Origin of the sequence: Bradyrhizobium sediminis, from assembly GCF_018736105.1 — a bacterium.
GTDB lineage: Bacteria > Pseudomonadota > Alphaproteobacteria > Rhizobiales > Xanthobacteraceae > Bradyrhizobium.
Genome location: NZ_CP076135.1, coordinates 56,526 through 167,481, shown reverse-complemented (window position 1 = coordinate 167,481; position 110,956 = coordinate 56,526). Strand labels below are relative to the sequence as shown.

Sequence of the window (110,956 nt, the reverse complement as noted above, 5' to 3'; positions counted from 1 at the left end):
GCGGGTCCTGCCGCAACAGGATGACGTCGAAGGCGGCGAGCGGCTCGCGCCGGGGCTCGCCGAGGGTGAAGTGATTGCCGGCCTCGTCGCGCACGGTCAGGGCCTGGACCGGCGCCACCAGTTCCTCGCCGCGCAGCGACAGCTTGTCGGGCGTGTAATAGGACAGGGCGTGGCCGCGCTTCTGCGCCTCCAATAACAGCGCAAAAGTCGAATCGCCGCGGATGTTGATGCGCGCGATGGGGTCCATCTGGACGGCGACGTTCAATTTCATGTGGATGTCCGCAAGTTGTGGGGAGGCAGGGTGTCGGGAAGGAGAGGTCAGGTGCTGGCGTCGAATGCCGCTAACAGATGGCGCGGCAGGCGCCTCGGCGCAATCAGCATGGCGTCGAAACGCAGTTCGAATTCCGCATGCTCGGGATGCGCCATCAGCCAGGCTGAAGCGGCGGCGATGATGCGTTGCTGCTGGCGCGGCGTCACCGCATAGGCGGCCTCATCGAGGCTGGCGCGGGCCTTGACCTCGACGAACGCCACCAGACTGCGCTTGCGCGCCACGATGTCGATCTCGCCATGCGGGGTGCGAAAGCGCTTTGCCAGGATGCGATAGCCCTTGGCCATCAGGAAGGCGGCGGCGCGGCTTTCGGCCGACAGCCCGGTCTGAAACGCCGCGACGCGCTCGGGCGAAGCGATTTTCAAGGGCTTGCCGGGCGGGGTGGCGCCATCAGGTTTCGCCATCGGCGCCCCCGCCGCCAAGCTTGGCGAGTTCGAGCGCGCGGGCGTAGATTTCGCGGCGCGGCCGGCCGGACAGTTCGACCGCATGCGCCACCGCGTCCTTGACGCTGCCGGTCGCAAGCGAAGAGCGCAGGAGATCGTCGAGCCGGTCCTCGGTCATGACCAGCGCGTTGGCCTGAGGCGGGCCGATCACCAGCACGAATTCGCCGCGCGTTTCCAGCGTGTCGGCGTCCCTCGCCAGCTCGGCGATCGGCGCGCGCCTGATGTCCTCGTGCAGTTTCGTCATCTCGCGGCAGATCGCGGCGTCGCGGCCGGCCATGATGTCGGCGAGATCGGCCAGCGTGTCCTGCACCCGGTTGCCGGATTCGAACATGACCAGCGTGGCGTCGATCCGCGACAGTTCCGAAAGCCGTGTGCGCCGCGCGTTCTGTTTCGACGGCAGGAAGCCCTCGAAGAAGAACCGGTCGGTCGGCAGCGCCGACACGCACAGCGCCGCCAGCACCGAGGACGGTCCTGGCAGCGCGGTCACCTTGTGACCGGCGGCGCAGACCTCGCGCACCAGCTTGAAGCCGGGGTCCGATATCAGGGGCGTGCCGGCGTCGGAGACCAAGGCGATCGAGGTTCCCTGCGCCAGCTTCTGCAGGATCTTCGGCCGCGCCAGCGCGGCGTTGTGCTCGTGATAGGGTTTCAGCAGCGCCGTGATGCCGTAGCGCTCGGTCAGCCGGCGGGTCATGCGGGTGTCTTCGCAGGCGATGATGTCGACGCCGGCCAGCGTCTCCAGCGCGCGCAGGGTGATGTCGCCGAGATTGCCGATCGGGGTCGCCACCAGATACAGCCCGGGAGCCGGCTTCGGCGCGCTCAGGACGTGGCCGCCTATCGAAAACGTGCGCGGCAACGGTTCCGGCGGGCCATCAGACGTATTTATGGAGGCGGGTTTTGGGCGCATAATGTCAATCTAGAGCATGATCCGGAAAAGGGGGGAACCGGTTTTCCGAAACGACCATGCGCAAGCAAATAGACGTGATACTGATCCGATTGAATGCAGCCGGATCAGTTCCGGGGACACAGCGCTTACGCCACCATCCTGCATGCTGCGGCAGCCGGAGGGCATGCCGCGCAGGACAAGAGGGCGCAGGGAACTGCAACCGGCGGCCGGGCCGTATGGCCATAAACCTTTTGTTTTGGTTAACTATTCGTCGACAATATGCCTGAATCCACCCCCCTGATCGTCGGGAGGTGACGTGCCGGCCGGGATCGGCCGGTCAAGAGAAGAGATACGATGACAGGGCCGCTCAAACCCGGACCATGGCCTTTCAAGTCTCCGCCCTCGGGAGCCACCCGGCGGACGGCGCTCGGCCTGATTCTGGGCACACCTCTGCTCGGCGCCTGCGCCGGCATGCAGCAGAGTCTCGGCTCGTTTTCCAATCCGTTCAGTTCGGATGCCGGTCCCGCCGGACCGCCGCAGCAGCCGGCCGTCGCCGGCACCGGACAGGTCAAGGTCGGCCTGGTGCTGCCGCTGTCGGCGTCGGGCAATGCCGGCGTCGCGGCGCAGTCGATGAAGAACGCCGCCGAGATGGCGCTGGCGGAATTCCAGAATCCCAACATCCAGCTTTTGATCAAGGACGACGCCGGCAGTCCGCAAGGCGCGAGCCAGGGCGCGCAGCAGGCGCTCGACGAGGGCGCCGAGATCATCCTCGGTCCGTTGTTTGCGACCTCGGTGCCGTCGACGGCGCAGCTGACGCGCACCCGCGGCGTCTCGGTGATCGCGTTCTCGACCGATTCCAGCGTGGCCGGGCGCGGCGTCTATCTCCTGAGCTTTCTCCCCGAATCCGACGTCAACCGCATCATCGAATACGCGGCCAGCACCGGCAAGCGATCCTTCGCGGCGCTGCTGCCCGACAACGCCTATGGCAATGTGGTGGAGGCCGCGTTCAAGCAGGCGGTCGGCCGCAGGAACGGGCGCATCGTCGCGTTCGAGAAATACGGCGCCGACCGCGCCACGCCGGCGCGCACGGTGGCGCAGGCGCTCGGTGGGGCCGATGCGCTGTTCATCGCCGACGACGGCGATTCCGTGGTGGCGACCGCCGACGCGCTGACCGCTGCGGGTGCGAATCTGCGCAACATCCAGCTGCTCGGCACGGGTCTGTGGGACAATCCGCGGGTGTTCGCGAGCCCAGCCCTGCAGGGCGGCCTCTATGCCGCGCCCGATCCGTCCGGCTTCCGCAGTTTCTCCAATCGCTACCGCGCCAAATACGGCGCCGATCCCGTGCGCACCGCGACGCTCGCCTATGACGCGGTGGCGCTGGTCGCAGCCTTGGCGCGAACGCAAGGCGGCGCGCGGTTCTCGCCGGAAGTGCTGACCAATCCCTCCGGCTTTGCCGGCATCGACGGGCTGTTCCGGTTCCGCGCCGACGGCACCAATGAGCGCGGCCTCGCGGTCATGAAGGTGGGATCCGGCGGCAGCACGCCGGTCGCCGGCTCGCCGAAGAGTTTTGGCGCGTAAGCTAGCTAGTCGTCGCCCCTGCGAACCCAAGGGGCCCATAGCCACCGGCGTCGATTGTTGCAGAAGGTCTCTGCCTCCGTGCCATAACGCGGGTGCACGGCGTATGGGTCCCCGCGTTCGCGGGGACGACATCCAGAGAAATCTAAGCTGCCAGATCCGCCACCACCGCATCGAGCACCGGGAATCCGGCTTGCGTCACCCGCAGCCGGCCGCCGGCGTCGACGGTGATGGCGCCTTCCTCGCGCAGGATCGCGATGCGGCCGGGATCGAGCGTGCGGCCGGACAATGCTGCGTAGCGCTCGGGATCGATGCCTTCGGCGAGCCGCAGGCCCATCAGCAAGAATTCATCGGCGCGCTCTTCGCTGTTGAGGAGATCATCGACGACGACGCCATGGCCTGACGCCTCGACCCGCATCAGCCAGGCCTCGGGGCGTTTCTCGGTGGCGATGGCGTGCCTGATGCCCTCGATATCGAGGCGGCCATGCGCGCCGGGGCCGATGCCGGCATATTCCTCGCCGCGCCAATAGACCAGGTTGTGTTTGCACTCCGCGCCGGGTCTGGCGTGATTGGAAATCTCGTAGGCCGGCAAGCCATGCGCCGCGCAGACATCCTGCGTGACGTCGTAGAGCGCGCGCGCCATCGCCTCGTCCGGCGTCTTCAGCTTGCCCGCGGCGTGCAGGCCGAAGAACGGCGTGCCCTCTTCGATGGTGAGTTGATAGAGCGACAGATGCTCGGCGGCTTCCGCAATCGCGCGCTTCAGTTCATCGGTCCACATCTGTGGCGTCTGGTCGGGGCGGGCGTAGATCAGGTCGAACGAGTAGCGGTCGAACGCGCGGCGTGCAATGGCGACGGCGTCGAGCGCCTCGCGCGCGGTATGCAGCCGGCCCAGCGCCTTCAGCGAAGCATCGTCCAGCGCCTGCACGCCGAGCGACACCCGGTTGACGCCGGCTGCGCGATAGCCGCGAAACCGCGTCGCCTCGACGCTGGTGGGATTGGCCTCCAGCGTGACTTCCACATCGGATGCGACATGCCAGTGTCTTGCGATCGAATCCAGGATCGCGCCGACGGTTCTGGGCTGCATCAGCGACGGCGTGCCGCCGCCGAGAAAGATCGACGACACGATGCGGCCCGGCGCGCGCGCCGCGGTGGCCTCGATCTCGCGCGCAAAGGCGCGGGCAAAGCGTTCCTCGTCAACGGGGGCATGCCGGACATGGCTGTTGAAATCACAATACGGGCATTTCGACAGGCAGAACGGCCAGTGCACATAGACGCCGAAGGCTTGTTTTCCGTCAGCACTAGTCAAGACAGATCTCCGCCAGTTTGACGAAGGCGCGTGCCCGGTGCGACAGGCCGAGTCCGAGCGGCGGCAGGCCGTGCTTCTCGATGCTGGTCATTTCGCCGAAGGTGCGGCTGTGCCCGTCGGGCAGGAACGCCGGATCGTAGCCGAAGCCGGCGGTGCCGCGCGGCGGCCACACCAGCGTGCCGTCGGCGCGCGCCTCGACCTCCTCGACATGATCGTCGGGCCAGGCGACGCAGAGCGCGGAAACGAAATGCGCCTTGCGCCTGTCCGGCGTCGTGGCGCCGCGCTCCTGCAGCAGGCGCTCGATCCGCGTCATGGCGGCGTTGAAGTCCTTGCCTTCGCCGGCCCAGCGCGCCGACAGGATTCCGGGCGCACCGTCCAGCGCGTCGACCACGAGGCCGGAATCGTCGGCGAAGGCCGGCAGCTGCGCGGCTTTGGCCGCCGCCATCGCCTTGATCTTCGCATTGGTGCGAAAGCTGTCGCCGGTCTCGTCGGGCTCGCCGAGGCCGAGCTCGCCGGCGGAAATCGCCTCGACGCCGTGCGGCGCCAGCAATTCGCGCATCTCGGCGAGCTTGCCGGGATTGTGGGTCGCGATCACGAGCTTGCCGGTGATTCGACGATGCATGGGGTCAGTCTACGCCAGGGCGCGCGCGATCTCGAATCACGCCACGGCCATCTTCTGCAGGTCCACCAGCCGCGCCACGCCCTTGCGCGCCAGCGCCATCAGCGCCAGGAACTCGTCCTGCGAGAACGGGGTCTTTTCCGCGGTGCCCTGCACCTCGATGATGCGGCCGTCGCCGGTCATGACGAAATTGGCATCGGTTTCGGCCTCCGAATCCTCGGCGTAATCGAGGTCGAGTACCGGGGTGCCGCCATAGATGCCGCAGGAGATCGCCGCGACGTTGTCGCGCAGCACGTTGCCCTTGATCATGTTGCGGTTCTTCATCCAGCCGATGCAGTCGGCCAGCGCCACCCATGCGCCGGTGATCGAGGCGGTGCGGGTGCCGCCGTCGGCCTGGATCACGTCGCAGTCGACGGTGATCTGGCGCTCGCCAAGCGCCTCGAGGTCGACGGTGGCGCGCAAGCTGCGGCCGATCAGGCGCTGGATCTCGACGGTGCGGCCGTTCTGCTTGCCGGCGGAAGCCTCGCGGCGGGTGCGTTCCAGCGTCGCCCGCGGCAGCATGCCGTATTCGGCGGTGACCCAGCCGCGGCCCTGGCCCTTCAGCCATGGCGGCAGCCGCTCTTCCAGGGTGGCCGTCACCAGCACATGGGTGTCGCCGAATTTGACCATGCAGGAACCCTCGGCGTATTTGACCACGCCCCGTTCCAGCGACACGGCGCGCAGTTCATCCGGCGCCCGGCGGCTTGGCCGCATGAGAAATCCTCCAAAAATCCAGTAAAGACAGGTTCGCGGTGCTTGTAGGAGGGGGAAGCGGCAGCGGCAAGGGTCTTGCAGGGGCCTTGGACGGCCTTTAGCCGTCCGTTTGGGGCGAATACCTGCTTGTCACCGGCCCCTGTGATAGACAGATTAGGGTCTGAAAGCGCGACCAGCAAAAGCGGCAGCCGGTTTTGCGTCCGGGCGCGCTTTAAACATTAAGTGGCGCATGATCTTATCGCCAAACCGCTGACACTTTGGCGGATCATGCGCTGGGAGTACTTTTGTGGCCCACCACGATCCGATCGGCCTGATCGCGCCGCATGCCGGGCTCGCCCAGCTCAACGAGCGCTCGCGGGACATCTTTCGTCAAATCGTCGAGAGTTATCTGGCGACCGGCGAACCCGTCGGCTCGCGCAATATCTCGCGCCTGATCGCGGTGCCGCTGTCGCCGGCCTCGGTGCGCAACGTGATGTCGGACCTCGAGCAGCTCGGCCTGATCTACGCGCCGCATACCTCGGCCGGCCGGCTGCCGACCGAACTCGGCCTGCGGTTTTTCGTCGACGCCCTGATGCAGGTCGGCGACCTCACCGGGCCGGAGCGCGAGTCGATCCAGAACCAGCTTTCCTCCGTCGGCAAGGCGCAATCGGTCGAGGCTGCTCTCGGCGAGGCCCTGACCCGGCTGTCCGGCCTGACCCGGGCCGCGGCGGTGGTGCTGACGGCCAAATCCAATTCGCGGCTGAAGCACATCGAATTCGTGCGGCTGGAGCCGGAGCGGGCGCTGGTGGTGCTGGTCGGCGAGGACGGCCAGGTCGAGAACCGCGTGCTGACGCTGCCGCCGGGCGTGCCATCTTCGGCGCTGATCGAAGCCACCAATTTCCTCAATGCGCGGATCAGGGGGCGCACGCTCGCCGAAGCGCGTCTCGAACTCGAAACCGCATTGACGCAAAGCCGCACCGAACTCGATCAATTGACGCAGAAGGTGATCGCTGCCGGGATCGCGAGCTGGTCCGGCGGCGAAAGCGACGACCGGCAATTGATCGTGCGCGGCCACGCCAATCTGCTGGAGGATCTGCACGCGCTGGAAGACCTCGAGCGGGTGAAATCGCTGTTCGACGATCTCGAGACCAAGCGCGGCGTGATCGATCTGTTGGGCCGCGCCGAGCGCGCCGAGGGCGTGCGGATTTTCATCGGATCGGAAAACAAGCTGTTTTCGCTGTCCGGTTCCTCCACCATCATCGCGCCCTACAGCGACGCCACCGGTCATATCGTTGGCGTTCTCGGCGTGATCGGCCCGACGCGGCTGAACTATGCCAGGGTTATCCCGACGGTGGACTATGCGGCGCGGATCGTCAGCCGGATGCTGGGCGGCTGATCCCGCCCGAAATGGGGTGGTCGTCCTTGATTTTTGGCGCCTAAAGCCCGATATCCCGGCCAGCAAACCCTAAAATTCGATCCGACGCGATTTTTCGAAAAGGCGATCCATGACCGATCCCAACCGGCCGAACGATGACGCGGCGCAACCAGCCGAACCCGTGATTTCCAAGCCCTACATCATGCCCGACGATCCCGAAGTGGGATCGGCCGAGGCGCTCGCCAAGGAAGCCGCCGAAGCGCGCGACAAGATGCTGCGCACGCTGGCGGAAATGGAAAACCTGCGCAAGCGAACGGCGCGCGAGGTGGCCGATGCGCGGACCTACGGCATCACCGGTTTCGCGCGCGACGTGCTCGACATCGCCGACAATCTGCAACGCGCGCTCGACGCGGTGCCGGCCGAGGCCAAGGCCAATGCCGATCCCGGCCTGAAGGCCCTGATCGAAGGCGTCGAATTGACCGAGCGCTCGCTGCTCAACACGCTGGAGAAAAACGGCGTCAAGAAATTCGATCCGGCCGGCGAGAAGTTCGATCCGAATTTCCAGCAGGCGATGTACGAGGTCCCCGATCCGTCGGTGCCGGCGGGAACGGTGGTCCAGGTCGTGCAGGCCGGCTTCATGATCGGCGAACGCGTGCTGCGGCCGGCGCTGGTCGCCGTCTCCAAGGGCGGCGCGAAAGCGGCGCCTGCGGCTTCCGAGCAGGCCTAAAGCATCTTCGAGTTCGGGGCTTCATCCTTCGAGACGCCGCGCAAGGTGCGCGGCTCCTCAGGATGAGGTCCGGTGTTCCACTCCTCATGGTGAGGAGCGCGGCAAGGCCGCGCGTCTCGAACCATCGGGCATCCTGACCACACGCCCTACGCCGCAATATCCGCCGACTGGATGCGCTTGACGCCTGCCTTGGCCAGTCGGCCCAGGCCTCGGCCAAGCGAGCCCTGGGTGTCGATGCCGCGGCAGGCGTCTTCGATCACGTAGGTTTCGAACCCGGCCTTGCGCGCATCGAGCGCGGGTGCCTCATTCAGCGCGGCTGAATGCCGTCGCGCACGGCGCGGAAGCGGGGAAACGCTTTGCTCCATTCCTCGCGCGGCGCGCTGCCGATGATGCGCAACGAGCTCTGGCCGCCGAAGCGCAGCCACTGCACCACGGTGACGGGGGTATTGTCCTTGCCGCTCACCGCATCGATGCGGGTTTCATAGCCGGGCATGCCGTCGATGCGCAGCGGCTCCGACATCGTGATCCTTGCTTCGCGCACCCCGGGAATCGTGGTGGCCGCCTGCTGGGCGAACCGGCCGCGATCCTCCGGCTGGTTCGGCGCGGCGCCGACGATGCCGATGATCATGAAGGGTGCGCCCTCGAAGCCCTTTTGCTCGTCGCCGTCGGCGAGAACGATGGCCGCGCCGACCGCCAGGGTGCGGACATTCTTGAAGCCGCTCAGCTCGCCGGTCTTGAACGGCATCTGCGCCAGCTGCTCCTCGACGGGAACTTGCTTGCGGATCACAGCCGAGGCGAACATCTGCCTGATGGCGTCGTCGGTATAGATCTTGGTGGCGTTTTCCGGGACCTGCACGGCGATATAGCCGGAGAAGGTGCCGCCCGGCAGGATCATCGAATAGCGCCGCACCGTGGTCGTGCCATCCTTGCCGGTTTCGATGGTGTAGTAGGCAAGGCCGGCGGCGGTTTCGATGCTCTCCGGCTTGACCCCGCCGGCGCCGGCGGGATTGGCCTTGAAGGCATTCATGACCTCGTTGTAGGCGTCGGCCGGAAGCTCCGCCACCAGCACCTTGACGGCCTGATCCTCGGTCTCGAATCCGACGAAGGTCTTGGCGCGGGAGAGGCCGACCAGCGGCGTGACGCCGACCCTGATGCCCGGCGGAAACACCGGGTCCGCGGCAAGGGCGGGGCTTATTGCGGGGATAAGCAGGGCAACCGCGAACATCAGTCGGATCAGCATCATGAAAAATCTACTGGGTTTGCATTAAGGCCGTTCAATGGTCGGCCGCCGCGGCTCCTTGGCGGGGCCGCATTTGGGTGCCGCTTTTAGCTGCTTTGAAGTCGCGGCAACAGGGAGGTCCTGTTTCGTTCCCGCCTGCGGGCCCGATGCTTTTCGGAAAATCGCCGGTTTTTCGCCTGATATTACCGGTCCTTAAAGATTTTTCGGGCATTTCCCCATCCATGACCGGACCATCCGTCGCGACCGCGCCGCGGCCAAATCCTGCCTTTGCGGGCTGGCTGGCTCGATGGTTGCCGCCCGGGCTTGGCCGCGACGACCGCGCTTTGTTTCGCGATTTCGCGGTGCTGGGCAGTGCGCTGTTCGCGATAACTTCCATTGCCTATGTCTGGACCATCGACTGGCGCGGGGCGATCCCGCGCGACGGCACCACGCTCGCGGTCGGCCGCGACTTTCTGAATTTCTGGATGTATGGCCGCGCCGCCGTGTCAGCCGATCCCGCGCGGTTCTACGATCTCGCCGCCTATCACCAGGCGATCCGCGATCTCCTCGGCATGGAGCTTTCCGGCCAGAACTGGTCGTATCCCCCGAGCGTGATGTGGCTCGCCGCACCGTTCGGGCAATTGAATTACCTTGCCGCGCTCGCGTGCTGGACGCTGATGGGTGTTGTGGTGCTCGTCGCGGTCGGACGCCGTCATGTCGTCGACGGGCGGATTCTGATTCCGGTCCTGCTGTCGCCGGCGGCCCTGTTCTGCCTGATCTCGGGCCAGAGCGCGTTCCTGACCACGGCGATGATGATGGCGATTTTCGCGCTGCTCGACCGCAGGCCGGTTATCGCCGGCGTGCTGATCGGGCTGCTCACCATCAAGCCGCAGCTCGGGATTCTGTTTCCGTTCGTGCTGATCGCCTCCGGCCGTTGGCGGGTCTTCCTTGCCGCGGCCGTCACCGCGCTGGCGCTGGTCGGCGTCACCGCCGCGATGTTCGGGCCGCAGGTCTGGATCGATTTTGTTTCAAAAGGTCTGCCGGTGCAGGGTCTGGTGCTGTCGGATCCGGATCGGATCGCGACGCCGTTCTATCCCACCATCTTCATGAACCTGCGCGGGCTCGATCTGTCCGCTGCCGCCGCGATGTCGGTCCAGCTGGCGTTTTCGGCGTTCGCGATCGGCGCGGCGATCTGGGCGTTCAGGTTCCGCAAGGACGCCGATCCGCCGCTGCTGCTGGCGCTGTTTCTGGCCTGTTCCGCCACCGCCTCGCCCTATTTGCTGGCCTACGACCTGCTGCCGCTGACGTTTGCCGCGGTGGCGCTGCTGGCCGGCTCGAACCTCGATTCTTGCGGCCGGCGGCTGGTGCAACTCGTCTACTGGACCCCGGCCTTGCAGCTGGCGCTCGGGACCTGGCACCTGCCGGGCCCGGCGCTGATCGCGCCTTTCTTTGCGGCCTTTCTGCTGGTACGGCTGCGCCCTTCCCCTCGGCCGGCCCCGGCCTGAACGGGACACTATCTTTCAAGGGCAGGGGTTTTCGTGGGCCTAAGGTTGCGCCCGGTCCTTGCGGGGCCTGCCCCCCCTCCTATATGAGGCTCACCGTCGCAATATCGCGAGCATTTGATTGTTTGGGGGTTCGGATTGGTGCGCCGTCAGGGCCCAGCCAACCTGCCGCAAAAAGAAGGATATGAGGACCATGGGAAAGGTCATTGGGATCGATCTCGGCACCACGAATTCGTGCGTCGCCGTTATGGATGGCAAGACTGCGAAAGTCATCGAGAACGCCGAGGGCATGCGGACCACCCCGTCGATCGTCGCCTTCAGCGATGACGGCGAGCGCCTCGTCGGCCAGCCTGCCAAGCGCCAGGCGGTGACCAATCCCGAGCGGACCTTCTTCGCGGTCAAGCGCCTCGTCGGCCGCCGCTATGACGATCCGATGGTCGAGAAGGACAAGAAGCTCGTCCCCTACAAGATCGTCAAGGCATCCAACGGCGATGCCTGGGTCGAAGCCGACGGCAAGACCTATTCGCCCTCGCAGGTCTCGGCTTTCATTCTGCAGAAGATGAAAGAGACCGCGGAAGCCCATCTCGGCCAGAAGGTCGATCAGGCCGTCATTACCGTTCCCGCCTATTTCAACGACGCGCAACGTCAGGCCACCAAGGACGCCGGCAAGATCGCCGGCCTCGAAGTGCTGCGCATCATCAACGAGCCGACCGCGGCGGCGCTCGCCTACGGTCTCGACAAATCGAAGTCTGGCACCATCGCGGTGTACGACCTCGGCGGCGGCACCTTCGACGTCTCGGTCCTCGAGATCGGCGACGGCGTGTTCGAGGTGAAGTCGACCAACGGCGACACCTTCCTGGGCGGTGAAGACTTCGACATGCGGCTGGTCAGCTACCTGGCCGACGAGTTCCAGAAGGAGCAGGGCATCAACCTGCGCAACGACAAGCTCGCCTTGCAGCGCCTGAAAGAGGCCGCCGAAAAGGCCAAGATCGAGCTGTCGTCGACCACGCAGACCGAAATCAATCTGCCGTTCATCACGGCCGACCAGACCGGACCGAAGCATCTGACGATGAAGCTGACGCGCGCCAAGTTCGAGGCGCTGGTCGACGATCTCGTCCAGAAGACCATCGAACCCTGCCGCAAGGCGCTGAAGGACGCGGGCCTCACCGCCGGCGAAATCGGCGAAGTGGTTCTGGTCGGCGGCATGACCCGCATGCCGAAGGTCCAGGAAGTGGTGAAGCAGTTGTTCGGCAAGGAGCCGCACAAGGGCGTCAATCCGGACGAAGTCGTCGCCATCGGTGCGGCGATCCAGGCCGGCGTGCTGCAGGGCGACGTCAAGGACGTGCTGCTGCTCGACGTGACCCCGCTGTCGCTCGGCATCGAGACGCTGGGCGGCGTGTTCACCCGCATCATCGATCGCAACACCACGATCCCGACCAAGAAAAGCCAGGTGTTCTCGACCGCCGAGGACAACCAGAACGCGGTCACCATCCGCGTCTTCCAGGGCGAGCGCGAAATGGCGGCCGACAACAAGGTGCTCGGCCAGTTCGACCTGATGGGCATTCCGCCGTCACCGCGCGGCATGCCGCAGATCGAGGTTACCTTCGACATCGACGCCAACGGCATCGTCAACGTCTCGGCCAAGGACAAGGCGACCGGCAAGGAGCAGCAGATCCGGATCCAGGCATCCGGCGGGCTGTCCGAAGCCGACATCCAGAAGATGGTCAAGGACGCCGAGGCCAACGCCGCCGAGGACAAGAAACGCCGCGAGGCGGTCGACGCCAAGAACCATGCCGACGCGCTGGTGCATTCCACCGAGAAGGCGCTGGCCGAGCACGGCTCCAAGGTCGAGGAGAGCGAGCGCCGCGCCATCGAGGACGCCGTCAGCGACCTGAAGGAAGCGCTGAAGGGCGAGGATGCCGAGGCGATCAAGGCCAAGACCAACACGCTGGCGCAGGCTTCCATGAAGCTCGGCGAGGCGATGTACAAGCAACAGGCCGAGGCCGATGCGGCCAAGGATGCCGCGAAGGACGACGTGGTCGACGCGGAGTTCACCGAGGTCGACGACGACAAGAACAGCAAGAAGTCTGCTTAAACGGTTGTCACCATGGCCCTCATTCCAAAGAGCGCGCGGGTTGCGTCTCCAGGGATGGGGGTCATTTTTCGTTAAGCCGGAGGCTGCATCCTTTGCGGCGCGTGGCTTCGGAATGAGAACGAACTTCGGGCGGATCTGACTTATGTCCAGCACCAAGCGCTGCTACTACGAAACCCTGGAAGTCGAGCGGAACGCGGACGAGTCCAAGCTCAAGGCGGCATTCCGCAAGCTGGCGATGAAATGGCATCCGGACAAGAATCCGGGCGATGCCTCGAGCGAGATCCGTTTCAAGGAAATCAACGAAGCCTACGAAGTCCTGAAAGACGGCGACAAGCGCGCCGCCTATGACCGCTTCGGCCATGCGGCGTTCGAGCAGGGCCATGGCGGCGGCGGTCCCGGCTTCGGCGCCGGCTTCGCCTCGTCCTTCTCCGACATTTTCGAAGACCTGTTCGGCATGGCCGGCCAGCGCGGGCGCGGCGGCCGCGAGCGCGGCCAGGACCTGCGCTACAACATGGAAATCACGCTCGAGGAGGCTTTCCTCGGCAAGACCGCGCAGGTCGAGATTCCGGTCTCGGTGACCTGCGAATCCTGTTCGGGCACCGGCGCCAAGGCCGGCACCAAGCCGAAGGCCTGTTCGACCTGCGGCGGAGCGGGCCGGGTGCGGCAGGCGCAGGGCTTCTTCACGCTGGAACGGACCTGCCCCGGCTGTCAGGGCCGCGGCCAGATGATCGAAGACCCCTGTCCGTCATGCACCGGCTCCGGCCGGGTGACGCGCGACCGGACCCTGTCGGTCAATATTCCGCAAGGTGTCGAAGACGGCACCCGCATCCGCCTTGCCGGCGAGGGCGAGGCCGGCGTCCGCGGCGGGCCGCCGGGCGACCTCTACATTTTCCTGTCGCTGGCCAGCCACGAGTTCTTTCAGCGCGACGGCGCCGATCTGCACTGCCGCGTCCCGGTCTCGATGGTGACGGCGGCGCTGGGCGGTGAATTCGAGGTGCCGACCATCGACAAGGGCAAGACCAAGGTGAAAGTACCCTCCGGGACCCAGTCCGGCCGGCGTTTTCGCATTGCGTCAAAGGGCATGCCGGTGCTCCGTTCGCGCCAGACCGGGGACATGTATGTCCAGGTCGTGGTCGAAACGCCGCAGAATCTCACCAAGAAGCAGCAGGAGCTGCTGGCCGAGTTCGAAAAATTATCTTCCGGTGCGACCCAGCCGGAAGCGGCCGGTTTCTTCACTAAGGTCAAGGACTTCTTTGGAAATCGCGCCAGCCCGTAGCGACTCTTCGGCTTGACCGTTCCGGTTGCGACCTATACCTCTTTATGACTATTTTCTGACAGTCCCGCGCAGTCGCGCGGGTCCCGCCTGGTAGCGACAATGCCTTTGCAATCGTCCGTGCGTGCGTTGAAGAAGCCCCGTCTCGACGATGAGGTTCGCTTCCTCCGTTCATGGATCGAAAAGCCGCTGCACATGGGCGCGGTGATGCCCTCCGGAAAAATCCTGGCCCGCACCATGGCGCAGTATGTCGACGTCGACTCGTCGGCGCCGGTGGTCGAGCTCGGACCTGGCACCGGAGCGATCACCAACGCGCTGATCGAGCACGGCGTCGATCAGAAACGCCTCGTGCTGGTCGAATATAATCCGGGCTTCTGCGCGCTGCTGCGCGACCGCTATCCGCAAGCAACCGTCGTGCAGGGCGATGCCTACACGCTCCGCGATTCGCTGTGGGACGTTCTCAAGGCCCCGGCCGCAGCGGTGGTGTCCGGCCTTCCGCTGGTGACCAAGCCGATGCTGACGCGGCTGAAGCTGATCCGTGACGCCTTCGCGACGCTGGCGCCGGGCGCGCCGTTCGTGCAGTTCACCTATTCGGTGGCGCCGCCGATTCCGAAGTCGCTGCCGGGCGTGTCCACAGAGGCGTCCGAGCGCATCTGGATGAACCTTCCGCCGGCCCGTGTCTGGGTGTATCGCAAGGGCTGATCCTGCTCCGGCGCGTTCGAAACGCCGGTTCGCCCTTTTTGCGATTGGCCGATGTCCGCGCTGAAAATCCTCGTGATCCCCGGCTCGCTTCGGTCAGGCTCGCTCAATGCGAAGCTCGCGGCGGCGGCGGCCCATGAACTGGCGCAAGCGGGCGCCGAAGTCACGCGCATCTCGCTGTCGGATTTTCCGCTGCCGATCTACGACGGCGACCTGCAGAGCAAATCCGGCGTGCCGAAGAACGCGGTCAATCTCAAGCGCATGATGTCGGCCCATCACGGCGTTCTCATCGTATCGCCGGAATACAATTCGTCGGTGCCGCCGCTGGTCAAGAACGCCATCGACTGGGTGAGCCGGGTGCAGGACAGCCACGAGACCCGCGGCGAGGTGTTTCGCGGCCGCGCCTTCGCGATTGCGGCAGCTTCCGAAAACCGGCTCGGCGGCGCGCGATGCCTGGCGGCGCTGCGGCTGATCCTGACCGCCTGCCATGCCCTGGTCATTCCCAACCAGCTCGCGCTGCCGTTCGCCTCTGCCGCCTATGACGATATGGACAGGCTGAAGCATCCGGCCGATATCGAGGCGATGGGCGCGCTGGCGAGGCAGCTGATCGACATTTCCCAGCGCATGATGTGAGGTGACATGCAGCCTTCCGAAATCATCCCCCGCGACCGCCTGATCGTGGCGCTCGACCTGGCGAGCGTCACGGCGGCGGAGGCGATGGTTGCCAGGCTCGGCGACAGCGTGAGCTTCTACAAGATCGGCTATCAGCTCGCTTATGCCGGCGGATTGCCGCTGGTGCGCCAGCTCGCGGACCAGGGCAAGAAGGTCTTCATCGATCTCAAGCTGCACGACATCGGCAACACCGTGGCGCGCGGCGTCGAGAGCATCGCCAAACTGGGCGCGACGTTCCTCACCGTGCACGCCTATCCGCAGACCATGAAGGCGGCGGTCGAGGCGCGCGGCGGTTCGGGGTTGAAGATTCTGGCCGTCACCGTGCTGACCTCCTATGACGACGGCGACCTGCACGCCGCCGGCTACCGGCTCGGTGTCTCCGACCTGGTCGAGGCCCGCGCCCAGCAGGCCCAGGTGCTCGGCGTCGACGGCCTCGTCTGTTCGCCGGAGGAGGCGGCCGCCCTGCGCAAGATCGTCGGCCACCAGATGAGCCTGGTTACCCCCGGCATCCGGCCCGCCGGCAGCGCCACCGGCGACCAGAAACGCATCATGACGCCCGCCCGCGCCATCGCGGCGGGCGCGGACTATCTCGTGGTCGGACGGCCGATCGTCGAAGCCGGCGACCCCAGGGCCGCGGCAGAGGCCATCCAGGCCGAGGTCAGGCAGGCACTGGGCTAAAGCATCGAAAAGGGAAAAAACGCAGATGGCAAAAGGCTACTGGATCGCGCGCGTCGATGTTCACAACATGGATGGCTACAAGGAATATGTCGCGCAGAACGGCGCGGTCTTTGCCAAATACGGCGCCAAATTCCTGGTGCGCGGCGGCAGGTTCGAGGCGAGGGAAGGCTCTTCGCGCTCGCGCAACGTGGTGCTGGAATTCAAGGATTATGAGACCGCGCTCGCCTGCTACAACTCGCCGGAATACACCCATCTGGTGAAGGTCCGCAGCCCGCATTCGCAAGGCGACCTCGTGATCATCGAAGGCTATGACGGACCGCAGCCCTCCTGACAGAACCCCGGTCGGTTGCCGGAACGGCCTCCGCCCGCTATAGGGCGTAGAGAGGTAGAGCCATGGCCGACATGCGTTTGATCGTTGCGGGGGCTGGCGGCCGCATGGGCCGTGCGCTGACGCGCGTGATCTCGGAAACGCCGGGCGCGGTGCTGACCGGCGCGCTGGAAGCGCCCGGTTCGGCGCTATTGGGCAAGGATGCCGGCGTGCTTTCCGGCCTGCCCGAAAACGGCGTCAAGCTGTCGGCCGACCTGTGGTCGCTGTCGGCCAATGCCGACGGCATCCTGGATTTCACCGTGCCCGGCGCCACCATCGCCAATGTTGCGATCGCCGCCCAGCGCGGCCTGGTCCACGTCATCGGCACCACGGGTCTTTCGGCGTCGGATGACGCCGTGATCAAGAGCGTCACGGCGCGCGCCACCGTGGTCAAGTCGGGCAATATGAGCCTCGGCGTCAACCTGCTGGCGGCGCTGGTCAAGCGGGTGGCGCAATCGCTGGATGACAGCTTCGACATCGAAATCCTGGAAATGCATCACCGGGCCAAGATCGACGCGCCGTCGGGCACCGCCTTGATGCTGGGCGAGGCCGCCGCGGCCGGCCGCGGGATCGATCTCCACATCCATTCGGCCCGCGGCCGCGACGGCATCACCGGCGCGCGGCGGCCGGGCGATATCGGCTTTGCGTCCCTGCGCGGCGGCACCGTCACCGGCGATCACAGCGTGATTTTCGCCGGCGCGATGGAACGCATCGAGCTGACGCACCGGGCCGAGGACCGGACCATGTTCGCGCAAGGCGCCATCAAGGCCGCGCTGTGGGCGCGCGAAAAGAAGCCCGGGCTGTATTCGATGGCCGACGTGCTCGGGCTCACGGACTTCTGAGCATGATCCGGAAAAGTGGGCACCGGTTTTCCCTCGCGACAAACGCGAAGCGTTTGCGCGGAGATCATGCTCGAACAATAAAGAATTAGCGGCTTCTCGAAACAAAACGGAAATCAAGGGAATGAGCGACCGTCTTCTCGTGCTCGTGCGTCACGGCCAGAGCGAATGGAATCTGAAAAATCTTTTCACCGGCTGGAAGGATCCCGACCTGACCGAACAGGGCGTCGCCGAAGCCAGGGACGCCGGCCGCAAGCTGAAGGCGCAGGGGCTGTCGTTCGACATCGCCTTCACCTCGGTCTTGCAGCGCGCGCAGCACACGCTCGACCTGATGCTCGCCGAGATCGGCCAGACCGGCCTTCCGACCAGGAAGCACCTGGCGCTCAATGAGCGCGACTATGGCGACCTGTCGGGCCTCAACAAGGACGACGCCCGCAAGAAATGGGGCGAGGAGCAGGTGCATGTCTGGCGCCGCTCCTACGACGTGCCGCCGCCCAGCGGCGAAAGTCTGAAAGATACGCTGGCGCGCACGCTGCCCTATTACGTCCAGGAGATCTTGCCGTGCGTGCTGCGCGGCGAGCGCACGCTGGTGGCCGCGCACGGCAATTCGCTGCGCGCGCTGATCATGGTGCTGGAGAAGCTGACGCCGGAAACGATCCTGAAGCGCGAACTCGCCACCGGCGCGCCGGTGATCTACCGGCTCAACGCCGATTCGACGGTGGCATCGAAGCTCGATCTAGCGGCGTAGGCTGGTTCGAACGGGAAGGCGTCAATGCACGCCGACCTGTCCGGCTTCCCAGCCCAGCATCGCCTGCTTGCGGGTGATGCCCCAGTGATAGCCGGTCAGCGCGCCGCTCTTGCCGAGCGCGCGATGGCAGGGCACCACGAACGACACCGGGTTTCGCCCGACCGCCGCACCAACGGCGCGTGACGCCTTCGGGCTGTTGATCTTGTTGGCGATGTCGGAATAGCAGACCGCGCGGCCCATCGGGATTTTCAACAGCGTCTCCCAGACCCGGACCTCGAAGTCGGTGCCGATCAGGACCACGCGCAGCGGCTGGTCGGCGCGCCACAGCCGCGTGTCGAACACGCGCTGCGCCAGCGCCGAGGTTCCGTCGCGGTCTTCGAGATAAGTGGCGCGCGGCCAGCGCCGTTGCATGTCGGCGAGCGCGGCCGGTTCCTCGCCCGGATCGGCGAACGCAAGCCCGGCGAGGCCGCGGCCGCTGGCGATCACGATCGCGGTGCCGAACGGCGAGGGATGGAAGCCGTAGCGCAGCGTCATGCCGGCGCCGCCGTTCTTCCATTCGCCCGGCGACATCGCCTCATGGGTGACGAACAGGTCGTGCAGCCGTCCCGGGCCCGACAGCCCGGAGTCGAGCGCGGCGTCGAGCACGCTGGCGGAATCGCGCAACAGGCCCTTGGCATGATCGAGCGTCAGCGCCTGCATGAAGGCCTTGGGCGTCAGTCCGGCCCAGCGGCGGAACAGGTGGTGCAGTTCGTCCGGCGTCACGCTGGCGGCATCCGCCATCGCTTCGATGGTCGGCTGCGTGCGCCAGTGCTCCGAGATGAAGGCGATGGCGCGCCGCACCGAATCATAGTCGCGCAGCGCGGCGTCCTGGGGGCCCGGTTTGGCGAGGCGGTGCTCATTCATGGCGAGGTTCATCATGGGTCTGATGTAGGACGGTCGCGGCGGCCAAACCACCCGATTTCCGATTCCCCCGCATCAGAGCGGATTGTAAGTCGGGCCGCGCCTGGCGGCCTGCAGCGCAGCCAGTAAAGCCTTGGCAAAACTGGCTTTTTCGTCGGCTCCAAGGAAGCTCGCGATCGACACCCGGCGCCCCCGCGAAACCAGATAGAGCCGTTCGATGCCGAATTCGGCGTGGATCTTCTGGTCGAGCTGCACCCACAAGGGATTGAACACCCATTCGACCACATGGCCGCGGTGGCTGACCCGGCGCAGGCGCAGCTCCGACGGCGTGATCCGGATCTCTTCGCTGGCCAGCGCGCGGCGGAAATTGATCCGGAACGCCCACCAGATCACCAGCACGTCGAGGCACAAGAAGCCGAACACCGGCCACGCGCCCATCAGCAGAAACGCCAACCCGGTGGCGAAGCTGACCACGCTCAAAAATATCATCAGCACCAGAAAGCCGGTGCGGCCGAGCGAGCGGTGCGGCGTCAGCAGCGCTGAAAACAATTCGGGCTGCGCATCAAAATCGTTGCCTGCGGTCATTGCGGGTCAGTATACCCGGATCATGGCGAAAATCACCCGCGGACCCCGGCCGAAATCCAAATCTCCGGTCGCAAAGCCCAGCAAGAAAGCGGCGCCCAAAGCGAAGCCCGCGCGCGCCGTCAAGAAGACGGCGAAGATCAAGACTTCCAGGATCAAGACTTCCAAAATCAAGACTTCCAAGACTAAGCCCTGGACCGCCGCCGAGGTGCACGAAGCCTTCAGCCGCTTTCGCAAAGTCAATCCCGAGCCGAAGGGCGAGCTCGAACATCTCAACCCCTACACGCTGCTGGTCGCCGTGGTGCTGTCGGCGCAGGCGACCGACGCCGGCGTCAACAAGGCGACGCGGGCGCTGTTTGCGGTGGCCGACACGCCGCAGAAGATGCTCGAACTCGGCGAGGAAAAAGTCCGCGACTACATCAAGACCATCGGGCTGTACCGCAACAAGGCCAGGAACGTCATCGCGCTGTCGGAAAAGCTGATCGCCGAATTCGGCGGCGAGGTGCCGCGCAGCCGTGCCGAAATCGAGACGCTACCGGGCGCCGGCCGCAAGACCGCCAATGTCGTGCTCAACATGGCCTTCGGCGAGCACACCATGGCGGTCGACACCCACGTGTTCCGTGTCGGCAACCGTACCGGGCTGGCGCCCGGCAACACGCCGCTTGAAGTGGAGCTGGGGCTGGAGAAGGTGATCCCGGCAGAATTCATGCTGCACGCACATCATTGGCTGATCCTGCATGGCCGTTACACCTGCCTCGCCCGCAAGCCACGCTGCGAGGTGTGCGTGATCAACGATTTGTGCAGGTGGCCGGAAAAGACGGTGTAGCAACTTCGCCTCTTCCCGCTTGCTCCGTCCTCATCCTGAGGAGCTTGCGAAGCAAGCGTCTCGAAGGATGGCCGCAGCGGGGCTCTCATGGTTCGAGACGCCGCGCGAAGAGCGCGGCTCCTCACCATGAGGAACTTACCACCGGATCACGAGGAAGCTACACCACCGGCATTCCCGTCTTCCGCACCGGCTCGATCAGTTCCGGCCGCGGGCCGGAGAGGCGCTTGTGCATGTGGACCATGAAGGCCATGCCGAACAAAGGCGTCGCCAGGTTGACGATCGGGATCGACACGAACGCCGCAATCACCAGCCCCGCGGTGAACACGACCGCCGCGTTCTGCTTGCGCATCGCCTTGGCTTCCTCGGGCGAGCGAAACCGCATCGCCGCGAGCTCGAAATATTCGCGGCCCAACAGCCATGCGGTGGCGATGAAGAACGCGATGAAGCCGGCACCCGCGATGAACACGAAGGGCAGCGCGATCAGGTAGACCAGAATCGTCAGCAGCGCGGTCTTGACGCCCTCGGTCATGGCGAGGCCGAGCGGCAGCGCGGTGCCGGGGCGTTCCGCCGGATAATGCGCGAGCTCGACATGGTCGGCGACCTCGTCGACGAACACGCTTGCCACCAGCGAAGTGATCGCCGGCATCAGGAACACCGCGCCGAACACGACGCCGAAACCGGCGGCGATCGAGACGATCCAGGCCAGCACGTTGATTGACGTTTCGAAGCCGGGTCCCAGCATCGCCTCGAGCCAGGCTTCGCCCGAGGTCGCGAACCAGCTCAATAGCCGCTGCAGGCCGATCGCCAGCACCGTGATCAGCACCAGCGCCAGCCCGATCGAGCGCCACAGGATCGAGCGCATCGGCGGCGACAGGATTTGCGATAGCGCCTTGACGGCGGCGTCGAGCATGGCGGTCCGGTCCTCTCACGAAAAAGCATTTCGCGAGAGGTAGACATGCAGGCAGCCTTCGGCAAGGGCCGGTAGCCGCCATAGCGTTTTCGAGCGAAGTGGGCACCGGTTCGCGTAAAGAAAACGCGTCAAAACAAAAGTCTAGGCGTCGAGCGGCTTGCCGCGGACGTTGGGGCCGAACGCCGCCATCGCGACGATCACGATGACCATCGCCGTGGTGATCAGGCCGAACACGCCGCCGACGCCGGCCTCGCGCAACGTGAAAGCGACGATGAAGCCCGAAAACGTCGCGCTGACCCGGCTCATCGAATAGACCAGGCCCGCCACGCGGGCGCGGATCGAGGTCGGAAACACCTCGGTCTGATAGGCGTGATAGGCGTAGGACAGGGTCATGTTGGAAGCCGTGATCAGGACTCCGCACAGGATCAGCAGCGCCGGCTCGGTGAATTGCGAAAACGCCATCCCGAACGCGCCGATGGCGGCTGCCGCGCCGCAGATGATCCATTTGCGTTCGAACTTGTCGGCGAAGCTTGCCGCCAGCAGCGGTGCGATCGGATAGGCGAAGGCGATGATGAAGGAATATTGCAGGCTCTTCGTCACCGTGATGCCCTTCTGGACCAGCAACGCCGGCACCCAGTTGGCGAAACCGTAGACGCCGAAGGCCTGGCAGAGATTGAAGATCATGAACAAGGCGACCAGCGACAGATAAGGCGGCCTGAACAGCTCGGCATAGCCCGCTTTCGCGGCCGGGCGTGCCGGCGCTGCAGCAGCCCTCGCTTGCGGCCGCGTGGATGCAGCCCCGGCGGAGGCTTCGAGTGTCGCCAGGATCTTGACCGCCTCGGCGGTGCGGCCATGCCGCGCCAGCCACAGCGGGCTTTCCGGCACGTAGAGCCGCAGGATCCAGATCGCCATGCTGCCGGCGGCGCCGATCAGGACCACCCAGCGCCAGCCGTCGACGCCGTAGGGCTGTAGCGGCACCAGCCACCATGACAGCGCCGCCACCACGGGGACCGCGGTGAACATCACGGCCTGGTTGACCGCGAAGGCGCGGCCGCGCATCCGGCTCGGCACCAGTTCGGTGATATAGGCGTCGATGGTGATGATCTCGACGCCGATGCCGATGCCGGCGATAAACCGCCACAGCAGCACGCCATCGGATGAGGTCTGGCACGCCATCGCCACCGTGGCTGCGGTGTAGCCGAGCAGCGCGTAAGTGAAGATCGCCCGCCGTCCGAACCGGTCGGCGAGGAAGCCCAGCGCGAAAGTGCCGACGAACAGCCCGGCAAAGGTCGCAGCGACGAAGGCGCCGATCCCGGAAAAGCCGAAGAAGGCCTGCGTGGTGGTGGTCAGCAAGCCCGAGCGGTTGAGGCCGGGCGCGATATAGCCGGTGAAGAACAGGTCATAGACCTCGAACCAGCCGCCGAGCGACAGCAGGATCACCAGCCGCCACAGATAGGACGAGGTGGGCAGGCTTTCGAGCCGCCGGGAAATCTCATCCGGTCCATCGGAAGCGGTGGCAAGATTGGTTGCGGCGTCGATTCCGACTGCGCTCATGGCGTTCTCCCCTGATGGTTTTCAGGCCGCCTTTCTTGCGAAGGCGTACCGGCGGATCATGTTTGGCGGTTACGAGCCAGAAATCCAGACGAACATATCGATTGAAACGTTCGATAATATCGATGGCGCGGGACCACTTCTCCCTCGCCCCGCTTGCGGGGAGAGGGTTGGGGTGAGGGGGACTCTCGGCATATTCGGACTCGCGGATAGTCCCCCTCACCCGGAGCCAAACGTTCGAGCCGAAACAAGCTCAAAGCCATCACACCTCAGATCAAGAGCTTGGCCTCCCAGGCGCCGCGACCGACCTGCTCTGCGATCAGGCTCAGCATCAGCCGTCGCATTTCCTCCATCGCATAGGTCATCGGCCGATTGCGCAGCCGGCACAGATAGAGCGTTCGCGTCAGCGTGGGTTCGATCACTTCGCGCGCGACCAGGCTTCCGGCCTTGAGCTGCTCCTGCACGAACAATTTGGTCGCGACCGCGCATCCGAGCCCGGCCAGCAGCGCGCCCGTGGTGCCTGAGATCGAGTTGAGATGCAGGATGGCGCTGGTGGTTTCCAGTCTCTTGAGCAGTACCGGGTCGTCGAGCAAGGCGCGCGACGAAAGCCCGTGACGAAGCATGATCAGCGGCAGGCGGGTGACCTCCTCGAAGCTGATCGGCTTCTTGCTCTTGCCGAGGAGCTCCGCGGTTCCGACGCAGAACATCCGCTCTTCCAGCACCGGCTCGGCGACCAGGTCCTTTTCCGACTGCGGATTGTAGACCAGCGCCAGATCGACCTCGGAGGCCATCAAATGCATCAGCGTCGCGCCCGACAGGCTCTCGGTCAGCGACAGCTTCAGATTGGGATATTTCGAGAGCACGGCGCGCATCAGGGGGACGCCGATCGCCTTGACCCCGGAATTCGCCATCCCGATCGAGATGTCGCCGGCGATCACGCTGCTGCCCTCCTTGATCTCGCGCTCGGCCGCCGCCATCGCGCGCAGGATGATGCGGGCGTGTTCGTACAGCCGCTCGCCCGCGGCGGTGGGTTGCATGCCGCGCGGCTTGCGCTCGAACAGGGGCGTTGCGAACTCCGCCTCGAGGTTGGAAATGTGATGGCTGAGCGCGGATTGCGCGACGCTGGCCTGGTCCGCCGCCCGCGACAGGTTGCGCTGCTCGTAAACCGCGATGAAATAGCGAAGCTGGCGCGAATCCATGGAACTATCGTTCTAGAAGAGAGAATGAACTATTCGCCAGATTATATTTTTCAGATGGCGCTAGGAAGCCTAGTCTGGCGCGCCATAAAAGAGCGAACGAGTGCGGGAGACGACGATGACCGGGACGGAATTGCCGCTTGCAGGCGTGAGGGTCATTGAAATGACCCACATGGTGATGGGGCCGACCTGCGGCATGATCCTGGCGCAGCTGGGGGCCGAGGTCATCAAGGTCGAGCCGCCGGCCGGCGACAAGACCCGCAGCCTCGGCGGCATGGGAACCTCGTTCTTCCCGCTGTTCAACCGCGGCAAGCGCAGCGTCGTGCTCGATTTCGCTCACCCTGAAGACCGCGAGACCATGCACCAGCTGTTGGCCTCTGCCGACGTGTTTCTGGAGAATTTTCGCGACGGGCAGCTGGAAAAGCAGGGGCTCGGCGCCGGGGAGCTGCGCCGGAAATATCCTGACCTGATCGTCGCCGGCCACAAGGGCTTTCTGTCCGGCCCCTACGAGCATCGCCCGGCGCTCGACGAGGTGGTGCAGATGATGTCGGGGCTCGCCGCCATGACCGGCACCCGCGACAAGCCGCAGCGGGTCGGCTCGTCCGCCAACGACATCATGGGCGGCATGTTCGGCGCGATCGCGATTTTGGCGGCGCTCTATCAGAAGAAGGGCGGCGGCAAGGGCGGCGCCGATATCCGAATCGGCCTGTTCGAGAACTGCCTGTTCCTGGTGGCCCAGCACATGGTCGAATACGAGATGACCGGCAACAAGCCGCGCTCGATGCCGGAGCGCGAACATGCCTGGCCGATCTACGACATTTTCGAGACCGCGGGCGGCGGGCGCATTTTTATCGGCGTCGTCACCGAGGGCCACTGGCAGAGCTTTTGCCGCGAGTTCGGCCTGCAGGAATTTTTGGACGATCCCACTTTGCGCACCACCACCGACCGGATCCTGGCGCGATCGCGAATCATCCCGCGCGTGGCCGGGGTGATCGGGGACCGGAACGCCGAAGAGCTTTCGGCTACGCTCGACCGGCTCAACATCTGCTTCTCGCCGATCAACCGCCCGGAGGACCTGTTTAGCGATCCGCACGTGTTGCGACCGGGCGGCCTGGTCAATAACATCAACGCCAACGGTGAGCCGTTCCGCGTTCCGGCGCTGCCGATCGAGTGGAACGGGGCGAACATCGGCGAAGGCTTGAAAGTGCCCGTGCTCGGCGCCGACACGCCGGCCGTTCGCGCCGAGCTCGAAAGACAGGACGTTTCCGCAACCGCCAAAACCGCAAAGAGGCTCGCATGACCCGCGTTCAGGACGTTTATCCCGACGACCGAGTAAGCCTGCGCGAAGTCGGCCTGCGCGACGGCCTGCAGCTGGTGAAGACCTTTCCCTCGACCGCGGCAAAGCAGCGCTGGATCCGCGACGAATACGGCGCGGGCGTGCGGCACTTCGAAGTAGGCTCGTTCCTGCCCGCCAAAACCTTTCCGCAATTCGCCGACGTGCGCGAGATCATCGCGACCATAGCCGCACTGCCGGGCGCGCATGGCGTGGCGCTGGCACTGAACGAGCGCGGCGTCAACGAGGCGCTGGCGTCAGGGGTGGCTGAAATCGCCACGGTAGTCTCGGCCACCGAAGAGCACAGCCAGGCCAACGCCAACCGCTCGCGCGAGTCCGCCATCGCCAACGTCAAGCGGCTTTGCGATCTGCGTGACGCCAGCGCGCACAAACCGATCGTCAACGCCGCGATCTCGATGGCGCTGGGCTGTTCGATCACCGGTGCGGTCGACCCTGCGGACGTGCTGAAGCTGGTCGAGAAATGCCTGGAAGCCGGCGTCGATTTCGTCGCCATCGCCGATACCGTCGGCTATGCCGGACCAAAGCAGGTCGGCGAACTGACCAAAGCGGCCGTGAAACTATCCGGCGCCAAGCCGGTCTGCGTTCACCTGCACGATACCCGCGGCATGGGCATTGCGAATGCGTCCGCAGCCCTCGATGCCGGCGCGCGGATTCTCGACGGCTCGCTCGGCGGTCTCGGCGGCTGCCCGTTCGCGCCCGGCGCCACCGGCAATGTGGTGTTCGAGGATCTCGCATTCCTGTGCGAGAGCAAGGGATTCGCCACCGGCATCGACATCGACAAGCTGATCGCGGTGCGATCGATCCTGCGCTCGGAAATGCCCGGTGAGACGCTCTACGGCGGGCTCGCCCGCGCCGGGCTGCCGGGTGGAACGGCGGCCAATGTACCGGCCTAGACCAACGGAATAGCGCTGACGGCGAACCTAACCGTCGGCGCTGGTCAGCGCCTGTTCGCGCGGCGTCGCGGACCGCGACCTTTGCCAGAGGTCGCGAAGCACCATGCCCGCGGCCATCGCTGCGACGAACACGAACACATCGGGCGACAGCGTCGCGAGGTTTTCCAGCGCCGGCCCCGGGCACAATCCAACGAGCCCCCAGCCGATCCCGAACAGGGTAGATCCAACGACCAGCGGCCGGTCGATATCGTCTCTGGCCGGCCAGAAGTTTCGAGCTGCCAGCAGCGGCCGTGAACGGCCCTTCGCCAACATGAAGCCCGGGACGGATACCGCGAGGGCCGCCATCATCACGACGGCCAGGCTCGGGTCCCACGCGCCGAAGATATCGAGAAAGCCGATGACTTTCGTCGGCTGCACCATTCCCGAAATCAGCAGGCCGGCGCCGAACACCAATCCGCACAACAAGGATGCGATCATCGGCATGGTTCAGCCTCCGAACACGTGATGAGTGAGCGCAACGGTCGCGATGGCCACGACCATGAAGATGACGGTCGCGGCGATGGAGCGGGCGGAGAAGCGCGCCATCCCGCAGATGCCGTGGCCGGAGGTGCAGCCGCCGGCAAGCCTGGTGCCGAAGCCGACCAGCAGGCCCGCCCCGACGATCACGGTCCAGCTTGCCGGCATCCGCGGGGGAAGCATCCCATGGCCCATCAAGCCCGCGATCAGCGGCGCCAGAATGAGCCCCGCAATGAAGGCGATGCGCCAGCCGATTTCGCCGCTTCTGGGATTGAGCAGGCCGCCGAATATGCCGCTGATGCCGGCGATTCGGCCGGTCAGCAGCATCAGCAGGACGGAGGAAAGGCCGATCAGCCCGCCGCCGATTGCCGCCGATAGCGGCGTAAAATGAGCCATCGCATTACTCCACAGACCACAGAGACGAATCTCCTGTGGTCCGTGGCTAGATCACAATCGCGTCACGCGCAATCGCAATGCATTGCCGACCACGCTGACCGACGACAGCGCCATGGCCGCGGCGGCGATGATCGGCGACAGCAGGATACCGAGGCTGGGATAGAGGATGCCCGCGGCGATCGGGATACCGGCGGCGTTGTAGATGAACGCGAAGAACAGGTTCTGCCGGATGTTGCTCATGGTGGCCTGCGAAAGCCTCCGGGCGCGAACGATGCCGCCGAGGTCGCCCTTCAGCAGGGTGACGCCGGCGCTCTCCATCGCGACGTCGGTGCCGGTGCCCATGGCGATGCCGACTTCGGCCGCGGCCAGCGCCGGGGCGTCGTTGACGCCGTCGCCGGCCATGGCGACGATCCGCCCGGCCTTCTGCAGTTTGGCGACGACCGCGCTCTTCTGATCGGGCAGGACTTCGGCCTCGACATCGGTGATCCCGAGCGTCCGTGCGACGGCGTTGGCCGTGGTCCGGTTGTCTCCGGTGAGCATGATGACCTTGATTCCTTCGGCGGCCAGTGCCTTCAGGGCGTCCGGCGTCGACGCCTTGACCGGATCGGCGATGGCAAACAGCCCCGCCAGCCGGCCATCGACCGCGATATTGATGACGGTGGCGCCGTCGCCGCGCAGACGTTCGCCCTGTTCGTTCAGCGCCCCGGTTTCGACACCGAGCGACGACAGGAAGTTGGCATTGCCGAGCAGAACGGTCTTGCCGTCGACCTTGCCGGTCGCGCCCTTGCCGGTCGGCGAGTCGAACTCCTCGACTTTGCCGAGATCGAGACTTTGCTCCTTGGCGGACCGCACGATGGCGTCGGCGAGCGGATGTTCGCTGGCGCGCTCGACGCTGGCGGCGAGCCGCAGGATCTCGGACGCCCCAAATTCGGGGGCTGCGACGATCGCGACGACCTTCGGCTTGCCCTCGGTCAGCGTGCCGGTCTTGTCGACCACCAGGGTGTCGACCTTTTCCATGCGCTCCAGCGCCTCGGCGTTCTTGATCAGCACGCCGGCCTGAGCGCCGCGCCCGACGCCGACCATGATCGACATCGGCGTGGCGAGGCCGAGCGCGCAGGGGCAGGCGATGATCAGCACGCTGACGGCCGCCACCAGGCCGTACGCCATCCGCGGTTCCGGCCCGAACCAGGCCCAGGCGGCGAAAGCGATCAGGGCCGTGACGATCACGACCGGCACGAACCAGCCGGAAACCTGATCGGCCAGCCGCTGGATCGGCGCGCGCGAGCGCTGCGCCTCCGCCACCATCCTGACGATCTGGGACAGCAGCGTGTCGCGGCCGACCTTGTCGGCGCGCATCACGAAGCCGCCGGACTGGTTGAGCGTGCCCGCGATCACCCTGCCGCCGACTTCCTTGGTGACCGGCATCGATTCGCCGGTGACCAGGGATTCGTCGAGTGCTGAGCGGCCCTCGAGAATGACACCGTCGACCGGCACCTTCTCTCCCGGCCGCACGCGCAGACGATCGCCGACCTGCAGGCTGTCGATCGCGACCTCATGGTCGGCGCCATCGTCGCCGATGCGGCGGGCGGTTTTCGGCGCCAGCTGAAGCAGCGCCTTGATCGCGCCCGATGTCGCCTCGCGGGCCCGCAATTCCAGCACCTGGCCGAGCAGGACGAGCACGGTGATCACGGCTGCAGCTTCGAAATAAATCGCAACCGCGCCGCCATGGCCGCGGAAGGTTGCCGGGAAGGCCCCGGGGGCGATGGTGCCGACAACGCTGTAAATCTGGGCCACACCCGTGCCCATCGCGATCAAGGTGAACATGTTGAGATTGCGGGTCTTGAGCGATTGCCAGCCGCGCACGAAGAACGGCCAGCCCGCCCAGAGCACCACCGGGGTGGCGAACACCAGCTGAATCCAATTCGACAGGGTCGGGTCGACCCAGCCATGCCCGCCGGCGAAATGACCCCCCATCTCGAGGACAACGGGTGGAATCGAGAGCACGAGGCCGATCCAGAAGCGCCGCGTCATGTCGGCAAGTTCGGGGTTGGGCGGCGTATCCAGGCTCGCGACCTCGGGCTCCAGCGCCATGCCGCAGATCGGGCAGCTTCCGGGACCGACCTGGCGGATCTGCGGATGCATCGGGCAGGTGTAGATCGCGCCTTCCGGCACGTTGGCTTTCGGCTTGCTGCCGCCGAGATAGGCTTGCGGGTCGGCGGCAAATTTGGTGCGGCAGCCGGCCGAGCAGAAATGCCAGGTTTCGCCGTTGTAATCGAACCGGTGCTTGCTGGTCGCGGGGTTTACCGACATGCCGCAGACGGGGTCGCGCACGGTGGCGGGGCCGCCGGCCTGAGGATGGTCGTGGTGATGGTCGTGGCCATGCGCGGCGTGGTCGTGACCTCCGCCGCAGCAGCCGGTCTTCGCCGTTTCCGCAGGGCGGGCGGCCGCCGCTTTGGCGGCGCAGCCGCAGCCGGAATTCCCTGCGCCGCCGCCTGCGCCGGTGTTGTCAGCTTCGGTCATCGCGCTCTCCACCGCCTCTTGCAACCTATACCCAGTAGGGGTATATAGGGGAAATGCGGAAAGACATCAAGGTATCCTGTCAGAAGCGGTTGAGCCGGATCGAGGGCCAGGTTCGCGGCCTGTCGAAAATGGTCGACGAGGACCGCTATTGCATCGATATCGTCACGCAGATCTCGGCGGTGCGGGCCGCGCTCCGCCGCGTCGAGGAAGAGGTGCTGAGGGATCACGTGTCGCATTGCGTCGAACATGCGATCACCAGCGGCAACAAGGCCGATCAGCGCGAGAAGATCGCGGAACTGATGGCCGTGATCGGCCGATCCGACCGCTGATCAGGGCACAACCATGCATTTACCGCAATTTCATTCCTGGTTCCCCTTGCCCGGGCCGTATGGTAGAAATCGCTCATGAATCCGACCGGAACGCTTTTGCGGATGTTTGGGGCGGCGATGCTTTTGATCGCCGTTCAATTCGCATCGGTTGCGGCCGAAGCCCACGGCGGTCATTCGCACGGGCATGACGGGCACGTTGCCCGGGCGCATGGCGCAGCGGTCGGCATTGCACATCTGAGTTCCGCCGTTGAGGCCGGGTTGAGTTCCGCCGTAGAGGCCGGATCAGTGCACCCGGTCGCGCAAGCCCAGCGTGACGCACAAACCCAGCGTGACACTCAAATCCAGCCTGGCGCTCAGGATCTGCCTGCCGCCCAGGCCAAGGCCGCCGTTCGAACCGCAGGGAGCATATCGCCCTCCGGCTCCAATGCCTGCGTGATGGGTTGTTGCGGCGGCACGGGTTGCTGCGGAGCCGCTCTGGCAGCTGTTTCGCCCGATCTTCCCCCCAGGGCCTGTTCGCCGCGCATCGGCCTTGCACGCGTTATTTCGATTCGCGGAGCGGACCCTCGAGGTCTGCGCAAACCCCCTCGATCCCTCGCCTGAGTAACGACATCGCCGCGGTTCCGGCCTCGCAGGCCGCTCCGTGCGATGAAGCTTCTTGCCAGGTGAGGAATTTTCAATGTTGTCCCTGTTTCGTGTCGCGCTCTGCGCGGCAGCTCTTGCTTCCTTTTTGGAAAGCGGACCGCTATCGGCCCATGAGGGTCACGATCATGACGCGCCGCCTCCGGCAGCGATCTCGAATCTCGCTCCGCGGGCCGAAGCGGTCTCGGACCTCTATGAGCTGGTCGCGATCGCCCGGGCCGGCGAACTCGCCATCTATCTCGACCGGTTTACGACCAACGAATCCGTGGACGGCGCCACGATCGAAGTCGAGACTCCCGCGGGTCCTGAATCCGCGCGCGCCGGCACGACCGAGCCTTACCGGCTCAGCGCTCCATGGTCCAACAAGCCGGGGTCCTATGACCTGGTCTTCACCGTCACCAAGGACGGCAACGCCGATGTGCTGCCCGCCACGCTGGTCATCCCGCCGGACGATTTGAGCGGAACGGCCGGGACGCCCACGCAGTCGGCCGCCGCAGGCGGAATCCGCGAGCGATCGTCCGGCAATGTCCCGTTGCTGCTCATCGCCGGATTAGGAGGTTTTGCCGCGGGCGCCGTCGTCATGATCCTGACGCGGCGGCGGAGCCGGCCCGCGATGGTCCTGATCGTCGCCGGGATGCTCGCGATATCGGACGGTGCGGCGCGCGCCCATGAGGGCGAGGACCATGGCACGCCCGCAATTTCGATGCCGGCGGTGCGCGACCTGGCGCAGCGGCTGCCCGACGGCGGCGTGTTCGTGCCCAAGAGCACGCAGCGAATTCTCGCGATCCGCACCATCAGAATCGAATCGGCGGCGCATCGCTCCGCTCTCGAATTGCCGGGCCGCATCATTCCCGATCCGAACGCCAGCGGATTCGTTCAGTCGTCGGTCGGCGGCCGTCTCTCGCCGCCGCCGGGTGGCTTTCCGCGGCTGGGGGCGCCGGTCAAGAAGGGCGATGTTCTCGCTTATGTGACGCCGCCGCTGCAGGCCATCGACGCTTCCGACATGCGCCAGCGGCAAGGCGAACTCGACCAGCAGATTTCCATCGTCGAGCGCCGGCTGGCCCGCTACGAAACCCTGGTGCCGAGCGGAGCGATCGCGCGCACCCAACTCGAGGATACGCGAACCGAACTGCAAGGCCTGAAGGACCGGCGCGGCTCGCTCGACAAGTCGCGCCGCGAACCGGAGGAATTGGTCGCACCGGTGGACGGCATCATTGCCGAAGGCACCGCCGTCGCAGGGCAGATCGCCCAATCCAACGCCGTGATCTTTCACATCGTCGACCCGGCCCGGCTGTGGGTGGAGGCGCTCAGCTTCGATTCCCTTCCCGGAGTCCAAAGCGCGGTGGCCCGGTTGAACAACGACCGGACCTATCCGCTCTCGTTTCGGGGCGCCGGTTTCGCCGGCCGCAATCAATCGATCCCGGTTCAATTCGCCATTCAGGGCGATGTCGCGGGCCTGCGGGCCGGGCAGTTCGTCACGGTGCTCGCCACCACGGATGAGGAAAAGACCGGCTTCGCCATTCCCCGGGCAGCGCTGGTGCGCAATGCCAACGGCCAGGATGTCGTCTACGAGCATGTTGCGGCGGAGCGCTTCGAACCGCGCGCGGTGCGGGTCGAACCGCTCGACGGCGATCGCGTCTTCATTGCCACCGGGCTTGCGGCGGGCAAGCGCCTCGTCGTTCAGGGCGCCGAGTTGCTCGGCCAGGTACGCTGAGAAGGACGCCAGATGTTCCGCTTTCTCGTCACCCAGTCGTTGCGCAACCGCCTGCTGGTGATTGCCGCCGCATCGGTGCTCGTGCTGCTCGGCATCTTCAGCGCCGGCCGGCTCCCGGTCGACGTCTTCCCGGACCTCAACAAGCCGACCGTCACCATCCTGACCGAATCGGAAGGCTTGGCGCCTCCGGAAGTCGAGCAGCTCGTCAGCTTCCCGATCGAAACCCAGATGAACGGCGTTCCCGGGGTCACGCGGGTGCGCTCGGTTTCCGGAGTTGGGCTCTCGATCGTCTATGTCGAGTTCGACTGGGGGACGGACATCTACCGCAACCGGCAGCAGATCGCCGAGCGGCTTTCCCTGGTCAGGGCCCAGTTGCCGCCGAACACCGTGCCGCAAATTGGGCCGATCAGCTCGATCATGGGGCAGATCGTGCTCGTCGCGATGACGAGCGAGAAGGCGTCCGCGATGGAAGTCCGCGAGGCCGCCGACTTCGTCGTTCGGCCGCGCCTGCTCGCGATCCCGGGCGTCGCCCAGGTCATCCCGATCGGGGGCGAGGTCCGCCAGTATCGCATTGCGCCGAATCCGCCTGCGTTGCGCAGCCTCGGCGTCACCTACGAGCAGGTCGAACAGGCCCTGACCCAGTTCGGCGTCAACACCGGCGGCGGGTTCACCGATCAGCACGCGCGCGAATACCTGATCCGGAACATCGGCCGAACCACCAGCCTGGACGACCTTCGCAGCGTGGTGGTGGCGCAGGTGAACGGCGGGCCGGTGTTTCTGCGTCAGGTCGCAACCGTCGAGTTCGCGCCCAGGGTCAAGCGCGGCGAAGCCGGCTACATGGGCAAGCCGGCCGTCATCGTCTCGATCGAGAAGCAGCCCAACGTCGACACGATCGGATTAACCCGCGAGGTCGAGCGGGTCCTGAAGGAAATCACGGCGTCGCTTCCGGAAGGCATGAAGGCCGACCAGATCGTCTTCCGCCAGGCCACCTTCATCGAGACGTCGATCCGCAACGTCGAACAGGTCCTGCTGGAAGCCGGCGTTGTCGTCGCCCTCGTTCTGTTCGCCTTCCTCCTGAACTGGCGGACCACGGTGATTTCGCTGACCGCGATCCCGGTCTCGATCCTGACCACGGCCTCGGTGTTCTATTTCGCCGGGTTGTCCATCAACACCATGACGCTGGGCGGCCTCGCCATCGCGCTCGGCGAGCTGGTCGATGATGCCGTCGTCGATGTGGAGAATATCTTCAGGCGGCTGCGCGAAAATCGCGCGCTGGAACGTCCCAGGCCGGCATTCGACGTGATCGTATCGGCCTCGCAGGAGGTCCGGTCCGGCATCGTCTATGCGACGACGATCATCGTGCTGGTGTTCGTGCCGCTGTTCGCGCTGTCGGGAATCGAGGGCCGGCTGTTCGCTCCCTTGGGCGAAGCCTACATCATTTCAATCCTCGCCAGCCTCGCGGTCTCGGTCACGCTGACGCCTGTGATGGCCTACTACATGCTGCCGCACCTGAAACGTCTCGATCACGGCGACAGCGCTCTGGTACGCCTGCTCAAGCGCGGTTACGGCGCGCTGCTCGAAGGCGCCTTCCGCCACCAGCCCGCCCTGATGGCCATGGCGTTGCTCGCCGTGACCATTGCGGGGATCGCCGCGTTCCTTCTTCCGCGCTCGTTCCTGCCGCCCTTCAACGAGGGCACGCTCACCATCAACATGCTGTTCAATCCCGGCATCTCGCTCGCCGAATCCAATCGCGTCGGCCTGATTGCCGAGCGCCTCATCATGGAGGTGCCTGAAGTCAAGACGGTCGGGCGGCGGACCGGGCGGGCGGAACTGGATGAGCACGCCGAAGGCGTGCATTCCTCGGAATTCGATGTCGACCTCGCCAAATCACCGCGAACCAAGATCGATGTGATCGCGGACATTCGCGCGCGGCTCGCGGTTCTTCCGGCCTCGATCAATGTCGGTCAGCCGATCTCCCATCGGCTCGATCATCTGCTGTCCGGGGTCCGCGCCGAGGTCGCGCTGAAGATCTTCGGCGACGACCTGGATGCGCTGCGCGCCACCGCCGAGATGATGCGGACGCGGCTAATAGGCATCCCCGGGCTCGTCGATCTGCAGGTCGAGAAGCAGGTTCTGATCCCGCAGCTCGAAATCCGCGTCGATTACGGCCGCGCCGCCCTCTATGGCGTGCAGCCGGCGGCCGTTGTTGAGCAGCTCAGCCGGCTCTCGAACGGGCGGATCATGTCGCGCGTTGTCGACGGCTACCGCAGGTTCGACGTCACCATGCGGCTGCCGGACCGGCTTCGCACCACGCAACGACTGGGCGACCTCCTGATCGAAACCCCTACGGGGTGGATTCCGGCAAGGCAGCTTGCCGACATCAAGGAGACCGAGGGTCCGAACCAGATTCTGCGCGAGAACGGGCGCCGTCGCGTGGTGGTATTGGCCAACACCAACGGCACCGCCGACATGGCGAAGATCGTCGAATCGATCAGGGAAGTGCTGGCGTCGACCAGGCTGCCGGAGGGATTTTATACCCGCCTCGAGGGCACCTTTCAGGCGCAGGAAGAAGCCAGCCGGACCATCGGGATTCTCTCGCTGCTGTCGCTGTCGCTGATTTTCGCCATTCTCTATAGCCGCTATCGCTCGGTGCTGTTTGCCGTGATCGTGATGGGCAACGTGCCTCTCGCCCTGATCGGGGCGGTCTTGGCGCTCTGGTTGACGGGCCAGCCGCTCTCCGTCGCATCGATGATCGGTTTCATCACCTTGACCGGGATCGCGGCGCGCAACGGCATCCTGAAGATCAGCCATTACATCAACCTGGCCCTGCAGGAGGGAATGCCGTTCGGGCGCAATCTGGTGCTCCGCGGCAGCCTCGAGCGGCTGACGCCGGTGCTGATGACGGCGCTGGCGGCGGGCGTCGCTCTGGTTCCGCTGCTGATCGACGCGGCCACGCCCGGCAAGGAAATCCTTCATCCCGTGGCCGTCACGATATTCGGCGGGCTCATCAGCGCGACGTTACTCGACATGCTGCTCACGCCCGTCCTGTTCCTGCGGTACGGCGAAAAGCATCTCGAACGATTGCGGCGGGACGCCGCCGCGTCCGTGGACCCGGCCCGCGGAACGTCATCAGCCGAAGCCTTTTGATCGCAGCAACGGAGAAAACAAATGTACGCAAGATGTCTATTGATCGGAGTTTTGCTTGCCTGGTCCGGTTCGGCCGGGGCGCATGAAGCCAAGGGAACGAATGGCGGGCGGATCGCCGACGCCGGATCATACCATGTCGAAATGGTCGTGAAATCCGAAGTCGTCGACGTATTCATCAGCGACGCCGGCGAAAAGCCCGTTGAGGCATCGGGATTCAAGGGAACCGCGATCCTCGTCGCGGGCGGCAAATCCCAGCGGGTGGTGCTGGCGCCCGTCGATGGCAAGCGCCTTTCCGGCAGTGCTGCGGCCGCGCTGCCAGGCCAGCCCAAAGGGGTGGTGCAATTGACGGCCCCCGACGGCAAGACCGTTCAAGCGAAATTCGACTGAGACGAGCCCGCCGAAACCGGCAGCAATGAGCCCAATATCGAACGCGAAGGAGTTGAGAGATGATGAATTGGAATAGAGGCGGGGTCGCGCTGGTCGCCGCAGCACTGCTTTCGGCAAGCGCCTGGGCCGGCGAAGGCCCGGCCGGGCACAGCCATGGACATGATCATGGCGATGGCCATGGCGAATCATTCTCGGCCGGCGAGCCCGGCAATCCGAAAAAGTCGGCAAAGATCGTCCAGGTGACGATGGGAGAGTCGGACGGCAAGATGCTGTTCGTCCCGGCGCGGGTCGAGATCAGGAAGGGCGAGCAGATCAAATTCGTGCTGCGAAACAACGGCGAGCTCGATCACGAATTCGTCCTGGCGGACGCCGCGGACAATCTCAAGCACGCCGAAGTCATGCAAAAGAACCCGGGGATGGCGCACGAAGATGCCAACTCAAGATGGCTCGCTCCGAAGAAGACCAGCGAGATGGTCTGGAAATTCACCAAGGCCGGCGAGTTCGAGTATGCCTGCCTGATCCCCGGTCACCGCGAGGCGGGAATGGTCGGAATGATCTTCGTCAAGTGATCGCATCCGGCCCGCCAATGTCGACCGTTGAAGCGCCGGTTTGATCCAGCTCAACGGCGACTGGCAGCGGCGTAGGCTAGATGCTGAAGGGGACGGTTCGCGGCGGTGCGATCGATGAGTGTCGTCAAGGTTGCCTATTTCTCGGATGCATTATGCATCTGGGCCTATATCGCCCAGGCGCGCATCGATGCGGTCAAGGAGAAGTTCGGCGACGCGGTCCGGCTGGACCATCGGTTCTGTTCGGTGTTCGGCAATACGCCCGTCAAGATCCCGACGACGTGGCGGGACAAGGGCGAATATGCCGGATTCAACGCGCATCTGCGGAACCTGGCGCTGCAGTTCCCGCATGTCGCGCTGCATCCGGACATCTGGCTGACGACGCGTCCGCCGACCTCGACCAGCGCGCATCTGTTCATGACGGCGGTCCAGCAATGGCAGCACGAGCGAGGCGGCGAAGCGTCGGTCTTCGACGAGCTGCTATGGGCCTTCCGTTGCGCGTTCTTCCGGGATTGCCGCGACATTGCGCGCTGGGATGTTCAATGCGAACTGGCCGAGGCGCTGGGCCTCGACATCGGCGCCATCGAAAAGCGCATTCACGACGGGACCGCCTATGCGAAACTGGCATCCGACTACCAGGACGCCGACAGGATGCGAATCGAAGGCAGCCCGAGCTTCGTCCTGAACGAGGGACGGCAGAAACTCTACGGCAATGTCGGCTTCCGGATCATCGAAGCCAACATCCAGGAACTATTGCGGGCGCCGGGTGCCGACCAGGCGAGCTGGTGCTGAATGCACGTCAAGCCCGGTATTCCGATCCAAAGGATCACGCCAGCGGCCTCGGCCGATTTTCGCGCGGTCGAGCGGCAGTTCGCTCAGGTATGGCGGTCTTGACCCAGATCAAGCCTCGCAATGGAATCCGGCATAATTTTTCCCACTAAATATAATGTTGAGAGGAGGAACTGCCATGCGCGTTTTCCTCGTGTCAGCAATATCGGCGATCGTTCTCGCCATTGGTTCGATGCTGATTCTCGACCAGACGGTGCAGCGCAACGCCGATCAGGCCTTCGGCTCATCGAGCAGCGTTCGCCTTCCCGACCACGGCAATATCCATAACCTGGTCGGACGCGACTGGTCTTCGGCGAAAGAGCATGGATGGGGCAGCGAGATCCCGACGGCCAACTCGCCGCTCTCGCTTGCGCAGCCCTCGGCGTCGAAATAAGGCGTCGCCCTGGTACTGACTATCTGAGGTCGGTGAGTCGCTGGCTGCCCATGCTTCGAGACGCTCGCGCCGCTCGCTCCTCAGCATGAGGTTGTTGTGTTTCAACAAGTTAGACCTCATCCTGAGGAGGCCGCGAAGCGGCCGTCTCGAAGGATGGATGGGCTGCAATACCGATTTGTGATTCTAGGTACTAGGCGGCGAACACCCGCTCCTGCGGCCGGGCGCGGCGTTCCGCGACGTATTCGACGACCATGTAGTGCTCGGCGACGGTGACGCGCTCGACCAGTGTGGTTTCGCCGGCAGCCGGCATTACTTCTGTATTCGCAACCGGAAGCGGCGCCTCCTGGTCAGTCGCTTCAGGAACAAGCGGCGGCGATTGGATCGTTTCTGGAAACACCCCGAATTCGCCCGCTACCTCCTGGAGCGGCTTCTGCTTGTCGGCCCAGTGCAGGGCGGTGTAGTCGAAGCCCTGCACGATGGTGGGCTTGACGACTTCGAAATAGGGCGAGATGTCGAAATCGCGGGGCATGTAGAGCGATGAATCGCGGATGTGCAGGATTTCGCGCCGCGCCTGCCTCGAGCCGGCGCGCGTGATCTTGGGCAGGATCGGATAGCGCACGGCGTCGAACGCCTGCGCGATCAGGGCCGAGCAGATGATCTTGGTTGGATCGCCCGAGCCGAACGCGATCATGCGCCGCCGCCAGCGCTGCGGTATCGGCAGCGGGATCAGATAGCGCATCAGATCGAGGATGTTCTTGGTGTCGTAGCCGAAGCCGATCCGGTTGATGGCGTAGCGGCACACGGTGGTGCGGTCTTCGTAGGACAGTCCGACCGGCCGGCACAGCCGCGTATGATACGGAAAATATTTCGACAGCGGCGCCGAGGTCACGCCCTCGCCGATATTGGCTTCGATCAGCACATGCGGCTCGCCGTCGGGCTCGCAAGCGCCGCCGACCGGACCGACAAAGAGCGCGGCATGGGACCAGGTGGACTGCGTCAGGTATTTGATGATGCCGGAAACGCGGTTGTTGCCCTCGACCAGCATGACGTCGCCGGGCTCCATGATGCCGCGCAGATGTTCCGGGTCGCTCGGCGTGAACGGCTCATAGCCCGGCACCTCCTTCTGGAGGTAACTCGCGATCAGCTTGCCGACGGTATCGAGCACGACACCCATGATAGTTCCCCCCAGCGGCCTTTCTGACCGCTTTTTGTGTTTCCTTATCATGGTCGAAAGCCGTTGCAATTTAGTTCATGGATTGGCGTGATCAATCATGATTGATTCACCATGACGGTTGCTGACCCCGGAGAGATACGGCAAGGTTCGCCGGATGTTCTCCCGTTCTTCAAAGTTCCGGAAACCATGACATGACAATGACGCGCCGGGATTTCCTGTCGGCGTCCGCAGCCCTTGCGGCGGCGCCGGCTCTCGGCGCGCACGCCTGGGCCGCGCCACTGCCGCGCGACGCCGACATCGTGGTGATCGGGGCGGGCGCTGCCGGCATATCGGCGGCGCGGCGCATCCTGGCCGCGAACCGCAAAGTCGTCGTGGTGGAGGCGTCGGGCCAGATCGGCGGCCGCTGCCTGACCGATAGCTCGACATTCGGGGTGCCGTTCGATCGCGGCGCGCGGTGGCTGCACAATCCCGAGACCAACCCGATGATCAGGCTCGCGCGCGCCGCGGGGCTCGATATCGCCAATGCGCCGGTCGGCCAGAAAATCCGGATCGGCCGCCGCAACGCCCGGGCCGGAGAGACCGAGGAATTTCTCGCGGCCCTGGTGCGCGCCAACCGCGCCATCGACGACGCCTCGCGCGGCAAGGCCGACGTATCGTGTGCGTCGGTGCTGCCCAGGGAGCTCGGCGACTGGGCGGGGACGACGGAATTCGTGCTCGGCGCCAATGCCACGGGCAAGGACCTCAGGGATATCTCGGCGGTCGACAAGGCCCGGGCGCCGGACCGCAACAACGCGCCGATCGCCTGCCGTCAGGGTCTGGGGGCGCTGATGGCGAAGCTTGGCGAGCAGGTGCCGGTTTCGCTGTCGACGCCCGCAAGCCGCGTCGGCTGGAGCAACCGCGATGTCACGGTGGAGACGCCGTCAGGCAAGATTGTCGCCCGCGCCGCCGTCATCACGGTGTCGAGCAACGTGCTGACGGCGGGCGGCATCAAGTTCACGCCGGATCTTCCGAAGCGTCATCTCGATGCCGCGTCGAAACTCGGCCTCGGCAGCTTCGATCGCATCGCGCTGCAGTTTTCCGGCAACCCGCTCGGGCTGGCGCGCGACGACATCGTCATCGAGCAGAGCAATTCGACGCGGACGGCGCTGCTGTTTGCCAACATCGGCGGATCGTCGCTGTGCTCGATCGATGTCGCCGGCTCCTTCGGCCGCGATCTGTCGGCCCAGGGCGCGCCGGCCATGGAGGCCTTCGCGGTGGAATGGCTGACGAAACTGTTCGGCAGCGAGATCGCTGCCGCGGTCAAAAAATCGAGCGCGACCCGCTGGAACGCCGCGCCGTTCGCGCTCGGCGCGATGTCGGTGGCCGCGCCGGGCGGACAGGGTTCGCGGAAGATCTTGACCGAGCCGATCGGCTGCATGTTCCTGGCGGGCGAGGCGACCCACGAAACCCAGTGGGGAACCGTCGACGGCGCCTGGGAAAGCGGTGAGCGCGCGGCAGAAGCCGCACTACGCCGGATCGGCGCGCTCAGGGATGAGCCGACGGGGACGACGCGGGCGCCGAAACAGCGGCGCCATGCCGCGCCGGTACCGGGAGCGCCGGTCCGTTGAAATTGGCCATGAACACCGAAGGCGCTCCCGGGAGCGCCGATCAATTGAAGCAATCGCGGCCGAAAGCGCTGATCTCGTGGTCGAGCGGCAAGGACAGCGCGTTCGCGCTGCATGAAATCAGGCGCTCGGGCGAATTCGACGTCGTCGGCGCTTTGACCACGGTGACCGAGACCTTCGCCCGGGTGTCGATCCACGGCGTGCGGCAGGAAATCCTGCGCGCGCAGTGTGAGGCGGCGGGCCTGCCGCAGGCCATCGTGCCGATCCCTTATCCTTGCCCGAACGAAGTCTACGAAGCGCGCATGGGCGAGGCCGTCGCCAAGGCGGTCGCGGACGGCGTCACCCACATGATCTTCGGCGATCTGTTTCTCGAAGACATCAAGGCCTATCGCGAGCAGAAGCTCGCCGGCACCGGCATCACGCCGGTGTTTCCGCTGTGGCAACGGCCGACGCTGCCGCTGGCGCAGGCGATGATCGCCAGCGGATTGGAAGCCTATCTCGCCACCGTCGATCTGAAGAAGCTGCCGGCCCAATTTGCCGGACGCAAATTCGATGCGCAATTGCTGGCGGACTTGCCCGGCGGCGTCGACCCCTGCGGCGAGAACGGCGAGTTTCATACCTGCGTGGTGGCGGGTCCGATGTTCTCGCAGCGGCTTGCGGTTACGACCGGCGAGCGCGTCGAGCGCGACGGCTATGCGTATTGCGATCTGGTGATGGAGGGTTGAATCCCTCCCCCGCAAGCGGGAGAGAGGGAAGAAGGTTCACCGCAGCACGCCATCCAGCGCCGGCAGGCCGAGGATGACGGCAGCTGCAATCAACGCGTAGCAGATGGCGCGGAACAGGGTTTCGCTGGCGCGGCCGAACAGCTGGGCGCCGATCAGCACGCCGACGGCATAGACCGGACCGACCAGCAGCGAAAACCGGATCGAGTCGGATGTGATGAGCCCGGTCGCGGCATAGCTGACCGCGGAAAAGAAATCGGACGCGCCGAAAAACAGCAGGATGTTGGCGCGCGCGATCACCGAAGCGACCGGCCGGCCGAGCCAGTAGCCCACGATCGGCGGCCCGCCGGTCTGGGCCAGCCCGCTGCAAAAACCCGACAAGCCGCCGATGCCGACCGAAAGCGCGGGGTGGTCCTCGCCGCGATAGCGCCAGCCCGACAAGAGCAGCAACAATAGCGCGAATACGAAGGCGGAGATGATCCAGCGCGTCGTCACCGGATCGAGCCGGGTGAGGAAGTAGGTCCCGACCGGCACGCCGATCAGCGCGCCGGATACCATGACCGCGGTTGCCTTGCGGTCGGCCTGCTTCCACGCGTTCGGGATCAAGGGTAACGCCGCGATGAAATCGATGATGAGCAGCACCGCCGCGGCCAGCTGCGGCGCCGCCATGCTGCTCGCCAGCGGCATGAAGATCAGCGCCGAGCCGAACCCGGAAAAGCCGCGCGCGGTTCCCGATACGAAAGCGATCGCGCAGATCGCGATCGCGGCATGGAGGCTGACGTCGGACGGGATGAAGCCGGTGAGGCTCATGCGCTAGGGCATTCCCGGTACCGGGGCCGCATCCTTCGAGACGGCGCTTTGCGCCTCCTCAGGATGAGGAACTCTCTATCCCTCATGGTGAGGAGCGCGGCTCCGCCGCGCGTCTCGAACCATGAAGCCCGAGTATGTGCGACCATTCAGTATCATGCTCGCAACGTGCCGCCGGTCTTCTTCGCCACCTCGGCCACGATCTTCGCAGCCACCGCGTCGATCTCCTGGTCGGTCAGGGTCTTTTCGCGCGGCTGGATGGTCACTGCGATTGCGACCGACTTCTTGCCGTCGTCGATGCCCTTGCCCTCGTAGACGTCGAACACGGTGACGCCCGTGATCAGCTTCTTGTCGACGCCCTGCGCCGCTCGCACGATGTCGCCCGATTTGACGCTGCGATCGACGATGAAGGCGAAGTCGCGCGACACCGGCTGGAACGCCGAGAGCTCGAGCACCGGCTTGGCGCGGGTCGGCCGCTGCTTGGCGTCCGGAATGCGGTCGAGGATCACCTCGAAGGCGATCAGGGGACCGTCGGCGCCCAGCTGCTCCAGCGTGCGCGGATGCAATTCGCCGAAATAGCCGAGCACGTTCTGCGGGCCGATTTGGATGGTGCCGGAACGCCCGGGATGCAGCCAGCTCGCGCCGCCGGGCACGATCTGCAGCGCCTGCATCGGCGCGCCGGCCGCAGCCAGCACGGCAAAGGCATCGGCCTTGGCATCCAACGCGTCGGCCGTTGCCGAACCGGACCAGTGCCGTCCCAGGCCTTTCGACGACGCAAAGCCGTGGCGCACGCCTGATGCCGCGACCAGTTGGCCTTCGGGCCTGTCGCTCCGGAACACCTGTCCGACCTCGAACAGCGCCACGTCGGGAAAACCGCGGTCCGCATTGGCTTGCGCCGCCGCGACCAGGCCCGGCAGCAGGCTCGGCCGCATGTCGGACAGATCCAATGCGATCGGATTGGCGAGGGCGAGTTCGGGCTGCCCGCCGCCGAACAATTCGGCATGCGGCTTCGCGATGAACGACCACGTCACCGCTTCGACCATGCCGCGCGCGGCGAGCGCGCGCTTGGCGCGGCGGGTGCGGGTTTGAATCGCGGTGAGGATCGGCTTGCGGGCGGCGTCGCCGCGCTCGAACGGCGTCATCGGCACCTTGTCGACGCCGACGATGCGCACGATTTCCTCGACGATGTCGGCCTTGCCGTGCACGTCGGAGCGCCAGGACGGCACCGCGACCTTCACCACCGGGCCGGAGCCGGCCATCATGAAGCCGAGATGGCCGAGGATGCGTTTCATCTCCGGCAGCGGCACGTCGATCCCGGCGAGCCGCTTCACTTCGGTGAGCGGAAAATCGATCACGCGGTCGTCGCCGAAGGCTTTGCCGATCACGACGTTGTCCGACGGCGTGCCGCCGCACATCTCCATCACCAGTTTGGTCGCGAGTTCCAGCCCCGGCACCATGAAGGCCGGATCGACGCCGCGCTCGAAGCGATAGCGCGCATCCGAATTGATGCCGAGCTTGCGGCCGGTATGGGCGATGTTGAAATCGTTCCACAGCGCCGATTCGATCAGCACGTCGGTGGTGTTCTCGTCGCAGCCGGAGGCTTCGCCGCCCATGATGCCGGCCAGCGATTCGACGCCGTGATCGTCCGATATCACACAAATATCGCGATCGAGCGTGTAGCTGCGGCCGTCCAGCGCCAGCAGCGTCTCGCCGTCGCGGGCGCGGCGCACGACGAGATTGCCTTTCACTTTCGCCGCGTCGAACACATGCAAGGGACGGGCGCGGTCGTAGGTCATGAAATTGGTGATATCGACCAGCGCGTTGATCGGCCGCAGGCCGATCGAAGTCAGGCGCTGCTGCAGCCATTCCGGCGACGGCCCGTTCTTGACGCCGCGCACCAGCCGCAAGGCAAAGCCCGGACACAGCGTGGCGTCCTCGACCGTCACCTTCACCGGGCAGGGGAACTCGCCCTTGATCGGCTTGATCGCGGGATCCTTGAATCGGCCCATGTCGGCGGCCGACAGATCGCGGGCGATGCCGTGCACGCCGGTGCAATCCTGCCGGTTCGGCGTCAGGTTGATTTCGAGCACGGGATCGCCGAGCCCGGCCCATTGCGCGTAACCGGCACCGATGGGCGCATCGGCCGGCAGTTCCATGATGCCGTCGTGATCCTCGGAGATCTGCAACTCCGCCGCCGAGCACAGCATGCCGCGGCTCTCGACGCCTCTGATGGTGCCGACACCGAGCGTGATGTTCTTGCCGGGAATGAAGGTGCCGGGCGCCGAGAACACGCTGACCAGACCGGCGCGCGCGTTAGGCGCGCCGCAGACCACCTGCACCGGCGCCGCGCCATTGCCGGTATCGACCATGCACACCCGCAAGCGGTCGGCATTGGGATGCTGCTCGGCGGAAATCACCCGCGCGATGGTGAACGGCGCCAGCGCCTTGGCCTTGTCCTCGATATTCTCGACCTCGAGCCCGATCATGGTGAGCTTGTCGGCGAGCTTTTCCATCGGCTCGTCGGTGTCGAGATGTTCCTTCAGCCAGGAGAGCGTGAATTTCATGATTTTTGCTTCTCTTGTCCCCTCCCCCGCCCGCGGGGGAGGGTTAGGGTGGGGGCTCTTGCCGCAATGGCGGTCTCGACGAGACTCACGAACTCAATCCTCCCGCCAGGGTCGGGACATCGAGCGGCTTGAAGCCGTAGTGAGAGAGCCAGCGCACGTCGCTCTCGAACAATTGCCTGAGGTCGGACATGCCGTATTTCAGCATCGCGATGCGGTCGATGCCCATGCCCCAGGCAAAGCCCTGATAGACGTCGGGATCGATGCCGCAGGCGCGCAGCACGTTGGGATGCACCATGCCGCAGCCCAAAATCTCCAGCCAGTCCTCGCCCTCGCCGAAGCGGATCTCGCCCTTGTCGCGGCGGCACTGGATATCGACTTCCAGCGACGGTTCGGTGAAGGGAAAGAACGAGGGCCGGAATCGCATGTTGATGTGATCGACCTCGAAGAACGCCCGGCAGAATTCGTGCAGGATCCATTTAAGGTGACCGAGATGCGAACCCTTGTCGATGACGAGGCCCTCGACCTGGTGGAACTGCGGCGTGTGGGTGGCGTCGGAGTCGATGCGATAGGTGCGGCCCGGACAGATCACGCGGATCGGCGGCTTCTGGCTCAGCATGGTGCGCACCTGCACCGGCGAGGTGTGGGTGCGCAACAGCATGCGCGAGCCGCCTGCCCCGGGCGCCGACCCGGGGTCTTCCTTCGGATTGAAGAAGAAGGTGTCGTGCATTTCCCGCGCCGGATGGCCTTCGGGGAAGTTCAGTCTTGTGAAATTGTAGTCGTCGGTCTCGATATCCGGGCCTTCGGCAACGGCAAAACCCATGTCGGCGAAGATCGCGGTCAGTTCATCCATCACCTGGCTGAGCGGATGAATCCGGCCTTGTTCGGCCGGCGCGTCGCGCAACGGCAGCGTGACGTCGATGGTTTCGGAGGCCAGCCGCGCGTCGAGCGCGGCGGATTTCAGAATGTCGCGCCGCGCCGCGAGCGCCTGCGCGACGGTGTCCTTGGCGAGGTTGATCGCAGCACCTCGCGTCTTGCGTTCGTCCGGCGACATCTTGCCGAGCGTCGACAGCAGCGCCGAGATCGAGCCCTTCTTGCCGAGCGCGGCGACACGTACGGCCTCGAGGGCTGCTTCGTCGCCGGCGCCGGCGATCTGGCTGAGGATTTGGGATTCGAGATTAGTGAGGTCGGTCATAGCGATCCCTTTTGACTAGGATGCTAAGCCGATGCTCCTAGCCCGTCATGCCCGGGCTTGTCCCGGGCATCCACGTGTTACAGCGTTCGCGAGAAGGAAGGCGTGGATGCCGGGACATCCAGTGCGAAGACGTGCTTCGCACTCTTACCCGGCCATGACGACTTCAATATTTCCCTGCCGCGCGAAAGCGGTGACGGCTTACGCCGCCAGCGCGGCCTTGGCCTTTTCCGCGATCGCCTGGAACGCCGCCGGCTCGTTGATGGCGAGATCCGACAACACCTTGCGGTCCACCGTGATGCCCGACTTCGAAAGGCCGTTGATGAAGACGCTGTAGGTCATGCCGAACGGACGCACCGCGGCATTGAGACGCTGAATCCACAGCGCGCGAAAGGTGCGCTTCTTGCGCTTGCGGTCGCGGAAGGCGTATTGGCCGGCCTTCTCGACCGCGGCCTTGGCGGCGCGGATGGTGTTCTTGCGGCGGCCGTAAAAACCCTTGGCGGCCTTGTAGACTTTCTTGTGCTTGGCGTGAGAGGTCACACCGCGTTTAACGCGAGACATGACGGGTCTCCTTCATATGGAAATGGGTGACGGATCGCCGCGCGGACGCGGCTCGGCTGTGATGGCGGCGGGGAACGCGATCAGGCGTTCGGCAAGAAATATTTCTTGATGTTGTCGCCGTCGGTCTTGAACAGCACGCGGGTGCCGCGGAGCTGACGAATCTGCTTCTTCGTCCGCTTGATCATGCCGTGGCGCTTGCCGCGCTGGGCGTGCATCACTTTGCCGGTGGCAGTCACCTTGAAGCGCTTTTTGGCGCCTGACTTGGTCTTCAGCTTGGGCATTTGGCTCTCCTGTGGCCGCAGGAAAAACGCGCCCAGCGGGGGCGCTTTCGCGGCTAAAATGCTCGTTAGAGCGTTGAAAGTGCTTGGTTATTTCCGAAATGAGATAACCCGCACGGACATCGACACGGCAGCCCTTGATCAGCCGGGCGATGAAGGTTGCGCTTATGGCAGAGCCAAGCGAGATTGGCAACGATGAACCGCGAAACCGGGATTCCCGACCTATGACCTGACGCCATTGCCGCCACAGCCAAAAAACAGGGAAAAAATGACGATTTCAGCCCGCGCCGTTGCCCGTTTCGCCCATTTCACCCCTTCCCGTGCCCTTCGGGGGATACTCGCCGCCGCCGTCCTCGGCGCGGTCGCCGCGCCCGACCTTGCCGACGCCGCCGCTCGGGCCAGGGTTGCCAGGCCGGGCGCCTTCGATGGCACCTGGAATGTCACGTTCACCCCCCAGGCCGGCAACTGCCATGCCACCAACACCTTCCCGTTCAACGTCTACGGCACGCTGGTTTCGTCGGCCGGCGGCGGCAAGGTCACCGGCGGCATCAGCCGCAACGGCAGCGTTGCCGTCCGAATTCAGGTCGGCGCCTCATGGGCCAACGGCAGCGGCCGGCTCGCCGGCAATGTGGGCGCCGGCCGCTGGAGCGGGCTGATCACCGGCGACCGCTGCAGCGGCGTCTGGCAGGCGATGCGGAGCTAGCTCTCACTGACGTCGTCCCTGCGAAAGGGACCCATACTCCGCGGCCTCTCATCCGGGTAGGATGGGAGACGCCTTTTCCATCAATGAACTTCGGTGGTTATGGGTCCCCGCTTGCGCGGGGACGACGGTGCTAAATCAGCGCGGCGCCAGAACCATCACGACCTGGCGTCCCTCGAAGCGCGCGTCCTGCTCGACCTTGGCGAATTCGGCGACGTCGGCCTTGACCTTGTCCAAGAGCTTGGTGCCGATTTCCTGGTGCGCCATTTCGCGGCCGCGATAGCGCAGGGTGATCTTGACCTTGTCGCCTTCCTCGAAGAACCGCTGCATCGCGCGCATCTTCACGTCGTAGTCGTGGTCGTCGATCATCGGCCGGAGCTTGATCTCCTTGATCTCGACGATCTTCTGTTTCTTGCGGGCTTCGGCGGCTTTTTTCTGGGCGGAATATTTGAACTTCCCGTAATCCATAATCTTGCAAACGGGAGGATTGGTGTTCGGCGAGATCTCGACGAGGTCCATGCCTGCCTCGAGCGCCATCTTGATGGCGGCCACTGTCTCGACGGTGCCGTGGTTCAGGCCGGTCTGGTCGATCAGCTGAACCTGTGCATTGCGGATTTCATCATTGGTGCGCGGCCCGTCTTTGGTTGCGGCGGGCGGGGCTCTGTTGGGACGGCGAATGGGTATCTCTCCAAAGTTGTGAACGAGGGCGATAGTTTGAAGGAATAAGGCTCAGCGGGCAAGCGAACTCGCATTGGCGATCGCAAAAACCGTCAAATGCGAGGTATTTTGGTCACGCCGGTCGAGATAGAGGGCGCGGATGTGTTCCGCAAGCGCCGTGAACGGCCGGCGACCGGTATTGGCGTCCGTTGTTGACGGATTCCGTCGGCTCACCCAAACAATTGCCAACGAGAGCAGGATTCCATGACCAATTCAGCCGCATCCGATCAGGAACCGGTCTTCATCGAGGTCGGTGAGGGCAATGGCCGCCGCCGAATCGCGGTGCGGGCCCGCGAAGGCTCGGCGCCGGGGCTGTTCTGGCTCGGCGGCTTCAACTCCGACATGCGGGGCACCAAGGCCCTGGCGCTGGATACGTGGGCCGCCGAGCACGGCCGCGCCTGCGTCCGGTTCGACTATTCCGGTCACGGCGAATCCGGCGGCGCCTTCATCGACGGCACCATCGGGCGCTGGCTGGAAGAAAGCGTCGCGGTATTCGAGCAGTTCTGCACAGGCCCCCAGGTCGTGATCGGCTCCTCGATGGGCGGCTGGATGGCGCTGTTGCTGGCGCGCGAGATCGCGAAGCGCCCGTCAAGCCGCGCCTCGCTGGCCGGGCTGGTGCTGATCGCGCCGGCGCCCGATTTCACGGAAGCGCTGATGTGGAACAACTTTCCGACCGAGGTGAAGCAGGAGATCGAAAGCAAGGGCGTGTGGCTGCGGCCGTCGGAATATGGCGAGCCCTATCCGATCGCCCGTGCGCTGATCGAGGAGGGCCGCAATCATCTCCTGCTCGGCGGCGCCATCGACGTCGGCTGCCCGGTTCGCATCCTGCAGGGCGCGCAGGATCCGGACGTGCCGTGGCAGCATGCCTTCGCGCTGGCGCACCGGCTGCCAGCCGACGACGTGGTGCTGACGATGATCCAGGACGGCGATCACCGGCTGTCGCGGCCGCAGGACATCGCGCGGATGCTCGCGGCGGTGGCGGAGATCGGGTAGGCTGCTGCTTCAGGGAGAAACGCCATGAACATCTCAGCGATGCTCAAATCGTTCTGCGACGCCGTCGAACGGCGCAACGGCAAGGCATTCGCCGATTTGTTCACCGAAGACGGCGTCTACCACGATGTGTTTTACGGCGCGTTCGAGGGCCGCGCCAAAATCGCCGAAATGATCGACGACTGGTTCTACCGCACCGCGACCGATTTCCGCTGGGACATGCACGCGCCGGTCAGCGACGGCCATACGCTCTATGCCCGCTACACCTTCAGCTACCGCTCGACGCTGCCGGAGGCCAACGGCGCGCGCGTGATGTTCGAGGGCGTGGCGATCATGACGCTGCGCGACGGCAAGATCGCGGAGTATCACGAGGTCGCCAACACCGCGCCGGCCTTCGTCGACCTCAACTTCGCGCCGGAACGGATCGCCAGGATATTCGCCAGGCAGGGCGCGGCGCTGAAAGCGCGGCCGGAGATGGCGCGGCATCTGGGCTAGCAAGCCGTCATTCCGGGGCGCGCGCAGCGCGAACCTCAGGTGCGCAATTGCGCACCTGAGGTCTGGTCCTTCGGACCATCCCGGAATGACGATTCGAATCCTACCGCGGCGGCGGGTTCGCCATCGGCTTCTTCTGCGCCAATGCGGCGACCGTCGAGGTTCCGATCCGGCCCTGCTCGTCGTACAGCCAGCACTCGCCGATCGCGACCCCGTCGGTGGCGTGGTGGTTCACCACCTCGAAGCCGATCCATCGCGTCACCGGCAGCCGGTGCAGGTAGATCGTGACGTCGCTGTTGATGTAGCCGAGGCCCTCATCGCCGGCATTGGCAAAGGGGCTGGCGAAGTCCGCGCCCGTGGCGACACGGACGAACGGCGTCATCGGCACGCCCTCGACGAGTTCGCGCACCTCGCTCATCCACAGCCGCCGCGGCCCGAGCGAGCCCATGTGGCCTGCGATCGGCCGGGTGGTCCATTTGCCGTTCATGCCGAGCCGCGGATCGGTCGGCGCGGGAATCTCCGCAGGCAGCGGCGCATCCCAGTTCGGCGGCGACCAGACATTGCCCGGCGCGTTTTCGGTTCGCCGCAGCAATTGGCAGGAGGCGCGCGCCATGCTGGTGCCACCGGAGATGAACTCGGCCTCGACCACCCTGATGCGCAAGCCGTCGCGGACGAGCCTGGTCGTGACCTCGACCGGGGTCTGGATGTTCGGCAGCCGGAACATGTCGACCGTCAGCCGCGCCGGCACGAAATCGTCGGAGCCGTGACGCTGTTCGATCACGAAGCCGAGCAGGCCGATCACGACGCGGCCGTGCATCGAGTTGGGATCCCAGGGGCCATTGGCCGCCTGGGTCGGAATGAAGGCGTCGCGGTCTTTGGTGAAGAAGGGCTGGTTTGTCATGGCGCGGGACCATGAAGGAATTTGCTCCCGGTGTCATCGCCCGCGAAAGCGGGCGATCCAGTACGCCGTGACATATCGATTTATTTCGGACGGCTCTGGAATACTGGGTGCCCCGCTTTCGCGGGGCACGACGGCTGAGCATTTCTAGGCGCGCTGCCACTCCTCGCGCACGCTCTCGTCGGTCTCCATTCCCAAAGCATCTGCCGCCAGCGCCTCGAATTCCTGCCGTTCCATCAACTGCGACAGCGCCCATACCGCGGCCCCCCGAACCAGCGGGCTTGCATCGACGAGCAGGCTTTGCGCCGCATCGGCCAGAGACGCATCGGTTGAATTGCCGATCGCGATCAGCACATTGCGGATGAAACGGTCACGGCCGATGCGCTTGACCGGGGATTTCGTGAATAGCGCCCGAAACGCCGGATCGTCGAGTTGCGCCAGCTCGGCGAGCGCGGGTGCGCGCAGCGCCTGGCGCGCGGCGAGTTTGGCCTCGCGCCCGACCAGCGCGAATTTGTTCCAGGGGCAGACGGCGAGGCAATCGTCGCAGCCATAGATGCGGTTGCCGATGGCTTTCCTGAATTCGTGCGGAATCGGGCCCTTGTTCTCGATGGTGAGATAGGAGATGCAGCGCCGCGCGTCGAGCTTGTAGGGTGCGGGAAACGCCGATGTCGGGCAGACATCGAGACAGGCCCGGCATGAGCCGCAATGGTCGGTGTCGGCTTCGTCGCGCGGCAGCTCCAGCGTGGTGAAGATCGCGCCGAGGAACAACCACGAGCCGAATTCGCGCGAGACGAGGTTGGTGTGCTTGCCCTGCCAGCCCAGTCCGGCCGCCTGCGCCAGCGGCTTTTCCATCACGGCGGCGGTGTCGACGAACACCTTGACATCACAGGCCTCGGTCGCGACCAGCCATCGCGCCAGCGCCTTCAGCCGCTTCTTGATCAGGTCGTGATAGTCGTCGCCCTGCGCATAGACCGAGATTGCGCCGCGCGTGCGCTGTTCCAAAATCGCCAGCGGATTTTGCTCGGGTCCGTAATTGACCCCGAGCATGATCACCGACCGCACCTCGGCCCACAGCCCGCGCGGATCGGCGCGGCGTTCGGGGTGGGCGGCAAGCCAGTCCATGTCGCCATGCGCGCCGGCGTCGAGGAAATCGCGGAAATGCTTCGCGGCTTGCGCGATCGCATCCGGACCGGCGATGCCGGCGCAATCGAATCCGAGCGCGCGCGCCTGATCGGCGAGGGCAATCTTGAGTTCGGCAGGAGAGAGCTTCTGGCGCGTGTTCAGAAGTCGAGGTCCACATAGGTCCGCGACGCCGGCACGCCGGCCAGCCATTCGCTCAACAGCGGGCGGAACGAGGGCCTGGATTTCACCCGCGCGTACCACGCCTTTGCCGCGTCGTCCTCGACCCATGGCACGTCGCCCAGATAATCGATCGCCGAAAGATGCGCCGCGGCGGCGAGGTCCGCGTAGGTCAGCCGGTCGCCGGCGAGGTAGTTCCGGGTCTTCGCCAGCCAGCCGATATAGGCCAGATGATAGCGCACATTCGCCTTCGCCGCGCGGATCACATCCGCCGCCGGCGCGCCGCCGCCGTCCTGCTCGTCCATGAAGCGCTTGTAGATGCGCTCGGTCACCAGCGGATTGGAGGCCTCCTCGAAAAACTTGTCGTTGAACCAGGCCATCAGCCGGCGCACTTCGATCCGTTCGCCGATCGACGTCGGCATCAGCCGGCGTTCGCCCATGACGGCGCCGTGGGTTTCGTCGAGAAATTCGGCGATGATTCCGGCGCCGGGAATCGCGGGCCGGCCCTCGGCGATCAGGACCGGCGTGGTTCCCGCCGGGTTGAGGGCGAGAAAAGCCTCGCGCCGCTCCCAGGTGCGCTCTTCGACCAGCCGCAGATCGAGGCCGTATTCACCCAGCGCCAGGCGAACGAAGCGCGACTGCGGACAGAACGGATGATGAAACAGCGTGAACATAGTGGCCTTGATAATTTCGCGGCGCTTAAGAAACCATCAACCGCGGCGACATCGTCAAACTACCTAAGCACAGGAATGAGGCAACCCGTGTTTTGGCGTTTTTTGCGATTGCAGCATGCGGGCGAATAAGCGAGAAGAACCCGGCTTTTCGGCTCATTTCGATCATAACGGACCATAGCATGATGTCTGATGCAGTGAGGGCGATCATTCTCGGCATCGTCGAGGGCGTCACCGAATTCATTCCGGTGTCCTCGACGGGACATCTGCTGCTGGCGGAACGGTTCTTCGATCTCGGCGAAGGCCCGTTCTGGAAGAGTTTCGCGATCCTGATTCAACTCGGCGCGATTCTGGCGATCGTCGCGCTTTATTTCTTCAAATTGTGGCGGATCGCGCTCGGCATGTTCACGGATCCCTATGCGCGCCGGTTCGTGATCGGGGTGCTGGTGGCGTTCCTGCCCGCGGCCGTGATCGGGGCTGCGGCCGGCAGCTACATCAAGGCCTTCCTGTTCAATCCGTGGGTGGTGTGTTTCTCGCTGATCGTCGGCGGCGCGATCCTGTTGTGGATCGATCAGCTCGAGTTCGATCCGCACGAACACGACGCCACCACGTTTCCGCTGCCGATGTATCTCTGGATCGGGATCGCGCAGTGTATGGCGATGATTCCCGGCGTGTCGCGCTCCGGCGCCACCATCGTCGGCGCGATGCTGCTCGGCGCCGACAAGCGCGCGGCGGCGGAGTTTTCCTTCTTCCTCGCGATCCCGACCATGGTCGGCGCCTTCGTCTACGATCTCTACAAGAGCCGCGGCGAGATGACGATGGATCACGCCGGGATCGTCGCGATCGGCTTCGTGGTGTCGTTCATCACCGCGATGATCGTGGTCAAGACATTCCTCACCTACGTCACCCGCCACGGCTTCACGCTGTTCGCCTGGTGGCGCGTCATCGTCGGCACGCTCGGGCTGATGGCGCTGGCGATGGGAAGGTAGGAGTTCCTCATGGTGAGGAGGCGCGTTAGCGCCGTCTCGAACCATGAGGCCGTGCGCAACTCATCCTTCGAGACGCGGCCAAGTGGCCGCTCCTCCAGCGATAACGGCGAAGCCGTTACGCAGGGATGAGGGCAGCGGCAGCGTAATCACGCGCCCCGGTGCGCGAACTGTCCTGTCCTGCGGAAGCGCCAGAGATATTGCGGCGCGATGGCTTCCAGCGAATCGGCTGTGATCCCGAGACCCTCCAGCGTCAGGCCGGCGGCCTTCGCTGCGTCCGACACCACATTGTCCGAGCGCAATAGCTCCACCTGATCCGGCGTCAGCTTCAGCGCCCCCGGCGCGAACTGCAGCAACAGCGCCTGTAATTTCGCCAGCCCGAACGAAAGCGACACCAGCACGCGCCTGCGCTCGATGGTCGCCAGGATGAATTCGATGATTTCGCGCATCGTCAGCACTTCCTGGCCGCCGAGCTCGTAGGTCGCGCCGGCTTTGGTCTTGCCGTCGACGGCATCCGCGATCGCGGTGGCGACGTCGCCGACATAGACCGGCTGCAGCCTGGTCAGGCCGCCGCCGATCAGCGGCAGCACCGGCGACACCGTCGCCAGCGCGGCGAATCGGTTGGTGAACTGATCCTCAGGGCCGAACATGATCGACGGCCGCAGGATGGTGGCCGAGGGGACGGCCGACAGCACCGCCTTTTCGCCTGCCGCCTTGGAGCGGCCGTAACCCGACAGCGAATTCTCGTCGGCGCCGATCGCCGAGACGTGCACCATCCGCGCGCCGGCCGCGCCCGCCGCCCTGGCGACCGCACCGGCGCCCGAGCCCTGCACCGCGTCGAAGGTCTGGGCGCCGCCCTCGGTCAGGATGCCGACCAGATTGATGGCGACGTGGGAATCGCGCATGGCGGCCTCGACCGACGCCGGGTAGCGCAGATTGGCCTGGACGGCATGGATCTGGCCGACCCGGCCGAGCGGCTGCAGATGCCCGGCCAGCTCGGGCCGCCGCACCGCGACCCGGATCCGGTAATCGCGCTTGGCCAGCGCCCGGACCACGCTTCGCCCCAGAAAGCCCGATCCTCCGAAAACCGTGACCAGCGTGTCCAGATTCGATGCCATAGCGTCCATTTCCCAGGGTCAAATTCGAGAGATCGCGAGGGGTTTTAGCGGATTCGCGATACGCCATCATGCCGGCGCTATCAAGCGTATTTGGGCGGCACCGAAGCGATTTGACAAGCGCGCAACCGATCCGTACTAACCCGCCCGGGCCCAGGTGGCGGAATTGGTAGACGCGCTGGCTTCAGGTGCCAGTGGCTTCACGGCCGTGAAGGTTCGAGTCCTTTCCTGGGCACCACTTTGCCCATGCCCGTGATCTACCCGCAGCGGCCCGAGCAAGTACCTTTCCGGGCCGCCGCTGCAGGCTGGCCATGCGAGAAGGACCGCAATGTGGCCCGCGCCCCTCGTTTGTTGACGATTTCAACGTTAGTTTAGGCCCGCATCGATTCGACGAGGTTCGTAAACGTCATGACCATCCGCCTGCATCGCGGCGATCTGCCCGATCTCACCCGCTACACCGACTCGGTGGCGATCGATACCGAGACCATGGGGCTCAATCCGCATCGCGACCGGCTCTGCGTGGTGCAGCTGTCGAACGGCGACGGCAGCGCCGACGTGGTGCAGATCCCCAAGGACAGCACCGACGCGCCGAACCTGAAGGCGCTCTTGGCCAATCCGAAGGTGACGAAGATATTTCACTTCGCCCGCTTCGATCTCGCCGCACTCTACAACGCCTTCGGCGTGATGCCGCAGCCGGTGTACTGCACCAAGATCGCTTCCAGGCTCTGCCGCACCTATACCGATCGCCACGGCCTGAAGGACCTGGTGCGCGAGGTGCTCAATGTCGATCTGTCGAAGCAGCAGCAGTCGAGCGACTGGGGCGCGCAGTCGCTGAGCGAGGCGCAGCTGGCCTATGCCGCTTCCGACGTGCTGCATCTGCACGGCCTGCGCGAACGCCTCGACGGCATGCTGGCGCGGGAAGGCCGTGCGGAACTCGCCCGGGCCTGTTTCGACTTCCTGCCGATGCGGGCCAAACTCGACCTGCAGGGCTGGGAGGCCGAGGACATCTTTTCGCATTCCTGAAGCGCTTGCCTGAAGCGCCCGCCTGAACGCCCCGGAACGGCGCTATGCCGCGGGTTGCGGCCCCGTTTCGGTCACAGTCATAGCGAGTGTCGGGCTGCAAAATCTGGCGATCCCGGGTAGAATGGCCGGCGGTACCAGCGCTTTGGAGCAGCGGTGAATTCGGTTCAGAACCCACCCTATCAGGCCGGCATGGACGCGCGCTTCGCGATCGCGGCGCGCCACAGCCGGATGGTGCGGGTGCTGCGGATCGCGGTACCGGCCACCGTGGTGGTGGCGATGACGGCGATCGTCTTCGTCTCGGTCTACAATCCGTTCCGCATGCTGTTGCCGAAGCTGCCGGTCGACATCGGAAACCTCGTGGTTTCCGGCACCAAGATCACGATGGAATCGCCGCATATGTCCGGCTACACGCCGGATCAGCGGCCCTACGAGGTGTGGGCCAAGACCGCGACCCAGGACCTCACCGTTCCGGATCGCGTCGATCTCCGGACGCTGCGCGCCAAGGTGTTGATGGAAGACCGCACCACCAACATCACGCTGGACGCCAGCACCGGGCTGTTCGATTCCAAGGCGCAGCTGTTGGACCTGCGCAAGGATATCTTCCTGCAATCCTCCTCCGGCTATGAAGCCCGGCTGTCGCAGGCGCTGGTCGATATCGGCAAGAGCACGGTGACATCGGAAGAGCATGTCGACGTCAAGCTGCTCAATGGAACGCTGAGCGCCGACCGGCTCAGGATCACCAATGGCGGCGAGGTCGTGCGGTTCGAAGGCAACGTCGTGATGAATCTGGTCATGGACAGCCCCGACCCCAATGTCTCCGCCGCGCCCGAGCCGGCCCCTCAACCTGCAAGGACACGGTCCCTGTCCGGCAAGAACGCCAACCCGAAATGATCCCGATGATGATGTTTTCTCCGAGCAGCAGTTCGACCAGGCGGATCGCGCATTACCTCGGCGCGGCCGTTGGCGCGCTGGCGCTGATGTCGGCCGGTGAAGCCGGCGCGCAGAGCGCGGTGCAGGGCGTGCCCAACGCGATGCAGGGTTTTTCGCAGAACCGCGACCAGCCGATCCAGATCGAAGCCGCTTCGCTGGAGATGCGCGACAAGAAGAAGGAAGCGACCTTCGCCGGCAATGTGAAGGTGGTGCAGGGCGACACCACCATGACGTCCAAATCGCTGGTGGTGTTCTACGATTCGACCTCGTCGCCATCAGCGCCGGCCGCCAATGCGAAGGCCGCCGGTTCGAAGTCGGCCAAATCGGCGCCGATGCAGTCCGCAACTCCCGGTCCCGGCGGCAGCTCGTCGATCCGCCGGCTCGAGGCGAGAGGCAACGTGGTGGTGACCCAGAAGGATCAGGTGGTGACCGGTGAAACCGCCGTGTTCGACACCAGGGCCAACATGATCACCATGCTCGGCGGCATCGTCCTGACCCAGGGCAAGAATGTGCTGCGTGGCGACCGGTTGATGGTGGACATGGCGACCGGCGTCTCGCGGGTGGAATCCGACAGCGGGCGCGTCCAGGGGCTGTTCATCTCATCCGGCGGCCAGGGAACTCCGGCGATCCCGGGAATGCCGTCTTCGACGCCGGCTCCCGGATCAGGTTCCTCTAATAAACCAAAATAACATCAATCACTTGTGTGATATCTGCCGGCGGTGAGGTTGAAGCGCGCCCTGCAAGCCTGTATCTACGGGGCGGCCCGGCGGCTGCCAACCCGTGCCCGATCGAGGGTGTTCCGCCGGGCAAGGGACATCCATTCATTCATGTCGCCGGGGCTAAATCGATTGGCCCGCGGCGGGTCGCGGGATCACCGTGAAAGGCTGAAGCGAAGCGGGGGATGGTGGATTTACTCAGCATGTTCCGTCGGCGCCCGGCGAAACGCAATCCGCCGGGATTTGCGCGCTCGCGTGAGGACATCACCGCGCTCGGCGATACCATCGGCGATATGCTGACCAGCCCGGTGCGCGACGCGCCGCCGCTGGCGCGCGACGGCTCGCCGTTCGCCCGCGAGGCGCCGCCGGTCCTGAAACCGGGCGCGCCGCCTCCGGCAGCGGAAAAGCCCCGTCCCCGCCCCAAGGTCAATGGCGCGCCCGCGCTGCGGCTGACCAAGAAGGCGGGCTTGCTGGCCGTGCACAGCGTGGAAAAGAGTTTCGGCACCCGGCAGGTCGTGCGCGGCGTCAGCATCTATGTCCGCCGCGGCGAGGCCGTCGGTTTGCTCGGCCCGAACGGCGCCGGAAAGACCACGGTGTTCTACATGATCACCGGCCTGATCAAGGCCGATCGCGGCGCCATCGAACTCGACGGCCACGACGTCACCAGGCTGCCGATGTACCAGCGCGCCCGGCTCGGAATCGGCTACCTGCCGCAGGAAGCCTCGATCTTCCGCGGCCTCACCGTGGAACAGAATATCCGCGCCGTGCTCGAGGTCGTGGAGCCCTCGAAGAAGAAGCGCGAGGCCGAACTCAATTCGCTGCTCGACGAATTCAACATCGGCCGGTTGCGGAAAACCCCGTCGATCGCGCTGTCCGGCGGCGAGCGCCGCCGCGTCGAAATCGCCCGCGCGCTGGCGACCCGTCCGAACTACATGCTGCTCGACGAGCCCTTCGCCGGCATCGATCCGATTGCGGTCGGCGACATCCAGGACCTGGTCCGCCACCTCACCAATCGCGGCATCGGCGTCTTGATCACCGACCATAATGTGCGGGAAACGCTGGGGCTGACTGATCGCGCCTATATCGTCTATGCGGGCGAGATCCTGACCGAGGGCAATCCGGAGGAGATCGTCAACAACCCGGACGTGCGGCGGCTTTATCTGGGCGAGGAGTTCCGGCTTTAACCTTGGCCGGGAATTTCGCCTCTAGTCCTTTTTTCCAGTTCGTCAAGCCGTGTACATCGGCTTTGGACTAGTTTAAGCAAGAATCGGACCAACTTCCTTGGATCGGTTCTTGTTTCGATGGCGCTGACGCAGAGACTAGAGTTCCGCCAATCCCAGTCGCTGGTGATGACGCCGCAGCTGATGCAGGCGATCAAGCTGCTGCAGCTGTCCAATCTCGACCTTTCGGCCTTCGTGGAAGAGGAACTGGAGCGCAATCCGCTGCTGGAGCGCGCCAGCGACGGCCCCGAGCCGCCGGTCGCCGGCGAACCCTCCCCGGAGCGGGGCGAATATGCCGGCGGTGAGGAGCAGGGTCCCGCCTATGGCGATGAAAGCGGCAGCGAGCCCTCGGAAATGGCAGGCGGCTCCGCCGGCGACAGCTTCGAGCCGGGCCAGGAAGACTGGATGAACCGCGACCTCGGCAGCCGCACCGAGATCGAACAGACGCTGGATACCCCGCTCGACAACGTGTTCTCCGAGGAGCCGGCCGAGGCCGCAGCGCGCACCGCGCAGGATGCGGCGCCCACCGCCTATACCGAATGGGGCGGCGGCGCCTCCAACGACGACAGCTACAATCTCGAAGCCTTCGTCGCCGCCGAGGTCACGCTCGGCAGCCATCTGGCCGAACAGCTCGCGGTGGCCTTTACCGGGCCGGCGCAGCGCATGATCGGGCAATATCTGATCGATCTCGTCGACGAGGCCGGTTACCTGCCGCCGGATCTGGGGCAGGCCGCCGAGCGGCTGGGAGCGTCGCCGGCGGAGGTCGAGGCGGTGCTCGCGGTGCTGCAGAAATTCGATCCGCCCGGCGTCTGCGCGCGCAACCTGAGCGAATGCCTGGCGATCCAGCTGCGCGAGCTCAATCGCTACGACCCGGCGATGCAGGCGCTGGTCGAGCATCTCGATCTCTTGGCCAAGCGCGATATCGCTTCGTTGCGAAAACTCTGTGGCGTCGACGACGAAGATATCACCGACATGATCGGCGAAATCCGCCGGCTCGATCCGAAGCCGGGTCTGAAATTCGGCTCGTCGCGCACCCAGACCATGGTGCCGGATGTCTATGTGCGGCCCGGTCCCGACGGCGGCTGGCATGTCGAACTCAACAGCGACACCCTGCCGCGGGTGCTGGTCAATCAGGTCTATTACACAGAACTGTCGAAGAACATCCGCAAGGACGGCGACAAGTCCTATTTCACCGATTGCCTGCAGAACGCGACCTGGCTGGTGCGCGCGCTCGATCAGCGCGCCCGCACCATCCTGAAAGTCGCCACCGAAATCGTGCGCCAGCAGGACGGCTTCTTTACCCATGGCGTTGCGCATCTCCGGCCGCTCAACCTCAAGGCGGTGGCGGATGCGATCCAGATGCATGAATCGACGGTGTCGCGGGTCACCGCCAACAAATACATGGCGACCAATCGCGGCAGCTTCGAATTGAAATATTTCTTCACCGCCTCGATCGCGTCGGCCGACGGCGGCGAAGCCCATTCGGCGGAGGCCGTCCGTCACCACATCAGGCAGCTGATCGATGCGGAAGACCCGGCCATGATCCTGTCCGACGACACCATCGTGGAACGGTTGCGCGCCACCGGCATTGATATCGCCCGCCGCACGGTTGCGAAGTACCGCGAGGCGATGCGAATCCCGTCCTCGGTGCAACGCCGACGCGACAAGCAAAGCATGCTCGGCAATGCCCTTTCCGCGCCCGCCGCATCCTCCGACCGATCCCGCGACACGCAGCCTGCCTGATTGCGTCCCGGCGAAATCGGGATAGTGTCGGTTCCCCTCCAAGACTAATCGAGGCCTCAAATGACCCTCCGGATCTCGGGAAAAAGCATCAACGTCGGCGACGCCCTGCGCGGGCGCGTCAGCGAGCGCACCGATGAGGTTCTGCGCAAGTATTTCGACGGCAACTATTCCGGCCACATTACGCTGAGCAAGGACGGCTTCGGCTTCCGCACCGACTGCGCGCTGCATCTGGATTCGGGGATCACGCTGGAAGCCGATTCCAATGCCGCCGACGCCTATGCCAGCGCCGACCAGGCCCTGCTGATGATCGAAAAGCGCCTGCGCCGCTACAAGAGCCGCCTCAAGGACCGCTCGGCCCGCAAGGCCCATGCCGAGGCGGAGGCGCTGGCCGAACTCACCGCGCCCACGCTGGACGTTCCGAGCTACGTCATCGAGGCGCCGGCGGACGAGGAGCACGACGATGTCGGCTATAATCCGGTCATCATCGCGGAGGCCACCACCTCGTTGAAGCGGATGTCGGTCAGCGAAGCGGTGATGGAACTGGACCTGACCGGCGCCGCCTGCCTGGTGTTCCAGCACGGTTCGAGCGGGCGGGTGAATATCATTTACCGGCGGCCGGACGGCAATGTCGGCTGGATCGACCCCCCGGCCGTCAAGCCCGGGGGATAGGCGGCAATCGGCATTGACGCCCCGCGGGACCCTCCCTATGGTCCGCCGCCTTCGACGGCGGGGGCTGGGAACAACTCCCCCGGGTGGTTGGCACCGGTCTTGCGTTGGAGTAGGAGAAGGCGCGTAGGAGAAAGCCCGTAGCAGCCCCAGACTGGGACCCGGGTAACAGGCCCGCCTACCGCCTCATCTTCTTGACGCCGCCCCTCTGAACCCTATTTCGCAACCTGACGGTTTAATTCACCTCGGAACGCCCCATGACGATTACCGATCTGGTCGCACCCGAGGCGATTCTCCCGGCTTTGAAGGTCAACAACAAGAAGCAGGCGCTGCAGGAGCTGGCGGCGCGGGCAGCCGCCCTGACCGGGCAGAACGAGCGCTCGGTGTTCGAGGTGCTGCTGCAGCGCGAGAAGCTCGGAACCACCGCCGTCGGCTATGGCGTCGCCATCCCCCACGGCAAGCTTCCCAAGCTGGAAAAGCTGTTCGGCCTGTTCGCGCGCCTCGAACGCCCGATCGATTTCGAGGCGATGGACGGCCAGCCGGTCGATCTGGTGTTCCTGCTGCTGGCGCCGGAAGGCGCCGGTGCCGATCACCTGAAGGCGCTGGCGCGGATCGCGCGGCTGCTGCGCGACCAGGACGTCGCCAAGAAGCTGCGCGCCTCGCGCGACGCCCAGGCGATCTATTCGGTGCTGGCGCTGCCGCCGGCGAGCGCGGCGTAAGGCAGCGCTCGCGACAGGTACCGCACCGTCTTGCGGCCCTCATGGATGCTCGCGCGACCGACCTCGACAAATCCCAGCGCCGCATGGAAAGCGTCCGACTCGGGGTTCGGCGGACGCGTATTGACCTCACAGACCACGCGGTCTGTGCCCGGCCTTGCAAGCCTGCTCGAACAGGTCGTGATACAGCCTTCGCGCGCAGCCAAGTCCGCGCGCGGACCCTGCCACGACGATCCGGTCCACATAGACAAAGCGCGCATGACGGGCGCGGAACCAGAGGAAATTCGGGCTGTCGTAGTCGGCGTCCTGATCGAGGGCCAGCATGAAGGCGTCGAGGTTGCCGATTCTGCGCGCCTGGAATGCCTGGGCGACGAGCTGCTCGAGCCGCTCCGGCTCCAGCCACGACAGTTCCTGCGCGTGCGCGTTGTTGAGCGCGAGCATCGCCACGCCCAACGGACGGCCGTTCGACAGCTCGGCCGCGACGATCGGCTGCGGCGCTCCTTCACGCATTCGATTCCACCCGGAGCATGACGTCGGCCCAAAATGAAATACGCGGACATCGGCCCGATATGATCGAGGCAATGCCCGCGTATTTACGAATTCCCGATGCGCGCGCGTGGCGTCAGTGACACGAGCAAGGGCTCGGTCAGTGAACGCTGACGGCCTGCAATTCGTTGCTCCATGCGTTGGCGATCGCCGCTTCGCGGCTGTCGGTCAGCATGATCGGCGTGCCGTCGGCGGCATGCAGCGCGAACAGCTTCAGTCCCGGCGCGATCTTCGGCGCCTGGGGAAACAACCCCGGCACGTCCTCGGAACGGATCTGCTTCACGTAGGCGATGTGTCCCTCGCCCAGGGTCGCCAGCGCCTCCGGGGAGACGGCGGTGGGTTCGTAGACAACGTTACCTTCAGTCATGGTCTCGACTCCTTTGTCAGGCTAAGCGGTCGAGTCCGCTACTCGTTCCATTATTCGTGTTCATTGATAGCAATTGTCTTAACGACCTTTTCCGGCTCCGGCCGGGCGAGATCGATCGACAACAGCCCGTTTTTCAGGTCCGCGCCCAGCACCTGCATCCCCTCCGCCAGCACGAAAGTGCGCTGGAAGTGGCGCGCGGCGATGCCGCGATGGATGTATTGCCGGGCCTTGTCGTCATGCTGGCGGCCCCGGATCACGAGCTGGTTTTCCTCAATGGTTACATCGAGTTGATCGCGGGTAAAACCAGCGACCGCCAGCGTGATCCGCAGGCGTTCGGGCGCGCCGTTGGCACGGTCGCAGCGCTCGATGTTGTAGGGAGGATAACCGTCGGCGCCTTTGACGACGCGATCGAGCGCACGCTCGATTTCGTCGAACCCAAGCAGGAACGGACTGGATAACGAAGGAACACGAGACATATTTTACAAAGCCCTCTCGAAGCGACTTTGGCATTTCAGGGCCCTTGCGGCGCCCCATTTTTGGCCGGCCGGCGGATTTGCCCTCCGGTCAACAGCCAATATGGGCATGATTTGGGAGGTGTTCAAGCACCTGATTAACCGCGACAAAATGGTTCTCCCGGCGTCATTCCGGGGCGCTCCCGAAGGGAGCGAACCCGGAATCCAGAAGTTGTCGCGCGAGATTCCGGGCTCATCGCTGCGCGATGCCCCGGAATGACGTTCAAAGGTCGACGCGCTTCCGCCCGTCGGCGCTGAACAGATGCAGCTTTTCGCGCGGCGCCACCGCCCTGATTCGCTCGCCGATGGCGGGCGCCACCGCGCCGGGGATCCGCACGATCACTTCGCCCGGCGGCAATTCGCCGGGATTGGCGGCAATGCCCTGAATTTCGAGCTGACGGGTGCCATAGATGAAGGTCTCGGCCCCGACCCGCTCGATCGCTTCCACGGTGAGATCGAGCGCGGTGCCGCCGGCAATCGTCTCGTTCGAAATCACGAAATCCTCGGGGCGGATGCCGAGGATGCCGGCCTCGCCGGCCGCGCGGCTGTCGCCGGCGAACTGGATTCGGATCTCGTCCGCCCGCAGCGGCATCAAGTTCATCGGCGGCGCGCCGATGAAGGAGGCGACGAAGGTGGTCGCGGGCTTCTGGTAGATGGCAAGCGGATTGCCGATCTGTTCGACCCGGCCGCCATTCATCACCACCAGGATATCGGCGAGCGTCATCGCTTCGAGCTGGTCGTGGGTGACGTAGATCGACGTGGTCTTCAGCCGGCGCTGCAATTTGCGGATCTCGACGCGCATGGCGATGCGCAGCTTGGCGTCGAGGTTGGACAGCGGTTCGTCGAACAGGAAGACCTTGGGCTGCCGCACGATGGCGCGGCCCATCGCGACGCGCTGGCGCTGGCCGCCGGAGAGCTGCCGCGGCTTGCGGTCGAGCATGGTGCCGAGCTCGAGGATGCGCGCGGCTTCCTGCACGCGGGTGTCGATCTCGGGCTCCGGCATGCGCCGGTTGCGCAGGCCATAGGCCATGTTGTTGTAGACGCTCATATGCGGATAGAGCGCGTAGTTCTGGAACACCATGGCGATGTCGCGTTCGGCCGGCTCGATCGTGTTGACGATGCGCCCGCCGATGTCGATCTCGCCGCCGGTGATGGTCTCCAGCCCCGCGACCATGCGCAGCAGCGTGGACTTGCCGCAGCCGGAAGGGCCGACCAGCACGCAGAACTGGCCATCGCCGACCTCGAAATCGATGCCCTTGATGGCCTCGAAGCCACCGGCGTAGGTTTTGCGGACGTCGCGGAGAACTACGTTAGCCATATCTGTCCTATTTCTCCGTCTCGACCAGGCCGCGCACGAACAGCCGCTGCATGAACACCACCACCGCGACGGGGGGCAGCATCGCCAGAACGGCCGTTGCCATTGCGAGCTGCCATTCGGCCAGTTCGTCGGTCGTCGTCAGCATCTTCTTGATGCCGGTGACGATGGTCTGCATCGAATCCTGCGTGGTGATCAAGAGCGGCCACAAATACTGATTCCAGCCATAGATGAACTGGATCACGAACAGCGCCGCGATCGTGGTGACCGACAGCGGCAGCAGCGTGTCCTTGAAGAACCGGAACGGTCCGGCGCCGTCGATGCGGGAGGCTTCCAGCAACTCGTCCGGCACGGTCATGAAGAATTGCCGGAACAGAAGCGTGCCGGTGGCGGATGCGATCAAGGGCAGGATCAGCCCGGCATAGGTGTCGAGCATATGCAGGTCGGCCACCACCTTGTAGGTCGGATAGATGCGAACCTCGACCGGCAGCATCAGGGTGACGAAGATGATCCAGAACGCGGTCTTGCGGAACGGAAAGCGGAAATACACCACGGCGTAGGCGGACAGGATCGAGATGATGATCTTGCCCACCGCGATGCCGAGCGCCGAGATGAACGAGTTCATCAGGAGATGTCCGACCGGTTCGCGGCTGGTGCGCGAGCCGCCGACGAAGATGGCGCGGTAATAGTTTTCGAGCGTCTGGCTTCCCGGCGACAACGGCATGTTGCCGCCGACCACGGTTCCGGCGTCGTGGGTCGAGGCGATCAGCGCCAGATAGACCGGAAAGGCCACGATAAAGACGCCGAGCGTCAGGATGGCGTAGGCGATGACGTCGTTCCAGGGGCGGTGCTCGACCATCAGTACTGCACCTTGCGCTCGACGTAGCGGAACTGGATCGCGGTCAGCGCGATCACGATCACCATCAGCACCACCGATTGCGCGGCCGAGCCGCCGAGGTCGCCGCCGAGCCGTCCGTCCGCATAGACCTTGTAGACCATGGTGGTGGTGGCGCCGGCAGGACCGCCGCCGGTCACCGCGTCGATGATGCCGAACGTATCGAAGAACACGTAGACGACGTTGACGACCAGCAGGAAGAAGGTGGTCGGCGACAGCAGCGGGAAGACAATGGTCCAGAACCGCCGCATCGGGCCTGCTCCGTCGATCGCGCCGGCCTCGATGACGCTTTTCGGGATCGACTGCAGCCCGGCCAGGAAGAACAGGAAGTTATAGGAAATCTGCTTCCACACCGCGGCCATCACCACCAGCATCATGGCGTGGTCGCCGTTCAGCACCGGATTCCAGTCGAAGCCCATCCAGCGCAGCGGCCGCGCCAGCGTGCCGAGCGACGGATGGAACATGAAGAACCACAGCACGCCGGCCACGGCCGGCGCCACCGCATAGGGCCAGATCATGAAGGTCTTGTAGACCGGGGCGGCTTTCAGGTTCTTGTCGGCCTGGGTTGCGAACAACAGCGCGATCGACAGCGACAGCACCGCAACCAGGGTCGAGAACACCAGCGTCGTCAGCATCGCGGCGTAATATTCGGGCTGCGCGAACAGCGCCTGGTAATTCTCCAGGCCGATGAATTCGGACCTGAGCCCGAAGGCGTCCTCACGCAGGAAGGATTGCCAGACGGCCTGGCTGGCAGGCCAGTAGAAAAATACGAATGTGATGATGAGCTGCGGCACGAGCAACAGGTAGGGGAGCAGCTTGCCGTTGAAGACCGCAGACTTTTCCATTCAGGCCGACTTGCTCTTTCCCGACTCGCTCATTCAGACGTCCCGGCATTCTCAGGCGAGGCGGGACAGGCTCCCTCTCCGAAAAGGAGAGGGAGCTGTTTGGGATGGCCTACTTTGCGGTCTTTTCAAACGTCCGCAACACGGCATTGCCGCGCGCCACGGCGGCGTCGAGCGCCTCCTTGGCGGTCTTCTTGCCGGCAAGGGCTGCTTCCATTTCCTCGGCCCAGAGGTCGCGCATCTGCACCATGTTGCCGAAGCGCAGGCCGCGTGAATTCGCCGTCGGCTCCTTGTTGGTCAGTTCCTTGAGCGGCGTTTCCAGCACCGGGTTCTTTTCGTAGAAGCCGGACGCCTTGGTCTTTTCATAGGCCGCCTTGGTGATCGGCAGGTAGCCGGATTCCTGATGCAGCTTGGCCTGGCGGTCGGTGTCGGAAAGGAACGCGAAGAACTTCGCCACGCCCTTGTATTCCTCGGGCTTCTTGCCGCCCATCACCCACAGCGACGCGCCGCCGATGATCGAGTTCTGCGGAGCTCCGGCGACATCGGGATAATAGGGCATCGGCGCCGAGGTGAAATCGAATTTGGCGGTGCCTTTGGCGGTCCCGTAATAGCCCGAGGAAGTCAGGAAGATCGCGCACTCACCCGAGCCGAAGCGGGCTTCACCGGCGTTGGCGCGGCCCGCATAGTCGTAGGTCTTGTCTTTCTGAAGGTCGATCAGGTTCTGCAGGTGCTTGACGTGCAGCGGCGAGTTGAACTGCAGCTCGGTGTCGAAGCCGTCGAGCCCGTTCGACTTGGTGCCGATCGCGACGTTGTGCCAGGCCGAGAACTGCTCGATATGGACCCATGACGCCCAGGCGTTGGAGAAACCGCAGGTCGCATGACCCGCCGCCTTCAGTTTCTTGGCCGCATCGAACACTTCCGGCCAGGTTTTCGGGATTGCGGCGATGCCGGCCTTCTTCAGCTCATCCTTGTTGATCCACATCACCGTCGACGACGAGTTGAAGGGAAACGACAGCATCTCGCCCTTGGAGGTCGAGTAGTAGCCCGTGATCGTCGGCAGGTAGGCCTTGGGATCGAACGGTTCGCCGGCATCCTTCATCAGCTGGTACACCGGCTTGATGGCGCCGGTGGCGCTCATCATGGTCGCCGTGCCGACCTCGAACACCTGCATGATGTGCGGCGCGTTGCCGGCGCGGAACGCCGCGATGCCGGCGTTCATGGTGTCGGCATAGCCGCCCTTGAAGGACGGCACGACCTTGTAGTCCGACTGGCTGGCGTTGAAGTCTGCCGCGAGCTTGTTGACGACGTCATTGTTGCCGCCGGTCATGGCGTGCCACCACTGAAGCTCCGTCACCGCTTGAGCGGGACTGGCGAGCGCGAATGTAGCCGCCAGCGTGGTGGCGAGGCCGAAGTGTCGAAGCATCATAGAAATTCCTCCCGGTTGGACCATCATCTTCGTTTGGCGCGATAACAGCGCTGGATGACGTGCAAATGACCGTATAAGCGAAACTATGATATTGGGGAAGCGGCGGCCAAGGGAAGCGGGAAAATAGGTGGATGCGTTCGCATCCATCGAGGTGGTGGCCCCGGCACCGCCGGGACGACCCCTGATACGTTCGCGATCTGGTCTCAGCGCTTCCGTTCGCTGCCGCAGACCGCGCCCCTGGCCACCAGGGCCTCGATTTCGGCCTTGGAGTAACCGAATTCGCCGAGCACCTCGGCGGTGTGCTGGCTGAATTTCGGCGGGGTGCGGCGCAGGCTCGGCTTGCTGCGCGAAAGGCGGATCGGCGAGGCGACCCCCTTGTACCAGTCCTTCTCGATGACGTCGCCGCGGTGGGCGGTATGGGCGCTGGTCAGCGCCTGGTCGATCGACTGCACCGGGCCTGCCGGCAGGCCGGCGGCGAGCAGGCGGTCGCACAGCGGCCCGGCGTCGAACTGGCTGAACACGGCGGCGAGCTCGCTGCGCAGCGCATCGCGGTTGGCGATGCGGTCCTTGTTGCGAGCAAATCGCGGATCGGTGCCGAGTTCGGGCTTGCCGATCTCGTTGGCCAGCTTGCGGAAGGTGCCGTCATTGCCGACGCCGATGAAGATGTTGTCGGTGCGGGTCGGGAAGATCGCGTAGGGCACGAGATTGGGATGCTCGTTGCCGGTCAGGCTCGGCGGCTTGCCGTGCATGAAATAATTCGCCGCGTGCGGATGCATGATGGCGAGGCCGGTTTCGTACAGCGTGGTTTCGAGAAACTGCCCGAGGCCGGATTTCTGCCGTTCCGACAGCGCCATCAGGATGCCGATCGCGGCGTAGAGCCCGGTGGTGATGTCGACCAGCGGCACGCCGATCCGCATCGGCCCGCTTTGCGGCGAGCCGGTCGCGGCGATCATGCCGGTCATGGCCTGGATGATGGCGTCATAGCCGGGATTGCCGCCGCGCGGGCCGTCGGCGCCGAAGCCGGAAATCCGGCAGTGCACCAGCCTCGGAAATTTCGCGCGCAGCACGTCGTTGCCGATGCCCCATTTGTCGAGCGTGCCTGGCTTGAAATTCTCGATCAGGACGTCGGCGGTTTCCAGCATCTTCATCAGAACGCTGCGGCCGCCCTCGCAAGCGAGGTCGAGGCCGATCGAACGCTTGTTGCGGTTGATGCCGACGAAATAGGCCGCGTCCTCGCCGTGGAACGGAGGGCCCCAGTCGCGCACCTCGTCGCCGGCCGGCGGCTCGACCTTGATCACGTCGGCGCCGTGATCGGCGAGGATCTGCGTGCAATAGGGTCCGCCGAGCACGCGTGTCAGGTCGATCACGCGCAATCCGGTCATTGCGCCGGGAGCAGCTTGTGAACTCATGGAAAGCAACCTTCGCTCAGGATGAAAATGGATTTCCTGAGCTATCGGTCTTCAGGCTAGGCGGCAATGCCTTCTCGCGCACAGGCGCATGACGGGACAGCCGTCGCGCGGGTTGCGGTAAATTCCACGCGGCGAACGGCCCGCCGGTCATCGCGGCGGGCCATCCGGTACAGCCGTCACACGACGGTCAGGCGAACATCGACATTGCCGCGGGTGGCGTTGGAATAGGGGCATACCTGGTGCGCCTTCTGCACCAGCGCCTCGGCGTCGGCGCGCGGGATGCCCGGCAGCGAGACGGCGAGATCGATATCGAGGCCGAAGCCGCCGGCCGAGCGCGGCCCGATGCCCACGGTCGAGGTCACCGCCGCATCGGCGGGCACCTTCGGGCCGCCTTGCGAGGCCACGAACTTCATCGCGCCGATGAAGCAGGCGGCGTATCCGGCGGCGAACAGCTGCTCGGGATTGTTGCCTGCGCCGCCGCCGCCGCCCAGTTCCTTCGGCGTGGCCAGCTTGACGTCCAGCGCTCCATCGAGCGTGGCGGCGCGGCCATCGCGGCCGCCGTTGGCCTTGGCGCTGGTCTTGTAGAGCACGTTCACGGACATGGGTGGTCTCCCTTGCTTGCTTCGGTTTCGATGCCCGTTATATTGCGCATAATTAGATTGTGCGCAATATAAAATATCTGATTTCACATTTAATTGTTCGCAATTGAATATCGGCGCCGAAAAGCGCAGATTGGGACCGGAATCTTCAATTCCGCGATGAGGTTAGCCATGGTCAGGAAACAGGCGGCGGACCAGCCGCTGCGGCTCGACAACCAGATCTGCTTCGCGATCTATTCGACCGCGCACGCCTTCAACCGCGTCTACAAGCCGCTGCTCGACCGGCTCGGCCTGACCTATCCGCAATACCTCGTGATGCTGGTGCTGTGGGAGCGCGACGGCGTGCCGGTCAAGGATATCGGCGAGCGGCTGTTCCTGGATTCCGGCACGCTGACGCCGCTGCTCAAGCGGCTGGAGGCGGCGCGTCTGGTCAGACGCACCCGCAGCACCGAAGATGAAAGGCAGGTTTTGATCGCACTGACGCCGCAGGGGCAGGCGCTGCGGGAAACCGCCCGGGCGGTGCCCCAATCCATCCTCGCCGCCTCGGCATGCTCGATCCCAGAACTTTCGGCGATCAAGAACGACATCATCGCGCTGCGCGACCGGCTGAATGCGTTGGTCTCGGAATAGCCGAAGGTGTCAGAAGCGTTTCTTCGCGAATGCCCGGCCGGAATGCGATTTGAGATATTTCTCGAATTCCAGCGCCTTGTACTTGTTCGGGAAGGCGCAGTACCAGACCAATTCCCAAGGCTTGAATTTGGCGGTGTGGGTCGACTTACCGGCATTATGTTCCGGTAGCCGCCGCTTCAAATCGGCGGTTGCGCCAACGTATTCCTGTTCGGGAAAATTGATACTGCGGATGATGTAGACGTACCACATGGCTGCCTCCAGCCCGTCGTCGCCCTTCGGGCTATGCCGGGCACCACGCTTCGCCCTTCGGGCATCACGTGGCTGCGCCACGCGTAGCCCGAAGGGCGAAGCGTGGTGGAGCCAGGCGGGATCGAACCGCCGACCTCTTGCATGCCATGCAAGCGCTCTCCCAGCTGAGCTATGGCCCCGTAAGTCTTCCGCGCGCCTTGGGCGACGCGCGGGGCAGAACCCAGAACACAGTTCGGGGTTTATCTCAAGTCTCTTCGTCGCCTCCGACGTCGCCGATGATGTCGGTCACGTCCTCGTCGCCCTCTTCCTCGTCGGCGATGAAGGTGGAATCGTCATCGTCGTCGTCTTCGATGGTCTCGTCGATCTCGATGTCGTCTTCCGACTCCGGAACGACGGCCTTGACCTTGCCGGTGTTCTCTTCGGCATCGGCTTCCTCGAGCGGCACCAATTCTTCGGCTTCCGCGGGCTCCGGCATGGCCTCGGCGTTGGCGGCGGCGGATGCTGCAGCGGCGCGCGCCGCGGCGTCGGCGCGGGTCCGGGGCGGCGGAATCGGCGCAATCGGCACGACCTCCCCGGTGTAAGGTGAGATCACCGGGTTCTTGTTGAGGTCGTAGAATTTCTTACCCGTCGTCGGGCAAATGCGTTTGGTTCCGAGATCGGATTTGGCCACGTGTGGAATCCTGGGAATTTCTGAAAAACGGTGCTTCACTTGGCTAGTTGCCGCGCCCCTGTCAATAGCGCTCTGCGCGCATTCCGACAGCCGCGTGACGCGGTGCGGGTCATGTGATACCTGCCGCCCCCGTAGAGGACACAATCTTGACCCAATCTGACCAACCGAGGCCGCTTGAATCCCGCGCCAGCGGGCCCCTGACCGGCAAAGTCCGCGTTCCCGGCGACAAGTCGATTTCCCATCGTGCCCTGATCCTGGGCGCGCTCGCGGTCGGCGAAACCCGGATCGCGGGCCTGCTCGAGGGCGAGGACGTGCTCAATACCGCCAAATCGATGCGGGCGCTGGGTGCGAAAGTGGAGCGGACCGGCGATTTCGCCTGGGTCGTGCGCGGCGTCGGCGTCGGCGGGTTCGCGGAACCGCAGGCCGCGCTCGATTTCGGCAATTCCGGCACCGGCTGCCGGCTGGTGATGGGGGCCGTGGCCGGCTGCCCGATTACCGCGGTTTTCGACGGCGACGCCTCGCTGCGCTCGCGGCCGATGCGGCGGGTGCTCGATCCGCTGGAATTGATGGGGGCGAAGGTGATGGCGAGCGGGGAAGGCGGCCGGCTGCCGCTGACGCTGCAGGGCGCGCGCGATCCGCTGCCGATCCTCTACCGCACCCCGGTGGCCTCGGCCCAGATCAAGTCCGCGGTGCTGCTGGCGGGGCTGGCCGCGCCCGGCGTCACCACCGTGATCGAGACCGAGGCGAGTCGCGACCATACCGAACTGATGCTGAAGCACTTCGGCGCCGAGATTGTCTCGACGCGGGAAGGCAGCCATGGCCGCAAGATATCGCTCACCGGCCAGCCCGAACTGCACGGCGCCGAGGTCGTGGTGCCGGCCGATCCGTCTTCCGCGGCGTTCCCGATCGTGGCGGCGTTGATTGTCGAAGGTTCCGACCTCGTTCTGTCCGATGTCATGACCAATCCGCTGCGCACCGGGTTGTTCACGACGCTGCGGGAAATGGGCGGATCGATCGAGGAAAGCCAGGTCCGCGGCGATGCCGGCGAACCGATGGCGCAATTCCGGGTGCGCGCCTCGAAGCTGCGCGGCGTCGAGGTGCCGCCCGAACGCGCGCCGTCGATGATCGACGAATATCTGGTGCTCGCGGTCGCAGCCGCCTTTGCCGAGGGAACCACCATCATGCGAGGCCTGCAGGAATTGCGGGTCAAGGAATCCGACCGGCTGGAGGCCACCGCCGCCATGCTGCGGGTCAACGGGGTCAAGGTGGAGATCGTGGGCGACGACCTGATCGTCGAAGGCAGGGGTCATGTTCCCGGCGGCGGCCTTGTCGCCACCCACATGGATCACCGCATCGCGATGTCGGCGCTGGCGATGGGGCTGGCCTCGGACAAGCCGGTGAAGGTCGACGACACCGCTTTCATCGCCACCTCGTTTCCGGATTTCATCCCGATGATGCGCTCGCTGGGAGCGGAGTTCTCATGATCATCGCCATCGACGGACCGGCCGCCTCAGGCAAGGGCACGCTCGGCAAGCGGCTCGCCCATCACTATGGCTATCGTCACCTCGATACCGGCGTGATCTACCGCGCGGTGGCCAAGGCGCTGCTGGATGCCGGCGCCGATCTTACCGACGAGGCCCGCGCGGTCGCCGTCGCGATGGAACTGGATCCCGAAAAGTTCGGGAATCCCGCGCTGAAGACGCAAATGGTGGGCGAGGCGGCCTCGGTGGTCTCGGCCATCCCCAGGGTGCGGGAGGCATTGGTCAATTTTCAGCGCCAATTCGCCGCCGATCCGCCCGGCGCGGTGCTCGACGGTCGCGACATCGGCACCGTGATCTGCCCGAACGCCGATGTGAAGATCTTCGTCATCGCCGACCCCAAGGTCCGGGCCCGGCGCCGGACCCTGGAGGCGCGGGCGAGGGGCGAGGAGGCCGACGAGGCCCTGGTGCTGGCGGATATCCTCAAACGCGACGAACGCGACCAGAACCGGGCCATAGCCCCCCTGAAGGCGGCCCCGGATGCTTACTTGCTCGATAACTCGCATTTGGATATAGAAGGCGGCGTCCGGGCCGCCATCGACATTGTCGAGGCCGTCCGAGCGGGCCGGCAGCGGGTTTGAGCGCTCTCAAACTAAACCGCTGCCGTCATTGGAGGAAAGCCCGCTCCCGGCTTCGAGATCGATAAGCTCAGGCCCCGGACACAATCAACGTATCGAACGTGCAGTCATGCTGCCGGCCCGCTCTCGCGATTGTTCGCGGATAGCGGTCGTCAGGGTTTGCGGAACCTCGACACTTCACGCGCGACACGCCCTTTAACCCGAATGGCCGGCTTTACCCGCATCTGGAGAACAAATGGCTTCGACTGCTGCTTCATATAATCCTTCCCGCGACGATTTTGCCGCGATGCTCGACGAGAGCTTTGCCGGCGGCAATCTGCAGGAAAGCTCCGTCATCAAGGGCACCGTTGTCGCGATCGAGAAGGACATGGCCGTCATCGACGTCGGCCTGAAGACCGAAGGCCGCGTGGCGCTGCGCGAATTCGCCGGGCCCGGCCGCGAAAGCGAACTCAAGGTCGGCGACGTGGTCGAGGTGTTTCTCGACCGCATCGAGAATGCGCTCGGCGAAGCCGTGCTGTCGCGCGACAAGGCGCGCCGCGAGGAGAGCTGGGGCAAGCTCGAGAAGGCCTTCAACAACAACGAGAAGGTGCACGGCGTCATCTTCAATCAGGTCAAGGGCGGCTTCACCGTCGATCTCGACGGCGCAGTGGCGTTCCTGCCGCGCTCCCAGGTCGATATCCGTCCGATCCGCGACGTCGCACCCTTGATGAACAATTCGCAGCCGTTCCAGATCCTCAAGATGGATCGGCGCCGCGGCAACATCGTGGTGTCGCGCCGCACGGTTCTGGAAGAGACCCGCGCCGAGCAGCGCCAGGAACTGGTGCAGAACCTCGAAGAGGGTCAGGTGATCGACGGCGTCGTCAAGAACATCACCGACTACGGTGCGTTCGTCGACCTCGGCGGCATCGACGGCCTGTTGCACGTCACCGATATCGCCTGGCGCCGGGTCAATCACCCGACCGAGGTGCTCACCATCGGCCAGACCGTGAAGGTCAAGATCATCAAGATCAACCACGAGACCCACCGCATTTCGCTCGGGATGAAGCAGTTGCTGGACGATCCGTGGCAGGGCATCGAGGCCAAGTACCCGCTGAACGCGCGCTTCACCGGCCGCGTCACCAACATCACCGACTACGGCGCGTTCGTCGAACTGGAACCAGGCATCGAAGGCCTGATCCACGTCTCGGAAATGTCGTGGACCAAGAAGAACATGCACCCCGGCAAGATCGTTTCGACCTCGCAGGAAGTCGAAGTGCAGGTGCTCGAGGTCGATTCGGTCAAGCGCCGCATTTCGCTCGGCCTCAAGCAGACCATGCGCAATCCCTGGGAAGTGTTCGTCGAGAAGTTCCCGGTCGGTTCGGTGGTCGAGGGCGAGGTCAAGAACAAGACCGAGTTCGGCCTGTTCCTCGGTCTCGAAGGCGACGTCGACGGCATGGTCCATCTGTCCGATCTCGACTGGAAGCTTCCGGGCGAGCAGGTGATCGACAACTTCAAGAAGGGCGACATGGTCAAGGCCGTGGTGCTCGACGTCGATGTCGAGAAGGAGCGCATCTCGCTCGGCGTCAAGCAGCTCGAAGGCGACCCCTTCGCCGAGCCGGGCGACGTCAAGAAGGGCGCGGTCGTGACCTGCGAAGTGCTCGAGGTCAAGGAAAGCGGCATCGAGGTCAAGATCTCCGGTACCGACTTCACCACCTTCATCAAGCGGTCGGAACTGGCCCGCGACCGCAACGACCAGCGCGCCGAACGTTTCGCCGTCGGCGAAAAGGTCGATGCGCGGGTGATCCAGTTCGACAAGAAGGCCCGCAAGGTGCAGGTCTCGATCAAGGCGCTGGAAGTCGCCGAAGAGAAGGAAGCCATCGCGCAGTACGGCTCCTCCGATTCGGGGGCGACGCTGGGCGACATTCTCGGCACCGCGCTCAAGCAGCGCACCGACAAGTAAGCCTTCGCGCCTTCCGTCTTTACCAATCGGGCCCCGGTTTCGACCGGGGCCCTTTTTGTTTCTTCCCCTCTCCCCCCAAGGGGAGAGGGAAGAAGGGGCCTTGTTTTCTTCATATTGCATCGCAATTGATGTAATTGAGGCACGACATGTTAGGGCTGTGCGGAGAATACCGTGCGATCCCTCCACGGCCGCTTCCTGGGAGATTTTTCGATGTCGCTTGATTCAGACGTGATCGTCGATCGCCGCCGGATACGCCGCAAGCTGACGTTCTGGCGCGTGGTCGCCGCCGTGGTCGCGATCGCGGCCGTCGTCACCGTCGGCGTGGTCGCGACGCCGGCCGGACGCGGCACCTTCACGACGTCGGGATCGATTGCGCGGGTTCATATCGACGGCCTGATCCGCAGCAACAATGATCGCATCGAGGCGCTGGAGCGGCTGGAAAAATCGCGCGCCGCGGCCGTCGTCGTGCACATCAATTCGCCCGGCGGAACCACCGCGGGCTCCGAGCAGCTCTACGACGCGCTGGTGCGCCTGAAGGCGAAGAAGCCCATGGTGGTCGTGGTCGAGGGGCTGGCGGCGTCGGGCGGCTACATCACCGCGATCGCGGCCGATCATATCGTCGCGCAGCAAAGCTCGCTGGTCGGCTCGATCGGCGTGCTGTTCCAGTATCCGAATTTCACCGAACTGTTGAAGACCGTCGGCGTCAAGGTCGAGGAAGTGAAATCCTCGCCGCTGAAAGCAGCGCCCAACGGTTTCGAGCCGACCAGCCCTGAGGCGCGCGCAGCCCTCGATGCGCTGGTAAAGGATTCCTACGCATGGTTTCGCGGCCTCGTGAAATCACGGCGCGGCATCGACGACGGCCTGCTCGAGAAGGTCGCGGACGGACGGGTCTTCACCGGCCGCCAGGCGCTCGATCTCAAGATGGTCGATCAGCTCGGCGACGAGAAGACCGCCATTGCGTGGCTGGTCGCGCAGAAGGGCGTCAAGGCCGATCTGCCGGTGCGCGACTACAGGCTGTCGCCGCACCTCAGCGACCTGACTTTTCTGCGAACCGCGGCCTACATCACGCTGGACGCGCTCGGCCTGAGCGTGATCGCGCGGCAGGTCGAGCACGCCGGCCTCGCCCAGGCCGTCGATCGCCTCGGTCTCGATGGAATGCTGGCGCTGTGGCAACCTGCGGGGGGCAATTGATCCGTAAAAATCCGGTGTCGGTGCCGTCCTCCCGCATTGCGGGTATCGTCACAATCCCCAATCCGGCCGTTTGTCACGCCTTTTCGCGCCGCCCAAAATTGATTTAGCGTCTTGACAGTTCAAGGTATTTTCACGGAAATGGATATCCGCACGTTCCCGGGTCCCAGTCTCGATGATCAAATCCGAACTTGTTCAGCGTATCGCCGAGCACAACCCGCATCTTTACCAGCGGGATGTCGAGAATATTGTGAACGCGATCCTCGATGAGATCGTGGCAGCCCTGGCGCGCGGCGACCGGGTCGAGCTGCGTGGCTTCGGCGCGTTCTCGGTGAAGCATCGCCCCGCCCGCGCCGGCCGCAATCCGCGCACCGGAGCGCATGTGCCGGTCGATCAGAAGAGCGTTCCGTTTTTCAAGACCGGCAAGGAAATGCGCGAACGGCTGAACCGCGACAGCGGGGCTTCCGACGCCGGCGCATAGGCGTTTCACGCCGGTTGGCCGCGGGGTTCGCAAGCCACTAGCGGAATGGGCCAAGGGCCTCCGTCAACGCGAGAGATGGTCATGCGAAAGTTTCTCACGGCTCTGGTCGTCATTCCCCTTGGCCTGTTCTTCGTCATCTTTGCGGTCGCCAACCGCCATCTGGTGACGGTGTCGTTCGACCCGTTCAATTCGACCTATCCGGCGGTCGGGGTGACGCTGCCGCTGTTCGTCGTCATCATCGCAGTGGCGATCCTCGGTGTGGTGGCGGGCGGCTCCGCGACCTGGTTCCGGCAGCGCCACTGGCGGCGCGCCGCGCGTCAGCACGAGGCCGAGGCGCGGGCGGCCCGGACGCAACTGGCCGATCTCCGCGCAAGCCCGGCGGCCTGGCGCGGCGATCCGCAGCGTCTTCCGGCGCTGACGCAGGGCAGCGGTTACGGGTCCGGCGGGCGAGACAAGCAGGGCGCGACGTTGTAGAACCCGCCCCGTCAGCCCGGTTTAAAGCACCTGTTTTCGTTGCCCGAAGGAACCATGTCCCTGCTCGTCAAAATTTGCGGCCTATCCACGCGCGAGACGCTCGACGTCGCGCTGCAGGCTGGCGCCGACATGGTGGGGTTCGTGTTCTTTCCGCCGTCGCCGCGGCATCTCTCGCTCGAGACGGCGCGCGAACTCGGCCGCCAGGCGAAGGGCCGCGCCGTCAAGGTGGCGCTCACCGTCGATGCCGACGACGCCACGCTCGGCAATATCGTCGAGGTGCTGCAGCCCGACATCCTGCAGCTGCACGGCAAGGAAACCGTGGCGCGGCTGCGCGACATCAAACGGGTCTTCGGACTGCCGGTCATGAAGGCGCTTCCGGTCGAGACTGCGGCCGATCTCGTGCCGTTGCCCGGCTATGCCGCGGTCGCCGACCGCATCCTGTTCGACGCCCGCGCTCCCAGGGACGCCACGCGTCCGGGCGGCCTCGGCGCGGTGTTCGACTGGCATGTGCTCGAAAATCTCGATCTCGGACTGCCGTTCATGGTCTCCGGCGGGCTCAACGCCGATAACGTCGCGGAGGCCGTGCGCGTTACCCGCGCCGGCGGCGTCGATGTTTCCTCGGGCGTCGAGCGTACGCCCGGCGTCAAGGATCCCGAGATGATCCTCGCCTTTATCCGCGCCGCGCGCGCCACCGAAGAGTTGATGGTTCGATGAATCCAGCCTTACCGAATTCCTTCCGCAGCGGTCCCGACGAGCGCGGCCATTTCGGCATTTTCGGCGGCCGCTTCGTCGCGGAAACGCTGATGCCGCTGATCCTCGATCTGGAAAAGGCCTATGCCGACGCCAAGGCCGATCCGGCGTTCCAGGCGGAGATGAACGGCTACCTCAAGCATTATGTCGGCCGGCCGTCGCCGCTCTATCTCGCCGAGCGCCTGACCGAGCATCTCGGCGGCGCGAAAATCTATTTCAAGCGCGAGGAGCTGAACCATACCGGCTCGCACAAGGTCAACAATGTCCTCGGCCAGATCATGGTGGCGCGGCGGATGGGCAAGAAGCGCATTATCGCCGAGACCGGCGCCGGCCAGCATGGCGTCGCCACCGCGACGCTATGCGCGCGGTTCGGGCTCGAATGCGTGGTCTATATGGGCGCGGTCGACGTCGAGCGGCAGCAGCCCAACGTCATCCGCATGGAAATGCTCGGCGCCACGGTGGTCCCGGTGCAATCGGGCTCGCGCACGCTGAAGGACGCGATGAACGATGCGCTGCGCGACTGGGTCACCAACGTGCACAACACCTTCTACTGCATCGGCACCGTCGCCGGTCCGCATCCCTATCCGATGATGGTGCGCGACTTCCAGTCGGTGATCGGTGACGAGACCCGGGTGCAGATGCAGGAGGCCGAAGGCCGCCTGCCGGATTCGCTGGTCGCCTGCATCGGCGGCGGTTCCAACGCCATGGGGCTGTTCCATCCGTTCCTCGACGATCCCGGCGTCGAGATTTTCGGCGTCGAGGCGGCGGGCCACGGGCTGACGCAGTTGCATGCGGCCTCGATCGCCGGCGGCCGGCCGGGCGTGCTGCACGGCAACCGCACTTATCTGCTGATGGACGACGACGGCCAGATCCAGGACGCGCATTCAATCTCGGCGGGGCTGGATTATCCCGGCATCGGGCCGGAGCATTCCTGGCTGCATGAGACCGGCCGGGTGACCTATCTGTCGGCGACCGATGACGAGGCGCTGGCGGCATTCCAACTGCTGTCGCGGCTCGAAGGCATCATTCCGGCGCTGGAGCCCGCGCACGCCATCGCCAAGGTGATGGAGCTCGCGCCGAAGCGTCCGAGGGATCACCTGATGGTGGTCAATCTGTCCGGCCGCGGCGACAAGGACATTCCGCAGGTGGCGGACATTTTGCGGGGGAGGAAGAAGTGAGCACCCGCATCGACGCACGTTTTGCCGAGCTGAAGAAGCAAGGCCGCTCCGCCTTCATCACCTTCCTGATGGCCGGCGATCCCGATCCCGCGACCTCGCTCGAGATCGTCAAGGCGCTGCCGAAGGCGGGCGCCGACATCATCGAGATCGGCATGCCCTTCACCGACCCGATGGCCGACGGCCCGGCGATCCAGGCGGCCGGCTTGCGCGCGCTGAAGGCCGGCATGACCCTGAGGAAGACGCTGGCGATGGTGCGCGAGTTTCGCAAAGGCGACAACGCGACGCCGCTGGTGCTGATGGGCTACTACAATCCGATCTACATCTACGGCGTCGATAAATTCCTGGTCGACGCGAAATCCGCCGGGGTCGACGGCCTGATCATCGTCGATCTGCCGCCCGAGGAGGACGTCGAACTGTGCCTGCCGGCGATGCAGGCCGGGCTCAATTTCATCCGGCTGGCGACGCCGACCACCGACGACAAGCGGCTGCCCGCGGTGCTCGCGAATACCTCGGGCTTTGTCTATTACGTCTCGATCACCGGCATCACCGGCAGCGCCAGCGCCAATACCGCCGTGGTCGGCGAGGCGGTCGCCCGGATCAAGCGGTACACCCAACTGCCGGTTTGCGTCGGGTTCGGCATCCGGACCCCGGAAGCCGCGCGCGGTATCGCCGAGCATGCCGACGGTGCGGTGGTCGGCACCGCGCTGGTCGATGCCCTGGCCGCCAGCCTCGATGCCCAGGGCCACGCGACGGCGAAAACGGTTACCGCGGTGGCCGATCTCGTGGCGGCCCTGGCGCAGGGCGTGCGGGGAGCCAAACAGGCTGCGGAATAAGCCACAATTACGGTGGAGATAGACCGCAAGCTGTGGCTTGCCGGGGGATACCCCCACCGCCATATATTCCAGTCGGCTATTCAAATCGGCGCGTATTTGACCGCATTTCGGAGCGAAACATGAATTGGCTCACCAACGTCGTCCGGCCGAAGATCCGCAGCATCCTGCGCCGCGAGACGCCGGAGAATTTGTGGATCAAGTGCCCCGATTCCGGGCAGCTCGTTTTCTACAAGGACGTCGAGGCCAACCAGTTCGTGATTCCCGGCTCGAACTACCACATGCGCATGGGCGCGGTGGCGCGGCTGAAATCGATCTTCGACAACGAGACCTGGTTCGACGTGGCGCTGCCCGAGGTGACCGCCGATCCGCTGAAATTTCGCGACGAGCGTAAATATGCCGACCGCATCAAGGATGCCCGCGCCAGGACCGGGCTGAACGACGCCATCAAGGTCGGCTACGGCAAGCTCGAGGGCGCCGGCGTCGTGATCGCGGTGCAGGATTTCGATTTCATGGGCGGCTCGCTCGGCATGGCCGCCGGTGAAGCGATCGTGCGCGGGCTCGAGCTCGCGGTCGAGAAGAAATCGCCGTTCATCGTGTTTGCGGCCTCCGGCGGCGCCCGCATGCAGGAAGGCATCCTGTCGCTGATGCAGATGCCGCGCACCACCGTCGGCGTGCAGATGCTGCGTGAGGTGAAACAGCCCTATATCGTGGTGCTGACCAATCCGACCACCGGCGGCGTCACCGCCTCCTATGCGATGCTGGGCGACGTGCAGATCGCCGAACCCGGCGCGCTGATCGGCTTCGCCGGCGCCCGCGTCATCGAGCAGACCATCCGCGAGAAATTGCCGGAAGGGTTCCAGCGCGCGGAATACCTGAAGGACCATGGCATGGTCGACATGGTCGTGCATCGCCACGATCTGCGCCCGACTTTGGCGCGGCTCTGCCGGCTGCTGACGAAATCGCCGGCGGCGGAAACCGCCGCGAAGCCCGCAGCCCCGGTCATTGACCCGGCCCAGATCGTCTCGGGTGCGGACGTGGCGCCGGCAGCGCCCCACGCGTGAACGAGCCTGCGGCAAAACGGGGCCAGCCGCTCGGCGAATTGATCGCGCGGCTGTCCGCGCTGCATCCGAAGCAAATCGATCTCGATCTCGAGCGGATGCAGCGGCTGCTGCAGCGGCTCGGACATCCCGAACGCCAATTGCCGGCGGTGATCCACGTCGCCGGCACCAATGGCAAGGGCTCGACCATCGCGTATCTGCGCGCGATCCTGGAAGCGGCCAATCTGCGCGTCCACGCCTATACCTCGCCCTATCTGGTGCGGCTCAACGAATGCTTTCGCTTAGGCGCAGCCGGCGGCGGCGCCCTGGTCGGCGATGAAGAGCTGCGCGCCGCGCTGGAACATTGCGAGCGCGCCAATGCGGGTGCTCCCATCACCATCTTTGAAATTGAAACCGCGGCGGCGTTCTGCCTGTTCGCGCAGCATCCGGCCGACGTGGTGCTGCTGGAAGTCGGTCTCGGCGGACGGCTCGACGCCACCAATGTGGTCGAGGCTCCGATGGCGACCGTGATTGCGCCGGTCAGCATGGATCACACCGAATTTCTCGGGCAAACCCTGATGACGATCGCCCGCGAAAAGGTCGGCATCGTCAAGCGCAACGTGCCGGTGATCTGCGCCGAGCAGGCGCCCGAGGCGATCGCCATCATCGAGCAACAGGCGAGGCGCATGCACGCGCCGCTGTACCGGGCCGGGCAGGAGTGGCACGTCAATGTCGAGCGCGGACGCCTGGTCTATCAGGACGAACGCGGCTTGATGGACCTGGCGGCGCCGAAGCTGTTCGGCCGACATCAGTTCGACAATGCCGGCCTCGCCATCGCCACGCTGCGCGCGCTGGACGCATTGAAGGTCGATAGCGCGGCGTTCGAGGCCGGCGTCGTCGGCGCCGAATGGCCGGCGCGGATGCAGCGGCTGGCGGCGGGCGCGCTGGTGGACCAGGCGCCGCCGGATTGCGAGATCTGGCTCGACGGCGGACACAATGCCGAGGGCGGACGCGTCGTCGCCGCAGCGCTCGGCGATCTCGAGGAGCGGGTGTCGCGTCCGCTGGTGGTCATCGTCGGCATGATGGCCAACAAGGATGCCACCGGGTTTCTCGCCAACTTCGCCGGGCTGACCCGCCACATCATCGCGGTGCAGATCCCGGATCGCGACAACGCCATGCCGCCGGACCGGCTGGCGGATGCCGCGCGTGGCCTCGGCATGCGCGTGGAAACGTCAGGCAGCGTCGAAGCCGCCTTGGGTTCGCTCACCCGCCTCGCCTACGAGGTGCCGCCGCGCATCCTGATCACGGGGTCGCTGTATCTCGCGGGCCATGTGCTTGGCCTCAACGGCACGCTGCCGGGATAGATCGACAGCTCGATGCGTTTTGCCGCGATCGCCGGCATCGGCGCTGGCGACCGGGTGGATCCGGTGACGCAAAACAAAACGGCCGGCGATGAGCCGGCCGCTTTCAGAAAAGTCGATACACAGGAGGCGGATCAGACCGCGGCGGTGATCCACTGCTGCAGCTTCGCCTTCGGCGCGGCGCCGACCTGGCGCGAGGCCATCTCGCCGCCCTTGAAGATCATCAAGGTGGGGATCGACATCACGCCGTATTTCGAGGCCGTCTTCGGGCTCTCGTCGACGTTCAGCTTCACGATCTTGACCTTGTCGCCCATCGCGCCGGAAATCTCGTCAAGCGCGGGCGCGATCATGCGGCAGGGGCCGCACCATTCGGCCCAGAAATCGACCACGACCGGGCCGGTCGCCTTGAGCACTTCGGCTTCGAAATCGGCGTCAGAAACCTTGCCAACGGCCATGGAAATATACCTCGTTCGGGTTGGTTGGAGAGCGCGGCTAGAATCGCGCTTGGGATGATATGGCCAACCTATGAACGCGATCTTGCCCGGTCAAGCTCGCTCACGCCAAGATGATGGATGCAAGCTGCGCGTCCAGCGCGGGGGCAGAAATCTCCATGAATTCAGGGGTTTCGGTCCAGAGCAGCGCGGCGCGGACCGGCCGCTGGGGATAAAGCTTGCGTAACACCGCCCGGTAGAGCGCGAGCTGGCGGACGTAAGCAGACGGCGCTTCGGCTTCCACGGTTGGCGGGACGTGGTTGGTCTTGTAGTCGACGATCAGGACCTCGGCCGCTGTCACCACCAGCCGGTCGATCTGCCCCGAAACCAGGGCCGGCGGCTGTCCCGGCCGCTCCAGGCGTCCCGCGATCGAAACCTCGGCGCGGCTGCCGGGCGCGAACACCGGCGCAAAACGTGGATCCCCGATCAGCGCCAGCATGGCTTCCGCCAGCGCCTCGCGGTCGCCGTCGCTCCAGTCGCCGACGTTGCGGGCGAGGTAACGCCGCGCCGCGTCGCGGCGTCGCTCGGCGGCGACATCGGGCAGGGATTGCAGCAGCCGGTGCACCAGCGTGCCGCGCAACAGCGCCCGCGCGCGCAACTGCATGGATTCGCCTGACCGGACCGGATGGCTCTCGTCTGCGGCGGGATCGGAGGGCCGCAGCCGGCGGTCGATGATTTGCCCCGAGGCAGCCGAGGTGTGCAGCCATTCCGGCAGCGACGGATGCGCGACAGCCGCAACGTCGAGCGCAATGTCAGTCTCCGATGTTGCGTCTTCCGCTCGCCGGTAGCTTTTCACCACGCCGTCGCCGGCCGGGATTTCCTGGAAAGCAAGGTCTGAATTCGCAAGGCCTCGCTTGACCAAATCGTACCAGGAATTCTCGCGGACGCTGTTCCTGTTGCCGGGCATACAGCCGGCGATGATCAGCCGATCGGCCGCGCGCGTCATCGCAACATAGAGCAGGCGGCGATACTCGTGCTCGGTCTCCTCCTGCATCCCGTTTCGCGCGTTGGCCACGCAAAGCGGATCGTCCGCCTTGCGTCCGGCCCAGACCACGACCTCGCCTCCATTTCCCCGCGGCAAATGAATGAGACGAAGGCGCTGGGTGTCCGATGGCGACGTCGTGGTGTCGGCCATGATCACCACGGGAGCTTCCAGGCCCTTCGCGCCGTGCACGGTCATCACGCGCACCTCGTCGCGCGAGATTTCCATGTCGCGCTTTACCTCGGTGTCGGCGGCGCGCAGCCAGGCCATGAAACCCTGCAGCGAGGCCGGCGCCTTCTTCTCGTAGGACAGCGCCAGTTCGAGGAATTCGTCGAGCGCATCGTTGGCTTCGCGTCCAAGCCGGCGCAGAATGCGTGCGCGGCCATCGTCCCCGCCGAGCAGCCAGGCATAGAAGGCAAACGGCGTCTCGGCGCGAAAGCGCCGCTCGCACTCGGCGAGCCGGTCGAGCGCATCGCGGAACTTGCCGCTCTCTGCGGCGTGAGCGGTCAGCGCATCGCGCAGCGATCCCCCGCGATTCCAGGCCAGCGTGAACAGTTCGTCCTCGGTGAGGTTGAACAACGGGCTCTTCAACGCGACGGCAAGCGCCAGATCGTCCTGCGGCAGCAGCAGGGCGTCGGCGAAATTCATCAGATCGATGATCGCAATGTGTTCGGTCAATTTCAGCCGGTCGGCGCCAGCCACGGGAACGCCGGCGTGCTTCAGCGCCTGAATGACGGCGTCGAACAGGTTGCCGCGCCGGCGCACCAGCACCAGCACGTCGCCATAGCTAAGACGGCGGCGGTTGCCGATACGTCCGGTCATGGTGCCGCCGGTGACGAGCCGCCTGATCTCGGTTTGGATGCGTTTCGACAGTTTGACCTCGGCGCTCGTCACCGGCACGCCATCGAACGGCGCGCGCCAGCCCTCGATGTCCTGCTTGTCGTCGGCGACCGAAAGCTCCCAGAGGTCGATCTGACTTGGGCCGGCATCAGGCAGCGCTTCATGCAGCGGATAGTTCTTTTCAGCGTGGATGCTGCGGTAGATCGCCTCGTCGCGAAACACATGGTCGACGGATTTAAGGATCGCCTGTCCCGACCGGAATGAATAGGTGAACGGGATGGACTCGAACCTCAACTCCGCGTCTTCGAACTTCTTCTTCAATTCCCACCGGCGAGCATCGAACTCCCGCGGCGCAGCGCCCTGAAAGGAGAAGATCGACTGCTTCTCATCGCCGACCGCGAACATGGTGCGCGTCACGCCGTCGCGCGCGCCCGCGCCGGTGGTGAATTCCGAGATAATATGCGCGATGATGTCCCATTGCCGGGGACTCGTATCCTGCGCCTCGTCGATCAGCACATGATCGACGCCGCGGTCGAGCTTGTAGTGTACCCATGCGGAAGCGCCGCTGGCGAGCAGGGCCAGCGTCTTGTCGATCAGGTCGTCATAGTCGAGCAGGCCACGTTCCAGTTTTTCGCGGCGGTAGTTCGCGGCAACCGCGATCGCGATATGCAGCAGGGCCTCGGTGCGGTCGCGCGTCGTGACGGCGCGGCGCTTCTCGATCAGCGGACCGAGGCGGCTCGCCTCAGCCTCGAAGCGGCTTCCGATCGCCGGATTGTCACGGACGAAATTCTTCGTCGCCACCGACTTGCGGGGGGTGCGTTCGGTGTCGGTCAAGAACACGCCGAGATATTCGTCGACCTGGGCCGCGCCGGCGGCCGGCAGCGCCGCACGTAGCCGGTCCGCGTTGTCGCGCTCGGTCCTGGCTCCGGTATCAAGCACGCGCGCGATCTCTTCCCAATGCGAACGTGGCAGGTTGGGTCCATCGACGATCTCGCGCTCGATATCTTCAATGCTGTCATTGGCCGTGATCCCCAGCAAAGCAGAAACCTGCGCGGCTGCGGCCTCAGCGCCGCCCGCCGCGTCGGTCCAGGCCATGAAATGATCGCGGCTGAGACATGCCTCGCGCACGACATCCTTGAAAGTGACGTCGGCTGCGTTCGCCATTGCGGCCAGCAGCGCGCGCCCGATCGCGCTGTCGGGTGCCCGCGAGGCATCGAGCATCACGGCGAGGCTGGCGCGCTCCATCATCTCGGTCTGGTCGCGGTCGTCGAGCACGGTGAAGCGGGCCGGTACGTTGGCTTCGAAGGGGAATTGCTGCAACAGGCGGGTGCACAGCGCGTGAATGGTCTGAACCTTCAGCCCGCCCGGCGTCTCCAGCGCGGAGGCAAAGAGCTCGCGCGCCGATTTGCGCAGCCGCGCAGTCGAGTGCGCGATGCCGGCGTCGCGGATCGCGGCATCGAGCGCGTCGTCGTCGAGCGTTACCCAGTGGCCGAGCGTCGCGAACACGCGCTCGGCCATGTTGGCGGCTGCCGCCTTGGTGAAGGTGAGGCACAGGATCTTTTCCGGCGGCACGCCGGCGAGCAGCAGACGGATCACGCGCTGCACCAGCACATGCGTCTTGCCCGAGCCGGCGTTGGCCGACACAAACGCGGATGCCGCAGGATCGGATGCGCGGGCCTGCGCGTCACGGACGGGCGGGGGAATGGTGCGTGGAGCCTTCACCACTCCTCCAGTGCAACGCCGCCGGCGGCGGACCATTCCTTGACGCGGGCGAGGTTATCATAGTCGCCGTAGCGGGCAGTCCACATCGACAGGACCAGCGATCGATACGGCTCGTCCGGGTTCTCGAACCGGCGGATCAGCGCTTCGAGCTGCGCCCTCGCATAGTCGGCCGCATCATCCGGCAACTGCGGTGTGTCGTTTTGCTTGATCTTCAATTCCACCGTCTTGTGCTCGCCCGGCGGATTGTTGCCGCTCAGTCTGACATAGGCGAGTTCTCCGACGGAGGCGCCCGCATCGATATCGGCGAATCCGCCCTCGCGGAGGATCGCTGCCTCCAGCGTGAGCTGCGGCGACAATCCCATCCGCACCTGCTTTCCGGTCGGCGGCTGCCCGGTCTTGTAGTCGAGGATGGCGTAGCCGCCGCCGCGGTGGCGTTCGATCCGGTCGGCGCGCGCGGAGAGCGTAAATATCCTGGCATCGTCGAGGGGGATCTTGATTTCGCCCCTGATCTCGGCGGCGATGGCGGCGATGTCGCCGCGGCGCGCGGCCTCCCATTCGGCGAACCAGCGCGCGATCCGCTGGAAGCGCGGCCACCAGAGCGCGCGGGCCTCCGGCTTCTCCATCAGTGGCGCGAAATGCTTTTCGCCGATTCGGCGCAACACGCCGACGGTATCGCCGGGCAGGGCATTTGCGTATTCCTTGGTGAATTCGCCAAGCGATTCATGAATCGCAGAGCCGCGATCGGCCGCCGACAGCGGCATGTCGACGGGATCCAGCGGGTCGAGCTTGAGAATATGGCGGGCATAGATCGTGTAGGGATCGCGCAGCCAGTCCTCGATCGCGGTGACGGAGAGCTTTGTCGGGCGCGTCTCGCGCGGCGGTCTGGGCATCGGCTGCTCCACCGGCTTGACCTCAGCGGGCTGATCGATCGCGCCGGCGTACTGAACATATTTGTCGCCAGCCGCCTTCGCCGCCTTCCAGCGCTCCTCGCCCGCAACCGCTTCCAGCCGGTGCAGGAAGCGCGAGGCGACTGCCGGAGCACCGCCGACCTTGGCCGAATGGGTGAGGATCACGTCCTCATGGCCGAGCAGCTGGGCGAAGTCGTGCGCGGAAAGGCCAATGCGCCGCTCCGGCAGGTCGAGGCCAAGTTCATGACGCATCGGCCGGCTCAGCCAGGGATCCACGCGCGGCGCCGGCGGCCACACGGTTTCCACGAGTCCGCCCAGGATGACGCGGTCAGTTTCCGTCAGCCGCGCTTCAAGTTGGCCGAAGATGTGGAGTTGCGCGCCCGGCAGCTCCCGTCGCCGCACCAGACGGTCGGCAAAGGCAGCCTGGAACACCTCGGCATAGTCGCCGGCCTCTACCATCAGGCCGATCTTCTCCTGCCGGCCGAGCAAATCGTCGAAGGCGGACGAGAGCACGAGCCCGTCCGGCTCCTCAAATGCCGTGGCCACACCATGCTCGTCGGCGGAGAGATTCACCAGCGTCTCGCGGTGGCGCTGCGCGAGTTCGGCGAAATCATGCGGTCTGGAGCCGGGAAAGGCTTCCAGCGGCGCCAGCGCCTTGCGGAGCGCCGCGATCAGCGATTGCGCCTGGTCGAGTTCGTGGTCTTCCAGCCGTGCGCGTGGCTCAGCATGGTGCAGCGATGAGGTTTCGCCGCTGCGCAGCTTGCGCAATTCATCGCGAAAACGCGCGAAATCGGCGGCCAATCCGCTACTGGCGGCCTGCGGCCGCGTGCCGCGCAGCAGCGAAAGCTCGAGCACTTCGATGCCGCGCTTCAACGCGCCATGCCTGCCGCCGAGCCGGAACATCGGATGCTTGAGTAGCGCCAGTAATGTTGGCGGCTCCAATCCCTTTGTCGCCGCTTCGGCCGCCAGCCGCGCAAAGATGCCGGCCGATGTTTCCATCAACGCGTCGCCGCCGGAGTCGTTGAATTCGAGATTCCAGCGGCCGAGCGCCGCCGTCACCCGCCGCGCCAGCGCGCGGTCCGGCGTCACCAGCGCCACTGACTTGTTCAGATGCCGCGCTTCGCGCATCGCAACCGCAATGGCGAGCGCCTCCATCTCCTGATTGGGCGCCTCGACCACGGCGAGATTGTCCATGCCGGCTGCGATCTGCGCGGCGATATCCAGCCGTTTCAACCGATCGTGCCATTCCGCGGTGGCGTTCGCCGGCCGCATCGCTTCGGATGCCAGCACCTCGCGGCCGCCTTGTGCAGGCTTTCCGAGAATTTCTACATCGCTGCGTTTGATGCCGAAGCGCGACAGCAGCGCGTGCATCGCATATTGCGGATGGTTGGAGGCAGGCGGCGTCGTGAAGGCGCCTTTGGCATCCCTGACGCCGCCGATCAATCGCCAGGAATCGTCATCGAGGTCGGTGTCGAGACCCGGCAGCACCACCGCGCCGTGCGGCAGCTTGGCCACCGCCTGCAGCAATTTTGCCGTTGATGGCATCGATCCGGTGGAGCCCGCGGCGATCACGGGGCCGTCGGATTGTTTTGTCAGGCGCACAGCCTCGGCATCGATCAGAAGGTCGCGGCGCGCGGCGGGCTCGATCCTGTTGGTTTCGGCAAGAAAAGCCGGCCAGAACTCGCGCGCGATCTTCAGGAAATCCAGCGTGTGCTGCCAGTATTTGTCGAACTGATCGGGCACCAGACGGTCAAGCGCGCTCCAATGGACGCCGCGCGTCATCATGTCGTCGATCAGCCGCGCAAGGTCGCCGGCCAGTGTAAGCGTGGAGGCAGGGCCGCCGACGACCAGCGGTGACAGAACCGGACGCTTGGCCCAGGCGGCGACCAGGCGCGCCAGCGCCAGCCGGCGTTCCAGCTCACCAAGTTTCGGCGGAATGTCGAGTGGGGCGATGCCGCCGGGCTCGCCGTCCTCCGCGAACGCCAGTTCGTCCTCGTCGATGTCGCCGAGCGCCACGATGCGCGGCAGCACCACCGCGTCGGTCTTCAGTTCATCGAGAAAGATCTCCCGCGCCATGCGTCCGGCGCGCAGGGTCGGCAGATAGAGCGTCGCCTGCGCCAGCCGCGCCGGATCGCTGCGCGCCTCGAAGCCGTCGACCAGCCGGCCATCGACCAGCGCGGCAATGACGGAGCGCAGCAACGGCGCCGAGACGGGAACGCTGAAAACGCGCATGGGCTTCCTGATTCGGGATCAGGGCGCATCATGGCATGGGCGGCATTTTGGGGCGCGATTTTTAATTCGCGGTCAGGCCACGCTTTCGAGAAACGCCTCTTCCGCCGCCTCGACCGCGTCGGGGGTTCCGACATGCATCCAGACGCCGTCCAGCCGCAGGCCGAACAGCCGCTGCTGCTCGTTGGCGCGGTCGAACATTCTCGTCAGCGGGAATTCGCCCGCCGGGGCGCCGGCGAACAGCGCCGGCGACATGATCGCGGCACCCGCATAGACGAAGGGGACGACCTGATGCTCCCGGCGCTTGCGCAGCGCGCCGTCCGGCAGCATGGCGTAGTCGCCGCGGCCGCCATAGCCGATGCTGCTCGTGGTCGGCGCCATCAGCAGCAGGATATCCATGCGAGAAGGGTCGAAGGCTTCCGCCAGCCGCGCCAGGTTCGGCCGCACGCCGTCGATCCACAGGGTGTCGGCGTTGACATGGAAGAACGGGGCGTCGCCGAGCAGCGACAGCGCCTTGACGACGCCGCCGCCGGTGCCGAGCACCTGGTCGCGCTCGTCCGAAATGATCACGCGGGGCTGCTTCCGCCCGGCGGTGTGATCGATGATCTGGTCGGGCAGATAATGCACATTGACGACGGCCTCGCTGACGCCGGCCTCGCCGAGCTTGTCGAGCACATGATCGAGCAAGGCGCGGCCGGCGACGCGGACCAGCGGCTTCGGCATCGTGTCCGTCAAGGGGCGCATGCGCAGGCCGAGACCGGCGGCGAGAACCATGGCCTTTGAGGGTGTGACGGACATTTTCAGGGACTTCTCGAAGGGTTGTGGTTGATGCCGCGGATCATATCACGGCGATTCGTACCGCACAGTGACCTTGACGCCATAGTCGCCGGACATGACGGCCATACGACGGCGGCAACGATCCGCTCAGGCTTCGGCCGTCGCGCGCCGGGCCAGTTTCTTTTTCTTGTCGCCCTGCTTCAGGAAATTGACGCCGATTTGATCGCCGTTGACCCAGGCCAGCTCGCAGCGGCGGTAGGCGAGGCCAGTGGACGACAGCAGCAGGAAGAATTCCTTGAGATGCAATCCCTCGACGGAACCCTCGACGCTGAGCTTGGCGCCGGTCTCCGAAATGTCTTCCATGGTGCAATCGCGCCGCCAGGTGCCGTCGATGCCCATCATATGCGCGGGGATGCCGCGCTCGAATGTGACGCGCTCGCCCTTGCGCCGCTCTGTCGCCATTGATTTGCTCCCGCCAACAGCCGCCGCACCCCGTGCTCAGAGGGTAGGGCTCCGCCGGCAGACTAAGGCGGGGTCGGCTAACAACCGGTAAACCAGGCGCGGTCTACAAGGCGGTCGACGCCTCAATCAGGCTTTGATTCGAGCGCTGGGGCGCCGTGGCGCCGATGGACGAAGCCGGTTTCACGACGCGCTCAAGCGCTCTTTGGTTTCTTCTGCGAGCGGACGGGGCGAGCGGTCGCCCGCACCGACGTGTTCAGTGCCACGGCGGCGCGAATGAGCGCCTGCAGCGCCTTTTCATCGATCGTGTCGCCCTCATGGAAATCGATGGCACGCCTGGCGTTGCCTTCGAGGCTGGAGTTGAAGAGGCGTGACGGGTCGTCCAACGCGGCGCCCCTGGCGAAAGTCAGTTTCACGACCGCCTTGTAGGTTTCGCCGGTGCAGATGATTCCGGCGTGCTCCCACACCGGAACCCCTCTCCACTTCCACGCCTCGACCACGTCGGGGTCGGCCTGCTTGATCAGCTTTCGGACCCGGGCGAGCGTCTCGCCCCGCCAGTCACCCAACTCCTTGATCCGCGCATCGATCTGCTGGGAGGGAGAGCTATCTTCTTTTGCTTCCTTCGAGGCGGTCTTCGCTTTCGTTGCCGTCGCCTTCTTCATGATTTTGTCGCTCGCTGGGCAACATACGGCGAAACGAACATGTAAAGACCCGTGAACATGAGCAAGAACAGCGGGAGCAGCGGCGAATAAACGATCCAAGCGGGCGGTTCGCCCAATGCCATGGCGATAAAGTTGGCGGCGACGGTCGCCGTAAAGATGATCGACAGCCAGCGGTGAACCTGCCGAATCCGATTGTTCCAATTCAATGGGACCTCCTCTGAAATAAAGACGACGCGCAATGGGCAGACCTCAGCCCGGGCGCGCCAGGACCTGCTCCAGCTTCGCGAAGAACTGCTGCCACCCCGCCTTGGCACCGCCGAAGGCCTGCTTCTGATCCGGCCGGAAGCCCGACTGCTGCATGCGCAGATGCGTCCCCGTACGCGTCGGCGTGAGCGTAAAGATCACCACACTCGTCAGATTGTAGGCCGCATCGTCGTGCGCAAAATTCCAGGTGTAGGACAGCGTTCTGTTCGGCTCGATGGCGAGGACCTCGCAGTCCAGCCCGCCGCCCCAGTCGCCGCGAAGATTGAAGCGGTGCCCCACCACCGGCTTGAAATCGTTCTTCATCAGCCACTCCTCGATCAGGTGTGGTTGCGTGAGCGCGCGCCAGATCTTTTCCGGCGGATAAGGCATCTCCCGTTCGACAGTGACGGAGAGCGTTTCGGTCGCAGTGTTGCTCATTGGTCCATCCTTTTGAGCAGGTCTTCGAGGTCATCGAACCGGCTTTGCCAGAAGCCGGCCATCTGGCTCGTCCAGTCGAGCAGCGGGGCCAAGGCGCCGAGCTGCGCGCTGTAGTGCGTCTGGCGGCCTTCGTGGCGGTCGCGCACCAGCCCGGCCTGCTTCAGGACCCCGAGGTGCTTTGAGACGGCCGGCTGCGAGACCCCGGACTGAGCCGTCAGGGCCCCGACCGTCTGCTCTCCTTCGCGGCATAATCGCTCGAACAGAGCCCGCCGGGTCGGATCGGCGAGCGTTCTGAAGAGCACATTGTGAGCGTTCGGCATTCGGGATCGATAACCTTTCGGTTATTGATTGACGTATAACCATTGAGTTATGCGTGAGTCAAGCGTGAAGATGGAGCGGCGCAACGATCCGCGTCACAGGAGCCATCGGCCACATGGAGCGCGCCGTTGTCCGGGGCCTAAGGCACCGGCGGCGGAACGTTGGCGGAATACCAGTCCTTCAGCCGCGCCAGCGCGGGGTGCGCCAGCGAGCGGTTGAGATAGGTCCAGATCCGGGGCTGGTGACGCAGATATTGCGGCTTGCCGTCGCGGCGGTTGAGCCGCGCAAAGGTGCCGAGCAGCCGCGTGTTACGCTGTGCCGACATGATGGCGTAGAGCTCGGCGAACTGGGCCGCATCGAAACTCTCGTCCGCCGCGCGCCGCGCCTTGATGTAGTGCGCGAACAGCGAGAGTTCGAGCTGTTCGGGGACGTCGATCCGCGCGTCCTGCAACAGCGATACCAGATCGTAGGCGGCCGGTCCCAGCACGGCGTCCTGGAAATCGATGATGCCGACCCGCGCGATACCCTCTCGCCCGGCGAGCCAGATCAGATTGGGCGAATGAAAGTCGCGCATCACCCAGGTCCGGGGCGCCGCCGCCGGCTTTGCGAGCAGATCGCGCCACAGGGTGACGAATTCGGCGCGCAGATTGTCGCTCGGCTCGGCGCCGCGATCCGGCAGGTACCATTCGAACATCAGTCCGATTTCGACCAGCAACGCATCGGTGTCGAATAGCGGAATGGCGTAGGTGAATTCCTGCGCCAGCGGCAATTTCTCCGGCAACGGCTCGCGATGCAGCGCCGCCAGCAGGTCGGTCGCCGCCTCATAACGCTCGGCGATCGGCCGCGGCGGATCGCCCTCGATGACGCCTTCGCTGCCGAAATCCTCGGTGATCAGGAAGCCGGAATCGAGGTCGGCGTGATGAATCGCCGGCGCCGAGAAGCCGCGCTCGCGCAGGCCGCCATCGATGGCGACGAACGGCCTGACGTCCTCGGCCAGATGCACGGCCGCGCTGTAGGATTTGCCGGCATAGATCGCGGGCCCATCCGGGCGCCGCGGCGAATTCATCAGGATCACGACGCCGTCGTCGCGGATCAGCCGCGCATAGGAACGCGTCGAGGCGTCGCCGGCCATGCGCTGGCGCCTGGCATCGATATAGCCGGCGCGGTCGAGAAACTGCCGCAACGCCTTCAGCCTTGCGACCTGCGCGGCCGCCTTGCCGTAACCGGTGATTTCAGCGGCGCGGGCGGCCGATCCCAGCGCCGGGCGATGGCTGAGCGCGATGTCGATGCGGTCCGGTGGAAGCGCGCCCGGCGCACGTTCCGGCCATTCGATCAGCGCCACCGTGGCGTCAGGCAAAGGCGACAGCCCGATCTCCTCCAGTTCCATGGGATCGTTGACGCGGTAGAGATCGGCATGGATCAAGGGGAACGGCGGCAGGTCGTAACTCTGCGCCAGCGTGAAGGTCGGGCTTGGAACCTCGATGGTGTCGTCGCCGGCGAGATAACGGATCATGGCGCGCGCCGCGGCGGTCTTGCCGGCGCCGAGGTCGCCCGAAAGCGTGATGACGTCGCCCGGGCCGATCAGCAAGGCGAGGTCGGCCATCAGATGCGCCGTCGCCGTCTCGTTCGATAACGCCAGCGCGAATGTCGTGGGAGTGCTCATTCCGCGGCGTGACGGTGAGCGGCCTGATCGGTCGGGAAGTCGCACGTCACGGTCGTGCCGTTGCCGACGATCGAATCGACGCTCACCTTGCCGCCGTGCAGTTCGACAAAGGAGCGCACCAGCGACAGGCCGAGGCCGGCGCCGCGATGCCGCGAGCCGTGGGAATGGCTCTCGAACCAGTCGAACACCTTGTCCTTGACGTCGGGCGGAATGCCGGGGCCGGAATCCGTCACGGTGAACACGATGCTGTGCTCGGTCCGCCGCGCACTCAGCCCGACGGTGGCGTCCTGCGGCGAGAAGCCGACGGCATTGGCCAACAGATTGTACAGGACCTGCACCACGCGGCGTTCGTCGCCGACGAAGCTGCCGATGTTGGGATCGACGTCGACCTTGAGTTCGATACGGTCGGTGGCGAGCCGGTCCTGGATGCCTTCGGCGGCGGCCTCGATGGTCTTGCGGATGTCGACCGAGCCGAGGTTGAGTGACATCGCGCCGGCGTCGATGGTGGCGAGATCGAGGATGTTGTTGATGATGGCGAGCAGCGCGTTGGTCGAGGCGGTGATGTAGCCGAGATATTCGGCCTGTTTCGGCATCAGCGGTCCGGTGGCGGGATCGGCGAGGAAGTGCGCGAAGCCGATGATGGTGGTCAGCGGCGAGCGCAGTTCGTAGGACACGTGGTGGACGAAATCGACCTTCATCTGGTCGGCGGTCTCCAGCGCCTCGTTGCGCTCGCGCAGTGCGCGCTCGACGTTCTCGGTGTCGGTGATGTCCTGGAACGTCAGCATGGTGGCGCCGTCGGGCAGCGGCATGGTCATGCAGTCCAGCACGCTGCCGTCGTTGCGCTCCAGCTTCAGCGGCACCTCGACCCGGTTCTCGATCGCGGTGACGGCTTCGCGGATGGTGCGCCAGGTAGCGGCATCGTCGAACAGCGGCCTGCACCAGGCTTCCACCGTCTCGATGTGCGGCTGCTCGCGCAGCGCTTCCGGCGACAGCTTCCACATTCTGGCGAAGGCCGGATTGAACAATTGCGCGCGGCCATTGCTGCCGAACACCGCGACGGCTTCGGCGAGATTGTCGAGGGTTTCGCGCTGGACGCGGATCAGGCCGTCGAACCGCCGCGCCAGGTCGAGGCTTTCGGTGACGTCGTCGAACAGATAAGTGACGCCGCCTTCCGGATTGGGCGTGGTGACGACGCTGACGGCGCGGCCGTCGGGCAGGTACCAGGTGTCCTTTTCGGGCTCGACCGCGCGATAGGCCTCGTGCAGCTTGGCCTTCCAGGCCCGGAAATCCGGCTGTTCCGGCAGCTTGCGCGCGGCGCGCAGCCGGTCGAGCACGCTCGAATCGTCGGGATTGCCATCGAGAAAGACGCGGTCGAGATCCCACAGCCGGCGATAGGAATCGTTGTAGAAGGCCAGCCGCCGCTGGCCGTCGAATACCGCGACGCCGGACGACAATTGATCGAGGGTGCGGCGATGGGCCTCGGCCATCCGCTCCAGCGCCGCGCGCAGCGCGGTAGCCTCGCTGGCGTCGATGGCGATGCCGGCCGAGCCGCCGCCGACATTCATCGCATATACATCGTGGATGCGGCGTTCGCCGCCGACCACGACCGGCAGCCGCGCGGTAAAGGCCGCGGTGTCCTTCAGGGCGCGCTCCATGTCGCTGCGGTCGCCGCTGTCGAGCAGTTCGAGGCCGCGATCGATGGCGTCGGCGACGCTGACGGCTTCGGTCGCCCGCGCATAGGCGGCATTGGCGTAGCTGAGACCGCCCTTGGCGCCCTTGGCCCAGATCGGCCAGGGCGCCGCGGCGGCGAAACCTCGCAGCATCTCGGTTTCCTCCGACAGCGCCCTGAGCCGGAGGTTGGTTTCAGCCAGTTCCCGGCGCACTCCGCCGAGTTCGCGAATCCGCACAATGGCTTGGCCGCCGATGGCGCGGCCCATGGCCTCCAGCGCGTGTCCGTTGGACGTGGTGAGGTTGAGCAGAAAACCCTCGCCGGCCTCGCGCAGCGCGTCGACCGCGTGATCCATCTGCAGCGCCGGCTCCGGCGGCAGCCAGGTTCCGAACGCCAGAATCCGCTGCGGTGAATCCTGTGCGTGCAAGAGCGAGGTATCGCCGCTGATTTGCGGGCGATTGTCGCCCGCCGCCCACGAGATCAGGATCTGCGGTTCCGCAAACAACAGCGCGCGCAGGCGATCGGCCTGCACCTGCAGATCCCCGATGTCGGAGCGCAAACGCGCCTCGTTCCTTGCCGCGCGGACGCGCGTGCGCATCAACAGGATCGCGGCCACCACCGAAAAGCCGAGCAGCGCCAGGGCCGTGGTCAGGATCACGAATTCCTGGTGATCGAGATCGAGATAGGCCGCAATCGCCTGCGCCAGTCCTTGATCCTCCGCCCGCGCCGGCGCAATCGGCAGCAGTGCCGCGCTGGCAAGGGCGATCAGGCCGTTGCGTGCCAGTGAAGTGCACGACAGCAGGGTCCGACGCATCGCCACGATCACGCCCGACATGGTTTACCCCAAACCGCACGACTTTGCGCCCGGCGCGCTTCACGCCGTTCGCGAATCGAATGACAATATCCCCAACGGGACTCGACGGGTAAGAGTCCAGACCGTGAACGCGAATCCCGGGGCGAAAAAATGCGCCGCGGTGATGTTTACGGAAATGGATTTCGTAAAATTGCCGCTACATTTTGGCCCGGTCGCGCCGCCCAAATGGATTTTTGCGGTCAGCGGCCGGTCGAGCCGAAGCCGCCGGTGCCGCGGTCGGTCGCCGAAAGCGACGCCACGGCAACGAATTCCGCCGTCGTCACGGGGGCAATCACCATCTGCGCGATGCGCTCGCCGCGCCGGATCGGGAACGGGGCGTCGCCATGGTTGATCAGGAGCACGCCGATCTCGCCGCGATAATCCGCATCGATGGTGCCGGGCGAGTTCAACACCGTGATGCCATGCTTGGCGGCAAGGCCGGAGCGCGGCCGCACCTGTGCCTCATAGCCCGGCGGCAGCGCGATGGTGAGCCCGGTCGGGACCAGCGCGTATCTGCCGGCGGCGAGCACCAGCGGCGTGCCTTCCGGAACCGCCGCGAGCAGATCGAGCCCCGCGGCGTGCGCGCTCTGATAGGCCGGCAGCGCCAGGCCTTCGCCGTGCGGCAACTGCCGGATCTCGACTTTGACGCGCGTGCTCACGAGACCTTCTCCACGGTGCCGGCGATCCGCGCCACCAGTTCGGTTGCGACCTGTTCCTTGGTCATCACAGGCCAGGAATCGACGCCGATGTTGGCGCCGTCGCGGGTCAGGAGATGCACTGTGTTGCGGTCGCCGCCCATCACGCCGGTCGCCGGCGAAACGTCGTTGGCCACGATCCAGTCGCAACCCTTGCGCGCGAGTTTTGCCCTGGCGTTGTCGATCAGGTGCTCGGTTTCGGCGGCAAAGCCGATCACCAGCGGCGGCCGCTTGTCCCTGAGCTTCGAGATCGTCGCGAGGATATCGGGATTTTCGACCAGCTGCAGCGGCGGCATGCCGGACCCGGTCTTCTTTAGCTTCTGCTCGCCCGCATTGGCGACGCGCCAGTCGGCAACCGCGGCGGCGAAGATAGCGATATCCGCCGGCAATGAGGCTTCGACCTGCTGCAGCATGTCGCGCGCGGACTCAACGTGCTTCACGGTGACGCCTGGGGGATCGTCGAGCTCGACCGGGCCGGAGACCAGCGTGACGTCGGCGCCTGCGGCCTGTGCCGCGGCGGCAATGGCAAAACCCTGCTTGCCGGAGGAGCGGTTGGCGATGTAGCGCACCGGATCGATCGGCTCATGGGTGGGGCCGGCGGTAATCAGGATGCGTTTGCCCGCCAGCGGCCGCGGTCGCGGCGGCCGCAGCAGACGTTCGGCGGCAGCGGCGATTTCCGTGGGCTCCGCCATGCGGCCGACACCGGCCTCATTGGCCTCCGCCATCTCGCCGGCATTGGGTCCGATCATGGCGACGCCGTCGCGCTCGAGTTGCGCGACATTGCGGCGGGTGGCGGGGTTGTTCCACATCAGCGGATTCATCGCCGGCGCCAGCAGGATCGGCCGGTTGGCCGCGAGCAGGATGGCGCTGGCGAGGTCGTCGGCGTGGCCCTGCGCCATCTTGGCCATCAGATCGGCGGTCGCCGGCGCCACCACGATCAGGTCGCAGTCACGGCCGAGGCGAATGTGGCCGGCATCGAACTCGCTCGCGGGATCGAACAGGTCGGTGTAGCAGCGCTCGTTCGACAGCGCGCTGGCACTCAATGGGGTGACGAACTGCTGCGCGGCGCGGGTCAGGACGCAGCGGACGTGGATATGCCGCTCCTTCAGCCGCCGGATCAGGTCCAGCGCCTTGTAGGCCGCGATACCGCCGCCGATGATCAGGGTGACGCGGGCCTGCGCCGTCGCATCAGCGGCGCGCCGGGACGCACGGGATGGGGCCCCGGAAGGCGGAACGGCTTGCGAGAGTGCTGCGGGCGATATCGGGCCGCCCTGAATGAGTTCGCCCAGGATCACCCGGACTTCCTCTTCCACCGAGCGGCCGTTCTTGGCCGAACGCAGCCGCAGATAGACCTTTACGGCCTCGTCGAGCTTTCGGATGGTCAGGCTGGCCATGGGCTGTTCCGGCGGAATTCGATAGCAATGCTATCACTTCGTGCATGCAATGCAATCACAATTGCCGGACCGCGAACAGGATGGCGATAAAGGTGCCCGCGATGATCCATAGCGCCAAAGTGCGCCAGCGGCTCTTGCGGCCCTCGGTCCGGCCGATCGCCGCAATCGTCTCCGGCGACAACGTGATGCCTTCCCGGGTCATGGTCTCCAGCTGCTCCAGCACGGCGACCGACCGCGAGGCGATCGCCGGCAGGCCGGCCAGCACCCGGCCAAGCTCGCCGGCGCCGGACATCGCGCCCTGAACGCGTCCGACCGGGCCGAGATTGCGCTCGATCCATTCCCGCACCACGGGATCGGCGACTTTCCAGATGTCGAGTTTCGGATCGAAGCCGCGCGCCACGCCCTCGACCACCACCATGGTCTTCTGCAGCAGGATCAGTTCGGGGCGGGTCCGCATGTCGAACAAGCCGGTGACCTCGAGCAGCAAGGTCAACAGCTTCGCCATCGAGATTTCTTCGGCGGTGCGGTTATGGATCGGCTCGCCGATGGCGCGGATGGCTTGCGCGAAATTCTCCACCGAGTGATGCGCCGGCACGTAGCCGGCTTCGAAATGCACTTCCGCCACGCGGCGATAGTTGCGGGTGATGAAGCCCAGCAGGATTTCGGCGAGGAAACGCCGCTCCTTCATGCCGAGCCGGCCCATGATGCCGAAATCGACCGCCACCAGCCGCCCGCCATCGTCGACAAACAGATTGCCGGGGTGCATGTCGGCGTGAAAAAAACCGTCGCGCAGCGCATGGCGCAGGAAGCTCTGGATCACCTTGCGCCCGAGGTCGGGCAGATCGACCTGCGATTGCTCCAGCCTCGCATGGTCGCTCAGCGCGATGCCGTCGATCCATTCCATCGTCAGCACATTGTGCGTGGTACGATCCCAGTCGACGGTGGGCACGCGAAAATCCGGGTCGTCGCGGGTATTCTCCGCCATCTCGGAAAGGGCGGCGGCCTCCAGCCGCAGATCCATCTCCATCGCGACCGAGCGCGACATCGTATTGATGACCTCGACCAGCCGCAGCCGCCGCGCTTCCGCCGAATGGGCTTCGGCCTTGTGCGCGACGAAAAAGAAATCGGCGAGGTCGCGGCGGAAACGCGCGGCGACATTGGGCCGGAGCACCTTCACCGCAACCGCGGCACGCCCGCCGTCGCGCTCGACTTCGGCGCGATGCACCTGCGCGATCGAGGCGGCGGCGACCGCCGGACCGAAGCTCGCAAAGGCCTGCGCCACCGGGCGTTCCAGCGACTGCGCGAGTACGGCCTCGGCCTCGGCCTGCGAAAACGGCGGCAGCCGGTCCTGCAGGCTCTCCAGATCGCGCGCCATCATGACGCCGACCACGTCGGGGCGGGTGGCGAGAAACTGCCCGAGCTTGAGGTAGGCGGGTCCGAGCCGCGTCAGCGCGCGCGACAGGTGCGGGCCGGACTTGGCGCCGGGGCGCTCGATCAGCCGGGCGATGCGCAGCGCGAGCTGCCCGGGCGGCGGCACCAGCGAGGGGTCGACGACGCCGAACACGCCCTCGCGCGCGAACACGAAACCGGCGCGGGCCAGCCGCGCAATGTGGGTAATTGCAGAAATCACAAACGCCAGCCTGAATGCAACGCCACGATGCCGCCGGAAAAACTCTGCCAGCTGGCGCGGGAAAAGCCGGCGGTGCGCATCATCTCGGCGAATGCATTCGGCTTGGGGAATTTCCGAATCGATTCGACGAGGTACTGATAGGACTCGGCGTCGCCGGTCACGGCGCGGCCGAGCGGCGGTATCACCTTGAAGGAAAACAGATCGTAGATGCGGTCGAGGCCGGGCGTGTCGACGGTGGAGAATTCCAGGCACAGGAACCGCCCGCCCGGTTTCAGCACGCGATAGGCTTCCCCGAGCGCAAGATCGATCCGCGGCACGTTGCGGATGCCGAACGCGATGGTGTAGGCGTCGAAGCTGCGATCGGGAAACGCCAGCGCCTCGGCATTGCCCTCGACGAACGACACCCGGTCGTCGAGATGGCGCGCCGCCGCGCGCGTGCGGCCGACCTCCAGCATGTCCGAATTGATGTCGCAGACGGTCGCCCGGAAGCCGGCGCCCGAGGCCTCGGCGGCGCGAAAGGCGATGTCGCCGGTGCCGCCGGCGACGTCGAGCAGCGAAAATGGCGTATCCCCGCGCGGCGGATTGAGCGCGTTGATCATCAGGTCCTTCCAGACCCGGTGCAGCCCCGCCGACATCAGGTCGTTCATCAGGTCGTAGCGCTGCGCCACGCTGTGAAACACGTCGTTCACCAGTGTCTGCTTGTCCCCCAGGGGGACATCCCTGAAGCCAAAATGGGTGGTCTGGTCCGGCCGATCCATCAACTCTACTCCATGCCGGACCATAGCGCGCCCGCCGCAATGGCGCTATCACGTCACGTCCTCAAGGTGAACGCCCCCGATGCCTGAATTACCCGAAGTCGAGACCGTCCGCCGCGGCCTGCAGCCGGTCATGGAGGGCTCAAAAATCCTGAAAGCGGAAGCCAGACGCAAGGATCTGCGGTTTCCGTTCCAGAAGGATTTCGTGGCGCGGCTCGAGGGCCAGACCGTGACCGGGCTCGGCCGCCGCGCCAAATATCTGATGGCGGATCTTGCCTCGGGCGACGTGCTGTTGATGCATCTGGGCATGTCGGGCTCGTTCCGCGTCCTCAGGGACGATGGCGACGCGGCGCCGGGCCAATTCCACCATCCCCGCAGTGAGAACCGGACGCATGATCATGTGGTGTTCCGGATGTCGTCGGGCGCATCGATCGTTTTCAACGATCCGCGCCGCTTCGGTTACATGAAGATCATTGCCCGCAGCGCGCTCGACGGCGAACCCTTGCTGAAAGGCCTCGGCCCCGAACCGCTCGGCAACGAATTCGATGCCAAAATGCTGGCGCAGTCCTGCGCCGGCAAGAAGACCAGCCTGAAGGCCGCATTGCTCGACCAGCGCGTGGTCGCAGGGCTCGGCAACATCTATGTCTGCGAAGCGCTCTATCGTTCGCAGCTGTCGCCGCGAAGGCTGGCCGCCACGCTGGCGACCAAAAAGGGCGAACCCACCGATCACGCCAGGCGCCTGGTGGGTGCCATCCACGGCGTACTGAACCAGGCCATCAAGGCCGGCGGATCGTCGCTGCGCGACCATCGCCAGACCTCGGGCGAACTCGGCTATTTCCAGCATTCGTTCCAGGTCTACGACCGCGAAGACGAGAAATGCCAGACCGCCAAATGCGGCGGCGTCGTCAGGCGCTTCACCCAGAACGGCCGTTCCACCTTCTGGTGTCCGAAATGCCAGAAGTAAGGTCGGCCTTTCCTCAGTGAAGCTAGGCCATTCGGCGGTGCAGGCAGGCTTTGGAGGCCGCGCCGAACGAGCGCAACGAAGTGCAGGGATCAGGGAGAGCCAAGGGCATGAACGGTAACTGGCGCGATCGCACCGACACCGTCTTCGAGTGTCAGAAGCAGCCGGCCTCGGGCAGCCGCGGCATGGTGGTGAGCAATCATCCGTTGGCCTCTGCCGCTGGCGTGGAGATGCTCGCTGCCGGCGGCAACGCCATCGATGCCGCGATCGCGGCCCTGTTCACGCTGACCGTGGTCGAGCCGATGATGGTCGGGATCATCGGCGGCGGCATGGCGCATATCCGTCTTGCCGACGGCAGCCACCGCTTCATCGACGGCCAGAGCACCGTTCCGCTTGTCGTTCGTCCCGACACCTATCGATCGAAGCCGGGCTCGGCCCATGACGTGTTCGATACCGTCGACGACGAGAACCTGAACGGGCCGAAGGCGGTCGCGGTGCCGGGCTCGCTGAAGGCCTGGTGCGAGACCTTGCGCCGGTTCGGCACCATGTCGCTCGCCGATGTCATGCAGCCCGCGATCAGGCACGCCTCGCGCGGCTATGCGGCGACGCCCTATTTGCAGGAATGCATCGCCGATAGCGCGCGGGAGATGCTGAAGGACAGGGCGATCTCGGCAATCTATCTGCCGAACGGAACGCCGCTTAGGGCCGGCGAGCGCGTCGTGCAATCGGAATATGCCGAGACGCTGACTCATATCGCGCAGCACGGCGACACGGCGCTGTATGCCGGCCCGCTCGGCGATATCCTGGTGGATTACATGAAGGCCCATGGCGGCTTCATCACCCGCCGCGACCTGACGTCCTACAAGACCGTCGAGCGCGCGCCGATCCGGACCGATTATCGCGGCTGGCAGATCCTCGGTCCGCCGCCGCCGGCGGCCTCCGGCGTGCACATCGCGCAGATGCTGAACATTCTCGAGGGCTATGACATCGCCGAGAAAGGCTTCGGCACCGCCGCAACCATCCACCTGCTGGCCGAAGTGCTGAAGATCGCCTTTGCCGACCGCGCCGCCGCCAGCGGCGACCCGGATTTCGTCGGCGTGCCGGTGGAGCGGTTGACGTCGAAGGACTATGCGAAGGAGCGCCGCAGCGCGATCGATGCTAGCCGCGCGCAGAAATGGAGCGCGGGCGTGGCGCAGCTCGAAGGCGCACACACCACGCACATGACCGCGGCAGATTCGATGGGGAACGTGGTCGCGACCACGCAGACCATCAACAATCTGTTCGGCGCAAGGATATTGATCCCCGGCCTCGGCACGATACCGAACAACTACATGAACCTCTACGATCCCCGGCCCGGCCATGCGCTGTCGCTGGCGCCGGGCAAGCGCGTGACCACTTCGATGTCGCCCATGATGGCGCTGCGCGACGGCAATCTCGTTTATGCGCTGGGCCTGCCCGGCGGAAAGAAGATCTTTCCAAGCGCGATGCAGGCGCTGCTCAACCTGATCGATCACGGCATGAGCCTGCAGGAGGCGGTCGAGGCGCCGCGGGTCTGGACCGAAGGCAATGCGCTGGAGGTCGAAGCCGCCGTGCCGGACCGCGTTCGCGCGGCGCTGGCGTCGATGGGCCACGACGTGCTGGCGGTGCCGACCGTGGCCGGCGGCATGAATGCGATCCAGTTCCATGAAGACGGGTCGATGTCGGGCGCGGCATGCTGGCGCGCCGACGGCACGCCGATCGGTCTCGCCGGAGGGCTGGCGCGCGCGGGGATCCGGTTTGGCCTGGCGTAATCGACGCTGGATCGCAGGCCGCGCCGTCCGTCAGGGCAGGCGGCCGCCTTGCAGGTGGAATGTCCAGCCGGCGGCGGTGACGGCCTGCTCGACGGCGTCGCGCACCTTTGCGTAGTCGATGGTGCCGCCGCCTCCCGGCGATACGTCGCTGCGTTCGCCGGACAGCTTCCAGCCGCTCACCCTGGTTTTCTCGACGGTCACCGTCGGCGGCGGCAGGCCCCAGCTCGATTCGGTGACAGCTTCGCGGAACTGCACCGTACGATCCGCTTCCGACGGCCGGCACGACATCCGGTAGGTGACGGTGCGGGCGCCGAACCACCATTTCGACCGGATCGGTTGCGCTTCGCCGACCAGGCCCTGTTTCGCATCTTCATGGACGGACAGGCCGAGTGCACCGAGCCTGGTCTTCAGCCCGGCCAGCAAGTCCTGCTGCGAGTCAGGCATGGTTCGCTCTCAGGGCTTGTACAGGATACGCTGCCAGATCGTGCCGCCCAGATATTTGCTGCCGGCCACGAAGTAGACGATCAGCAGCGTCAACAGCACCAGCGCCGGCAGGCCTTCGAGCTTGAAGCCCTCCGACGTCACGTTGCCGGTCAAATAGCCGATGGCGTAGCCGCCGCCGAAGAACACCATCACGAAGTCGAGAAGTGCGGCGAGCACCTTGCGCCAGGCGGCTACCGGTTGGACGGCGTCGGTCATGGCTGCACCTTACTTTCCGGCGGCGGAGAAATCGCTGGCCGCATGGGTGAGAAGACCGATCCCGCCGGCGTCGCTGGTCGATTGCTCCCTGACCTTGACGTCGATCGCGATCAGCTTCCACTCGCCTTCCGAAACGGCAAAGTCGAGCTCATAGTTGAGACGGCTCGGCGAGGTGTCGAAATAGCCGCGCAGCATCAGCCATCCATTGCCGCCGAATTTCGCCGCACTGGTCGGTACGATCGGCTTGGCCGCAATGATATCGATATGCTTGCCGGCGAATACCTTGAAAGCCTGCTTCAGGGTGTCGGCGGTAAACTTGTCGCGAAACGGCTTGGCCATCTTGGCATACATCACGGCATAGTTGCCGGTGAGGTTGGCGTCGTTGAACGTCAGCAGCGAGGTCTTGACCATGACCTCCTCGACGAGGGGCGTCGGCAGCGGCAGGGATTGCGCAACGGCCGCTCCGGGAGCGGCCATGCCGGCGGCGAATGCCACGATCGCTATCGTCAACAAGCGTTTCATCGCCATTCCCGCGAAATTGCTTTTTCAGTAATGACCTTTTGGAAATTTGTGAACCGCCCAGCCGGGCTGTCGTTGATCTGCGTCAAGCTGACGACGCCGCGGATGCGCGGCATGCCTCGGGATGAGGAGACGCCTACTTCCTTACGCAGATCACGCGCACCACCGCCGCCCTGGCGTCCGATGAGCCGCCTGCCGCATTGACGCCGTTGGTCTTGAGGAAGTCGCGCACACCATCGGCTGGCACCAGCGCCGCCTGCGCCGCAGCCGCGCCATTCGCCGGTCCCGCCACCACCACCGGTTTGAACAGCGCGATGCCGGCGAACTTGCCTTCCGTATCGAGCGCCGCGGCACCCGAAAAGCCCAGCGCCGGCGCCGGCGACAGCGCCAGATCGCTGCCGCTGCCGGCCGGTGCGATCGAGGCCTTGACGCTGCTCACGGCCGCCGCACCGCCCTGATTCTCCGGATCGGCAATGCCGGTGAGTTCGACGCCGGATTTCGCCGCGCCATTGGCGAGGCTCAGCGGCTGCAATCCGCGCGCGCCATAGATCCGCAATAGCGCGAGGTCGCGGTCCTTGTCCACGGCGACCCGATCGGCGTTGCCGTGGCCGGCGATTGCGATCGCAAGACAGCCGTCGGTGACCTGACGGTCGGCGAGGATAGCGCCGTCGCCGCTGACGACAACGCCGGTGCCGTATTCGACCGACTTGCGCAGCGGCGGGCCGGCGATCTGCGCGCCAGCCGGGAACGGGTTGAACGCGCTCGACATCGCGATCACCACCGGCTCCACGGTGCCTTCGACGGCCTGGTCGTACAGGATGGTGAGGATGCGGACCTCGTCGCCCTTGAACGTTCCGCGCACGTAGAATTTCTTCAGGCCCTGCATGCCCGACAGCACGAAGAAGTCCGGCTTGACCACGGTGTAATCCACCTTGCGTCCGGCGGGCTCCTTCTTTTCCTGCTCGGCGAGCTTTGCGGTGGAAGGGCCTGCCACCTTGCTCCGCGCAAGCTGGATCTGCACGGTGCCGGTGGGGGAGGTCCATTTGGCGCCGTTGGCGTCACTGGATTGCTGCGGCACCAGTTTGGTGGGCACCCCGAGCCGCGCGCCGGTGCCGGCCTCGGTAACGATCTTCCAGCCGACATTGTCCTGCCGCCGCTTCGCGGTCTCGGCGAGGATACCGCGCTCCTGCGGATTGAGCACGCCGGTCGGCTTGCCGCCGCGGGCCTTTTGAAAGGCCTTGATGGCGGCGACCATGCGCTCGCTGACTTCGCCCGTGATCGCGCCATTGTAATCGCCGACCCAGGCGAGGTCGGACTGGATCGCCAGCCGCTCCGCCTGCGCCATCGCCTTGGCGGTATCGGCCGGGGTCTGCACCGCGGGCCGGACCGGCACGGTCGTGACCTGTTTCGGCCTGGCGCCAGCGGTGGAGGGCGGCGTCATCTGCGCACTTGCGGGGGGCCCGATCGCCACGACCATCAATGTTGCCATCAGCAGCGATCTCATGACAGGTCCCGTCCATTGAAGTAGCCGCAATTAAGCACATCTGCTTGGTCGGCAACAGCTATGCGCTGGTTCAGCAAATTTGGGGTAGATTAAGGGCCGTCATTGCGAGGAGCGGAGCGACGAAGCAATCCACAGGTCCCCGAGCATGGCGCCAATAGATTGCTTCGCGGAGCCTGTCATCGGGCGGCGCTGCGCGCCGACCCGTTGGCTCGCAATGACGGCAAAGGAAGGAAATACCTGAGTATGCTGAGCGCCGAGGAACTCGAACGATACGCCCGCCACATCGTGCTGCGGGAGGTCGGCGGCCCCGGCCAGGCCGCCCTCAAGGAAGCATCCGTGCTGGTGATCGGGGCCGGCGGTCTCGGCGCGCCCGCGTTGATGTACCTCGCCGCGGCCGGTGTCGGCACGCTCGGCGCGGTCGACGACGACATCGTGTCGCTGTCCAATCTGCAGCGCCAGATCATCCACACCACGCCTGACATCGGCAGGCTGAAGGTCGACAGCGCCGCCGGGCAGATCTACGCGCTCAATCCCCATGTCAGGTTTGCGGCGCACGCCACCCGGCTGGCCGCCGACAATGCGATGGAACTGATCGGCAGCTACGATCTGGTGCTCGACGGTTCCGACAATTTCGAAACCCGCTATCTGGTGTCGGATGCGTGTTTCCTCGCCGCCAAGCCGCTGATCACGGCGGCGCTAGGCCAGTTCGACGGATCGCTGACCACGATCCGCGCGCACGAGACCAACGCCGAAGGCGAGCTCAATCCGACCTATCGCTGCCTGTTTCCCGAACCGCCGCCGCCGGGCACGGTGCCGGCCTGCGCCGAGGCCGGCGTGATGGGCGCGCTCGCAGGCGTCTTGGGATCGATGATGGCGCTGGAGGCGATCCGCGAGATCGTCGGCTTCGGCGAGGGACTGGTCGGCCGCCTGTTGATGGTGGACGCCCGCGCGATGCGGTTCGAAACCCTGCGTTACCGGCGCGACCCGGCCAACCCGCTCAACGGCGATGCGCCTGTCATTACCGATTTGAGCGGGTATCTGAGCGGCGATCTCTGACGATTGGACTGGAGTTCTCGCCTCTCCGAACACGGGAAGAGGTGAATTTACAGCATGCTCGGCAGCACGCGATCCGGCGGCTTGTGATTGTCGAGGAAGGTCCGGATGTTGATGATCACCTTTTCGCCCATCTCGACCCGGCCTTCGATGGTCGCCGAGCCCATATGCGGCAGCAGCGTCACCTTGCCGGCCCTGGCCAGCCGCACCAGTTTCGGACTGACCGCGGGCTCGTTCTCGAACACGTCGAGGCCGGCGCCGGCGATATCGCCGGCTTCGATCAATTTGATCAGGGTGTCTTCGTCGATCACCTCGCCGCGCGCGGTGTTGACGATATAGGCGTCCTTGCGGATCAATTTCAGTCGCCGCGCTGACAAGAGATGAAAGGTGGCCGGCGTGTGCGGACAGTTCACCGAGAGGATGTCCATCCGCGCCAGCATCTGGTCGAGGCTTTCCCAATAGGTCGCGCCCAATTCGTCGGCGATGACCGGCGCGACCGGGCGGCGGTTGTGATAGTGGATCTGCAGGCCGAAGGCGCGCGCCCGGCGCGCCAAGGCCTGGCCGATGCGGCCCATGCCGATGATGCCGAGCCGTTTGCCGCCGATGCGATGGCCGAGCATCCAGGTCGGCGACCAGCCCGGCCAGTTCTTGCCCTCGGTGAGGATCGAGGCGCCCTCGACCAGCCGCCGCGGCACCGCCAGGATCAGCGCCATGGTCATGTCGGCGGTGTCTTCGGTCAAAACCTTCGGCGTGTTGGTCACCGTGATGCCGCGCGCATGCGCCGCAAGGACATCGATATTGTCTACCCCGTTGCCGAAATTGGCGATCAGCCGCAGCTTGCAGTCGGGCTGCTTGAGAAGCTCTTCGGTGATTTCGTCGGTGACGGTGGGCACCAGCACGTCGGCGGTCCGCACCGCCTCGGCGATCTGCTCCTGACTCAGCGGCGTATCGTCGAGATTGAGCCGGGCGTCGAACAGCTCGCGCATCCGGGTCTCGATCGAGTCCGGCAGCTTGCGCGTGACGACAACGAGAGGCTTTTTCTTAACCGACATATCCTGCTCTCATGAGGCCTTTGGCTCGCCAACCTTTTGGATCGTCAACCTTTTGGATCGTCAAAGGCTTGCCCGTTCAGACCTCATTAACCCGGTTGTTCGACACTGCGGCTGCCGCGCGGTCCCGGTAATTCCTTGGGGTTCCCCGATATTTCCCGTTGGTTTGCCCTCCGGAAAATTCGGGCTCGTCTTGGTTCTCAAGCGTTCCGTCCTCTCTAGCAGAAGGCCGGGCCAAGACAAGAACCCCGGCAGGCGCCGGGAATGAAAGGCGGAGGGGCTGATGCGGCGGGGTATCAGGGGTTTGGGGGCCGGGATTCCCGGCATTTCAGCTCGAAGAATTTGAGTTGGGTTCGCGGCAGGAGGCGAGTTGATGGCGTTGGGGCGTTTTGGTTCAGTGGTGGTGCTCGCGGCCGTATTGCTCGGCGCGTCGGCCAGCACCGGATTTTCGGCCAAGGATTCCGCCGTTACGACCAGCGGCTTGCCGTTGCCGCGCTATGTGAGCCTCAAATCCGATCATGTGAACGTCAGGGCCGGCCCGACCAAGGACAACGACGTCGCCTGGGTCTACACCCGCTCGGGCCTGCCGGTGGAGATCACCGCCGAATTCGAGAACTGGCGCCGGGTCCGGGATTCCGAGGGCGCCGAGGGCTGGGTCTACCACTCGCTGTTGTCCGGCCGCCGCACCGCCGTCATCACCATGAAGACCAGGGACGAACTCGCGCCGCTCTACGATCGCGCCGATCCGGCCTCCGCCATTGCCGCCCGCCTGCAGGCCGGCGTCGTCGCCCAGGTCAAGAAGTGCGCGGCCGGCTGGTGCCGCGTCACCGGCAACGGCTTTGACGGCTGGATCGAACAGCAGCGGCTGTGGGGCGTCTACGCCGACGAGAAGGTGGAATGACGCTGCGCCGCCGAGGAGCACGCAAACCTATCCACGTCGTCCCGGCCAAGTGAGCGCAAGCGAACGCGAGCCGGGATCCATACGCCGGAGCCTATCGGTCAAGGCGATCGGGGGAGGCCGTCTGCAAACAATCAACATCGGTGGTTATGGGTCCCGGCTCGGAGGCCGGGACGACAGCTAGCGCTTCTTGCGCAGCCGGACGACCATGTCGACCCGGGCGATCTCGTAGCCTTCGGGCACTTCCGGCATCTTCTGCAGCACCAGATGCGGATCCGGGATGTCGACCAGTTCGTGGTTGTTTTCGAGATAGAAGTGGTGATGCGCCGTCACGTTGGTGTCGAAATAGGTCTTGGTGCCGTCGACGCTGACCTGGCGGAGCAGGCCGGCATCGGTCAGTTGATTGAGCGTGTTGTAGACGGTGGCCAGCGACACCGGGACCTTGGCGAGGGTGGCTTCCTCGTAGAGCATTTCCGCGGTGAGGTGGCGTGCGCCCTTGCCGAACAGGAGCCAGCCCAGCGCCATGCGCTGACGGGTCGGGCGGAGGCCGGCGGCCTGCAGCATTTCATTGACGTCGTGCCAGGGGCAGCCGGTCAGCGCCGGCTGGTGGCCGGCATTGCGGGCCGCGGGACTGACGGCGTCATCATTATTCATAATCGAAGCGTCGAGGCTCATTTCCACGTCAGGCACCGCACTCGCTGTCTCAGTACTGTTGTCATTGAATATAGAAGGAAATCCCTCAGATGCAAGTATTTCGCAACTAGAACCGCCTTAAGACTCAAGGGTGGGAACCGGAGGCGGGATCCGGCGATTTGCCTCGCCGTGGCGCTTTGCCGCCAGCGGGGCCTATGATAGAGAGCGCGCGGACTTGGCTTTGCAATCCGGCAAAAGCGAGCGCCGGTTGCCGCAGGACCGTCCTGACCTGCGGTATTCGCGCCAATTTGCGAAAATTGGCGCTCTTTATACGCGAAACGGGTCCATTTCGCTCGAAACGCTCCATCGGGATTTTGAGAGAGGCTCGGCAGCATGCTGGATCGACGGGGCAGTTATGAATACGAGGATCTGCTGGCATGTGGCCGCGGCGAAATGTTCGGCCCCGGCAACGCCCAATTGCCGCTGCCGCCAATGCTGATGTTCGATCGCATCACCGAAATCTCCGAAACCGGCGGGGAATACGGCAAGGGCATCGTTCGGGCCGAGCTCGACGTGAACCCGGATCTCTGGTTTTTTGCCTGCCATTTCAAGAACGACCCGGTCATGCCGGGGTGCCTGGGCCTAGACGCTCTCTGGCAGATGGTCGGCTTTTATCTCGGCTGGACCGGCGGCGAGGGGCGAGGCCGGGCACTGGGCCTCAGCGAGTTGAAATTTTCCGGGCAGGTGATGCCGAACGTCCGCAAGATTGTGTACAACGTCGACATCAAGCGCGTGA

General features: G+C 65.2%; 109 protein-coding genes, 2 tRNA genes and 2 pseudogenes (2 of these 113 only partly in view). 53 read left to right on the top strand and 60 right to left on the bottom strand.

The genetic code is table 11. The features are described 5' to 3' along the window. The 3 genes in view from gshB to rsmI are tightly spaced (at most 47 nt apart) and all read right to left on the bottom strand, a layout consistent with a single transcriptional unit that may run on beyond the window. A protein-coding gene (gene gshB / locus KMZ68_RS00825) for a glutathione synthase (RefSeq protein WP_215614059.1) crosses the window boundary here: on the bottom strand, nucleotides 1-271 show its beginning. The gene continues 671 nt to the left of window position 1, outside the view; the window shows 271 of its 942 coding nt (coding positions 1-271); the start codon lies at nucleotides 269-271; the stop codon falls past the left edge of the window. Between the two features lie 47 nt (nucleotides 272-318). Beyond that, nucleotides 319-732, bottom strand: a complete 414-nt coding sequence (locus KMZ68_RS00820) for a YraN family protein (protein WP_215614058.1) — start codon at nucleotides 730-732, stop codon at nucleotides 319-321. Beyond that, nucleotides 719-1,675, bottom strand: a complete 957-nt coding sequence (rsmI, locus tag KMZ68_RS00815) for a 16S rRNA (cytidine(1402)-2'-O)-methyltransferase (RefSeq protein WP_215614057.1) — start codon at nucleotides 1,673-1,675, stop codon at nucleotides 719-721. Before rsmI ends, KMZ68_RS00820 begins: the two co-directional genes overlap by 14 nt. Before the next feature lie 333 nt (nucleotides 1,676-2,008). Here rsmI and KMZ68_RS00810 point away from each other — a divergent pair, with 333 nt between their 5' ends. Beyond that, on the top strand, nucleotides 2,009-3,232 hold the full coding sequence (locus tag KMZ68_RS00810) for a penicillin-binding protein activator (RefSeq protein WP_215614056.1): 1,224 nt from the start codon (nucleotides 2,009-2,011) through the stop codon (nucleotides 3,230-3,232). 142 nt (nucleotides 3,233-3,374) lie between these two features. Here KMZ68_RS00810 and hemW read toward each other — a convergent pair whose 3' ends face one another. The 3 genes from hemW to rph are packed head-to-tail and all read right to left on the bottom strand — an operon-like array spanning nucleotide 3,375 to nucleotide 5,907. Beyond that, on the bottom strand, nucleotides 3,375-4,535 hold the full coding sequence (gene hemW / locus KMZ68_RS00805) for a radical SAM family heme chaperone HemW (protein WP_215614055.1): 1,161 nt from the start codon (nucleotides 4,533-4,535) through the stop codon (nucleotides 3,375-3,377). After that, a complete protein-coding gene (rdgB, locus tag KMZ68_RS00800; protein ID WP_215614054.1) occupies nucleotides 4,528-5,157 on the bottom strand; it encodes an RdgB/HAM1 family non-canonical purine NTP pyrophosphatase in 630 nt (209 codons plus the stop codon). Before rdgB ends, hemW begins: the two co-directional genes overlap by 8 nt. A gap of 36 nt (nucleotides 5,158-5,193) precedes the next feature. Further along, complete coding sequence (gene rph / locus KMZ68_RS00795) at nucleotides 5,194-5,907, bottom strand: ribonuclease PH (protein WP_215614053.1); 714 nt, start codon at nucleotides 5,905-5,907, stop codon at nucleotides 5,194-5,196. Between the two features lie 286 nt (nucleotides 5,908-6,193). On the opposite strand from rph, the gene hrcA reads away from it, so the two are divergent. Further along, nucleotides 6,194-7,282: a heat-inducible transcriptional repressor HrcA gene (hrcA, locus tag KMZ68_RS00790; RefSeq protein ID WP_215604282.1), complete on the top strand. Its 1,089-nt coding sequence runs from the start codon at nucleotides 6,194-6,196 to the stop codon at nucleotides 7,280-7,282. A gap of 109 nt (nucleotides 7,283-7,391) precedes the next feature. Further along, nucleotides 7,392-7,988 (top strand): nucleotide exchange factor GrpE, encoded by a 597-nt coding sequence (gene grpE / locus KMZ68_RS00785; protein WP_215614052.1) that lies wholly within the window; start codon nucleotides 7,392-7,394, stop codon nucleotides 7,986-7,988. A 146-nt stretch (nucleotides 7,989-8,134) separates the two neighbouring features. Here the strand turns inward: grpE and KMZ68_RS00780 are convergent. Together KMZ68_RS00780 and KMZ68_RS00775 are read right to left on the bottom strand one after the other, a co-directional pair. Further along, nucleotides 8,135-8,284: pseudogene (locus KMZ68_RS00780) on the bottom strand (nicotinamidase); the annotation flags it as partial. 11 nt (nucleotides 8,285-8,295) lie between these two features. Continuing rightward, nucleotides 8,296-9,231, bottom strand: a complete 936-nt coding sequence (locus KMZ68_RS00775) for a hypothetical protein (protein WP_215614051.1) — start codon at nucleotides 9,229-9,231, stop codon at nucleotides 8,296-8,298. A gap of 218 nt (nucleotides 9,232-9,449) precedes the next feature. Here KMZ68_RS00775 and KMZ68_RS00770 point away from each other — a divergent pair, with 218 nt between their 5' ends. From KMZ68_RS00770 to KMZ68_RS00730, 9 genes are all read left to right on the top strand, one after another. Continuing rightward, complete coding sequence (locus KMZ68_RS00770) at nucleotides 9,450-10,712, top strand: glycosyltransferase family 87 protein (protein ID WP_215614050.1); 1,263 nt, start codon at nucleotides 9,450-9,452, stop codon at nucleotides 10,710-10,712. A 190-nt stretch (nucleotides 10,713-10,902) separates the two neighbouring features. After that, nucleotides 10,903-12,804, top strand: coding sequence for a molecular chaperone DnaK (gene dnaK, locus KMZ68_RS00765; RefSeq protein ID WP_215614049.1), 1,902 nt, complete (start codon nucleotides 10,903-10,905; stop codon nucleotides 12,802-12,804). 142 nt (nucleotides 12,805-12,946) lie between these two features. Further along, entirely contained in the window at nucleotides 12,947-14,080 is a 1,134-nt protein-coding gene (gene dnaJ, locus KMZ68_RS00760) for a molecular chaperone DnaJ (RefSeq protein WP_215614048.1), read from the top strand. A 99-nt stretch (nucleotides 14,081-14,179) separates the two neighbouring features. After that, nucleotides 14,180-14,779 carry a class I SAM-dependent methyltransferase gene (locus tag KMZ68_RS00755; RefSeq protein ID WP_215614047.1) on the top strand — a complete coding sequence of 200 codons (600 nt, stop codon included), beginning with the start codon at nucleotides 14,180-14,182 and terminating at the stop codon, nucleotides 14,777-14,779. Between the two features lie 51 nt (nucleotides 14,780-14,830). After that, entirely contained in the window at nucleotides 14,831-15,409 is a 579-nt protein-coding gene (locus tag KMZ68_RS00750) for an NADPH-dependent FMN reductase (protein WP_215614046.1), read from the top strand. A 6-nt stretch (nucleotides 15,410-15,415) separates the two neighbouring features. Next, nucleotides 15,416-16,126, top strand: a complete 711-nt coding sequence (pyrF, locus tag KMZ68_RS00745; protein ID WP_215614045.1) for an orotidine-5'-phosphate decarboxylase — start codon at nucleotides 15,416-15,418, stop codon at nucleotides 16,124-16,126. A gap of 25 nt (nucleotides 16,127-16,151) precedes the next feature. Then, nucleotides 16,152-16,457, top strand: coding sequence for a DUF1330 domain-containing protein (locus KMZ68_RS00740; protein ID WP_215604273.1), 306 nt, complete (start codon nucleotides 16,152-16,154; stop codon nucleotides 16,455-16,457). A gap of 62 nt (nucleotides 16,458-16,519) precedes the next feature. Further along, the gene (dapB, locus tag KMZ68_RS00735) at nucleotides 16,520-17,335 is read left to right on the top strand and encodes a 4-hydroxy-tetrahydrodipicolinate reductase (protein WP_215614044.1); all 816 of its coding nucleotides are present in this window, start codon (nucleotides 16,520-16,522) and stop codon (nucleotides 17,333-17,335) included. Nucleotides 17,336-17,456: 121 nt separating this feature from the next. After that, entirely contained in the window at nucleotides 17,457-18,080 is a 624-nt protein-coding gene (locus tag KMZ68_RS00730; protein WP_215614043.1) for a 2,3-bisphosphoglycerate-dependent phosphoglycerate mutase, read from the top strand. 21 nt (nucleotides 18,081-18,101) lie between these two features. On the opposite strand, the gene KMZ68_RS00725 is transcribed toward KMZ68_RS00730, so the two are convergent. Then, nucleotides 18,102-18,998, bottom strand: coding sequence for a methylated-DNA--[protein]-cysteine S-methyltransferase (locus KMZ68_RS00725; protein WP_215616130.1), 897 nt, complete (start codon nucleotides 18,996-18,998; stop codon nucleotides 18,102-18,104). A gap of 57 nt (nucleotides 18,999-19,055) precedes the next feature. After that, complete coding sequence (locus KMZ68_RS00720; protein WP_215614042.1) at nucleotides 19,056-19,565, bottom strand: DUF2244 domain-containing protein; 510 nt, start codon at nucleotides 19,563-19,565, stop codon at nucleotides 19,056-19,058. A 22-nt stretch (nucleotides 19,566-19,587) separates the two neighbouring features. Here KMZ68_RS00720 and nth point away from each other — a divergent pair, with 22 nt between their 5' ends. After that, nucleotides 19,588-20,388, top strand: a complete 801-nt coding sequence (nth, locus tag KMZ68_RS00715; RefSeq protein ID WP_215614041.1) for an endonuclease III — start codon at nucleotides 19,588-19,590, stop codon at nucleotides 20,386-20,388. 157 nt (nucleotides 20,389-20,545) lie between these two features. Here nth and KMZ68_RS00710 read toward each other — a convergent pair whose 3' ends face one another. The 3 genes from KMZ68_RS00710 to KMZ68_RS00700 form a co-directional block, all read right to left on the bottom strand. Further along, nucleotides 20,546-21,298 (bottom strand): sulfate transporter family protein, encoded by a 753-nt coding sequence (locus KMZ68_RS00710; protein ID WP_215614040.1) that lies wholly within the window; start codon nucleotides 21,296-21,298, stop codon nucleotides 20,546-20,548. A 141-nt stretch (nucleotides 21,299-21,439) separates the two neighbouring features. Then, nucleotides 21,440-22,852, bottom strand: a complete 1,413-nt coding sequence (locus KMZ68_RS00705) for an MFS transporter (RefSeq protein WP_215614039.1) — start codon at nucleotides 22,850-22,852, stop codon at nucleotides 21,440-21,442. A 266-nt stretch (nucleotides 22,853-23,118) separates the two neighbouring features. After that, nucleotides 23,119-24,048 carry a LysR family transcriptional regulator gene (locus tag KMZ68_RS00700; protein ID WP_215614038.1) on the bottom strand — a complete coding sequence of 310 codons (930 nt, stop codon included), beginning with the start codon at nucleotides 24,046-24,048 and terminating at the stop codon, nucleotides 23,119-23,121. 115 nt (nucleotides 24,049-24,163) lie between these two features. On the opposite strand from KMZ68_RS00700, the gene KMZ68_RS00695 reads away from it, so the two are divergent. Both KMZ68_RS00695 and KMZ68_RS00690 read left to right on the top strand, forming a co-directional pair. Continuing rightward, nucleotides 24,164-25,345, top strand: coding sequence for a CaiB/BaiF CoA transferase family protein (locus KMZ68_RS00695; protein WP_215614037.1), 1,182 nt, complete (start codon nucleotides 24,164-24,166; stop codon nucleotides 25,343-25,345). After that, nucleotides 25,342-26,292: a hydroxymethylglutaryl-CoA lyase gene (locus KMZ68_RS00690; protein WP_215614036.1), complete on the top strand. Its 951-nt coding sequence runs from the start codon at nucleotides 25,342-25,344 to the stop codon at nucleotides 26,290-26,292. The genes KMZ68_RS00695 and KMZ68_RS00690 overlap by 4 nt, the downstream gene beginning before the upstream one ends. Before the next feature lie 27 nt (nucleotides 26,293-26,319). Here KMZ68_RS00690 and KMZ68_RS00685 read toward each other — a convergent pair whose 3' ends face one another. The 3 genes from KMZ68_RS00685 to KMZ68_RS00675 are packed head-to-tail and all read right to left on the bottom strand — an operon-like array spanning nucleotide 26,320 to nucleotide 29,724. Beyond that, nucleotides 26,320-26,775: a DUF6691 family protein gene (locus KMZ68_RS00685; protein WP_215614035.1), complete on the bottom strand. Its 456-nt coding sequence runs from the start codon at nucleotides 26,773-26,775 to the stop codon at nucleotides 26,320-26,322. A 3-nt stretch (nucleotides 26,776-26,778) separates the two neighbouring features. After that, nucleotides 26,779-27,204, bottom strand: coding sequence for a YeeE/YedE family protein (locus tag KMZ68_RS00680; protein WP_215614034.1), 426 nt, complete (start codon nucleotides 27,202-27,204; stop codon nucleotides 26,779-26,781). A 51-nt stretch (nucleotides 27,205-27,255) separates the two neighbouring features. Continuing rightward, complete coding sequence (locus KMZ68_RS00675; protein ID WP_215614033.1) at nucleotides 27,256-29,724, bottom strand: heavy metal translocating P-type ATPase; 2,469 nt, start codon at nucleotides 29,722-29,724, stop codon at nucleotides 27,256-27,258. A 53-nt stretch (nucleotides 29,725-29,777) separates the two neighbouring features. Between KMZ68_RS00675 and KMZ68_RS00670 the strand changes: the two genes are divergently transcribed. The 7 genes from KMZ68_RS00670 (at nucleotide 29,778) to KMZ68_RS00640 (ending at nucleotide 37,728) form a co-directional block, all read left to right on the top strand. After that, a complete protein-coding gene (locus tag KMZ68_RS00670) occupies nucleotides 29,778-30,053 on the top strand; it encodes a metal-sensitive transcriptional regulator (protein WP_215614032.1) in 276 nt (91 codons plus the stop codon). A 676-nt stretch (nucleotides 30,054-30,729) separates the two neighbouring features. Beyond that, a complete protein-coding gene (locus KMZ68_RS00665) occupies nucleotides 30,730-32,406 on the top strand; it encodes an efflux RND transporter periplasmic adaptor subunit (protein ID WP_215614031.1) in 1,677 nt (558 codons plus the stop codon). Nucleotides 32,407-32,418: 12 nt separating this feature from the next. After that, a complete protein-coding gene (locus KMZ68_RS00660; RefSeq protein ID WP_215614030.1) occupies nucleotides 32,419-35,553 on the top strand; it encodes an efflux RND transporter permease subunit in 3,135 nt (1,044 codons plus the stop codon). A gap of 21 nt (nucleotides 35,554-35,574) precedes the next feature. Further along, a complete protein-coding gene (locus KMZ68_RS00655) occupies nucleotides 35,575-35,940 on the top strand; it encodes a hypothetical protein (RefSeq protein ID WP_215614029.1) in 366 nt (121 codons plus the stop codon). A 59-nt stretch (nucleotides 35,941-35,999) separates the two neighbouring features. Further along, a complete protein-coding gene (locus KMZ68_RS00650) occupies nucleotides 36,000-36,509 on the top strand; it encodes a cupredoxin domain-containing protein (RefSeq protein WP_215614028.1) in 510 nt (169 codons plus the stop codon). Between the two features lie 114 nt (nucleotides 36,510-36,623). Then, a complete protein-coding gene (locus KMZ68_RS00645; protein ID WP_215614027.1) occupies nucleotides 36,624-37,298 on the top strand; it encodes a DsbA family oxidoreductase in 675 nt (224 codons plus the stop codon). 175 nt (nucleotides 37,299-37,473) lie between these two features. Next, nucleotides 37,474-37,728, top strand: coding sequence for a hypothetical protein (locus KMZ68_RS00640; protein WP_215614026.1), 255 nt, complete (start codon nucleotides 37,474-37,476; stop codon nucleotides 37,726-37,728). Nucleotides 37,729-37,918: 190 nt separating this feature from the next. Here KMZ68_RS00640 and KMZ68_RS00635 read toward each other — a convergent pair whose 3' ends face one another. Then, nucleotides 37,919-38,902, bottom strand: a complete 984-nt coding sequence (locus KMZ68_RS00635; protein WP_215614025.1) for a YiiX/YebB-like N1pC/P60 family cysteine hydrolase — start codon at nucleotides 38,900-38,902, stop codon at nucleotides 37,919-37,921. 191 nt (nucleotides 38,903-39,093) lie between these two features. Between KMZ68_RS00635 and KMZ68_RS00630 the strand changes: the two genes are divergently transcribed. Both KMZ68_RS00630 and KMZ68_RS00625 read left to right on the top strand, forming a co-directional pair. Beyond that, the gene (locus KMZ68_RS00630) at nucleotides 39,094-40,509 is read left to right on the top strand and encodes a flavin monoamine oxidase family protein (protein WP_215614024.1); all 1,416 of its coding nucleotides are present in this window, start codon (nucleotides 39,094-39,096) and stop codon (nucleotides 40,507-40,509) included. An 8-nt stretch (nucleotides 40,510-40,517) separates the two neighbouring features. Then, nucleotides 40,518-41,231, top strand: coding sequence for an adenine nucleotide alpha hydrolase (locus KMZ68_RS00625; protein WP_215614023.1), 714 nt, complete (start codon nucleotides 40,518-40,520; stop codon nucleotides 41,229-41,231). Nucleotides 41,232-41,267: 36 nt separating this feature from the next. Here KMZ68_RS00625 and KMZ68_RS00620 read toward each other — a convergent pair whose 3' ends face one another. From KMZ68_RS00620 to rpmI, 5 genes are all read right to left on the bottom strand, one after another. Continuing rightward, entirely contained in the window at nucleotides 41,268-42,038 is a 771-nt protein-coding gene (locus KMZ68_RS00620; protein WP_215614022.1) for a sulfite exporter TauE/SafE family protein, read from the bottom strand. Nucleotides 42,039-42,190: 152 nt separating this feature from the next. Further along, nucleotides 42,191-44,599, bottom strand: a complete 2,409-nt coding sequence (gene pheT, locus KMZ68_RS00615) for a phenylalanine--tRNA ligase subunit beta (protein WP_215614021.1) — start codon at nucleotides 44,597-44,599, stop codon at nucleotides 42,191-42,193. 85 nt (nucleotides 44,600-44,684) lie between these two features. After that, nucleotides 44,685-45,791 carry a phenylalanine--tRNA ligase subunit alpha gene (gene pheS, locus KMZ68_RS00610; protein WP_215614020.1) on the bottom strand — a complete coding sequence of 369 codons (1,107 nt, stop codon included), beginning with the start codon at nucleotides 45,789-45,791 and terminating at the stop codon, nucleotides 44,685-44,687. Between the two features lie 198 nt (nucleotides 45,792-45,989). Beyond that, nucleotides 45,990-46,349 carry a 50S ribosomal protein L20 gene (rplT, locus tag KMZ68_RS00605; protein ID WP_029585523.1) on the bottom strand — a complete coding sequence of 120 codons (360 nt, stop codon included), beginning with the start codon at nucleotides 46,347-46,349 and terminating at the stop codon, nucleotides 45,990-45,992. A gap of 80 nt (nucleotides 46,350-46,429) precedes the next feature. After that, entirely contained in the window at nucleotides 46,430-46,630 is a 201-nt protein-coding gene (gene rpmI, locus KMZ68_RS00600; protein WP_029585522.1) for a 50S ribosomal protein L35, read from the bottom strand. 265 nt (nucleotides 46,631-46,895) lie between these two features. Here rpmI and KMZ68_RS00595 point away from each other — a divergent pair, with 265 nt between their 5' ends. Further along, entirely contained in the window at nucleotides 46,896-47,330 is a 435-nt protein-coding gene (locus tag KMZ68_RS00595; RefSeq protein WP_215614019.1) for a hypothetical protein, read from the top strand. A gap of 135 nt (nucleotides 47,331-47,465) precedes the next feature. Here KMZ68_RS00595 and infC read toward each other — a convergent pair whose 3' ends face one another. Beyond that, on the bottom strand, nucleotides 47,466-48,005 hold the full coding sequence (infC, locus tag KMZ68_RS00590; protein ID WP_215606504.1) for a translation initiation factor IF-3: 540 nt from the start codon (nucleotides 48,003-48,005) through the stop codon (nucleotides 47,466-47,468). 243 nt (nucleotides 48,006-48,248) lie between these two features. On the opposite strand from infC, the gene KMZ68_RS00585 reads away from it, so the two are divergent. Then, nucleotides 48,249-49,037, top strand: coding sequence for an alpha/beta hydrolase (locus tag KMZ68_RS00585; RefSeq protein ID WP_215614018.1), 789 nt, complete (start codon nucleotides 48,249-48,251; stop codon nucleotides 49,035-49,037). A 24-nt stretch (nucleotides 49,038-49,061) separates the two neighbouring features. After that, nucleotides 49,062-49,529: a nuclear transport factor 2 family protein gene (locus KMZ68_RS00580; protein ID WP_215614017.1), complete on the top strand. Its 468-nt coding sequence runs from the start codon at nucleotides 49,062-49,064 to the stop codon at nucleotides 49,527-49,529. 100 nt (nucleotides 49,530-49,629) lie between these two features. Here the strand turns inward: KMZ68_RS00580 and KMZ68_RS00575 are convergent, their stop codons facing one another. From KMZ68_RS00575 to KMZ68_RS00565, 3 genes are all read right to left on the bottom strand, one after another. Next, nucleotides 49,630-50,427, bottom strand: a complete 798-nt coding sequence (locus tag KMZ68_RS00575; RefSeq protein ID WP_215614016.1) for an acyl-CoA thioesterase domain-containing protein — start codon at nucleotides 50,425-50,427, stop codon at nucleotides 49,630-49,632. Between the two features lie 144 nt (nucleotides 50,428-50,571). Then, the gene (queG, locus tag KMZ68_RS00570; protein ID WP_215614015.1) at nucleotides 50,572-51,756 is read right to left on the bottom strand and encodes a tRNA epoxyqueuosine(34) reductase QueG; all 1,185 of its coding nucleotides are present in this window, start codon (nucleotides 51,754-51,756) and stop codon (nucleotides 50,572-50,574) included. Then, on the bottom strand, nucleotides 51,705-52,397 hold the full coding sequence (locus KMZ68_RS00565) for a glutathione S-transferase family protein (protein ID WP_215614014.1): 693 nt from the start codon (nucleotides 52,395-52,397) through the stop codon (nucleotides 51,705-51,707). Before KMZ68_RS00565 ends, queG begins: the two co-directional genes overlap by 52 nt. Nucleotides 52,398-52,576: 179 nt before the next feature. Here KMZ68_RS00565 and KMZ68_RS00560 point away from each other — a divergent pair, with 179 nt between their 5' ends. Then, nucleotides 52,577-53,383, top strand: coding sequence for an undecaprenyl-diphosphate phosphatase (locus tag KMZ68_RS00560; RefSeq protein WP_215614013.1), 807 nt, complete (start codon nucleotides 52,577-52,579; stop codon nucleotides 53,381-53,383). Nucleotides 53,384-53,529: 146 nt separating this feature from the next. Here KMZ68_RS00560 and KMZ68_RS00555 read toward each other — a convergent pair whose 3' ends face one another. Continuing rightward, nucleotides 53,530-54,498: a complex I NDUFA9 subunit family protein gene (locus KMZ68_RS00555; protein ID WP_215614012.1), complete on the bottom strand. Its 969-nt coding sequence runs from the start codon at nucleotides 54,496-54,498 to the stop codon at nucleotides 53,530-53,532. A gap of 148 nt (nucleotides 54,499-54,646) precedes the next feature. Here KMZ68_RS00555 and KMZ68_RS00550 point away from each other — a divergent pair. The 8 genes from KMZ68_RS00550 to ptsN all read left to right on the top strand — a co-directional run bounded on the left by KMZ68_RS00550 (nucleotide 54,647) and on the right by ptsN (nucleotide 61,512). Continuing rightward, a tRNA-Leu gene (locus KMZ68_RS00550) sits at nucleotides 54,647-54,733 on the top strand. A 170-nt stretch (nucleotides 54,734-54,903) separates the two neighbouring features. Further along, nucleotides 54,904-55,518: a ribonuclease D gene (locus KMZ68_RS00545; RefSeq protein ID WP_215614011.1), complete on the top strand. Its 615-nt coding sequence runs from the start codon at nucleotides 54,904-54,906 to the stop codon at nucleotides 55,516-55,518. A gap of 153 nt (nucleotides 55,519-55,671) precedes the next feature. After that, the gene (gene lptC, locus KMZ68_RS00540; RefSeq protein ID WP_215614010.1) at nucleotides 55,672-56,409 is read left to right on the top strand and encodes an LPS export ABC transporter periplasmic protein LptC; all 738 of its coding nucleotides are present in this window, start codon (nucleotides 55,672-55,674) and stop codon (nucleotides 56,407-56,409) included. 5 nt (nucleotides 56,410-56,414) lie between these two features. Further along, nucleotides 56,415-57,137, top strand: a complete 723-nt coding sequence (locus tag KMZ68_RS00535) for an LptA/OstA family protein (protein WP_371741394.1) — start codon at nucleotides 56,415-56,417, stop codon at nucleotides 57,135-57,137. Nucleotides 57,138-57,349: 212 nt separating this feature from the next. Then, nucleotides 57,350-58,348 carry an LPS export ABC transporter ATP-binding protein gene (gene lptB / locus KMZ68_RS00530; protein WP_215614008.1) on the top strand — a complete coding sequence of 333 codons (999 nt, stop codon included), beginning with the start codon at nucleotides 57,350-57,352 and terminating at the stop codon, nucleotides 58,346-58,348. Between the two features lie 117 nt (nucleotides 58,349-58,465). Continuing rightward, entirely contained in the window at nucleotides 58,466-60,127 is a 1,662-nt protein-coding gene (rpoN, locus tag KMZ68_RS00525; RefSeq protein WP_215614007.1) for an RNA polymerase factor sigma-54, read from the top strand. 60 nt (nucleotides 60,128-60,187) lie between these two features. After that, entirely contained in the window at nucleotides 60,188-60,796 is a 609-nt protein-coding gene (gene hpf / locus KMZ68_RS00520) for a ribosome hibernation-promoting factor, HPF/YfiA family (protein ID WP_215614006.1), read from the top strand. A 254-nt stretch (nucleotides 60,797-61,050) separates the two neighbouring features. Next, nucleotides 61,051-61,512: a PTS IIA-like nitrogen regulatory protein PtsN gene (ptsN, locus tag KMZ68_RS00515; RefSeq protein ID WP_215614005.1), complete on the top strand. Its 462-nt coding sequence runs from the start codon at nucleotides 61,051-61,053 to the stop codon at nucleotides 61,510-61,512. Here ptsN and KMZ68_RS00510 read toward each other — a convergent pair. The 9 genes and pseudogenes from KMZ68_RS00510 to KMZ68_RS00470 form a co-directional block, all read right to left on the bottom strand. Next, nucleotides 61,473-61,950: pseudogene (locus KMZ68_RS00510) on the bottom strand (GNAT family N-acetyltransferase). The gene ptsN and the pseudogene KMZ68_RS00510 sit on opposite strands and share 40 nt — an antisense overlap. 205 nt (nucleotides 61,951-62,155) lie before the next feature. Then, the gene (locus KMZ68_RS00505) at nucleotides 62,156-62,422 is read right to left on the bottom strand and encodes a DUF1150 family protein (protein ID WP_215604224.1); all 267 of its coding nucleotides are present in this window, start codon (nucleotides 62,420-62,422) and stop codon (nucleotides 62,156-62,158) included. Between the two features lie 50 nt (nucleotides 62,423-62,472). Then, nucleotides 62,473-62,898 carry an Hsp20 family protein gene (locus KMZ68_RS00500; RefSeq protein ID WP_215614004.1) on the bottom strand — a complete coding sequence of 142 codons (426 nt, stop codon included), beginning with the start codon at nucleotides 62,896-62,898 and terminating at the stop codon, nucleotides 62,473-62,475. 259 nt (nucleotides 62,899-63,157) lie between these two features. Then, nucleotides 63,158-64,252 (bottom strand): sn-glycerol-3-phosphate import ATP-binding protein UgpC, encoded by a 1,095-nt coding sequence (locus KMZ68_RS00495; RefSeq protein WP_215614003.1) that lies wholly within the window; start codon nucleotides 64,250-64,252, stop codon nucleotides 63,158-63,160. A gap of 7 nt (nucleotides 64,253-64,259) precedes the next feature. Next, the gene (ugpE, locus tag KMZ68_RS00490) at nucleotides 64,260-65,108 is read right to left on the bottom strand and encodes a sn-glycerol-3-phosphate ABC transporter permease UgpE (protein ID WP_215604221.1); all 849 of its coding nucleotides are present in this window, start codon (nucleotides 65,106-65,108) and stop codon (nucleotides 64,260-64,262) included. Continuing rightward, nucleotides 65,108-65,989, bottom strand: a complete 882-nt coding sequence (gene ugpA, locus KMZ68_RS00485; protein WP_215604220.1) for a sn-glycerol-3-phosphate ABC transporter permease UgpA — start codon at nucleotides 65,987-65,989, stop codon at nucleotides 65,108-65,110. The genes ugpE and ugpA overlap by 1 nt, the downstream gene beginning before the upstream one ends. Before the next feature lie 109 nt (nucleotides 65,990-66,098). Then, entirely contained in the window at nucleotides 66,099-67,412 is a 1,314-nt protein-coding gene (ugpB, locus tag KMZ68_RS00480) for a sn-glycerol-3-phosphate ABC transporter substrate-binding protein UgpB (RefSeq protein ID WP_215614002.1), read from the bottom strand. Nucleotides 67,413-67,615: 203 nt separating this feature from the next. Next, complete coding sequence (locus KMZ68_RS00475; protein WP_215614001.1) at nucleotides 67,616-68,821, bottom strand: CaiB/BaiF CoA transferase family protein; 1,206 nt, start codon at nucleotides 68,819-68,821, stop codon at nucleotides 67,616-67,618. Nucleotides 68,822-68,997: 176 nt separating this feature from the next. Then, entirely contained in the window at nucleotides 68,998-69,423 is a 426-nt protein-coding gene (locus KMZ68_RS00470) for an organic hydroperoxide resistance protein (protein WP_215614000.1), read from the bottom strand. 168 nt (nucleotides 69,424-69,591) lie between these two features. Here KMZ68_RS00470 and KMZ68_RS00465 point away from each other — a divergent pair, with 168 nt between their 5' ends. Next, the gene (locus tag KMZ68_RS00465; RefSeq protein WP_215613999.1) at nucleotides 69,592-70,050 is read left to right on the top strand and encodes a MarR family winged helix-turn-helix transcriptional regulator; all 459 of its coding nucleotides are present in this window, start codon (nucleotides 69,592-69,594) and stop codon (nucleotides 70,048-70,050) included. Between the two features lie 9 nt (nucleotides 70,051-70,059). On the opposite strand, the gene KMZ68_RS00460 is transcribed toward KMZ68_RS00465, so the two are convergent. From KMZ68_RS00460 to KMZ68_RS00450, 3 genes are all read right to left on the bottom strand, one after another. Continuing rightward, nucleotides 70,060-70,299 carry a GIY-YIG nuclease family protein gene (locus KMZ68_RS00460; protein WP_215613998.1) on the bottom strand — a complete coding sequence of 80 codons (240 nt, stop codon included), beginning with the start codon at nucleotides 70,297-70,299 and terminating at the stop codon, nucleotides 70,060-70,062. 103 nt (nucleotides 70,300-70,402) lie between these two features. Further along, nucleotides 70,403-70,478, bottom strand: a tRNA-Ala gene (locus KMZ68_RS00455). A gap of 65 nt (nucleotides 70,479-70,543) precedes the next feature. Beyond that, entirely contained in the window at nucleotides 70,544-70,969 is a 426-nt protein-coding gene (locus KMZ68_RS00450; protein WP_215613997.1) for a TIGR02300 family protein, read from the bottom strand. A gap of 146 nt (nucleotides 70,970-71,115) precedes the next feature. Here KMZ68_RS00450 and aroA point away from each other — a divergent pair, with 146 nt between their 5' ends. The 11 genes from aroA (at nucleotide 71,116) to KMZ68_RS00395 (ending at nucleotide 82,329) form a co-directional block, all read left to right on the top strand. Continuing rightward, nucleotides 71,116-72,453 carry a 3-phosphoshikimate 1-carboxyvinyltransferase gene (aroA, locus tag KMZ68_RS00445; protein WP_215613996.1) on the top strand — a complete coding sequence of 446 codons (1,338 nt, stop codon included), beginning with the start codon at nucleotides 71,116-71,118 and terminating at the stop codon, nucleotides 72,451-72,453. Then, nucleotides 72,450-73,088: a (d)CMP kinase gene (cmk, locus tag KMZ68_RS00440; protein WP_215604213.1), complete on the top strand. Its 639-nt coding sequence runs from the start codon at nucleotides 72,450-72,452 to the stop codon at nucleotides 73,086-73,088. The genes aroA and cmk overlap by 4 nt, the downstream gene beginning before the upstream one ends. 232 nt (nucleotides 73,089-73,320) lie before the next feature. After that, nucleotides 73,321-75,024 carry a 30S ribosomal protein S1 gene (rpsA, locus tag KMZ68_RS00435; RefSeq protein WP_215613995.1) on the top strand — a complete coding sequence of 568 codons (1,704 nt, stop codon included), beginning with the start codon at nucleotides 73,321-73,323 and terminating at the stop codon, nucleotides 75,022-75,024. Nucleotides 75,025-75,234: 210 nt separating this feature from the next. Continuing rightward, the gene (gene sppA / locus KMZ68_RS00430) at nucleotides 75,235-76,215 is read left to right on the top strand and encodes a signal peptide peptidase SppA (RefSeq protein ID WP_215613994.1); all 981 of its coding nucleotides are present in this window, start codon (nucleotides 75,235-75,237) and stop codon (nucleotides 76,213-76,215) included. Between the two features lie 172 nt (nucleotides 76,216-76,387). Then, nucleotides 76,388-76,693 (top strand): integration host factor subunit beta, encoded by a 306-nt coding sequence (locus KMZ68_RS00425; RefSeq protein WP_215604210.1) that lies wholly within the window; start codon nucleotides 76,388-76,390, stop codon nucleotides 76,691-76,693. An 81-nt stretch (nucleotides 76,694-76,774) separates the two neighbouring features. Continuing rightward, nucleotides 76,775-77,167 (top strand): LapA family protein, encoded by a 393-nt coding sequence (locus KMZ68_RS00420; protein ID WP_215613993.1) that lies wholly within the window; start codon nucleotides 76,775-76,777, stop codon nucleotides 77,165-77,167. 54 nt (nucleotides 77,168-77,221) lie between these two features. Beyond that, a complete protein-coding gene (locus tag KMZ68_RS00415) occupies nucleotides 77,222-77,881 on the top strand; it encodes a phosphoribosylanthranilate isomerase (protein ID WP_215613992.1) in 660 nt (219 codons plus the stop codon). Further along, on the top strand, nucleotides 77,878-79,095 hold the full coding sequence (gene trpB / locus KMZ68_RS00410) for a tryptophan synthase subunit beta (protein ID WP_215613991.1): 1,218 nt from the start codon (nucleotides 77,878-77,880) through the stop codon (nucleotides 79,093-79,095). The genes KMZ68_RS00415 and trpB overlap by 4 nt, the downstream gene beginning before the upstream one ends. Continuing rightward, the gene (trpA, locus tag KMZ68_RS00405; protein WP_215613990.1) at nucleotides 79,092-79,928 is read left to right on the top strand and encodes a tryptophan synthase subunit alpha; all 837 of its coding nucleotides are present in this window, start codon (nucleotides 79,092-79,094) and stop codon (nucleotides 79,926-79,928) included. The genes trpB and trpA overlap by 4 nt, the downstream gene beginning before the upstream one ends. Before the next feature lie 119 nt (nucleotides 79,929-80,047). Continuing rightward, nucleotides 80,048-80,989 (top strand): acetyl-CoA carboxylase, carboxyltransferase subunit beta, encoded by a 942-nt coding sequence (gene accD, locus KMZ68_RS00400; RefSeq protein WP_215613989.1) that lies wholly within the window; start codon nucleotides 80,048-80,050, stop codon nucleotides 80,987-80,989. Then, nucleotides 80,986-82,329 carry a bifunctional folylpolyglutamate synthase/dihydrofolate synthase gene (locus tag KMZ68_RS00395; RefSeq protein ID WP_249779484.1) on the top strand — a complete coding sequence of 448 codons (1,344 nt, stop codon included), beginning with the start codon at nucleotides 80,986-80,988 and terminating at the stop codon, nucleotides 82,327-82,329. Before accD ends, KMZ68_RS00395 begins: the two co-directional genes overlap by 4 nt. A 131-nt stretch (nucleotides 82,330-82,460) precedes the next feature. On the opposite strand, the gene trxA is transcribed toward KMZ68_RS00395, so the two are convergent. The 15 genes from trxA to ubiE all read right to left on the bottom strand — a co-directional run bounded on the left by trxA (nucleotide 82,461) and on the right by ubiE (nucleotide 101,057). Continuing rightward, nucleotides 82,461-82,781 carry a thioredoxin gene (trxA, locus tag KMZ68_RS00390; protein WP_016847387.1) on the bottom strand — a complete coding sequence of 107 codons (321 nt, stop codon included), beginning with the start codon at nucleotides 82,779-82,781 and terminating at the stop codon, nucleotides 82,461-82,463. A gap of 100 nt (nucleotides 82,782-82,881) precedes the next feature. Continuing rightward, entirely contained in the window at nucleotides 82,882-86,361 is a 3,480-nt protein-coding gene (addA, locus tag KMZ68_RS00385; protein ID WP_215613988.1) for a double-strand break repair helicase AddA, read from the bottom strand. Beyond that, entirely contained in the window at nucleotides 86,358-89,501 is a 3,144-nt protein-coding gene (gene addB, locus KMZ68_RS00380) for a double-strand break repair protein AddB (protein ID WP_215613987.1), read from the bottom strand. Before addB ends, addA begins: the two co-directional genes overlap by 4 nt. Nucleotides 89,502-89,573: 72 nt before the next feature. Beyond that, nucleotides 89,574-90,296 (bottom strand): nucleotidyltransferase family protein, encoded by a 723-nt coding sequence (locus tag KMZ68_RS00375; protein WP_215613986.1) that lies wholly within the window; start codon nucleotides 90,294-90,296, stop codon nucleotides 89,574-89,576. A 126-nt stretch (nucleotides 90,297-90,422) separates the two neighbouring features. Further along, nucleotides 90,423-90,737 carry a PilZ domain-containing protein gene (locus tag KMZ68_RS00370; protein WP_215613985.1) on the bottom strand — a complete coding sequence of 105 codons (315 nt, stop codon included), beginning with the start codon at nucleotides 90,735-90,737 and terminating at the stop codon, nucleotides 90,423-90,425. Nucleotides 90,738-90,928: 191 nt separating this feature from the next. Beyond that, a complete protein-coding gene (locus KMZ68_RS00365) occupies nucleotides 90,929-91,396 on the bottom strand; it encodes a DUF1801 domain-containing protein (RefSeq protein WP_215613984.1) in 468 nt (155 codons plus the stop codon). Next, nucleotides 91,393-91,602, bottom strand: coding sequence for a hypothetical protein (locus KMZ68_RS00360; RefSeq protein WP_215613983.1), 210 nt, complete (start codon nucleotides 91,600-91,602; stop codon nucleotides 91,393-91,395). Before KMZ68_RS00360 ends, KMZ68_RS00365 begins: the two co-directional genes overlap by 4 nt. Before the next feature lie 43 nt (nucleotides 91,603-91,645). Continuing rightward, nucleotides 91,646-92,077: an SRPBCC family protein gene (locus KMZ68_RS00355; protein ID WP_215613982.1), complete on the bottom strand. Its 432-nt coding sequence runs from the start codon at nucleotides 92,075-92,077 to the stop codon at nucleotides 91,646-91,648. Then, a complete protein-coding gene (locus tag KMZ68_RS00350; RefSeq protein ID WP_215613981.1) occupies nucleotides 92,074-92,397 on the bottom strand; it encodes an ArsR/SmtB family transcription factor in 324 nt (107 codons plus the stop codon). Before KMZ68_RS00350 ends, KMZ68_RS00355 begins: the two co-directional genes overlap by 4 nt. Nucleotides 92,398-92,534: 137 nt before the next feature. Continuing rightward, complete coding sequence (gene tsaE / locus KMZ68_RS00345) at nucleotides 92,535-94,058, bottom strand: tRNA (adenosine(37)-N6)-threonylcarbamoyltransferase complex ATPase subunit type 1 TsaE (RefSeq protein WP_215613980.1); 1,524 nt, start codon at nucleotides 94,056-94,058, stop codon at nucleotides 92,535-92,537. Then, a complete protein-coding gene (locus KMZ68_RS00340; protein ID WP_215613979.1) occupies nucleotides 94,055-96,562 on the bottom strand; it encodes a sensor histidine kinase in 2,508 nt (835 codons plus the stop codon). The genes tsaE and KMZ68_RS00340 overlap by 4 nt, the downstream gene beginning before the upstream one ends. 218 nt (nucleotides 96,563-96,780) lie before the next feature. After that, nucleotides 96,781-97,239 carry a dUTP diphosphatase gene (dut, locus tag KMZ68_RS00335; protein ID WP_215613978.1) on the bottom strand — a complete coding sequence of 153 codons (459 nt, stop codon included), beginning with the start codon at nucleotides 97,237-97,239 and terminating at the stop codon, nucleotides 96,781-96,783. Further along, nucleotides 97,236-98,669: a bifunctional phosphopantothenoylcysteine decarboxylase/phosphopantothenate--cysteine ligase CoaBC gene (coaBC, locus tag KMZ68_RS00330; protein WP_215613977.1), complete on the bottom strand. Its 1,434-nt coding sequence runs from the start codon at nucleotides 98,667-98,669 to the stop codon at nucleotides 97,236-97,238. The genes dut and coaBC overlap by 4 nt, the downstream gene beginning before the upstream one ends. A gap of 55 nt (nucleotides 98,670-98,724) precedes the next feature. Further along, nucleotides 98,725-100,299, bottom strand: coding sequence for a 2-polyprenylphenol 6-hydroxylase (gene ubiB, locus KMZ68_RS00325; RefSeq protein WP_215613976.1), 1,575 nt, complete (start codon nucleotides 100,297-100,299; stop codon nucleotides 98,725-98,727). Further along, a complete protein-coding gene (gene ubiE / locus KMZ68_RS00320) occupies nucleotides 100,296-101,057 on the bottom strand; it encodes a bifunctional demethylmenaquinone methyltransferase/2-methoxy-6-polyprenyl-1,4-benzoquinol methylase UbiE (RefSeq protein WP_215613975.1) in 762 nt (253 codons plus the stop codon). Before ubiE ends, ubiB begins: the two co-directional genes overlap by 4 nt. A gap of 79 nt (nucleotides 101,058-101,136) precedes the next feature. On the opposite strand from ubiE, the gene mutM reads away from it, so the two are divergent. Both mutM and ggt read left to right on the top strand, forming a co-directional pair. After that, entirely contained in the window at nucleotides 101,137-102,018 is an 882-nt protein-coding gene (mutM, locus tag KMZ68_RS00315) for a bifunctional DNA-formamidopyrimidine glycosylase/DNA-(apurinic or apyrimidinic site) lyase (protein WP_215613974.1), read from the top strand. A gap of 107 nt (nucleotides 102,019-102,125) precedes the next feature. Beyond that, nucleotides 102,126-103,805 (top strand): gamma-glutamyltransferase, encoded by a 1,680-nt coding sequence (gene ggt, locus KMZ68_RS00310; protein ID WP_215613973.1) that lies wholly within the window; start codon nucleotides 102,126-102,128, stop codon nucleotides 103,803-103,805. Between the two features lie 30 nt (nucleotides 103,806-103,835). Here the strand turns inward: ggt and KMZ68_RS00305 are convergent, their stop codons facing one another. From KMZ68_RS00305 to KMZ68_RS00290, 4 genes are all read right to left on the bottom strand, one after another. Then, the gene (locus KMZ68_RS00305; RefSeq protein WP_215613972.1) at nucleotides 103,836-104,249 is read right to left on the bottom strand and encodes a hypothetical protein; all 414 of its coding nucleotides are present in this window, start codon (nucleotides 104,247-104,249) and stop codon (nucleotides 103,836-103,838) included. Between the two features lie 9 nt (nucleotides 104,250-104,258). Continuing rightward, nucleotides 104,259-104,504 carry a hypothetical protein gene (locus tag KMZ68_RS00300; protein ID WP_215613971.1) on the bottom strand — a complete coding sequence of 82 codons (246 nt, stop codon included), beginning with the start codon at nucleotides 104,502-104,504 and terminating at the stop codon, nucleotides 104,259-104,261. 9 nt (nucleotides 104,505-104,513) lie between these two features. After that, complete coding sequence (locus tag KMZ68_RS00295) at nucleotides 104,514-105,026, bottom strand: hypothetical protein (RefSeq protein WP_215613970.1); 513 nt, start codon at nucleotides 105,024-105,026, stop codon at nucleotides 104,514-104,516. A 133-nt stretch (nucleotides 105,027-105,159) separates the two neighbouring features. Beyond that, the gene (locus tag KMZ68_RS00290; protein WP_215613969.1) at nucleotides 105,160-106,527 is read right to left on the bottom strand and encodes a serine protease; all 1,368 of its coding nucleotides are present in this window, start codon (nucleotides 106,525-106,527) and stop codon (nucleotides 105,160-105,162) included. 243 nt (nucleotides 106,528-106,770) lie between these two features. On the opposite strand from KMZ68_RS00290, the gene KMZ68_RS00285 reads away from it, so the two are divergent. Beyond that, nucleotides 106,771-107,583, top strand: a complete 813-nt coding sequence (locus KMZ68_RS00285) for a HesA/MoeB/ThiF family protein (protein ID WP_215613968.1) — start codon at nucleotides 106,771-106,773, stop codon at nucleotides 107,581-107,583. A gap of 47 nt (nucleotides 107,584-107,630) precedes the next feature. Here the strand turns inward: KMZ68_RS00285 and KMZ68_RS00280 are convergent, their stop codons facing one another. Beyond that, on the bottom strand, nucleotides 107,631-108,632 hold the full coding sequence (locus KMZ68_RS00280) for a 2-hydroxyacid dehydrogenase (protein ID WP_215613967.1): 1,002 nt from the start codon (nucleotides 108,630-108,632) through the stop codon (nucleotides 107,631-107,633). Nucleotides 108,633-109,002: 370 nt separating this feature from the next. On the opposite strand from KMZ68_RS00280, the gene KMZ68_RS00275 reads away from it, so the two are divergent. Then, nucleotides 109,003-109,530 carry an SH3 domain-containing protein gene (locus tag KMZ68_RS00275; RefSeq protein ID WP_215613966.1) on the top strand — a complete coding sequence of 176 codons (528 nt, stop codon included), beginning with the start codon at nucleotides 109,003-109,005 and terminating at the stop codon, nucleotides 109,528-109,530. Nucleotides 109,531-109,707: 177 nt separating this feature from the next. Here KMZ68_RS00275 and irrA read toward each other — a convergent pair whose 3' ends face one another. Further along, entirely contained in the window at nucleotides 109,708-110,181 is a 474-nt protein-coding gene (gene irrA / locus KMZ68_RS00270; protein WP_371741393.1) for an iron response transcriptional regulator IrrA, read from the bottom strand. Between the two features lie 372 nt (nucleotides 110,182-110,553). Here irrA and fabA point away from each other — a divergent pair, with 372 nt between their 5' ends. Beyond that, on the top strand, nucleotides 110,554-110,956 hold the 5' portion of the coding sequence (gene fabA, locus KMZ68_RS00265) for a bifunctional 3-hydroxydecanoyl-ACP dehydratase/trans-2-decenoyl-ACP isomerase (protein WP_215613965.1). 125 nt of this gene lie beyond the right edge of the window; only the first 403 of its 528 coding nucleotides appear in the window; the start codon lies at nucleotides 110,554-110,556; its stop codon lies beyond the right edge, outside the window.

Bases quoted from the DNA above. Each gene is read 5' to 3' on its own strand.
- KMZ68_RS00820 (WP_215614058.1), bottom strand. From the start codon at position 732: ATGGCGAAACCTGATGGCGCCACCCCGCCCGGCAAGCCCTTGAAAATC.
- rsmI (WP_215614057.1), bottom strand. From the start codon at position 1,675: ATGCGCCCAAAACCCGCCTCCATAAATACGTCTGATGGCCCGCCGGAA.
- KMZ68_RS00810 (WP_215614056.1), top strand. From the start codon at position 2,009: ATGACAGGGCCGCTCAAACCCGGACCATGGCCTTTCAAGTCTCCGCCC.
- rdgB (WP_215614054.1), bottom strand. From the start codon at position 5,157: ATGCATCGTCGAATCACCGGCAAGCTCGTGATCGCGACCCACAATCCC.
- rph (WP_215614053.1), bottom strand. From the start codon at position 5,907: ATGCGGCCAAGCCGCCGGGCGCCGGATGAACTGCGCGCCGTGTCGCTG.
- grpE (WP_215614052.1), top strand. From the start codon at position 7,392: ATGACCGATCCCAACCGGCCGAACGATGACGCGGCGCAACCAGCCGAA.
- KMZ68_RS00775 (WP_215614051.1), bottom strand. From the start codon at position 9,231: ATGATGCTGATCCGACTGATGTTCGCGGTTGCCCTGCTTATCCCCGCA.
- KMZ68_RS00770 (WP_215614050.1), top strand. From the start codon at position 9,450: ATGACCGGACCATCCGTCGCGACCGCGCCGCGGCCAAATCCTGCCTTT.
- dnaK (WP_215614049.1), top strand. From the start codon at position 10,903: ATGGGAAAGGTCATTGGGATCGATCTCGGCACCACGAATTCGTGCGTC.
- dnaJ (WP_215614048.1), top strand. From the start codon at position 12,947: ATGTCCAGCACCAAGCGCTGCTACTACGAAACCCTGGAAGTCGAGCGG.
- KMZ68_RS00755 (WP_215614047.1), top strand. From the start codon at position 14,180: ATGCCTTTGCAATCGTCCGTGCGTGCGTTGAAGAAGCCCCGTCTCGAC.
- KMZ68_RS00750 (WP_215614046.1), top strand. From the start codon at position 14,831: ATGTCCGCGCTGAAAATCCTCGTGATCCCCGGCTCGCTTCGGTCAGGC.
- pyrF (WP_215614045.1), top strand. From the start codon at position 15,416: ATGCAGCCTTCCGAAATCATCCCCCGCGACCGCCTGATCGTGGCGCTC.
- KMZ68_RS00740 (WP_215604273.1), top strand. From the start codon at position 16,152: ATGGCAAAAGGCTACTGGATCGCGCGCGTCGATGTTCACAACATGGAT.
- dapB (WP_215614044.1), top strand. From the start codon at position 16,520: ATGGCCGACATGCGTTTGATCGTTGCGGGGGCTGGCGGCCGCATGGGC.
- KMZ68_RS00730 (WP_215614043.1), top strand. From the start codon at position 17,457: ATGAGCGACCGTCTTCTCGTGCTCGTGCGTCACGGCCAGAGCGAATGG.
- KMZ68_RS00725 (WP_215616130.1), bottom strand. From the start codon at position 18,998: ATGATGAACCTCGCCATGAATGAGCACCGCCTCGCCAAACCGGGCCCC.
- KMZ68_RS00720 (WP_215614042.1), bottom strand. From the start codon at position 19,565: ATGACCGCAGGCAACGATTTTGATGCGCAGCCCGAATTGTTTTCAGCG.
- nth (WP_215614041.1), top strand. From the start codon at position 19,588: ATGGCGAAAATCACCCGCGGACCCCGGCCGAAATCCAAATCTCCGGTC.
- KMZ68_RS00710 (WP_215614040.1), bottom strand. From the start codon at position 21,298: ATGCTCGACGCCGCCGTCAAGGCGCTATCGCAAATCCTGTCGCCGCCG.
- KMZ68_RS00705 (WP_215614039.1), bottom strand. From the start codon at position 22,852: ATGAGCGCAGTCGGAATCGACGCCGCAACCAATCTTGCCACCGCTTCC.
- KMZ68_RS00700 (WP_215614038.1), bottom strand. From the start codon at position 24,048: ATGGATTCGCGCCAGCTTCGCTATTTCATCGCGGTTTACGAGCAGCGC.
- KMZ68_RS00695 (WP_215614037.1), top strand. From the start codon at position 24,164: ATGACCGGGACGGAATTGCCGCTTGCAGGCGTGAGGGTCATTGAAATG.
- KMZ68_RS00690 (WP_215614036.1), top strand. From the start codon at position 25,342: ATGACCCGCGTTCAGGACGTTTATCCCGACGACCGAGTAAGCCTGCGC.
- KMZ68_RS00685 (WP_215614035.1), bottom strand. From the start codon at position 26,775: ATGCCGATGATCGCATCCTTGTTGTGCGGATTGGTGTTCGGCGCCGGC.
- KMZ68_RS00680 (WP_215614034.1), bottom strand. From the start codon at position 27,204: ATGGCTCATTTTACGCCGCTATCGGCGGCAATCGGCGGCGGGCTGATC.
- KMZ68_RS00675 (WP_215614033.1), bottom strand. From the start codon at position 29,724: ATGACCGAAGCTGACAACACCGGCGCAGGCGGCGGCGCAGGGAATTCC.
- KMZ68_RS00670 (WP_215614032.1), top strand. From the start codon at position 29,778: ATGCGGAAAGACATCAAGGTATCCTGTCAGAAGCGGTTGAGCCGGATC.
- KMZ68_RS00665 (WP_215614031.1), top strand. From the start codon at position 30,730: ATGTTGTCCCTGTTTCGTGTCGCGCTCTGCGCGGCAGCTCTTGCTTCC.
- KMZ68_RS00660 (WP_215614030.1), top strand. From the start codon at position 32,419: ATGTTCCGCTTTCTCGTCACCCAGTCGTTGCGCAACCGCCTGCTGGTG.
- KMZ68_RS00655 (WP_215614029.1), top strand. From the start codon at position 35,575: ATGTACGCAAGATGTCTATTGATCGGAGTTTTGCTTGCCTGGTCCGGT.
- KMZ68_RS00650 (WP_215614028.1), top strand. From the start codon at position 36,000: ATGATGAATTGGAATAGAGGCGGGGTCGCGCTGGTCGCCGCAGCACTG.
- KMZ68_RS00645 (WP_215614027.1), top strand. From the start codon at position 36,624: ATGAGTGTCGTCAAGGTTGCCTATTTCTCGGATGCATTATGCATCTGG.
- KMZ68_RS00640 (WP_215614026.1), top strand. From the start codon at position 37,474: ATGCGCGTTTTCCTCGTGTCAGCAATATCGGCGATCGTTCTCGCCATT.
- KMZ68_RS00635 (WP_215614025.1), bottom strand. From the start codon at position 38,902: ATGGGTGTCGTGCTCGATACCGTCGGCAAGCTGATCGCGAGTTACCTC.
- KMZ68_RS00630 (WP_215614024.1), top strand. From the start codon at position 39,094: ATGACAATGACGCGCCGGGATTTCCTGTCGGCGTCCGCAGCCCTTGCG.
- KMZ68_RS00625 (WP_215614023.1), top strand. From the start codon at position 40,518: ATGAACACCGAAGGCGCTCCCGGGAGCGCCGATCAATTGAAGCAATCG.
- KMZ68_RS00620 (WP_215614022.1), bottom strand. From the start codon at position 42,038: ATGAGCCTCACCGGCTTCATCCCGTCCGACGTCAGCCTCCATGCCGCG.
- pheT (WP_215614021.1), bottom strand. From the start codon at position 44,599: ATGAAATTCACGCTCTCCTGGCTGAAGGAACATCTCGACACCGACGAG.
- pheS (WP_215614020.1), bottom strand. From the start codon at position 45,791: ATGACCGACCTCACTAATCTCGAATCCCAAATCCTCAGCCAGATCGCC.
- rplT (WP_029585523.1), bottom strand. From the start codon at position 46,349: ATGTCTCGCGTTAAACGCGGTGTGACCTCTCACGCCAAGCACAAGAAA.
- rpmI (WP_029585522.1), bottom strand. From the start codon at position 46,630: ATGCCCAAGCTGAAGACCAAGTCAGGCGCCAAAAAGCGCTTCAAGGTG.
- KMZ68_RS00595 (WP_215614019.1), top strand. From the start codon at position 46,896: ATGACGATTTCAGCCCGCGCCGTTGCCCGTTTCGCCCATTTCACCCCT.
- KMZ68_RS00585 (WP_215614018.1), top strand. From the start codon at position 48,249: ATGACCAATTCAGCCGCATCCGATCAGGAACCGGTCTTCATCGAGGTC.
- KMZ68_RS00580 (WP_215614017.1), top strand. From the start codon at position 49,062: ATGAACATCTCAGCGATGCTCAAATCGTTCTGCGACGCCGTCGAACGG.
- KMZ68_RS00575 (WP_215614016.1), bottom strand. From the start codon at position 50,427: ATGACAAACCAGCCCTTCTTCACCAAAGACCGCGACGCCTTCATTCCG.
- queG (WP_215614015.1), bottom strand. From the start codon at position 51,756: ATGGCTGGCCGGCGTGCCGGCGTCGCGGACCTATGTGGACCTCGACTT.
- KMZ68_RS00565 (WP_215614014.1), bottom strand. From the start codon at position 52,397: ATGTTCACGCTGTTTCATCATCCGTTCTGTCCGCAGTCGCGCTTCGTT.
- KMZ68_RS00560 (WP_215614013.1), top strand. From the start codon at position 52,577: ATGATGTCTGATGCAGTGAGGGCGATCATTCTCGGCATCGTCGAGGGC.
- KMZ68_RS00555 (WP_215614012.1), bottom strand. From the start codon at position 54,498: ATGGCATCGAATCTGGACACGCTGGTCACGGTTTTCGGAGGATCGGGC.
- KMZ68_RS00545 (WP_215614011.1), top strand. From the start codon at position 54,904: ATGACCATCCGCCTGCATCGCGGCGATCTGCCCGATCTCACCCGCTAC.
- KMZ68_RS00535 (WP_371741394.1), top strand. From the start codon at position 56,415: ATGATGATGTTTTCTCCGAGCAGCAGTTCGACCAGGCGGATCGCGCAT.
- lptB (WP_215614008.1), top strand. From the start codon at position 57,350: ATGGTGGATTTACTCAGCATGTTCCGTCGGCGCCCGGCGAAACGCAAT.
- rpoN (WP_215614007.1), top strand. From the start codon at position 58,466: ATGGCGCTGACGCAGAGACTAGAGTTCCGCCAATCCCAGTCGCTGGTG.
- hpf (WP_215614006.1), top strand. From the start codon at position 60,188: ATGACCCTCCGGATCTCGGGAAAAAGCATCAACGTCGGCGACGCCCTG.
- ptsN (WP_215614005.1), top strand. From the start codon at position 61,051: ATGACGATTACCGATCTGGTCGCACCCGAGGCGATTCTCCCGGCTTTG.
- KMZ68_RS00505 (WP_215604224.1), bottom strand. From the start codon at position 62,422: ATGACTGAAGGTAACGTTGTCTACGAACCCACCGCCGTCTCCCCGGAG.
- KMZ68_RS00500 (WP_215614004.1), bottom strand. From the start codon at position 62,898: ATGTCTCGTGTTCCTTCGTTATCCAGTCCGTTCCTGCTTGGGTTCGAC.
- KMZ68_RS00495 (WP_215614003.1), bottom strand. From the start codon at position 64,252: ATGGCTAACGTAGTTCTCCGCGACGTCCGCAAAACCTACGCCGGTGGC.
- ugpE (WP_215604221.1), bottom strand. From the start codon at position 65,108: ATGGTCGAGCACCGCCCCTGGAACGACGTCATCGCCTACGCCATCCTG.
- ugpA (WP_215604220.1), bottom strand. From the start codon at position 65,989: ATGGAAAAGTCTGCGGTCTTCAACGGCAAGCTGCTCCCCTACCTGTTG.
- ugpB (WP_215614002.1), bottom strand. From the start codon at position 67,412: ATGATGCTTCGACACTTCGGCCTCGCCACCACGCTGGCGGCTACATTC.
- KMZ68_RS00475 (WP_215614001.1), bottom strand. From the start codon at position 68,821: ATGAGTTCACAAGCTGCTCCCGGCGCAATGACCGGATTGCGCGTGATC.
- KMZ68_RS00470 (WP_215614000.1), bottom strand. From the start codon at position 69,423: ATGTCCGTGAACGTGCTCTACAAGACCAGCGCCAAGGCCAACGGCGGC.
- KMZ68_RS00465 (WP_215613999.1), top strand. From the start codon at position 69,592: ATGGTCAGGAAACAGGCGGCGGACCAGCCGCTGCGGCTCGACAACCAG.
- KMZ68_RS00460 (WP_215613998.1), bottom strand. From the start codon at position 70,299: ATGTGGTACGTCTACATCATCCGCAGTATCAATTTTCCCGAACAGGAA.
- cmk (WP_215604213.1), top strand. From the start codon at position 72,450: ATGATCATCGCCATCGACGGACCGGCCGCCTCAGGCAAGGGCACGCTC.
- rpsA (WP_215613995.1), top strand. From the start codon at position 73,321: ATGGCTTCGACTGCTGCTTCATATAATCCTTCCCGCGACGATTTTGCC.
- sppA (WP_215613994.1), top strand. From the start codon at position 75,235: ATGTCGCTTGATTCAGACGTGATCGTCGATCGCCGCCGGATACGCCGC.
- KMZ68_RS00425 (WP_215604210.1), top strand. From the start codon at position 76,388: ATGATCAAATCCGAACTTGTTCAGCGTATCGCCGAGCACAACCCGCAT.
- KMZ68_RS00420 (WP_215613993.1), top strand. From the start codon at position 76,775: ATGCGAAAGTTTCTCACGGCTCTGGTCGTCATTCCCCTTGGCCTGTTC.
- KMZ68_RS00415 (WP_215613992.1), top strand. From the start codon at position 77,222: ATGTCCCTGCTCGTCAAAATTTGCGGCCTATCCACGCGCGAGACGCTC.
- trpB (WP_215613991.1), top strand. From the start codon at position 77,878: ATGAATCCAGCCTTACCGAATTCCTTCCGCAGCGGTCCCGACGAGCGC.
- accD (WP_215613989.1), top strand. From the start codon at position 80,048: ATGAATTGGCTCACCAACGTCGTCCGGCCGAAGATCCGCAGCATCCTG.
- trxA (WP_016847387.1), bottom strand. From the start codon at position 82,781: ATGGCCGTTGGCAAGGTTTCTGACGCCGATTTCGAAGCCGAAGTGCTC.
- addB (WP_215613987.1), bottom strand. From the start codon at position 89,501: ATGCGCGTTTTCAGCGTTCCCGTCTCGGCGCCGTTGCTGCGCTCCGTC.
- KMZ68_RS00375 (WP_215613986.1), bottom strand. From the start codon at position 90,296: ATGTCCGTCACACCCTCAAAGGCCATGGTTCTCGCCGCCGGTCTCGGC.
- KMZ68_RS00370 (WP_215613985.1), bottom strand. From the start codon at position 90,737: ATGGCGACAGAGCGGCGCAAGGGCGAGCGCGTCACATTCGAGCGCGGC.
- KMZ68_RS00365 (WP_215613984.1), bottom strand. From the start codon at position 91,396: ATGAAGAAGGCGACGGCAACGAAAGCGAAGACCGCCTCGAAGGAAGCA.
- KMZ68_RS00355 (WP_215613982.1), bottom strand. From the start codon at position 92,077: ATGAGCAACACTGCGACCGAAACGCTCTCCGTCACTGTCGAACGGGAG.
- KMZ68_RS00350 (WP_215613981.1), bottom strand. From the start codon at position 92,397: ATGCCGAACGCTCACAATGTGCTCTTCAGAACGCTCGCCGATCCGACC.
- tsaE (WP_215613980.1), bottom strand. From the start codon at position 94,058: ATGAGCACTCCCACGACATTCGCGCTGGCGTTATCGAACGAGACGGCG.
- KMZ68_RS00340 (WP_215613979.1), bottom strand. From the start codon at position 96,562: ATGTCGGGCGTGATCGTGGCGATGCGTCGGACCCTGCTGTCGTGCACT.
- coaBC (WP_215613977.1), bottom strand. From the start codon at position 98,669: ATGGCCAGCCTGACCATCCGAAAGCTCGACGAGGCCGTAAAGGTCTAT.
- ubiE (WP_215613975.1), bottom strand. From the start codon at position 101,057: ATGGATCGGCCGGACCAGACCACCCATTTTGGCTTCAGGGATGTCCCC.
- mutM (WP_215613974.1), top strand. From the start codon at position 101,137: ATGCCTGAATTACCCGAAGTCGAGACCGTCCGCCGCGGCCTGCAGCCG.
- ggt (WP_215613973.1), top strand. From the start codon at position 102,126: ATGAACGGTAACTGGCGCGATCGCACCGACACCGTCTTCGAGTGTCAG.
- KMZ68_RS00305 (WP_215613972.1), bottom strand. From the start codon at position 104,249: ATGCCTGACTCGCAGCAGGACTTGCTGGCCGGGCTGAAGACCAGGCTC.
- KMZ68_RS00300 (WP_215613971.1), bottom strand. From the start codon at position 104,504: ATGACCGACGCCGTCCAACCGGTAGCCGCCTGGCGCAAGGTGCTCGCC.
- KMZ68_RS00295 (WP_215613970.1), bottom strand. From the start codon at position 105,026: ATGAAACGCTTGTTGACGATAGCGATCGTGGCATTCGCCGCCGGCATG.
- KMZ68_RS00290 (WP_215613969.1), bottom strand. From the start codon at position 106,527: ATGAGATCGCTGCTGATGGCAACATTGATGGTCGTGGCGATCGGGCCC.
- KMZ68_RS00285 (WP_215613968.1), top strand. From the start codon at position 106,771: ATGCTGAGCGCCGAGGAACTCGAACGATACGCCCGCCACATCGTGCTG.
- KMZ68_RS00280 (WP_215613967.1), bottom strand. From the start codon at position 108,632: ATGTCGGTTAAGAAAAAGCCTCTCGTTGTCGTCACGCGCAAGCTGCCG.
- KMZ68_RS00275 (WP_215613966.1), top strand. From the start codon at position 109,003: ATGGCGTTGGGGCGTTTTGGTTCAGTGGTGGTGCTCGCGGCCGTATTG.
- irrA (WP_371741393.1), bottom strand. From the start codon at position 110,181: ATGAATAATGATGACGCCGTCAGTCCCGCGGCCCGCAATGCCGGCCAC.